The organism is Halomonas sp. AOP5-B2-8, from assembly GCF_052376475.1.
In the GTDB taxonomy this organism is placed as follows: Bacteria; Pseudomonadota; Gammaproteobacteria; order Pseudomonadales; family Halomonadaceae; genus Vreelandella; species Vreelandella casei.
The window spans coordinates 227,025-338,896 of record NZ_JBQSVS010000006.1; the positions used below are offsets into that span (position 1 = coordinate 227,025).

Genomic DNA, 111,872 nt, shown 5'->3' on the forward strand with positions numbered 1-111,872 from the left:
TGTATGAGCTATCAACGTTTTGACGATCCACGTTTTCAAGATCGGGTAATGATCGTCACCGGGGCTGCTCAAGGGATTGGGCATCGGGTTGCCGAGCGTGCAGCCGCTGAAGGTGCGCGGCTGGTTCTGGTGGACCGCGCTGATGAAATTCACGAGGTTGTGGCTGAGATCAGCAAACAGGGTGGTGAAGTGATCGCAGTGCAAGCCGATTTGGAAACGTGGGATGGCGCGGAGCAAGTGATGCAGGCGACGCTCGCTAAATTCGGACATATCGATATTCTGGTTAACAACGTAGGTGGTGCGATTAACTTCAAGCCATTTACTGAGTTTAGCGAATTGCAAATTGTGGCAGAAATTAACCGCTCCTTGATGCCCACGCTTTGGTGCTGTCGCGCGGCGCTACCAAGCATGGTAGCGCAGGGCAGTGGCGTTATCGTCAATGTCTCTTCAGCGGCGACGCGGGGTATTCACCGTATCCCTTACTCGGCAGCGAAAGGTGGAGTCAATGCGATGACCGCATCGCTAGCGTTCGAGTATGCCGAGCATGGTATCCGGGTAGTCGCAACGGCACCAGGGGGCACCGAAGCACCGCCGCGGCGTATTTCACGAGGAACGCCGGAGCCTAGTAACGAGAACGAAAAGGACTGGTTTCAGGCACATATCGATCAGACCAAGCAGAGCTGCTTAATGAGCCGCTATGGCACGCTAGATGAAATGGTTGCGCCTATTTTGTTTCTTGCTTCCGATGAGGCCAGTTACATTACCGGTAGCGTACTACCTGTTGCCGGCGGAGACCTTGGTTAGCAGTTGGCTGCTTAGCATTGACCTAGATACAGATAATTCTAACTAAAGCATTAATTTATAACTCTAAGCACAATAATCTCCTGGAGCAAACCGTGAAACATATTGAGCAAGGCGTCAGCCTAAGGCATGCGCCCCGCGATTTTCTGCGCGACCTCAATGCTGACAACGCCAGTACAGGCTTAGTCGCGGGAATCTTAGGGCTCAGCGTTGGGGTCGTACACATTAGTGCCGGCACATCTGCCGGCCTAGACTCCTCCTTTATCATGATTTGGGTGATCAGTTATCTGATGATCAATGGCCTGTTTGGCTTGGTCATGCCGGCTTATTATCGATTGCCGCTGCCGATGGCTAACTCTATCCCCGGTGCACTAATGTTCGCTGCAGTCATTCCTGTGGTGGGATTGGAAGCCGCCTTAGGGGCAAGTCTCATTGCCGGGGCTATCGCATTGGTGGCCGGTTTGACAGGTGTGATGGGCATCGTGATGCGCTTAATACCGATGCCGATCGTCATGGGTATGGTGGGTGGCATGCTACTTAGTTTCGGGCTCAACATGGTTAAGCCGCTGGAGAGCGCTATTGTGCCAGCCTCCATTATGATTCTGGCTTTTTTCATCTCCGCGCGGCTCTTTCGTAAGATTCCACCACTGATTGTGGCGATGTTGGCGGGAATTCTGTACCTAATAGCGACCGGCGTTGACCTGTCCGGTATCGAAGCGACCATTCGGTTTCCCGAGTTCATTGTCCCAGAGTTCACTTTAGGCGCTTTGCTAACTTATGGTCTGCCGCTTGCCATCATCCTGATGGGAATGGAGACACCCGCTGGCGTCGGCTTAGTGAAGGGGATGGGTTACAAGGAAGTGCCAGCCAATGGGATAACGGCTGTGGGTGGCCTAGGCACTATCGTGTCAGCCTTTTTCAATTTGCACAGTACCTGTATTGCCGCACCGATGACTGGCATCTGTGCATCACCGGAGGCGGGTACTCACGATAAGCGTTGGGTAGCAGCGGTGATTGCCGGGGCTATCTTTGTGATTGCCGCACCCTTTTATGGCTATGTGATCAGCCTACTTGAGGCCACTCCGCGCTATTTTATTGCCATTATCGCTGGGCTGGCACTTATGCGTGTAATTACCTCGTCGATGGCCATCGCTTTTTCTGGCAAGAAACATGAAATCGGCGCGTTGTTCGCTTTTCTAATTGCCGCTTCCGGCATCCAGATTCTCGGTATTGGCGCTACCTTTTGGGCGTTGGTATTGGGTGTTGTCGTCTCGGCAATATTCGAAACCAAGGACTTTGATCTTATCTTCACCGGTAAGATTGCCAATAAAAGCAGCTGAACTTTCACCAACTCTGCAAATCGATAATAGTTATTCTCCTTGGCTCGTACCTATTTTTGCATTACGGCATTATTGCGAATCGCATCTGATAAAAGTGCCGGAGGGCCTGCTCCAGAAAACATTATACGTTGATTAATTATTTTTACACCTGAGGTGAGATAATGACTTTATGCAGAGCTGGTGGCTATTTAATCACTATCTTGATGTAGGGGGTTTAATAGATAATATATTTTTATATTAAGAGTTTTTTACTTACCAAAAATATGCTTCTATATGTTTAACAGTACGCGGTGAATGGTCTGGGTAAGCCACTGTTGTGCAACTGTATCGTCAAGCTGATTTGTCCAATATACTCCAACTTCAAAAGTTGGTAATTCTATAGGTATGTTCATAACCCTTGTGTCCCCGTTTTTAGCAAACATCCCAGCAACCCTGCTCGGAAGACAAGCAATAACCTCACTGTTAGGTATAATGCTAGGCAACACAGAAAAGTGGGGAATGGTAAGTGATATATGGCGAAAAATTTTCATTTTTTTTAATATATCTTCAACAATTGAGTGTCCTGTAGTGCGTGATACGCATACATGACTTTCATCGAGAAACTGTTCTAATGTAAGTAGTTCACCTATCCGTGGATGGTTTGCACAGACAAGGCAAGTGTAAAGTTCTTCGAAAATAGATAGTGAATTTACTCTTCCCTTGAGAAAGGTTAAATTTCCAATCGCTGCATCGATACGTCCTTTTAATAACCAATCTTCAACCTGATCTACTTCCATAGGAATCACTTCAATAGAAATGCTAGGCGCTATATCCCGGAAGTTTTGCATTAAAATAGGAAGGAGAAATACCTCTCCTAAATCTGATAATGCAATTCTGAATGTTCGTTGAGAAAGTAGGGGGTTAAACTCTCTGGTTGATGCAATTGCTAGTTCGATATTCATTAAAGATGTACGAAAAGTGTCGTAAAGTTTATCTGCCGAAAAGGTGGGTTGCATTCCATCTCGTGTTCGATGAAACAAAGGATCGTTCAGAAGAGCGCGAAGTCGGGATAGTGAATAGCTGATTGATGGCTGTGTTAGATGCACTCTTTTTGCGGCTCCACTTACACTGCCAGTCTCATATATAGCTAAAAATATTTTAATGAGATTTAAGTCGACTTTGGGGTTCATTACGACCTGCCTTCTGTATAGATAGTATCTATATAAAGTAGCAAAAAGTATTGATTTGTTCAAATAAATAACCAGTGATATGTTTGAGTTAAACAAAATAAATGAGATTTATCCTAGTGGAAAAAACATCATATCCAACTGTAAAAGATGCTGTTTATCAAATTCTTAGAGAACACGGAGTTAGCAAGGTATTTGGTAATCCTGGTTCCAATGAGCTTAGTTTTCTCAAAGATTTCCCAGCCGATTTTGAGTACATTTTGTGCCTGCATGAAGGCGTCGCAATAGGTATGGCTGAAGGCTACGCTCAGGCCACAGGATTGCCAGGATTCGTTAACTTGCATGCCGCGGCGGGTACTGGGAATGCTATGGGTGCTTTAAGCAACTCAGTGAATTCACATGCCCCACTCGTGGTTACCGCTGGTCAACAGGCTCGAACGATGGTTTATTCCGACCCGTTGCTGAAGAATTCGAGTGCGATCATGTTGCCAATGCCACTAGTGAAGGGCAGCTATGAACCCCTTAGTGCCCAAGAAGTGCCCCATGCCATTAGTCGTGCACTGCACTGCGCTATGTCCCCGGCTAAGGGCCCTGTTTATGTCTCTATTCCCTATGACGATTGGGACCAACACATCGCGCATGATGCCCTTCACCTAGCTAAACGTAAGGTTGTCCATTTTGGCGCCCCTCGTATAGACGAGATTCAGCCGTTATTGCAAGCGCTGGATCAAGCCTCCAATCCCGTGCTAGTACTCGGGCCTGAAGTAGACGCACAGCGTTGTAATAACAAAGCTGCTCTGCTCGCTGACAAACTACACGCCCCAGTTTGGGTGGCGCCATCTGCGCCTCGCTGCCCGTTCCCAACTAATCATCACTGTTTCGCAGGAATACTCCCTGCCGGTGAAGCGAGCCTTGCAAATAAGCTACATGGACACGACCTGATTGTAGTCCTTGGGGGCCCAGTTTTTCGTTATCATCAGAATGACCCTGGCGACCTGCTTCCAGAAGGTGCGAGCTTGTTCTTGGTGACTGGCGATGCGCAAGAAGCAGCCAGGTCACCGGTTGGCGATGCCATTGTGGCTAATGTTGATGCCGTACTGTCTTGCCTTTTAGAAAGTACGAGAGAGCGATCAAGTAACTGCCCTGATTTTCGCAGGACTATTAAGCGTCTTGAGGTTAATCACAGCCAGCTTGACGCTTGCGCTATCTTCGACATAGTGGATGCTATGGCACCTAGCAATACTGTCTACTTAAATGAAGCCACATCTACTATTGCCACATTATGGGAAAGAGTCAGCATGACGGAACCTGGTAGCTACTACTTTGCGGCTGCTGGAGGTCTAGGTTTTGCTATGCCTGCTGCCCTCGGCGTAAAACTGGCAAACCCGAGACGACCAGTCGTTGCCTTCATCGGGGATGGCTCCGCCCACTACAGCATAACGTCGCTGTGGACAGCGGCAAGATATCAGATTCCCGTTATCTTCGTCATCATCAATAACAGTGGATACGGCGCGCTGAAGTGGTTCAGCCAACAATTTAAGACTCAAAATGTACCTGGCATCGAAATAGATGGTGTCGACTTCGTGCGACTGGCAGAGGGGTACGGCATTGAGGCTCATAAGGTCTCAACCCGCATAGAATTCTCCCAAGTTTTCGACAACGCTATTACAGGTAATGTGCCTGTACTCATCGAAGCTACGATTGAGAGAGTTTAAGAATGTCTCGCCTAAATAAAATTCACAACATAAAAGGCATGCGTCGGGCGGCCCAGGCTCGTCTTCCTAAGATTGTCTTTGATTATCTTGAGGGTGGGGCAGAAGATGAATGCGATCTAACTGAAAATAACATCAGTTATGACCGGTGGAAGTTCAAGCCCCGCCGCTTAGTCGATCTTTCCACGGTTGACCCAACGACGACAATTCTAGGTAGTCCGGCGTCGTTTCCTGGTGTAGTCGCCCCGACAGGCCTGAATTCATTATTTTGGCCAAATGGTGATATCGCTCTGGCTCGTGCTGCCGCTCGTGTGGGTATTCCCTTTGTGTTATCCACAGCGTCAAATGACTCGCTTGAAACTGTCGCAGCGCAAGCCGATGGAGAGCACTGGTTTCAGCTCTATGTAATTGAGAAGACACTAGCAACGAGCTTGGTTAAACGAGCCAAAAATTTGGATTACAGTAAGCTGATTATTACGACAGATGTCGTATTTAACGGTAAGCGTGAAAGGGACCTAAAGAATGGCTTTGGTTTACCTATGCGCTACAATCTAAAAACGATTTTCGATGGTATCACCCACCCGGCTTGGGCGATGGATTACTTAAAACATGGTACTCCTAAGCTTGGCAACTTATCCAATGAAGAGCTTTCTCCTGAGGCACGGGCTGCTTTACTTCGTCGATCTATGGATGCCGCTTTTACCTGGAATGATCTAGCGACGATCCGCGATTTGTGGCCCGGCCAAATCATTTTAAAGGGTATATTACACCAGGAAGATATTGAAAAATGCCAGCAATATGGCATTGATGGAGTCGTTCTTTCAAATCATGGTGGACGGCAGCTAGATACAACGATAAGCCCTGTGGATGCACTTGCAAAAATAAGCTCGCAAACCCTTGATAGGCATATTTTAGTGGATGGCGGGATCCGTCGAGGAAGAGATATTGCCAAAGCTAAAGCGCTTGGGGCGTCCTCGGTATTAATTGGACGTGCTGTTCTTTACGGACTCGCTGCGGCAGGCGAGGAGGGCGCGTTTAAAGCGCTGACTATTCTCAAGGAGGAGTTTGAAGGATGTATGAAGCAATTGGGTTGCTCCACCGTGAATCAGTTAAACAGCGATTTAGTTGAACATGCCTCTCAACAATAAAGCAGTAGGAGTATTTAATTTATGAAAATTGTAGATGTCAAAGCGACGGCGGTTAATGTGCCGGCAGAGTTTTCTTCCTGTGGCAAAACTAAAACAGCCACACTAGGCATTTGCGTGGTGGAGGTGACTACGGATGATGGCCTAGTCGGCGTGGGTATGACGGCTATTACGGAAGAAGAAGTCATCGCATTTACCATCAACAATATTATTGCACCTGCAATAATCGGTGAAGATCCACTTTGTACAGATAGAGTCTGGAATAAGTTATATTGGCTGCTAACACCGCGTGGCCAATCAGGTTATGCCTGCCATGCGATAGCAGCTGTGGACATTGCATTATGGGATATCAAGGGCCAAGCGCTAAGCCAGCCAATCTGGAAGCTATTAGGAGGCGCCCGGGACAAAGTTATCACCTACGCGACCATCGGTTTTGACTTCTTTGATAATGATCAGTTGGGAGAGGTCGCAAAAACGTGGCAGTCAAAAGGATTTAACAAGTTTAAAATGGTCGTGGGCCATAATGCACTTAAACGCCGCGACGAGCCCAGGCCGGTATTAGAAGCCGTTCGTAACGATGTCCGTCGAGTCGAAATCCTCAGGGAAACAATAGGCGAAGAGGCTGAGATTTTCATTGATGCCAACTGTAACCTTGACCCTTATCACGCCGCTTGGTTGGCTGAACGGGTTGAAGAGTACAATATATCTTTCTTTGAAGAGCCGTTAATCGGTAATGATCCCCAGCAGCTAAACCAACTGCGTTCTCGAACTCGCATTCCATTAGCCGGCGGTCAGAATGAAGGACAGTCGTCAAAATTTAAGCAGCTGCTGCTAAACGACTCTCTAGATATTCTGCAGCCCAATGTAGCCATTAGTGGTGGCTATACACAGTGTGCCAAGATTGCGGGTATGGCGGAAGCGTTTAACACCGGTATAGACAATGGGGGCGCATGGCCTTTCCATAATCTTCATCTACATGCTGGTGTAAGAAACGGTGGAATGGTCGAATACCATATTTTCGCCGTCAAATGTTTGGAACAAATTTTCACTGGTTTACCAAAACCGGAGAACGGTTTCCTGCACGCTCCCAGTGGGCCAGGTCTTGGCTTTACATTAAAGCAAGATGCATTAAAAGAACTTGCCCAGATGCCGACTTCACGAGGAATGGGAAAGTAATTACTAAGCGTTAGCCCGCACTGGATAATCATTCAATAATAATAGGAAAATAATTATGAAGCCTCTTATGACTGCTCTCTTAACAACGGTAGCGATGACAACCGCCTCTACAGGACTCGCAGCGGAAAGTTATCCAGCCCAACCTATCCGGCTGATTGTTCCTTTTGGCGCGGGTGGTGGAACTGATGGTTTGGCTCGTGCTATTCAGCTATTTGCTAATAACAATAATCTGCTCCCAGAGCCCATTGTGGTGGTCAATGCCCCAGGGGCGGGTGGCGCCGTGGGTACGCGACAGTTGTTAGCATCGGACCCTAACGGCTACACCATTTTGCAAATACACCAAGAAATGTTCGCTGCGTCCGCCATTGAGCGTGTCAATTACACGCCAGAAGATTTTGAACCCATCATACAAGTTAGCGAAGCTTGTATGTTTGTTGCGGTTAATGAGGACTCTCCCTATACCAATCTAGATGAGATGTTCAGTGATATTAACGAGAATCCTGGCGATTTCCGTCAGGCGGACGATATTGGCGGAGCTACTCACTTTCCTTCCGCACAGCTGATGAATGCAGCAGGCGTTCAGTGGCCGATTGTTCCAGCCGGCGCAACGTCAGCCCGTTTTACCTCATTGCAAGGTGGCTTTACACAAATGGCGTTGCTCTCCCCTCTATGGTTAGAGCGGGCGGCGGGGAAAATACGGCCCCTTGCGGTATTAGGGGATGAGCGTTATGACTTTGCGCCAGATTTGCCAACGGCCAAAGAGCAAGGATATGACGTAACCGCTTGCTTAAACAGACGTTACTGGGCACCTTCGGGCACCCCACAAGCACATGTTGACATATTGGCGGATACCATTGAAGCAGCAGCCAACAGCGAAGAAGTGCAGGCATATCTAGCAGAGTCTGGTGAAGTATTAAAAATTGTTAGGGGTGAAGAACTCAGAGATCTTATCGATAACGAGTATGCGTCATTTGTGGAAGTAGCAGATGCTGTAAAAGGTAGCTTGTCCAATTAACTAGTAATAAGTAATAAGTGGAAAGTGGAAGTAGGTATACACCTATTTCCGCTTTATGGCACAACCCTTTGGAGAGCCCAATGATCACTATATTCAGGCTCCGATATGAAATAAGTTTTTTAGTCCTATCGTTAACGATAGGCGTATTAATTTTAATTGGCGCAAGAGGGCTTCCGGAGCCCACGTACGAGCCTATGGGAGCTGCTGCTTTTCCAAGTGGTATAGCCTTTATTACTATCTTTCTAGTTGTTTTTAAAGTGTTACGGATCTTTGCTGAAAAGGAAAAAAAATTAATTGTTGAGGATGATGAAGAAAGTCAGTTTAGCTTGCTAAAATCTTTTGGTATGCTGCTTATTTTTATCATTTTTGTGGTCTTAGTTTGTTTTTTTAACATTAGATTTTGGATAAGTGCATTTCTGTTTATGTTGTTGGCAATAGCCTTTCTTAAAAAGCCTAGCAGCTTAAGAAACTTTGCTATTCAGAGCGTGGTTATAATGGCTTTCTCGCTCATGTTGGATTACGTCGTGACCGAGATTTTGTATTTCAGCTTTTGATGTTATTTTAATAGGCGGTAATTATGATTGGCGCATATCTTGAAGTCTTTTCTCTATCGGGAATAATGTGGGTGCTTATTGGCACTGTAGTGGGAATATTAATCGGCTCAATACCAGGCTTGTCGGGTGCGATGGTGATCGCTTTAGCACTGCCAATGACTTATTACATGCAAGCAACAGATGCCCTTATACTGCTGGTTGCCATGTACATTGGTTCAACAACAGGGGGGTTGATCAGTGCCACCTTGATGCGAATGCCAGGCACTGAATCGGCCATAATGACGACGCTAGATGGTTTCCCCATGGCGCAACGAGGCGAGCCGGCACGTGCTTTGGGACTTGGCGTTATCGCTTCTTTTATAGGTGGTATGTTCGCATGGCTGGTGTTAACGACGTTATCGCCACTGCTTTCGACCTTAGCAGTTCGGTTCGGCCCTTATGAAATTTTTTCCATGACCGTGGTGGCTCTTACACTCATTGCTGCTATTTCTAAAGGAAGTTTCATGAATGGGCTTCTTGCCGCCGCGCTGGGTGCTTTGTTTGCGCTACCTGGTATTGATCCTATCTCAGGGTCGTTAAGGCTGACGTTTGGCGTCGCAGAATTAGACAATGGCTTTAATTTATTACCCGTTATGTTGGGTCTTTTAGTTCTGGGCCAAGTGTTGATCGATAGCGGTAATAAAAGTAACAGTATTACCCAAAAGAAAAGTAGCTCTAAGAAGGTAACCTTTAGCGCCAAAGACTTTAAAGAAAATCGATGGAATTTTTTAAGATCTTCCATTATTGGCACCTGGATCGGTATTCTTCCGGGAATTGGGGGTACGACTGCCTCAATTGCTTCCTATTCTGTAGCTAAAGGATTTTCAAAGAATCCCTCAAAGTTTGGCAGTGGTTGCAGTGAAGGTATTGTCGCCGCTGAGTCGGCTAATAATGCCGGAACTGTAGGGTCTTTGGTGCCGCTTATTACACTAGGGATACCTGGTTCAGTGGTGACCGCTATTCTTTTAGGTGCGATGGTAATGCACAATTTGAATCCTGGACCTCTCCTGTTTGTCCAAAATCCGGGGGTCGCCTATACCATTATTGCAGGAGTGCTGTCAGCCAATATCATCATGTTAGTGGTTATGTGGTTTGCTACTCCATTGATTTCTCGGATGATGTATGTTGATAAAGCTTGGCTTTTACCTCCAATTATTATCTTCTGCTTTATCGGTGCCTACTCAGTATCAGGCCGATTTTTTGATGTTTTAGCGATGAGCGGGTTTGCCTGTTTAGGTTATATTCTGGTTCGCGCAAAAGTTCCACTTGGCCCATTAATCATTGCTTTCATTTTGACACCAATGGCTGAAGAGAGTCTACGCAGCGGGTTAGTGGTATATGGCAATAGCTATTTACCTCTGCTGACGCGACCAATACCACTGTTTTTTATCGCTATCTCGATTATCACTGCGGTATGGGCAGTTTGGTCTGAAATTGGTCAAACTCGAAGAGAAAAACAAACACTTTAATCTATTACTAATAAAAATTAGAAGGAGAAAATATAATGAGTAAGTTCTTTTGCACAGAAATGTTCAGTAATAAGGTCTACTTAAATGAGTGGTGTGAATCCACAGGAGGCGCCAGTGACGTTGTTGAGCCAGCAACAGGCCATGTTTTAGCTAAGATTGCGCTAGGGAGTGGTGATGACATTCGCTCAGCTGTTACGGAAGCAAAGAAGCAGCAACCCCATTGGGCTAAACTACCATTTGATCAGCGAGGCAAGATTTTACGCCGAGCAGCAGAACTGATTCTCCAGCACAAAGATACGTTTATCGAGTGGAATATTCGAGAGTGTGGCTCTATTGCTCCCAAGGCCGAAGCTGAGCTGTATGCTGCCCACGAGCAACTGAACATGGCGGCTGCAATGACGATGCAGCCCGACGGTATCACATTGCCCTCTACTGTCGCCGGTCGACGCAATACTTGTCGACGTGTCCCGTTGGGAGTAGTGGGAGTTATCACACCCTGGAATTTCCCGTTGCTGTTGGCTATGCGTTCTGTGGCCCCAGCTCTAGCCGTGGGTAATAGCGTTGTCCTAAAACCGGACCCTCAGAGCGCAGTAACTGGCGGCCTACTTATTGCCAGGCTTTTCGAGGAGGCTGGTCTTCCCGCTGGTATTTTACACGTACTTCCAGGCGGTGCTGAGGCTGGAGAAGCTTTGGTGGAGCATCCGATGACCGCTATGATTTCTTTCACCGGTTCAACCAACGTGGGTAAAAAGATAGGTAGAACTTGTGGAGAGTTACTCAAAAAGTCCGCTTTGGAATTGGGGGGAAACAACGCATTTATTGTGCTTGATGATGCAGATATAGAAGCAGCGGCATCACATGGGGCGTGGGGAGCCTATCTCCATCAGGGCCAAATTTGCATGCAGTCTGGCAGACACTTCGTTCATCACAGTGTTGCCGAAGAATATATCAGCAGATTAGCCGAACGTGCCGAGCGACTTAGGGTCGCAGATCCCTATCTTGGTGCCTCGGATATTGGCCCTTTAATTAACGCAAGTCAGCTTGCAAAAATTAATAAGATTATTGCTGAAACTCTAGATGCTGGCGCTAAGTTAGTCACCGGTGGCCACAGCCATGATCAGTTTTATCGGCCCACTGTGTTGAGTAATGTGCGTATCGATATGCCTGCTTGCCAGCAGGAGTTATTCGGCCCGGTGGCGCCAGTGATTACTTTCTCTAGCGAAGATGAACTGGTAGAGATGATAGCTGCTTCACCCTACGGGCTGGCAGCCGGTATTCACTCACGCTCCATCGGTCGCGCTATGAAGCTTGCCGAGAGAATCCCCGCTGGCATGATCCATGTTAACGACCAAACCGTTAACAATGAGTTTCACGTTCCCTTTGGGGGCTTCGGGGACTCTGGGAATTCAGGTCGTTTCGGCGGCCCTGCTAATTTAGAAGAGTTCACGAAATCCCAATGGGTAAGCGTAATAGACACCCCGGTTTGCTACCCTTTCTAAGCACAACAGTAAAAACGAAGAGGCCACAACGCTTTCTTTAAGAGGTTGTGGTCTTTTTTAATAAGCTGCTGTCCCCGTCTGTCAAGCATACGCCTCGCTGAGACTCCCAAGTGGTTTGCTGCGGGAAGCCGTTGCCTCCTTGCACCGTTCCTGCTTTTCTTTGTATGGGTTTTTTGTGCATGCCTGCTTTCCACAGTCCCTTTATCCTTTTGTCGCAAGTTGAAATCAATTGATACTCCTTTGAAGCAGAACAGATGAACGTTATGCCTCTCGAGAGCCGTTATATCGGTTTAAAGGATAAGTGAATGATGAGGCTGTCTGGAGAACGCTAGCAGGCTCATCATTGTTTTTGTATTTTTTTCTTTTTAAAACATTTAATTATAATTTTTATGGCAGTATCTCTTTGGGATCGGAAAGGAAAGACATAAGCTCATTTGAGATACCTATGAAGTATGGACAGGAACTCAAACGATATTGGTCGAGTAGCTGTGACCTGATTGATATTAATAGCGAGCACAACAACAACCGTCGTCCTTTGGCCCTAGATAGACGTAATCCAATCTTCCTCTGAATGCACTAACGCTATCGCCGGGCATCAAGACAACGATAAAAAACCAACGATAGGGTTTCACCATGACCGTGAAGATATTCGACACTCCCGACGTCCAAGATTTCCTAAAAGCTGTTGCCGGCTTTGATCAGACCGATGGCAATGAGCGCGCCAAGCAGATTGTGCATCGCCTAGTCGGCGACCTGTTCAAGCTGATCGATGATTTTGATGTCACTGAGGAAGAGTACTGGGCAGCCGTCAACCTGCTCAATGCCGTGGGTAGCCAGACCCAGTTCGGCCTACTCTCCCCCGGCCTTGGTTTTGACCACTACCTCGATATGCGCCAAGACGCCATTGATGCCGAAGCCAAGCGGATTGGTGGCACGCCGCGTACCATCGAAGGACCGTTGTATGTGGCGGGTGCCCCCGAAGCGGACGGCTTTAGCCGGATGGACGATGGCCAAGACCCGGATGGCGAGACCATGTGGCTGACCGGCCAAGTGCGCGATGTGGACGGTGCGACGATTGTGGGTGCCAAAGTCGAGATCTGGCACACCAATTCGAAAGGCGGCTACTCCTTCTTTGACCCCTCACAGTCCGACTACAACCTGCGCCGCACGATCTACACCGACAGCGATGGCCGTTACACGGCGCGCAGCATTATCCCCTCCGGCTATGGGGTGCCTGAAGGCGCGCCCACGGATGTGATACTGAAGTCGCTAGGTCGCCACGGCGAACGCCCGGCGCATATTCACTACTTCGTCTCCGCTCCAGGCCACCAGCACCTGACCACCCAGATCAACCTGGCCGGTGATCCCTATACCTATGACGACTTTGCCTTCGCTACCCGTGAAGAGCTGGTCGTGGAAAGCAAGCGCATTGAAGACCCCGCAGAGATCGCCAAGCGCGACCTGGACGGCCCCTACTCCGACGTGGTTTTCGACGTCGAACTGGCCAAAACCGAAGCCCTCGAGCTCCAAGTGCGTCACGTCCGCCCACGGGCTAAAGAAGACGAACAGGATCTTGCCAGCCCGCCCGCCGGTACCACCAAGATATAACCCTTACGCCTTGATAAAGGTGGGCCTTCCCCTTGGCCCACTGTAGCGAAAACTTACAGCACGACATAATAAATACGAGGAGAGAGATCATGACCACACGGCTTGATCAGCTCGAAGCCCGCGTCCGCGGCGCCGTCCAAGACGACCCTGACCAGGGCATCTTCCGCTGCCACCGCAGCATGTTTACCGACCCCGCCTTCTTCGAACTTGAGTTAAAGCACATCTTCGAAGGCAACTGGGTGTTTTTAGCGCACGAAAGCCAGGTTGCCGAACCGGGTGATTACTTCACCACCACCGTTGGCCGCCAGCCAATTGTGATTACCCGGGATAAGCAGGGGGAACTGCATGGCCTGATTAACGCCTGTGCTCACCGGGGCGCTACTCTATGTCGGCGAAAGCGTGGCAATAAGGGCACCTTCACCTGTCCGTTCCACGGCTGGACGTTTAAAAACGACGGCCAATTACTCAAAGCCAAAAACGAAAAGGTCGGCGCCTACCCCGACAACTTTAAGCAAGAGGGCTCTCACAACCTCAAGCGGCTGCCGCGCTTTGAAAACTACAAAGGCTTCCTGTTCGGCAGTCTGAGCGACGATGTACAACCGCTGGAACAACACCTGGGTGAAACCACCAAGATGATCGACAACATTGTCGACCAAGCCCCCGACGGTCTGGAAATCCTGCGCGGAACCTCATCCTATACCTATAACGGTAATTGGAAGCTGCAGGCCGAAAACGGCGCTGACGGCTATCACGTCAGCTCCGTTCACTGGAACTACGCCTCCACCATGGAGCGCCGCAACTACGACGCGGGCGGTACTAAATCCGTGGACGCCGATGGCTGGTCCAAGAGCAAAGGCGGTTTCTACTCCTACGAAAACGGCCACGTGATGTTGTGGACGCGGCTGCTCAACCCTGAAGTGCGCCCTGTTTACCAGCACAAAGACTGGATTGAGGAGCATCTGGGTGACGCGCGAGCTGACTCCATCGTTAATCAGACGCGCAACCTTTGTCTCTATCCCAACGTCTACCTGATGGACCAGTTCTCCACGCAAATCCGCGTGCTGCGCCCCATCGCCGTGGATAAAACCGAAGTCACCATTTACTGCTTCGCTCCTAAAGGGGAGTCCGCTGAAGACCGGCGTGTACGCATCCGCCAGTACGAAGACTTCTTCAACGTCTCTGGCATGGGTACCCCCGACGATCTGGAAGAGTTCCGCGCCTGTCAAGAAGGCTACAACGGCGCGCTAGCCGAATGGAACGATCTCTCCCGTGGGGCCAAACAATGGATCGAAGGCGCTGATGAAAATGCCCAAGCGATCGACATGAAACCCCTGCTCAGTGGCGCCTCTCCGGAAGATGAAGGCCTTTACGTGATGCATCACAAACACTGGGTCGAGGAAATGCTGCGTGCCATCGACAACGAGCGTCGCCAGTTCATTGCGACTGCGTCTGCCTAAGACCGAAGGGGAGAACTGACATGAGCATCACCTACCATGAACTCCAAACCTTTTTGTACCGCGAAGGTCGCCTGCTAGATGACCGCGAGTGGGATGAGTGGCTCACGCTGTACCGCAAAGACGCCGAGTTCTGGATGCCTGCCTGGGACGACGATGACCAGCTAACTCAAGACCCGCACAGTGAGATCTCGCTGATCTACTATCCCAACCGCGAAGGGCTAGAAGATCGGGTTTACCGGATCAAGACCGAGCGCAGCGGGGCGAGCACGCCTGAGCCGCGCACCACACATCAGGTGAACAACCTCGAGATCCTGTCGCAAGACGGCGACACGGTGGAGTTACGTTTTAACTGGCACACGCTCAACCACCGTTACAAGAAGACCGACAGCTTCTTTGGTACATGCTTTTACACCCTGGACGTATCGGGCGAAGTCCCGCTGATCACAAGAAAAGTCGTGCAGTTGAATAACGACTATATCCATCAGGTTATCGACGTGTATCACGTGTAATAGATAGAGGTGAGACAGGGACGTCGCTTACTGCGGTACTAATATAGCCAACAACAACTCAACCCTGGCGAAACTATAATGAAAACATTTAACAAGGCCTCTCTAGCGATGTTTCTTAGTACCACTGCCATGCTGTCAGCAGGAGGTGTCGTCGCCAATGAAGATCCAGTGAAACTTGGCTTGATGCTTCCTTATTCAGGTACTTACACCGCGCTTGGAGAGGCCATCACTAACGGCCTGAAACTGGCCATCGAACAAGAGGACGGTCAACTGGGTGGCCGTAATGTGGAATACATTGAACTAGATTCGGAAGCTGATCCATCTAAAGCGCCTCAGAACATGAGCCGTTTAGTCAATGGCGACAATGTTGATTTTGTGATTGGCCCCGTACACTCCGGCGTTGCCATGGGCATGCTGCGAGTGGCTAAACAGACCGGTGCGATCACTATCATTCCGAACGCGGGCCTGGGAGCCGCTACTAATCAACTCTGCATGCCTAATGTATTTCGAACATCGTTCAGTATGTGGCAAGACAGCTACCCGATGGGCAAAGTGGCCTACGATCAAGGGCATCGAAAGATTGTAACCATCACCTGGGATTACGCTGGCGGAAAGGAAGATCTCGCTGGTTTTGAGGAGGCCTTTACCGCTGAGGGTGGTGAGATCGTTGAACAAATTCTAGTGCCATTCCCCAGTACTGAATTTCAGAGTTACTTGACGCAAATTGCCAGCCTTGAGCCGGACGCTGTTTATACTTTCTTCGCGGGCGGTGGTGGTGTCAGTTTTGTTCGGGATTATGCTTCAGCAGGCCTGAAAGAAAGCATACCACTGCTAGGCTCAGGCTTCCTTACCGAAGGTAATTTATCCGCTTTAGGTGATTCAGGCGAAGGGGTTATGACTACGCTGCACTACGCCGAAACCCTTGAAAATGAACAGAATCAAACATTCGTTTCAGCCTACGTAAATGCTTACGGTGAAATGCCTGATACCTATGCAGTACAGGGCTACGACACCGGGATGATGTTGGTTCAGGCACTCTCCGTTCTCGAGGGGGATACCTCAGATCAAGAGCGCTTGATTGATGCATTAGCCAATGTTGAATTAGCGAGCCCGCGTGGGCCCTTGAGCTTCTCCGACTCTCACCACCCTATTCAAAATGTGTATCTACGCGAGATTCGCGATGGTAAGCACGAAGTTGTCAGCATCGCTTCCGAGAATCTAGAAGTACCTGACGAAGCCTGCCAGATGTAGCCACATCTGTATGTACTCTGGGGCGGGCGTGACCCGCGCCTAACTCTGATTCTCGGAGGGATCTTATGGATCTCGCATTTTTCAGCGTACAGCTACTTAACGGTCTGCAGTACGGCCTGCTGCTTTTTTTGATTGCCAGCGGTTTGACGTTGATTTTCGGCATCATGGGAATCATCAATTTGGCTCATGGCGCCATGTATATGATTGGTGCCTATTTGGTTTACGACCTTACCCTACGGCTGGGCAATTTTTGGCTGGCCATTATGGCAGCTATCCCCATCGCTATTGCATTGGGTCTTATCATTGAGCGCCTGTTTCTGGATACGCTTTATAAGCGCGATCACCTCTATCAAGTGCTACTGACCTTCGGGCTAATTTTAGTGCTCAACGAAGCGCAGCGGATTATCTGGGGTGGGAATGTGCATCGTGTTGCGGTGCCTGCGCCGTTTGATACCAGTATTCAATTGACCGACAACCTGCAGTACTCGGTATATCGTCTCTTTGTGATGGGCGTCTGCTTAGCGTTAGCTGGGGTGGTTTATTGGGTTATGCGCCATACACGGCTGGGTATCATCATTCGCGCCGGCGCGGTTAATCGCGACATGGTTGAAGGGTTAGGAATCAACGTCCGCACTCTCTTCACGATTATCTTTAGCGTGGGAGTGGCGCTTACCGCTTTCGCGGGAATGATCGCCGCGCCGCTCACATCGATTGCACCGGGCATGGGCGATAGCATTCTCATCACTTGTTTTGTGGTCGTCGTTATCGGCGGTATTGGTTCTATTAAAGGGGCCTTTTGGGGAGCCATTATTATTGGCATGGCTACCACCTTCGGTGCGGTGCTGATCCCAAGCCTTGCCAGTATGGTGATCTATCTGATTATGGCAGCGGTATTGCTGGTCAAGCCGCGTGGCTTTTTCGCGTGAGGAGAATAAGAAATGTTACATAGATATCCCAAGCGCGTTGCGTTCATTATGCTGACTTTAACGGCGTTGGTAGCTGCTTTTCCTCTATGGGGAGAAACCGTATTCGGTAACCAAGCCAACTTCATGTTAGAGAAACTAACCCTCATGTTAATCCTGGCGCTGTTTGCCATGAGCCTGGATCTGTTGGTTGGCATCGTGGGCTTGGTCAGCCTGGGACATGCGCTTTTCTTCGGTTTGGGAGCTTATACCCTTGCGTTAGCCAGCCCCGATTTTAGTCCGACGTCAATGTGGTGGATGCTGCCGCTGGTCATAGGTGTTTCTGCTTGTATCGGCTTAATAGTCGGCGTGCTGGTAATCCGTACCAAAGGCATCTTCTTTATTATGACTACCCTGGCATTTGGCCAGATGCTCTATTACTTCATCAGTACGTCTCAGTTTGCTGGAGGCACTGATGGCGTCTTTATTATGTTCCGGCCCAGCGTCGCGATAGGCGAGCACACGTTGGTAGATCTTGATAACCCTTATAGTTTTTTCTACTTCTGTTTGGGCATGTTGTTGGTCGGATACTTCTTTTTACGCTGGCTGACACGCTCCTACTTTGGTCAAGTGCTCGACGGTATTCATGACAATGAGCATCGTATGCAGGCCTTAGGCTATGCCACCAGCGGGTACAAACTGGTTGCCTTTGTTATCGCTGGGGTGATGGCGGCAATTGCTGGCATGTTAGCCGCCATGCAGTACGGCTTCGCTAATCCAGCACAGCTTGGCTGGCATACCTCTGGCGAAGTGCTAATGATGCTTATTCTAGGCGGCATGGGTACCGTCTTTGGCCCCATTCTAGGTGCCTTCGCTTACGAAATTCTGCTTTATCTCTATGAGCATATAACTACCCACTGGCCGATCCTGATGGGGCTGACCATTATCATCGCCGTACTGGTGCTTCCACGGGGTATTGCGGGCTTGATTATCGCACCGCCCTGGCAGCGCAAGCGCCAAACAGTCTCTGAAATAGGGTCTAAACAAGAGAAAATACCACTAGCTGTCGCCTCTCTACCTGCTACAAAGTGTAAGGAGAGCTAAGCCGTGCGCGATGAAATTGTCTTGGCAACCCATGGTTTGACCCGGCGCTTTGGTGGTTTAGTAGCGGTTAACGAGGTTGATTTTGATGTTAAGGCCCATGAGATTCACGCCATCCTGGGGCCGAACGGGGCGGGTAAAAGCACCCTTATTAACTTGCTATCTGGCGAGATACCTCCCTCGGAAGGAAAGGTGCTTTATCACAATCAGCCGATTCAGGGAAAAAGCGCACGCCAGATCGCCCGCATGGGTATTGGCCGCAGCCACCAAAAGACCAACATCTTCCCTCGCCTCAGTTGCCTGCAGAACTGCGAACTGGCTGCGCGTATCCATATGGGGGGCGTTTTTGGTAGCTGGCGTTCGCGTCAAACCGCACAGCAGGTGAGCGAGCGAGCTCAGGAGGTGCTGGATACTTGTCAACTGAACCACCGCGCTTACACGACGGCGTCATCCATGAGTTATGGCGAACAGCGCCAACTGCAGATTGCGATGGTGCTGGCGACGGCGCCGTCGCTGATGCTACTCGATGAGCCGATGGCGGGGATGGGGCTTGAGGAGACGGCTCAAGTCACTGAACTGCTTGCGAGTCTAACGAATCGCTACACGCTGGTATTGATTGAGCATGATATGGATTCGGTCTTCCGCTTGGCTGATCGTATTACTGTGATGGTCGATGGCTGTGTGTTGGAGAGTGGGCCGACAGAACAGATACGCACCAGTGAGAAGGTACGCGATGTCTACCTGGGGCGTCATGATGAGGGAGCAACCGCATGAGCGCAGAGCAAATAAGTACGCCATTGATTGACGCCAAAGGACTGCATACTTATTACGGTGAGAGCCATATTTTGCATGGAGTAGATTTGACCTTGATGCCCGGCGAGACGCTGAGTCTTTTGGGACGCAACGGTATGGGTAAGACGACGACCCTGAAGTCAATATTGGGTTTTGCTCCGCCGCGTCGTGGCGACGTCTTTATTAAGGGTATCTCCGCTGCGAAGCGACGTCCTTGGCAACTGATTCGTCAAGGGATCGGCTACGTGCCGGAGGGGCGCGGCATTTTTCCTGGTATCAGTGTACGTGAGCATCTGATTATGGCGGCACGCCCGAATGATCGGGGAGAGTCTCCGTGGACGCTGGAGCGCGTTTTGGATACGTTTCCACGCTTGGGTCAACGTATCAACCACGATGGTTCTTTTCTCTCGGGCGGCGAGCAGCAGATGCTCTCTATTGGCCGCGCGCTAACCACAAACCCTGACCTAATGATTCTTGACGAGGCGACAGAAGGACTCGCGCCGCTGATTCGAGATGAAATTTGGAAGATCATCCGCGACATTAAAGCAACCGGAATTTCTACCATTATCGTCGATAAAAATATCGATAACCTCATGAATATAGCAGAAAAACACCTGCTTCTGGTCAAGGGAGAAGTAGTTTACAGCGGTGATTCCCAGGGGCTAAGGGATAATCCTTCAATTCTTGAGATCCATCTCGGCGTTGCCTGACATAGCCCCGGTAAGCAAATGCTTGCCGGGGCTAATGTGGTGGCTACTCGTTAAACTCACTGATACGGGGAAATCTGCTGTATGCAACTGCTAAAGCAATTTCACAAAGACTGGTCAATTCCGGCGATCACTGCTGGCTTTGTGGCAGTGCTGGTGTCTTACTCAGGCCCCCTAGCCATTTTTTTCCAGGCGGCTCAGAGCGCTGAAATATCCAGCTCTATGATGACATCCTGGGTCTGGGCCATTTCCATCGGCTCAGCTATCTCGGGTATTTTGCTTAGCCTGTGGTTGAAGGTACCAGTGGTGACTGCTTGGTCAGCGCCTGGCACTGCACTATTAGTTACCTTGTTTCCAGAATTATCACTAAACGAAGCGGTAGGTGCCTATCTGACGGCAGCGGTTATTCTTTTCCTAATCGGTGTGACAGGCTCTTTTGATCGCATTATCCGGATGATACCCCCAGGTATCGCCAGCGCGATGATGGCAGGCATTCTCTTCCAGTTTGGAGTGGGAATCTTTGTCTCATTGGAGAGCGTACCAGCGCTGGCCATTGGTATGATTATCGCTTACCTGATTTTTAAACGACTTACGCCGCGCTATAGCCTGGTGCTGCTTTTAATCGCAGGTATTACCTTGGCGGCCTTATTAGAAGGCGCAAGCCTAGAGGGTGTGACGCTTCAGCTTGCAAAGCCCCAGTTTATTCGTCCCGAGTGGTCTTGGAACGCGACGTTGAGCCTGGCCATTCCGCTGGTTCTGGTGAGTTTGACAGGCCAATTCTTGCCTGGCATGGCGATTTTGCGCACTTCTGGATACTCCACTCCGGCCAAGCCAATCGTTATCGTAGCCAGTTTAACGTCATTTTTTACCGCTTTTTTCGGCGGTATTACCACAGTGATCGCAGCGATTACGGCAGCAATCTGTACCAGTAAAGAAGCCCACGAAGACCCTGAAAAGCGTTATGTCGCAGGCGTAGCAAATGGGGTTTTCTACCTATTCGGCGGCATCTTTGCGGGCACCATTGTGGCGTTATTTACTTCGTTGCCGGGAGAGTTTGTAGCAGTACTCGCAGGGTTGGCTCTGATTGGTGCCATTACTAGCAATATAAGCTCATTTGCCGCTGAAAAGAGCCATTTGGAAGCCTCTGTCATTACTTTCATTGCCACAGCGTCTGGCGTCAGTTTTTTGGGACTAGGCTCTGCCTTTTGGGGCGTCGTCGTTGGAGCGCTCGCCTATAACCTGCTGCATCGCCGTTTTAGCTCGCTTAACTATAAAGCCCAATAATAGAAGAAACTACTTAAGCGGTAGTGGGAGTGTAATAATGGAACAGATCGTTGTAGCGATTGATGATAGTAAAGACTCATTACATGCCCTGAAATTTGGCCAGCAGTTTGCAGCCCAACTGGGCGTGAGTGTCAGCGCTATTTCGGTGGTGCCGGTGCTGGACGAGATTGCTTCCCTGTGCTCAAAACTGCAGGAGCGTCTCGCGGCGCATCATACTGAAATAACCTCTATCGATGTTGTTGCTCATGATAGCGCCAAGGCGTATCTCGGTGAGCTTGCCAGCCGCGAGGATATCGGTCTATGCATGATGGCTCATTGCCGCCGCCCAGTGCTGGAAATGCTCATAGGCAGCGTAACGGCAGGTGTTGTGCGCCGAGCCCACCGGCCGGTGTATTTATGCGGGCCTCGCTATGATAGCCGTATCCACCAGCGAGTTGATGTATTAGCCGTTTGCGTCGATGGCTCTAAACTATCCGAGCAAATTTTGCCTTATGCATCAGCTCTAGTGAAGCGTTTGGGGGCTCGTTTGCAACTGCTCCAAGTGCTGGGTATCTCTGCCGCCAGAAAACCAACGACGTTAGGGCACACCGATGTAATGGAGTCGGTTTATTTGACTGCAATTGCACGACGTATTAATAGTGAGCAGGCACTCGACGTCGACTGGGAGGTACTGCATGGCGACCCGGCTGATTCTATCATTAGCTACTTGGCAGGTAGCCATAATATCATGCTGGCAATGACTACCCATGGGCATAGTGGCCTTTCACAGGTGGTGGCTGGCATCGTAAGCCATGAAGTGCTTCACGAAGCTTCTTGCCCTGTAGCAGTGCTACGGCCATAAAGGGCCCCATGAAAGACAGTTGCTATGGATAGCGACCAGTACGGCGATTTTCGACAAGCACATCTAGAATAGCATTGGCTTTTTGCATAAGTGAAGAGGGTTTTTCTCCCCGTCGACGGCTACAGATAACGGGAGAAGAGATAGTTTTGTCGGCCAATGCTACGTAGGAAATACCTTCGCGTTGAACACGCTTGACTTGCTCTGGAACCAGCGTAATGCCGATGCCTGAAGCCACAAGGCTAAGCGCTGTCTGAACCTCGAGTGCTTCCTGGACTACCTCAACTTTTAATCCTTGGCGACGAAAAATTCCCAGCACCATATCTGCCAAACTAGGGCGCGGTTTTGCAGGAAAAAGGATTAGCGGGTAGCGTGCCAGTTCTTCACAGCTAGGCATAGTGCCCTCTAATGGGTGCCCGCGAGGCAGCGCTGCAATTAACGGCTCATCAAAGAGGATTTCTTGATCAACGTCAGGATCATCGATGCGTAAACGCCCAAACCCCATATCGATGCGGCCCGCCTTGAGTGCTTGAATTTGCTGTACCGTTGTAAGTTCTGCCAATGAGAGTTCAATATTCTCCATTTGGCGTAAGTCACGAACTAGCGTTGGTAACTGTCCGTAAAAGACGGAAGGTACAAAGCCAATGCCGAATAGAGCTCGCTTGCTACGAGCCATATGTCGTGTGGCGTCGATGGTGACTTCCACTTTTTCTAATATCTGCAAAGCATGCTGCTGAAAAAACACACCTGAAGGTGTGAGGCGTAACCCTCTGGAGCTTCGCTCAAACAATTCGGCGCCCACTTCTTGTTCTAATTGCTTGATTTGGCGAGAAAGAGGCGGCTGTGACATATGTAGTCGTTCAGCAGCACAGGTGAAATTAAGCTCTTCAGCGACAACGCAAAAATACCTCAGATGGCGTAGCTCCATGATACCTCCAAGGTATGGGCGGTAATTTAATAAAAATATGTGTTTTAAAAGGCAGCCGCTACCAAGCTAGCGTAGGTTTTGAGCATCCCGGAAAATAATTTAAGCTGGTTTAGTAGGGCACTATAAGCTACCAGTATTTAAGGACGATAAGCGAAAAAAACGACTACGACTTTAGTAAAAAGTGACAGCATGAAGGGGCTAGACAGACATACCACGCTTGGAAGGGCCAAAACGTCGTAGTACACACTGCGCATATTAAAAACGCAACGTTAGATAAGATTCTTGATAGTTACGGGCTGAGCTTAGTGCCCAAGCATGGCTTGGGCTATTAATGAACAAAGCGCTAGATAGTATTTTAGCTCAGAAATGTATAGCTAAAGCGCACGCTCTAACACTCAATGGCATTAACGGCCAATCCGCCCTTGGACGTTTCCTTGTACTTATCCAGCATGTCTTTTCCGGTGTCGCGCATCGTGCGGATGACTTTATCTAGGGAGATAAAGTGGGTGCCGTCGCCGCGCAGGGCCATCTGGGCGGCGTTGATCGCCTTGACGGTGGCAATGGCATTGCGCTCGATGCAGGGCACCTGAACCAGGCCGCCCACCGGGTCACAGGTCAGCCCCAGATTGTGCTCCAGGCCGATTTCGGCGGCGTTTTCGACCTGCTCAGGCGTGGCGCCCATGACTTCAGCCAAGCCCGCGGCGGCCATGGCGCATGCCGAGCCCACTTCGCCCTGGCAGCCTACTTCGGCGCCGGATATGGAGGCGTTCTTCTTGCATAGAATGCCGATTGCGCCGGCCGTAAGCAGGAAGTCCACCACGTTGCGCTCGCTGGCACCCGCCTGAAACTTCATGTAGTAGTGCAGCACGGCGGGAATGATCCCCGCTGCGCCGTTGGTTGGGGCGGTGACCATACGCCCACCGGCGGCATTCTCCTCGTTCACGGCGAGTGCGAAGATATTGACCCATTCCATAGCGGAAAAGGTAGAGGCAATCAGGCAGTCGTTCTGCTCGGCCGCCTGCAGGCGTTGGTGAAGCTGCCTTGCCCGGCGCTTGACGTTAAGCCCGCCGGGTAAGATTCCTTCATGGATTAGCCCGTTATCAATGCACTCGCACATGACCTGCCAAATGCGCCAAAGTTCGTCTCTGACCTCCTGCTCGCCGCGCCAGGTTTTCTCGTTTTCCAGCATCAGGCGGCTAATGCTCATGTTTTCGCGTTTGCACATGGCCAGAAGCTCTTCCGCGGAGTTGAAATCGAAGGGGATCTCGGCCGTATCCATGTCTTCAAGCTTGGCATCTACCTGATTCTGATCGACCACAAAGCCGCCGCCTACCGAGTAATAGGTATTGGCGGTCAGCAGGCTGTCGTCCTCAGCAAAGGCACAAAGCTTCATGGCATTAGGGTGGTGGGGCAGGCTCTCTTCATGAAAGATAATGTCCCGATCCCAAACAAAAACAACATCTTTCTGGCGGCCCAGCGACAGGCCGCGAGTGTCTTTTAACGCCTCTACGGTCGGCAAGATAATCGAGGGGTCGATGGTGTCAGGCCGCTCTCCCAACAAGCCCATGACAATGGCGTGGTCGGTTCCATGGCCAATGCCTGTGGCGGAAAGCGAGCCATACAGGTGCACTTCCAGGCGGCCCACCTGGTCCAGTATCTGGCTATCGCGCAGAACCGTCGCAAACTTGAAGGCTGCCATCATGGGGCCGACTGTATGCGAGCTGGATGGGCCGACGCCAATCTTGAAAAGATCGAAAACACTGATAGGCATGGAAGACCTCTAATTGGGAATAAAAAAGCCGGCTCATCAGGTTTAAGACAGGATAAACATGCATTAATGCCGCATTATTTACCGATCGTCAAAACCGATGAACAGACTTAACTATTGTGTTGCTGGCTTTAGTGAAAAACGTCGCGTTATGCATGATACGCGATCAGTTGCCGAACACGACCGTGCGCCCGTTATGCAGGAAAACCCGTCGCTCAAGATGGTAACCAATAGCCCTGGCCAGCGTCAGGCACTCTATATCGCGCCCTTTGGCAACCAGGTCCTCAGGGTAGTGCGCATGATCAACCGGCTCTACCCCTTGGGCGATAATCGGCCCCTCATCAAGATCGTTATTGATGTAGTGCGCCGTGGCGCCGACCAGCTTAACGCCCTTGTCATAGGCCTGGTGGTAAGGTTTCGCGCCTTTGAAGCCCGGCAGCAGCGAGTGGTGAATATTGATGGCTCGCCCGCTCAGAAGCTCGCACATGCGCGGCGATAGCACCTGCATGTAGCGCGCCAAAATCACCAGCTCCGCCCCGGTGCCTTCAATAATATCGAGTACCTGGGTCTCTTGCTCAGCCTTGGTGTCGGGCGTGATGGGCAAATGATAATAAGGCAGGTCGTGCCAGCTCGCGAGCGGCTCAAGATCCGGATGATTGGAGATGATCGCCTTGATATCTAGCGACAGCTGCCCGGTACGGTAGCGGTAGAGCAGATCGTTTAAACAGTGATCCGCTTTGGACACAAGAATAACGACACCCGTTCGCTTGGCCGGCGGGGTCAATTCAAACGTCATGCCGAACTCAGCCGCGCGGTGTTCAAAATTTTCCTGAAACGTCTGCTCGTTGAAGGCATCAAGCTCGGGGCGAAACTCCGCCCGAATAAAGAAACGCTCGCCTAGCCGATCATCGAAGGAGTTAAGTTCGGTGATATAGCAGTACTGCTCCTTTAAAAAGCGGGTCACGACATCGACCGTGCCCAAAATACTGGGGCATTGGGCGGCAAGTATCCAGGTATCCGTCATTCGGCTCATGGCGCTTCTCTTTCATCAGCTTAATCAGTAAGTCAGGGCAGGCCAGCGATGCCGGCCTGTGGCTTATTATTGTGTGTCGATGCCATATTCCGCCGAGGCGTCAAGCAGCCAGCGGTAGCAGTAGTCGGCAAAGCTGCGGCGCACCACCAGCTCCCAGTGCGTCTCGGAAGGGCGGCGCAGGACAACGGTGGCCTTGGCAAAGACCGTGGTAACGCCCTTTCCCACCAGGAAAGCATTGGGATGCACATCGTAGGGCGTCGATTTCATCAGCACGTCGCGGGCGTTCTCGCCGCTAAGTGTCAGTACCGTCTGGCCGCCACTCGCGTTGACGATGCCGTAGTGGGCATCGCCAAGCGCATGGCGCAGCGCATTTTCCAACGCAAACTCCTCGCCGCCTGGCACGATCACCAGCCACTCATCGGGCGACAGCCACTGAATCGAGCGCTCGCCGCTGTCATCAAACGCAAGCGCGTTGGGCTTGGCCGGTAGGCTGATGCCGAGCGTTGCGCGAACCGCCTCATCCAGCACGATAGCGCCACCACGCAGCACCAGGTGGCCTAGCAAGGCTTTTTCACGCAGCACAATGCCTGTGTGTAGGCCGTTGGCGCGGGGCGCCGGGTGCTGCTGATAGCTCCACGCCAGGGGAGACTCAACTGACGGGTGACCGTCAGGCACGGTGTTGAACTCTCGCACGTTAGATACGCTCACGTTAGACATGCTGGCGTTCTCCTTTCGGGTCGATAAACACAGGGCTGACGATTTCGGCTTCATGCACCGTGCCGTCCGCCATGGGAATATACACGGCTTGGCCCATTCGCTCGTGACCACCCATCACCACGGCCAGGGCAAAGCCATGTTTGAGCGACGCACTGTAGTAACTGGAGGTTACGTGGCCTTTCATATCCATAGGAATCGACTGTTTTCCGTCAAACACGATCTGCGCGCCTTCTTCCAGCACCACCGTGGGATCCTTGGGCTTCAGGCCGACAAACTGTTTGCGATCCTGGCGGCGAGTATCCGGGCGTGACAGGGCCCGCTTGCCGATCCATGGGAAGGGCTTGTCGTAACCGATGGCCCACTGCATGCCGAGATCTTCCGGGGTCACCGAGCCGTCGGTATCCTGCCCCACGATGATCAGGCCTTTCTCGGCGCGCAGTACGTGCATGGTCTCGGTGCCGTAGGGCGTCAGGTCATACTTCTTGCCGTGCTCAAAGAGTTTTTTCCAGACGTGCATGGCGTAGTTGGCCTGCACGTTGATTTCAAACGCCAGCTCCCCGGTAAACGAGATACGGAAGATACGCGCGGGCACTTCGGCGACCGTCGCATCGCGCCAATCCATGAACTTGAAGTTCTCTTTATCAAGATCCATATCCGTTAGCTCGGAAAGCAGCTTACGCGCATCCGGGCCGGTTACGGTCATGGTCGCCCAGTGGTCGGTTACCGAATTGAAGTAGACCTGAAGCTCGGGCCATTCGGTTTGGTGCCACAGCTCCAGCCATTCCAGCACGCCTGCTGCGCCACCGGTGGTGGTGGTCATCAGGAAGTGGTTATCGCCCAGACAGCTGGTGGTGCCGTCGTCCATCAGCATACCGTCGTCTTTACACATCAGGCCGTAGCGCACGCGCCCGGGGGCTAGCTGGGCCCACTTGTTGGTATAGATGCGGCCCAGGAACTCGCGGGCATTCGGGCCTTGAATATCGATCTTGCCCAGGGTGGAGGCATCGAGAATGCCCACGCCTTCGCGCACCGCCAGGCACTCGCGAGCCACCGCTTCGTGCATGGTTTCTTTTTTACCGTTGACCGAGCGAGGAAAGTACCAGGGGCGTTTCCACTGCCCCACGTCCTCGAATTCGGCACCGTTTTCCACGTGCCACTCGTGCAGCGCGGTGTAGCGTTTGGGATCAAACAGTTCGCCGCAGTGGCGACCAACGATAGCGCCAAAGGTAACCGGCGTGTAGTTGGGCCGGAAAACGGTGGTGCCTACTTCAGGAATCGATCGACCCAGGCAGCGTGCAGCAATCGCCATACCGTTGATGTTACCCAGCTTGCCCTGGTCGGTACCAAAGCCCAGTGCGGTGTAGCGCTTGACGTGTTCGATGGATTCAAAGCCTTCGCGGGTGGCCACTTCAATGCCCGCGGCGGTGACATCGTTTTGCAGGTCAACAAACTGCTTGGGGGCACGTAGGGCGCTCTTTTCATGGGGCACCTGATAAAGTGCGCAGGCCGGGGCGTCGCGTCGCGCCTGAGTAGCCGGCAGCACGATATCCTGAGCGTTGTTCAAGCCACTTTCCAGCGCGGCCAGGCGGCCAGCGCGAGCGCCATCAGCCAGTGTCTCGCTCAACGCATAGTAACCGGCCACGCCGCCTACCGATTGCATGCCCCTGACCTTGCCGGGTATAAAGCCCAGCAGCTCATCATTCCAGACGGGCCGCGTACCGGTGTGTGAAGACAGGTGAACCACCGGGCTATAGCCGCCAGAGCTTGCGATGGTATCGCACACAAGTTCTTCGACCTTCCCGGTCACCGCATGGCGCTTGAGATCAATGGCGGAAACCCGTGCCCCGGTGACGCGCTGGTTGCCACGCGACTCAATCACGGCACTGCCGGTGATAACGCGAATACCGCTGTCGCGGGCCTGACGAACCAGGTCGCCGTCGGGGGTAGCCCGCGCATCGACAATCGCGACGACCTTGCGCCCAGCCTCTTTCCAGTCAAGCGCGGCACGATAGGCGTGGTCGTTGCTGGTGGTGAGCACCAGGCTGTTGCCGGGCACCACCGCATAGCGGCGGATGTAGTTGGAGACCGCTCCGGCGAGCATATTGCCTGGCAGGTCATTGTTGGCATACACCAGCGGGCGCTCGTGGGTGCCGCTGGCCAGCACCACCTGGGCGGCGCGCACGCGGTGCAGCCGTGCCCGCGAATCATCGGGGAAGCCCGCTTCACGAGCAGTATCGGCCAGGTGCTCGGTACGCCGCTCGTGCAGCGTGACAAAGTTGTGATCGTGATAACCGTTAGCGGTGGTGCGCGGCAACAGCATCACGGTTTCCATACCAGCAAGCTCGTTGAGTGTCTGCTTAATCCAGCGCGACGCGGCGATACCATCAAGGGTCTCGCGGCTGTCCAGCAGCGAGCCGCCCATTTCTTCTTGCTCGTCGCACAGGATAACGCGGGCGCCGGCACGGGCGGCGGTAAGCGCCGTGGCAAGACCCGCCGGGCCCGCACCAATCACCATCACATCGCAGTGATGATGCATGTGATCGTAGATATCTGGGTCGGATTCAGTGGGCGCGCGGCCCAGGCCCGCGCCCATGCGGATGTACTTCTCATAAGTCATCCACATTGAGGCAGGAGCCATGAAGGTTTTGTAGTAGAACCCCGGCGGCATGAAGTTACCACCCAGGCGGCCTACCCAGCTCATTACGTCACGCTGGACGTTAGGCCAACCGTTGGTACTACGCGCCACCAGACCGTGATACAGGCCTTGCTGAGTGGCACGGACGTTGGGCACCTGAGTGTTATCCCGGGCGCCTAGCTGGACGACCGCATTGGGCTCTTCAGCACCTGCGGCGACAATCCCGCGAGCGCGTGAGTACTTGAAGCTGCGGTTGACGATATCCACGCCGTTGGCGAGCAGTGCCGAGGCCAGCGTGTCGCCCTTAAAACCTTGGTAGCTCTGGCCGTTAAAGGTGAACTCAAGCACCTGGGAGCGATCGACGCGACCGCCGGCATCAATACGATTTTTCTGGGTCATGACGAGGCCTCCTCGTTCAGTGCCTTGCTTTCAGGGCGTGCGCCCACGGTCTGCCAGCCACCATCGGCCGTTTGAACGCCTTGTTCGTGACGAACGTTGGGCGTTGCCGACGTCATGGTCGGCTGCTCACCCATGGGGTAAGTTTCAAGAATCTCGTAGGTCACCGTGTTGCGGGTGATATTGAAAAACTTGCGACAGCCCACTGAGTGCACCCACATTTCGTGGTGAATGCCGCGCGGGTTGTTGCGGAAGAACAGGTAGTCGCCCCACTCTTCGTCGTTGGTATTGTCCGGGTCGGAGGGGCGCATCAGGTGGGCCTGGCCGCGAGCGTGGAACTCCTCTTCCTCGCGGTGCTCCTTGCAGTAAGGGCAGAAGATATAAAACATGATGGGCTCTCCTTAGTGCGCCACGCCAGCAGCGCCGTGTTCATCGATCAGCGCACCGGTATGGAAACGATCGATGGAAAAAGGCGCAGCGATGGGATGCATTTCACCTTTGGCCAGACTCGCGGCGAAAATATGTCCGGAGCCGGGGGTCGCCTTGAAGCCACCGGTGCCCCAGCCACAGTTGAAATACAGACCCTTGACCTTTGTCTTGGACAGAATCGGGCAGGCATCAGGGCAGGTATCTACAATGCCGCCCCACTGGCGGTTCATGCGTACCCGGGAGAACATCGGGAACATCTCAACGATGGCCTGAAGGGTGTGCTCAATGGTCGGGTAGCTGCCGCGCTGGCCGTAGCCTATGTAGCCGTCGATACCGGCACCGATGACCAGATCGCCTTTGTCGGACTGACTGATATAGCCGTGAACGTGGTTGGACATGGTGACGGTGTTGAGAATTGGCTTGAGCGGCTCGGAGACCAGCGCCTGCAGCGGATGCGACTCTAGCGGCAGTTTGATGCCCGCCATGTTGGCCAGCACGCCGGAATTACCCGCCGCAACACAGCCCACGGTGTTGGCTTCGATATCGCCGCGATTGGTATGGACGCCGAGCACCTTGCCGTCACGAATCTTGAAGCCGGTGACTTCGGTATTCTGCAAAAGGTCGACACCCAGCGCGTCGGCGGCGCGAGCATATCCCCAGGCGACCGCGTCGTGGCGTGCAACGCCCGCGCTCTTCTGCCAGGAGGCCCCCATGATCGGGTAGCGGGCGCGGGTGGAGATATCCAGCTCAGGCTCGATCTCCTTGATCTGCTGGGGGGTGACCACTTCACTGTCGATGCCGTTCAGGCGGTTGGCGTGAACGCGGCGTTGAATGTCGCGCATGTCCTGCAAGGTGTGGCCCAGATTGAGCACGCCGCGCTGGGAAAACATCACGTTGTAGTTTAGATCCTGGGAAAGACCTTTCCATAGATCCAGCGAGTGGTTATAGAGCCGTCCCGCTTCATCCCACAGGTAGTTGGAACGTACGATGGTCGTATTACGTGCGGTATTACCCCCGCCCAGCCAGCCTTTTTCGACCACGGCGACATTTTTGATGCCAAACTCTTTTGCCAGGTAGTAGGCGGTGGCTAGCCCGTGGCCGCCACCGCCGACGATAATGACGTCGTAGCGCTTTTTAGGTTCGGGGTTGCGCCATTGGCGCTCCCAGTTTTCGTGGTGCCCGAGCGCATGTTTGACCAGTCCGAAGCCGGAATAACGTTGCATAAAGTTTCTCCTTGATCGGCTCCGTGGAGCCCGCTGCGGCTATCGTCAGGCGACTGAGGTTGCACTATCGGCCACTTGCTCACTCGTGGTTTGGGCTTGGCCATACACCGGGTAGTGGGCGCACAGATCGGAGACATTTTCGCGCACCTGGTTTTCTACCGCCGTGGTGTCCTGCTGGTCGGTAAGTACATTCAGAATGTCGCAGATCCAGCCAGCTAACTGTTCGCAGTCCGCCTCTACCATCCCGCGAGTGGTCACCGCCGGCGTGCCGATGCGCAGACCCGACGTAACGAAGGGGCTTTGCGGGTCGTTGGGCACGGTATTCTTGTTGACCGTGATATGTGCACGCCCAAGTGCCGCATCGGCATCTTTACCGGTAATGCCTTGCTTGATCAGCGAGACCAGGAACAGGTGATCGTCGGTACCGCCGGAAACGACGTCAAAGCCGCGCTCAACGAAGACACGGGCCATGGTGCGGGCGTTTTCGATGACCTGGCGCTGATAGTTGACGAAACCCTGATTCATGGCCTCCTTGAACGCGACGGCCTTGGCGGCGATCACATGCATCAGCGGGCCGCCCTGCTGGCCGGGGAATACCGCGCCGTTGAGCTTTTTGTACAGCGTCTCGTCGCCATCGGCCGACAGAATCAAGCCGCCGCGCGGGCCGCGCAGTGTCTTGTGAGTCGTGGTAGTTACGACATGAGCGTGGGGCAGCGGGCTTGGGTAGAGCCCGGCGGCCACCAGCCCGGCTACGTGGGCCATATCAACCATCAGATAGGCACCAACTTCATCGGCGATGGTGCGAAAACGACGCCAGTCAACGACCCGTGAATAGGCCGAAAAGCCAGCAATGATCATTTTCGGCTGATGCTCGCGCGCCAGACGATCGACTTCTTCGTAGTCGATCTCACCGGTGCCTTCAACCAAGCCGTACTGGATAGCGTTGTAGTGCTTGCCCGAGAAGTTCGGCGCCGCGCCATGAGTCAGGTGGCCGCCGTGGGCCAGACTCATGCCTAGGATGGTGTCGCCGGGGCTTACCAGCGCCATGAACACAGCCGCATTGGCTTGAGCGCCGGAGTGGGGCTGTACGTTGGCATAATTGGCGCCAAAGAGACTACATGCCCGCTCGATCGCCAGCGCTTCAACCTTGTCGACGAATTCACAGCCGCCGTAATAGCGCTTGCCCGGATAGCCTTCCGCATATTTGTTGGTCAGCTGAGTGCCCTGGGCTTCCATGACCAGTTTGCTGGTGTAATTCTCAGAAGCAATCAGTTCGATATGGGCTTCTTGACGCACTGTCTCTTCAGCAATTGCCGAAGCAAGTGCTGTGTCGTAGTTAGCCAAGCGGGCGTCGGGAGAAAAATTGTTGTGAGCCATCTGCGTCTCCATGCTAGTCGCTTTTTTCGATACGGAAGTCTTTTAGCGTCGGTAATCACATCACCGATCAACGCTATCCTGCAGCGATAGTATCGTTGGGCCTTTCCCCCAAGATGCTTGCCGACGTCACCGCTCGGCGTATTTGCGACATTGGCCTGAATTTTTTATGGGGCTTTATGAGGCGTCGCCCATTTATTGTTCGACGTCGCTTATGAGTAATTGTGGGGGGGCCGGGTGCGTCATGCTGCGGCAACAGGTTGATGTTTTTAGTTGGCCTGCTTGTTCGGAAGCACTTTTCGCAGGTGCTTCAAATACGCCAGCTCGATTCAAGAATAATGATGCCAGCGCAGTTATTGAGAGCGTTCTTGAGACTGCGCCAGTGCCCAGAAGAGAGGATTCCGCATGTCCAACAATCGTGGTGTTGTTTATATCGGCGACGGTAAGGTCGAAGTTCAGGATATCGCCTACCCGAAAATGGAAACGCCCAATGGCAAGCCCATTGATCACGGCGTCATTTTGAAAGTGGTTTCAACGAATATTTGTGGCTCCGACCAGCACATGGTGCGCGGGCGGACCACGGCGCCTGCGGGTATGGTGCTGGGCCATGAGATCACCGGTGAGGTGATCGAGAAGGGCAAGGGCGTTGAATTCCTCAGCATTGGCGATATTGTGTCAGTGCCTTTCAACGTGGCCTGTGGCCGCTGCCGTACCTGCAAGGAAGGTCATACCGGCCTTTGCCTGCATGTTAACGATGATCGTGCGGGCGGTGCCTACGGTTATGTCGACATGGGCGGCTGGGTAGGCGGGCAGGCGCACTACGTGATGGTGCCTTACGCCGACTTCAATCTGCTCAAGTTCCCGGATCGCGACCAGGCCATGACTCAGATCCGCGATTTGACCATGCTGAGCGATATTCTCCCGACCGGTTTCCACGGCGCTTTGAAAGCCGGCGTGGGTGCGGGTTCTACGGTTTACGTTGCCGGCGCAGGCCCGGTGGGGCTAGCCGCAGCAGCCTCGGCGCGCCTGTTAGGGGCGGCCGTGGTAATGATTGGTGACTTCAATCAGCAGCGCCTGGAGCACGCTCGCAAGATGGGTTTTGTGCCGATTGATCTGAGCAAGCATGACCGTCTGGGCGAAATGATTGCCGCGGTGGTCGGCGAGCCCAGCGTTGACAGCGCCATTGATGCAGTCGGTTTTGAGGCGATCGGACACGGCGGTAAGGAGCAGCCGGCGGTGGTGCTTAACCAGATGATGGAAGTTACCCGTGAGGGTGGCTCCATCGGCATTCCGGGGCTTTACGTGACCGAAGATCCGGGCGCAACCGAGAAAGCCGCGCAAACTGGTAATCTGAGCCTGCGCTTTGGCCAGGGCTGGGCCAAGGGGCTCTCTTTCCATACAGGCCAGACGCCGGTGGTACAGTACAACCGCCAACTGATGCAAGCCATCCTGCACGGGCGCTTGAACATTGCCGAGATCGTTAATGCGCAGGTTATTTCGCTTGAAGATGCACCGACCGGCTACGAGCAGTTCGATGCGGGCGTGGCGAGCAAGTTTGTACTCGACCCCCATGGAATGCTGGGCGTTGCCTAATTAAGCGTCGAAAGAACGGTTAATCAACGCTTTAAATGCTCATGGCCAAAGGCCATGAGCATTTTTTTGTGTCTGCTTATGGTGAGTTAGCGGCATAAAAAACGGATACCGAAGCACGTCGGTATCCGCTTTTGGCAGACCTGCTTGAAGAGCATCGGCTTGCCGCGTTAGAAATCGACCACCAGATCGCCTTTCGGTTTGCTGCAGCAGGACAGGATGTAGCCCTCTTCAATATCCTCGTCGGTAATGCCGCCGTTGTGTTCCATTTCCACTTCACCGGATTTCAGTTCCACCCGGCAAGTGCCGCAGATGCCCATACCGCAGGCCTTGGGAATATGCAGGCCCAGCTTGGCCGCCGCCGCGTGCACCGTCTCGCCTGGCTGAATACGCACGCTTTTGTTCGATTGGGCGAATTCGATATTGATCAGGTCCTCGGGCTCGGCCTGCTCGGCTGCCACTTCGGCCTGTTCGGCAAGCTCCAGGACATCTTCCTGAACGTCCATCGGCGTGGCGCCAAACGACTCTTCATGGTAGTGATCCATGTCGTAGTTGTTAGCGCGTAAAATCGCCTTGATGGCGTTCATATAGGGCGTCGGGCCACAGCAGAATATTTCTCTTTCCAGAAAATCCGGTGCCATCAGCTCAAGCATGGGCTGGGTCAGAAAGCCCCGGTAGCCGGCCCACGCCTCGCCAATATCGTCTTTCTTTTCGCACACGATATGCAGCTTGAACTCGGGAATACGCGAGAACATATGCACTAGCTCGCGGTGATAGATGACGTCACGTGGCGCCCGTGCACTGTGAATAAACTCGACGTCTACGTTGGCATTGGTATCGAAGAACCAGCGGGTCATCGACATCAGTGGGGTAATGCCCACTCCGCCGGAGAGGAACAGCACCTTTTCGGCAGGAAAGTCGATTGAGTTAAAGTTACCCACCGGGCCATGGACTACCAGCTCGTCGCCTACCTTGAGGTTGGCGTGCAGCCAGTTGGAGACATGGCCGCCTGGCACCTGCTTGACCGTGATTGAAAAACTATAAGGCACAGAGGGAGAGCTTGAGATCGTATAGGAGCGCATGATCGGCTGAGTGTCTATTTCAAGCTCCAGCGTCACAAACTGGCCCGGCTTGAAGAAGAACATTACCGGCTGTTCAGCCATAAAGCAGAACGTGCGAACGTCAAAGGTTTCCTGAATGATCTTGACGCACCGCACATGGTGGCGACCGTTGGTCCAGGTCTGGGTCGTGACGGGATTGAAGAAGTTCATTGTCATCGTCGTCTCAATATGGCTGTGCTATCGGGTTGCCTTCACCGGCCCGTCCTGTTTGCACGGCCCAGCACCATTACCCTGCATTCTGGGTACGCGCTTTGCGGCCAGCTTGCCTGTTAGCGACACACGCTTACCTTGCAACACCTTCTGCTGATCAAAAATCTCCGCTTACGTCGTCGCCACGCCACATAGTGTCGTGGGCAGATAATTGACGGCAAAAGCCCTGCACCACAATCCATCAATAAGTAACAAGCGCTGCGCGCTTCACACAATCGCCAGGTTACGCAACTTAACAACAAGACAATCACGTTTGGTTAACGACCCTGTCGCCGTCCTGAGTAAGGGAGGCGGTGTTAAAAAGGATATCTGGTATGAACAAGACAATGGATTACACACACAACGACCCACTGGCATTCATGCGTGAAGCGACGGTTGATATGCTGCAGTCCCGGGCGAGCGCCTTTTCTCTACCCCAACCGTTCTACAACGATGCCCGCCTGTTTGCGCTCGATATGCAGGAAGTATTTGAAAAGGAATGGCTATTTGCGGGCATGACCTGTGAGATCCCGGCCAAGGGCAATTTCATGACGTTAGAGATCGGTGACAACCCGATTGTTATCGTGCGCGGCGGCGAAGGTCAGATTCATGCGTTTCATAACGTATGTCGCCACCGCGGTTCACGGCTGTGCACCAAGGACAAGGGTAAAGTCGCCAAGCTGGTGTGCCCCTACCACCAGTGGACCTATGAGCTCGATGGCCGGTTGCTGTTTGCCGGAAGCGATATGGGCACTGACTTCGATCTTAATCAGTTTGGTTTGAAGCCCGTCAGCGTGTGTACCGCCGGCGGCTTTGTGTTTATCAACCTGAGTGATAACCCGCCGGCCATCGATGATTTTCTGGTCACCCTTGAGCATTACCTTGAGCCGTACCAGATGGATAACGTCAAGGTCGCCGCTGAGTCGAGCATTATCGAGCAGGCTAACTGGAAGCTGGTCATCGAAAACAACCGTGAGTGCTACCACTGTAACGGCGCGCACCCAGAGCTGCTTAACTCGCTGATCGAGTTTGACGATACCGAAGACCCGCGTGCGACAGATAAGTACAAGGATCTGGTAACCCGCAAGCAGGCCGACTGGAACGGCGAGCAGATACCCTGGCAGCTAAAACGCTTTGGCAAGCGCAATCGCGTGACGAGAACGCCGCTACTCGATGGCGTGGTCTCCATGACCATGGACGGCAAGCCGGGCTGCCAGAAGCTCATGGGCCGGCTGACCAGCCCGGATATGGGATCGCTGCGCATTCTGCACCTGCCCAACTCCTGGAACCATTTCATGGGTGATCATGCCGTGGTGTTTCGGGTGTTGCCGCTCGGCCCACAGCAAACCATGGTCACCACCAAATGGCTGGTGCATAAGGATGCGGTGGAAGGCGTGGATTACGATCCTGAAAACATGCGCCACGTATGGGATGCCACCAACGATCAGGATCGCCAACTGGTGGAAGAGAACCAGCGCGGCATCAATTCAAAGGCCTACCAGCCGGGGCCTTATTCACAAACCTATGAGTTTGGGGTTATCGACTTTATCGACTGGTACGCCGAGTGCATGCTCACCAACTTGGGCAGCGATAGCGTAGCGCTACAGTTGGCCCAGGGCTAGAACGCTTTTATAACAAACGGGCCCGTGCTGGCGGGCCCGCTGTCAGGCGCTATTTATCCATTACTGATTAGCCATCACTCAAAGGGCAGGAAACGCTCAATTGCTTGGCGTACCGACGGTAGCATGATGGCTTGCTGTGCCATGAGTTCGTGGACCAGTGCAGGGAGTCCTGGAACCGCTTTTTGCTGATGCGCCTGTGCCGCGATACGCGCACATGTATCGGGGTCGGCACCATCAGGAATATCGATACCCAGCGCGGTTAGGCGCGCTCGAAAATCGTCACCATCAATCAGTTCCACAATCATCATGACGGCACCCTCTCACGTGTTGGTCGTTTGGCCTGTCAGTGTACCCGTAACTGGCCGCTAATACCCCGTTGGGCGTTGCCAAAAGCTGGTCGATCGAGCATTTCGACTGGTTGTTCATGATTGCGGGCAATATGTTTGTGGTGTTCTGTCTCGTGTTGATCTGTTTGCCACTTGGGCGGATACGCCTGGGCGGCAGCAAAGCGAAACTGGAGTACTCGCGCATCTCCTGGTCTCCCCTAAGCCAGTGATCCACTGTTACGCTTAACCGCTCGCCCCTTCGGTGGGCGGTTATCTTTTTTGCCGATCAGGAGTCAGACCCATGCAGCTAAGTGCTTATCAACGCGGCTTGCTTATGGTGGTACTGGGGGTGATATTCCTCAGCTTTGATGGCCTGCTGATTCGCCTTGCTGATACTGATGGCTGGACCATCGTGTTCTGGCGCGGTTTTTTGATGTTCAGCGTGCTGGGGTTGTTGTCCCTTGTAGGCAATCGGCTGGTCAGGCTGCGCGTCAATCCGTTCGCCTCACTGGTCTCGGCAATACTGCTTGGGCTGATTTCGGCGCTTTTCGTGCTGGCGGTGATGAACGCCAACGTAGCTAACGTGGTGGTGATTCTTAGTACCGCGCCTCTGTTCGCCGCGCTGTTTTCGCGGGTTTTTCTCAACGAGCGTGTTGCCTTGCGAACGCTGGTGGCGATTGTCATCAGCATGCTAGGCATGAGCCTGGTCTTTATGGGCGAGGGCGCCACGGGGATGCTGGTGGGCAACTTGTATGCCCTGGCGGCGGCGCTGGCAATCGGGGGCAATCTGACGGTGCTGCGTTGTTATCCAAATATTGACCGTATCGTGGTGATTGCCGGCGGGGGCTTGCTTTCGGCGGCTATTGCATTGCCCTTGGCTGCGCCGTTTTCGCTGGATGTCCCGCGCTACGGCGTGCTCGCGGTGATGGGGCTTATTCAGATGCCGCTGGCCACGGTGCTAATCAACAGCGCTACCCGCTATCTGCCATCGACGGAAGTGGCACTTTTCTATTTGGTGGAAACAGCGCTGGGCACGTTGTGGGTGTGGTGGTGGCTGGGCGAGGAGCCTACGGCCTCGACGCTGGCGGGCGGGGCGGTGGTTATCACCGTTTTGGTGGTGCACGCGGGGATCGGCCTGCATCGTGAAAGGCAGCGTTTGCGGCTGTATCCGGGGTTTGTGGGTAAATAACCAAAAACCGAAGGAGGAGGGCTTGAACCCGAGAGGGAATGCCGAAGATGCAGGGGCATTTTTCGGCCATGGCTAAAGACCCCCGCTACGGGTTACTCCTGACCACGCCGAGCATCGTGCAGAATCTGGCCAGTTCCAAACTGTTCAGCCCGCCTTGTTAGGCGGGTTGAACGGTTGTGAAAGGTGACGTAGAAGAGAATGCCTAACGCAGCACCCCTTCTTCCTTGAGCAGCTTGAAGATCGCCTCGGCTCCCTGTTCCGGGGTGACGTCGTTGAGCGTTTGCCCGCCGCCACCACCGGCTTTGGCAGCTGCTGCCTTGAAGCGGTCACGCGCCGATGACGACTTGACGATCTTGAGCCGTTTAGGGCGCTTGCGCGCTGGCTGAATGTGCCACGTGGCCAGGTCTTCGTCGATCTCGCTGGGCGCTTGCTGATGCGCTAGCTCGCCGCGTTTGGCTGGGCCAAACGCGCTCTGGCGTGCCGGAGGCGCGCTGCTGTCGACGGTGGCAATCGCCGGTAAGCGAATACGCAGGCGCCGCCGCTTGCCGCGGGGTAGGGCCTGAAGCACTACCGCCGTTCCCTGCTCGATTTTCTCGACCGCGGCCAGGCCGGTAATGATCGGCCAGCCAAGCGCCTCGGCCAACAGGTACGGCGTCACGCCCGAGGCCTCACCGGTTTCGGCGCGGGTGCCGGTCAGCACCAACTGCGGGGTGCTTTCGCGCAGTGCTTTCGCCAGGGCAGGTACCACATTGGCCTGGGGACTCTGTTCGATCAGGCCGACCGAGTCGATGCCCATGCCGAGATAGCCGCGGATGGACTCTTCATGGTCGCTGTCCTGTTGGCCTGCATGTAGCAGGCTGACCGAGGCGCCTGTCAGCATCAGGGCCATTTCCACCGCTCGGGCGTCCTGGTCAGCGCGCCGCGTTCGTGCAGTCAGCGGGTGGCGGCCTACCGAGACCAGTACGGTCACGTTCAGGCTGCTGGCATTCGAGTGGCTAACACTGGTGTTACTGGCATCATGCGGCATCGCGATTCTCCTGCTGTTCGGCGCGGTACTGCTCCATGCGCGCGACAAGGGCCGCGAGGACCTGACTGGCATCGCCGATTACGCTCAGATCAGCACGTTTGACCATATCGCACCCTTCATCCAGGTTGATGGCCACGACCTTATCGCAGCTCTGAATGCCTTGAAGGTGCTGGATGGCGCCGGAAATCCCCACCGCCATATAGACTCGGGCGGAAACCCAGGTGCCGGTTGCGCCCACTTGGCGATCCCGTGGCATAAAGCCATCATCCACCGCCACGCGTGAGGCGCCCTTAGTGGCACCGAGCACTTCGGCGGCGTGGTGATAGCTGTCCCAATCTTTGACGCCGTTACCAGCGGAAAGAATAAACTCGGCTTCAGCAAGCGACACGCTGGCCGGGTCAACCGCCACTTCGCCCATGTCCTCAATCCGCCTGAGCATGTCGGGAAGCCCGTGCGAAAGAGCGATCGGCTCAGCCGCATGGCGGGTTTCGCTGACCGGGTCGGCGCACTCGGCCAAGGCCATCACAATACGTGGCAGGGCGCGGGTAATATCGTTTCTGCCCGCTGCGCCGCGTGCGGTACAGCGCCAGCCTGTCGCGCTTTTTGTCTCGGCCTCAACCTGCCAGACCTGAGCGGCTGGGCGCTCGCCAAGCCTCGCGGCCAGCCGCCGCCCCAGCTCTCCGCCAATGGATGAGTCAGGCAGCAGCCAGTAGCGGGGCGCCGTTTCACGGTCCACCCCCTGCAAGGTGGCGACGCTAAGCTCCGGCACGTAGCCCGAGAAGCGTTCGCCCTCCAGGTGCAGCAACCGATCAATGCCTGCCTCGCCAAAGGCGATTTCTTTATGTTCGCCAAAGACGATAGCCAGCACGGCGCCGGGCTGGGTCACATCGGCATCGGCCAACTGCCGGGCCAGGCCCAGCAAGTCGCGATCGTGAGACGAAAGACGCCCACCGGTCATATCGGGCACTACCGCCACCATAAATGCTGGAGTATCGATAGCCACCGGGCGGCGTGCATCCTTGGACTCAACACTGCGTCCCGGCGACTGGGCCGCCTGTTGAACGCCGCTGCGGTCGACCCGTCGGATGCCGTTGGGCCCGATAAAGCCGACTGCGTGCGGGTTGCGGCGTATGACGCCGTTAGGCCCCATCCATTCACTGGCTACGGCGCCTCCGCCGAGTTCAGCCAGCACCTCAAGGTGCTGTGGGTGCAGACGGTTACGGGCGATCCACTCCTTACGAGGGTCGCGACGAACAAGCTCGCTCATGGCGTTACCTCCTCGACAGTGCGCGGTGCTGCTGATGCGGGCTTGCTTTGGGCCGCCTTTTCGTCAGGCGTTTTGATGATCAGCGCATCGGCGACCAGTTCAGCGATATCCTTGATGTCGGCGCGGGGCTCAACCACGCCTTCCAGCATGGCAGTACACTGCGGGCAACCTACTGCGACCAGATCGGCACCCGTTTCGCGAACGTCGTCCATGCGCATATCAGGAATACGCTGCTTGCCGGGGATGTCGGTAATCGGCGCGCCGCCACCGCCACCGCAACAGCGGGAGCGATAGCCGGAGCGGGCCATTTCCTTAATCTCGATACCCAACGCCTTGAGCACGGAGCGCGGTGCTTCGTATTCACCGTTATAGCGGCCTAGATAGCAGGGGTCGTGATAAGTGACGCTGCCACCTTTCCAGGCCTTGAGCATGAGCTTGTCGTCTTCCAACAGCTGGTTGAGATAAGTACTGTGGTGGAAGACGTCGTACCGGGCCGGCATGTCAGCGGTGCCGAGATCGGCGTACTCGTTTTTAAGCACATGGAAACTGTGCGGGTCGCAGGTCACGATGCGCGCGAAGCGGTATTGGCTTAGAGTGTTGATATTGCGCCGCGCCAGGGTCTGGAACGTAGCCTCATCGCCCAGGCGGCGGGCCACATCGCCGCTGTCGCGCTCTTCATTACCCAGCACGGCAAAGTCGACTCCCGCAGCACGCAGTACGCTGATAAACGCGCGCAGCGTACGCTGGTTGCGCATATCAAACACGCCGTCGCCCAGCCACAGCAGCACATCGGCTTCGCGCTTGTCGGCCATCAGCGGCAGATTCAAATCCGCGGCCCAGTGCAAGCGAGAGTCGGGGTCGAACCCGCCAGGGTTGTCGGTGGCTATCAGGTTATCCAGTACTTCGGCGCCCTTGTTAGGCGTATTGCCGTGCTCCAGGGTCAGAAAGCGGCGCATGTCCACGATGGCGTCCACGTGCTCGATCATCATCGGGCACTCTTCAACGCAGGCCCGGCAGGTAGTGCATGACCATAGCGTTTCGGCATCCACCAGCGCGCCACCGTCACGGCCGACGATGGGGCCATGAGGGCTGCCGTCGTGCTCGCCCACCGGCTTGCCGGGGTAGGGGGAGCCTGCGTAGTTCGCATCGCTGCCGCCGGCCATGCCGACGACCATGTCTTGAATCAGCTTCTTGGGATTGAGCGGCTGCCCGGCGGCAAAGGCGGGACAGACCGCTTCACAGCGCCCGCACTGTACACAGGCATCAAAGCCCAGCAGTTGGTTCCAGGTGAAGTCAGCCGGTATCTCAACGCCCAGTTTTGCATGGTCGTCATTCAGTGCTAGCGGCTTGAGTCCGGTGGAGCGATGCTCACCGCCGTTGCGCTTTGAAAAGCGCTCGGGACGACGGTGGAAGGCCAAGTGAAGAGCGCCGGCAAAGGCATGCTTCATCGGCCCGCCCCAGGTCATGCCGAAGAACATTTCACCCAGCCCCCACATGATGACCGCGGCCAGTGCGAGCGCGGTGAACCAACCCACACCGCTTTGGAAAACGCCTTCCGGCAGAATGCCGGCGGTGGGCAGGGTGACCACGAACATACCCACCGAGAACGCCATCAGGCTTTTCGGCAGGCGCATCCAGGGCCCTTTAGAAAGCCGCGATGGCGGCGGACTGCGTCGCTTGGCGACCAGAATGCTACCCACAAGCATGCTGGTCGTCGCGGCCAGGAGCACCCAGGCAAGGATGGCGCTGTCTAGGCCAAAGCCGTGGACGATAATCGCCAACAGCGCAGCCAGCACGAAGCCACCGGCGGTGGCCACGTGGGTGTGGGAAATGTACTTGTCCCGCTCAACGACGTGGTGTAGGTCGACCAGGTAGCGTCTGGGCACCTGCATCAGCCCCTTGAAAACGGGCACGCGAGAGGGCCGCCCCTGGCGCCATAGTCGAACGCGGCGAACCGCACCGATGGCAGCCAGCAGTAGCGCAGAAAAAAGCAGAATCGGCAAAAGGGCATCAAGCATGGCGTCTCTCCTCTCAGAGACACCGTAAGGTCTGAATCATGGGCCTTACGACCCATGAGTTCAGCTTACAGCGTTATTGTTTCAGAAGTCTTTGCACAGTCGCAGCGCATCGTAGATGGCCGCATGCGTGTTGCGTGGCGCGGTGCAGTCACCCAGACGGAACAACAAGAAGCCATCGCCGCTTTCAGACAGGCAGGGCTGGGGCTTGATCGCGTAGAGCGCTTCGAGATCCATCTGGCCCTTGTTACGCGACTGCTCCTTGAGGCTGTAGTAGAGCGTTTCATCGGGGCGCACGCCGTTTTCCACCACGACCTGATCGACCACACGCTCTTCCTGGGCGCCGGTGTACTCGTTCTCAAGCACCGCCACCAGCGAGTCACCTTCGCGGTACACCTTATGCAGCGCGAGGTCCGAGGTCATGATCACCTCTTTCTCGTAGAGGCTGCGGTAATAGGTTGGGAAGGTGGTGCCGCCTACCGCGGCTCCCGGCTTGATATCGTCGGTGACGATCTCGACCTTTGATCCTTTGTCGGCCAGGAAATCCGCCACCGATACGCCGGAAAACTCGCAGATGGTGTCGTAGACCAGCACATTCTTGCCGGGCGCCACGTTGCCGTTGAGAATGTCCCAGGTGCTGACTACCAGGCTTTTATCGCTGTCGCTGTCGTAGCCCCACTCCGGCACTTGCGAAAGAAACGGCTGACCGCCGGTTGCCAGGATCACTACGTCCGGACGCAGATCTGCAAGAGTGTCCTCGTCGGCGCGAGTACCCAGGCGTAGGTCAATCTCCAGGCGCGTCAGTTCCAGCTGGTACCAGCGCGTGATACCGGCAATCTGATCGCGCTGCGGCGCTTTTGACGCCAGCGTAATCTGGCCGCCGATCTGCTCCTGTGCTTCGAACATTGTGACGTCGTGGCCGCGCTCGGCGCAGATACGTGCCGCTTCCATGCCGGCAGGGCCGCCGCCCACGATGACCACCTTGCGTTTGGGGCCGTCGCTTTTCTCAATAATATGCGGCAGTCCCATGTATTCACGCGAGGTCGCGGCGTTCTGAATACACAGCACGTCGAGCCCTTGGTACTGGCGGTCAATGCAGTAGTTGGCGCCCACGCACTGCTTGATCTGGTCGATCTGACCCATCTTGATCTTGGCGATAAGGTGCGGGTCGGCAATGTGGGCACGCGTCATGCCCACCAGGTCCACATAACCACCTTCAAGAATGCGCTGGGCCTGATTGGGGTCCTTGATATTCTGGGCATGAATGACCGGAACGTTGACCACTTCCTTTATGCCCGACGCCAGGTGCAAAAACGGCTCCGGTGGGTAGGACATGTTGGGAATAACGTTGGCTAAGGTGTTGTGGGTATCGCAGCCCGAGCCGATCACGCCGAAAAAGTCGACTTTGCCGGTGGCATCATAATAGGCAGCGATCCGCTTCATTTCTTCGTGATCAAGGCCATCCGGGTGGAATTCGTCACCGGTGATACGCATGCCCACCACGAACTCGTCACCTACCTCGGCGCGCACCGCCTTTAGCACTTCCATACCGAAGCGCATACGGTTCTCGAAGCTGCCACCCCATTCGTCGGTACGCTTGTTAACACGCGGGCTCCAGAACTGGTCGATCAAGTGTTGGTGCACCGCAGAGAGTTCGACCCCATCCAGGCCGCCTTCCTTCGCCCGGCGCGCGGCCTGGGCAAAGTCACCGATGATGCGCCAGATATCTTCCTCTTCGATGGTTTTGCAGGTCGAACGGTGAACCGGTTCACGGATACCTGATGGTGACACCAGCGTCGACCAGTCGTGTCCATCCCAGCGCGAGCGGCGCCCCATATGGGTAATCTGAATCATGATTTTGCCGCCATGCTTGTGCACAGCGTCGGCTAGATTCTGGAAGTGAGGGATGATGCGGTCGGTCGAGAGGTTGACCGAACTCCACCAGCCCTGGGGGCTGTCGATGGAAACAATCGACGAGCCGCCACAGATGCACAGCCCACAGCCGCCCTTGGCCTTCTCTTCGTAGTATTTTACGTAACGGTCCGTGGTCATGCCGCCATCGGTGGCGTAGACCTCTGCGTGGGCCGTACTGACCACACGGTTACGAATGGTCTGACTGCCGATCTGGATCGGCTTGAACAGTGCCTCGAATGCCATGGCATGATCCTCAGTTCACGGGCGTGACAACAAACAGACCGTTATCGTGGCCTTCTTCGGCACCACTCTGGGTCTGTTCGGCAACAGTGCGCAGCGTACTGTCGCGAGCACTCAGAATCTGATCCATGGCACCGGCAAACCAGCCGGTAAACATGTATTCGATTTTACGATTCACCTTGCCCATCTGGTAGACGAATGCGCTGTGCTCAAGGCGTACGCGCGCGGTACCTGCATCAAGGTCGATCTCTTCGGTAATGAAGATGCCCCAGCCGCGCTGGGAGAGGCGTTTCATGTAGTGCTCGAACACGTCCACGTCTTCTAGCCCGTGAAGTTCGGCCTCTTTCTCACACCAGTGCCAGGCACTTTTGTAGCCCGCCTGGTAAAGAATCTCGGCATATTTTTCGGCACCCAGCGCCTCTTCAACGGCCACATGGTTGTTGATGAAGAAGTGACGCGGGACATACAGCATCGGCAAGGCATCGCTCGTCCAGATACCGGTTTCACTGTCGACTTCAATGGGGAGTTCGGGAGCAGTCTTGGTCACGGTCGTCTTCCTTAAACTTATATTTGTAAGAGCGTTTGGCTGTTCAAGGACTTCTAGGCCCTTATTCGCCCCAGACGTCTTTTAGGGTTCTGACCCAGTTCTCGCCCATGATTTTTCTGACCTGGGACTCGCTCATCCCTCGCTTTAGAAGCGCTTCTGTCAGATTGGGAAATTCACCGATGGTGCGGATGCCTTCGGGGTTGATGATCGTGCCGAAACTGGTCAGGCGACGGGCGTAGCCCTTGTCATGGGTCAGCCACTCGAAGAAGTTCTGGTCATGGCCCTGAGTGAAGTCGGTGCCGATGCCGATGGCGTCTTCACCCACGATATTCATGATGTACTCGATCGCTTCACAGTAGTCGTCGATGGTTGAATCAACGCCTTTCTTGAGAAACGGGGTGAACATGGTCACGCCGACAAAGCCGCCGTGGTCGGCGATGAACTTAAGCTCTGCATCGGACTTGTTGCGGGGGTGTTCCTTTAGGCCTGATGGCAGGCAGTGCGAGTAGCACACCGGCTTTTTGGATTCGAGGATGACTTCTTCAGAGGTCTTGGCGCCCACGTGGGAAAGATCGCACAGCATGCCGACGCGGTTCATTTCCGCGACGATCTCGCGTCCAAAGCCAGACAGGCCGCCGTCACGCTCGTAGCAGCCGGTGCCGACCAGATTCTGGGTGTTGTAGCACATCTGCACGATGCCCACGCCGAGCTCCTTGAAGATCTCGACGTAGCCGATTTGATCTTCAAAGGCGTGGGCATTCTGAAAGCCGAAGATGATACCGGTCTTGCCTTCTTTCTTGGCGCGCATAATGTCGGCGGTGGTGCGAACCGGGCGTACCAGGTCGCTGCACTCTGCCATTAGCTTTTTGGACGCCACGATATTGTCGACCGTTGCCTTGAAGCCTTCCCAGACCGAGACAGTGCAGTTGGCTGCAGTCAGGCCGCCACGACGCATGTCTTCAAGTAATTCGCGGTTCCATTTGGCGATAATCAGGCCGTCAATGACGATGGCATCTTGGTGCAACTCAGCAGGGTTCATAGCGTAGCTCCAGAATTGTTTATATAGGAAGCATAGCGTTGCCCTGCTGCTGATCAGCTCTTGGAAACGACGACGGAAATTCCAAAAGCGTCATTAGGCGAAATGCACGCGTGGCAAATATGGCAAGTAGGCGGGTTAAGCGATACAAAAGAGGCAAGGGCGCGAAAGGGGGCGCAATATGACCGAGGGTCTAACGAAAAAGAGCTGCCTTTTGGGCAGCTCTGATAGCAATGATGACAGACCCCGTCAGGTGACGAGCGGTACGCTGGCAAAGGTCGGCTCACCTTGAGCATAGGCAAGCGCCAGAAGAGCACTTGATGCCGGTTCGCTGCTCGCCGGTTCTACGCCCCAACGCTTGAGCAGTGGTGGCGATTTTTCCTGATGTTTTGGGCAGGAATGAATGCCCAGGCGTTCGTCGCGCGGCGGAACGCCGAAGCACTCGCGATAGCACTTGGAAAAATGCGGGGTTGAAACAAAGCCGCACACAGAGGCAATCTCGATGATTGAGAGAGGCGTCTGTTTGAGTAACTGACGTGCCCGCACCAGTCGCAGCTTGAGATAATACCGGGAGGGCGAGCAGTGCAGATAGCGCTGGAAAAGCCGCTCCGACTGGCGCCGCGAGACGCCAACGTAGCTGGCCAGTTCGTCGAGCTCAAGCGGCTCTTCCAGGTTGGACTCCATCAGCGCAACGATGTCCAGCAGCTTGGGCTGTGTCGTGCCCAGCACATGCTTTAACGGCACGCGCTGCTGATCCTGCTCGTTACGCATGCGCTCGTAGATGAACATCTCGGAGATGCCTGCAGAAATCTCTTTGCCATGATCGTGAGCGATCAGGTTGAGCATCATATCCAGCGGCGCCGTGCCTCCAGAGGCGGTAAAACGGTCGCGATCAATAGAGAACAGCCGTGTCGTCAGCACAATCTTTGGAAATGCCTCCTGAATAGAGGCCAGGCACTCCCAGTGAATGCTGGTTTCGTAATGATCAAGCAGACCTGCCTGGCCTAACGCCCAGCTACCCGTACAGATAGCGCCTAAGCGACGTAGCTGGCGCGACTGTGCCTGCAGCCAATGTAGATGATCACGGCTGACACTATGCTGAGGGGCAACGCCGCCACAAACCACCACCCAATCCAGCGACAGCGGTGCGTGCATTGAGGCATCTGGCGTTACATGCAGGCCGTCACTTGCGCGAACCGGAGAGCCATCCTGAGTCAGTGTGTACCAGCGGTAAAGCTCGCGTCCAGCCAACTGGTTTGCCATGCGCAAGGGCTCAATCGCTGACGCCAGAGAGATAAGCGTGAAGTTGTCCAACAGCAGAAAACCGAGGGTTTGCGGAACGTTCGAGTGACCTACAGTCGTTGGGTTTTTTACTTGATTAATAGTCATGGTCTATACCTCTATCACCTAAACGTCATTGATTTTATTTTTATTATCGTTTTATATCGCCGGCGTTTTTTTCTGGGTCCCTGCGCTAGATACTTACTGCCTACAATGCATATTGGCACGGATGACACTTATACTGACAAAGCAATCTTAAAAGCAATTCAATCGATGTCGCAAATAGAATGCTGGAAGTCGCCTCTGAGGCGATTAATGTGGATGTAAGGCGGGCATCAGTGATGAATGAAACGTTCGTTTCAACGTTAAGCGTCGTTTCGATAAGGCATTGAGCCAAAAGGTTTTACATCTAAAAACGCTATAATCTAATAAGCTAAGCAATGAAAGGAGATATCAATGGCCAAGCTTTTCAAGGAGTTCCGCGAGTTTGCGGTTAAAGGTAACGTTGTGGATATGGCGGTGGGGATCATTATCGGCGGCGCTTTTACGCTGATCGTACAAAGCCTCGTCAAGGATGTAATGAATCCTATTATCGGCCTACTGGTGGGGGGAGTCGATTTCTCCAACCTCTTTGTCGTGCTCAGTCAGGGCGCCGTTGCAGGCCCTTATCCCACCTTGGCGGCCGCTCAGGTGGCCGGAGCAGTCACCCTAAACGTTGGGCTATTTATCAATGCGGTGGTCAGCTTCACGATTGTGGCTTTCGTTGTTTTTATGCTGGTAAGAACGATTAACCGCTTAAAGCGTGAAGAGGTGGAATCACCCAAAAGCCCGGTTGAGAAGCCCTGCCCGCACTGCCTCATGACCGTGCCTATCAAAGCCACTCGCTGCGGCCACTGCACCTCCGAGTTGCCTGTACCCACAGAGGCAGAACAGCAGTCTCTTAATACAGCGTCGACGCCATTACAATCTTAATGGTTCGTTATAAAAACGGGTGCCCAAAAGGGCACCCGTTTTTATGCAGCTTACTTTAAGCGCGTTTTTTAGCTACTTTCGTGTCAGGGGTTTGGCTATCACTGGCATCGCTTGGCTGGGGCAGCGAGGGCAGCGATTTAGCCAGCATTTCAACGCTGTGACGATAGTACAGCTGGCTCTTGTTGTGTTCACCCATACTGGCGTAAAGACGGGCAAGCTCGGCGCATACCTCACCGTTGGGGCGCTGGCGCTGGCTGGCTTCGAAGTATTCCAGCGCTTTTTCCCATTTGCCGGTGCGCAGAGACAGCCGGCCACAGGTCAATAGTAGCTCCGGATCATTAGGTCGCTCTTGCAGCCATTTCTCTGCTTTTGCCAACTGTCGTGCTGGGTCAACCTTCAGCAGGCCGTAGCGTTTTACTAAGCGTGCATCCCAGTGATGGTCCAGCGAATGATTAAGCAGGCGCTCGGCAATAAACTCTTCATTGGCTTGAATCAGTGCTTCGCAATAAATAGCGATAAGCTCCGTATTGCCGCGCATATAGTCAGGCATATCCGCCCACAGCCCACGCACACGCTCAACGTTGGTTGGGTTTTTGGCTTCAAAGATAATCAGCTCACGGTAAGCTTTAAACTCTAGCTGCTCGCGCTCTGATTGAGAAATCAGCTTTTGCGCCGCCAGCCGTGGAATCAAACGCCGCAGGCCTTCCCAGTCGTTGACGCTCACATGCACCTGTTTCAGCAGCTTGAGCACCTGCGGGTGGTTAGAAAGCTTTTTGTCCAGTCGATTCAAAATCGCCAGGGCTTCTTCGGGCTGCTGGCGCTCAATCATCATTTGCGCCTGCATTAGGCCAACGGCCGTATCCGCGCCTTGCGTTGAAAGCTGTGCCTGGTTGAGGTGCTCTTGAGACTTAGCGTGGTTGCCTTGGTAGTGGGCGGCCAGCGCCGCTGATAGGTAATTAACCAGCGGCGTACTGGAATCATCGGCAGCGTTAGCCAAGGTTTTCTCGGCTTTTTTCCAACGACCTTCGGTTAGCGCGACGAGGCCACGCACAGTGCGCTGCATAGCGCGGCGATTGCGTGCACGACTGTTCCAACTGCGAAAACGGCCCATCGGGCGAATGATGCCGCTTAGCAAGCGCAGGACGAAATGAAGGACAATAAACGCGGCAAACAGCAATACCAGGCCAAACCAAAACGAGGTTTGTATGGAGGAATCGCCAACGCGGATAAGCCAGTAGCCGGGCACCGCCATCATCATCTGCCCAAATAGGGCACCGACGGCAAGGCCAGCGACAATCAGCAGAACAAGCTTTCTCATGCATCACCTCCGCTTTGGCCACGCGTTTCATGGCGGTTCTCAATAAAACGCGTGAGTTCCTGCTGAGAAGCGCTGATATCCGGCAGCTCCGGCTTTATCTCGGTCTGCTGAAGCTCTTGAAGGCGCGCGATAACATTTTGCGTTTCTTCGCGGTCGGTATCGTAATAGTCGTTCAGAAGCCCCAGTGCTTTATCAAGGCTGGCCTGATACAGGTCCTGCTCTTCTTTTAGCAGCGCTAGCTGGGATTGCTCCAAGATTAAGCGCAGGCTCTGGCGCAGGTACGACTCTTGCTCGGGCGTCACAAGTGCTTCCAGCGCTTCATCGTGATGGCGAATCACCACCAAGTCTTTCAGCTCTTGACCGAAGCGTGCTAACTGGCGCTGGAACGTACCGGTCGGTGGCTGTTCGATGCCGGAAGTGACTGCGCGTTCTTCAATCTCTTGCGAAAGCCGCAGGTTGGCAACCTGCTCCTGCTGAGCATTCAGCGCTAAGTAGAGGCCGGTGCGGTCAACCTGGGGTACGCCATCAAGGGCGGCTAGCTCATTGGCAATCTCGCGGCGTACCGGCGTCAACGCGGGATTTTCCGCATCGACAAGGCGCGCGTCAGCGGTGCGCAGCAGCGCCGCAGCGCCGTTAACATCGCCCTCTAACTGCAGACGTTGATTCGCTAGGCGCAGCAGATACGCGGCTTCGGCATGCAGCCAATCGCGCTCGTCGGTGTCCTGCTCCTGGGAAAGTTGATCCAGCACCTGGCCCAAGGTCTCATCGACTTCGCTACGGTAGCTGCCAAATTCGTCGCGCAGCTCGCTGAGCGTACCTTGCAGGGCCTCATCGCGCTCTGCTTCGCCGCCGTCTAGGCGCGACGCCAGATCGCTCACCGACTGTTGCGATGCATTACTTTCGGTCTGCTGGGTCAGTTCATCAATACGCTGCTGCTGGTTCTCAAGGCGCTGCCAGCCCTGCCAGGCGACGAGGGCCAATACGATAGCCACGATAATGACCAGCACAATAGCGAAGAGGCCGCCCTTACCGCCACCGCTGCCTTTACCCGTATTGCTGGGCGGTGGCGTACCACCGGACGAAGATTTTGATGGCGTTGGTTTTGGGGGTGTCGGCGTTGCTGATGCCGTGCTGGGTGATGATGCGGTACTTTGTGCGGGCGAAGGTGAACTTGTGGCCTGGGAAGATGAACTTGGCGCGGCAGTGCCTGTCGACGAGGGTGTGGCCGCCGTGCTGGCTGCCGACGAAGCTGCGCTGTTGGCGCCGCCTTTTCCACGCCGCCGCGAACGATGGTTGTTAGCACCACTTTGGTTATTAGCACCGCTTTGAGGGGGCGGCGGTGAACTCGGCGGTGTAGTCGGCGTGCTGGGCTCAGACGTGCGGCTAGTCGCAGCGGCCGTGTCGGTCGTTTTAGGGATGCCTTGAGAGGCATCGGCGGATGTCGGTTGAACATCGCCCTGATCATTTACTTGTTTGCTCATCTGTCGCTAGCCCTTAGTAAGTTCCTTGATCGACATCGGCACCCTGTGGGTCGCAAGTCTCCAACGCCGCTATCAACGCAGCCGACGTTGCTCCAGACGCCACCTTGAGGTTACAAAAACCTAGTATGCCAGCCAGTGTAGCCAAACGGCGACTGGAAACGATTAGCGGTTGGTTGAAAGCCGCCTGATTGCACCATTTTGCCAGATGTTCCAGCAGTTCGCTGCTGGTGACGATCAACGCCCGATAATTACCTGAAAATAAATACGCCTGTAGGGCGGGTGCAAGGGGCTGAAGCGTACGTCGGTAAACGGCGATGCGGCTTACCTTTGCTCCCCGCGCGGTGAGCGTTTCTGCCAGCAGAGTTCTGCCGCCTTCACCTGCCACTAATAGAATACGCTGATGCGCCAGCTGCTGCAGCGACGCCAGTGCCAGCAGCGCTTCGCTGGTGTCTTCCCTCGCATCGGCTCGGGGCACGTGTACGCGCACACCCAGCTGATCATAAAGCGTGCTCGCGGTAGCGCTACCGACGCTGTAGTAGTCAATCCCCACGGGAAGCTGCGGCCAGTAGCGGTCTAATGCCTCGGCCAAGCAAACGGCGGCGAAGGGGCTAATAACGATTATCTTATGGTACTGATCAATATCTAGCCATGTGCTTCGCATGGCAGCATTTTCTGGCAACGTTTCCAGCTGCATCACATTGAGTGATTCAACGCTTCCGCCCTGGCCGCGTAGCGCCGCGGCGAGCGCTTCTCCGCGCTCACCAGGGCGGCAGATCAGTACTGGCTGGCTCATATTTCTCGACCGTAAACCTCTTCCAAAATATCACCTGCGCCTTGGTCGAGCAGGTCTTCTGCAACGCGAATGCCCAGCGCCTCAGGCTCATGCATTGAGCCGCTGCCTTCGGCGCGAAGCACTTCTGTACCCTCTGGGTTTCCCACTAAGCCGCGTAGCCACAGCGTTTCGTTGGCAAGGTCTAGCACTGCGTGTCCGGCGATAGGCACCTGACAGCCACCGTCGAGTCGTGTATTCATCGCTCTTTCTGCGCGTACCCGAGTGGCAGTGTCAGGATCATCCAGTGGTGCGAGCAGGTTGATAAGCTCAGGATCATGCAGGCGGCACTCAATGCCTAGCGCGCCTTGACCACAGGCAGGCAGGCATACTTCCGGCGGCAACGCCTGGGCAATTCGCGCGTTCAGGCCCAACCGTTGTAGACCGGAAGTGGCGAGAATAATGGCATCAAAATCGCCGGCGTCTAATTTGGCGAGTCGTGTTTGCACGTTGCCGCGCAGATTAAGAATTTGTAGGTCAGGACGGACTTCGCGCATTTGCAGACCACGGCGCAGGCTAGCAGTGCCAATGCTCGCCCCTTCAGGCAGCTCATCGAGGCTTGCGTAGTGGTTAGACACAAACGCATCGGTAGGGTCGGCCCCTTCCAAAATGATCGAGAGGCCTAATCCTTCAGGAAAGTTCATCGGTACGTCCTTCATGGAGTGGACGGCAATATCGGCACGGCCATCAAGCATCGCATCTTCAAGTTCTTTAACGAACAGTCCTTTCCCACCAATCTTAGAAAGAGGCGTATCGATTATTTTATCGCCCTTAGTAGAAAGGGGAACAAGTTCGACCTCAAGGCCGCTGTGCTCTGCCATTAAGCGGTCACGAACGTACTCAGCCTGCCACATGGCCAGTTGGCTTTTACGCGTGGCAATGCGCAATTTGGTAATTGATAGCACGTTATTCTCCCCTATACCGCAGACACGGCGACTCACACTATGATACCCCTATCATAAAGCACCGGGCGCCACAGTAAAAACGGCATGCCGCTGAGCGGGACGACTCTGGTACACTTTCCGTCAACGACTCCATTGTTTTGTCAGCAGGATATATCTCCGATGAGCCAAGTTACGAATCAGTCTTGGGGCGGTCGCTTTAGCGAGCCCACCGATGCCTTTGTTGCCCGTTTTACCGCGTCTGTCACCTTTGATCAGCGCCTAGCCCGCCAGGATATTCAGGGCTCCATCGCCCATGCCACCATGCTGGCCCGCGTAGACGTACTGACCGATGACGAGCGCGACGCCATTATCAACGGCCTGAACGAAATTCAGGGCGAGATCGAGCGCGGCGAATTCAACTGGTCGGTGCCGCTTGAAGACGTGCACATGAACATCGAGGCGCGGCTGACCGACAAGATTGGTATTACCGGCAAGAAGCTGCACACCGGGCGTTCGCGCAACGACCAGGTAGCCACCGATATTCGCCTGTTCATGCGCGATGAAATCGACGTCATTGAAGTAGAGCTTAAGCGCCTGCGCGAAGGCATGATTGAGCTGGCTGATCGTGAAGCCGATACGATTATGCCGGGCTTTACTCACCTGCAAACGGCTCAGCCGGTAACGTTCGGCCACCATATTTTAGCGTGGCAAGAAATGCTGTCGCGGGATCATGAGCGTCTGTTGGATTGTCGCAAGCGCGTCAACGTGATGCCGCTGGGCGCCGCTGCCCTAGCGGGAACGACCTATCCGATTGATCGCCACGTCACCGCAGAGCTTCTAGGCTTTGATCGCCCGGCGGAAAATTCGCTAGACGCCGTGTCAGATCGTGACTTCGCGATCGAATTCACAAGCTTTGCCAGCATTTTGTTGATGCATCTATCGCGCATGAGCGAAGAGCTGGTGCTGTGGACCAGCGCTCAGTTCAACTTTATCGACCTGCCCGACCGCTTCTGCACCGGCTCATCCATTATGCCGCAGAAGAAAAACCCGGACGTGCCCGAGCTGGTGCGCGGCAAAACCGGCCGTGTGTACGGCCATTTAATGGCGCTGCTGACGCTGATGAAATCCCAGCCGTTGGCTTACAATAAAGACAACCAAGAAGATAAAGAGCCGCTGTTTGACGCTGTGGATACCGTGCGCGACTGCTTGAAAGCCTTCGCCGATATGGTGCCTGCCATTGAGCCGAAAAAAACCAGCATGTATGAAGCGGCGCGGCGTGGGTTTTCGACCGCGACGGATCTTGCCGATTACCTGGTTCGCAAAGGTGTTGCTTTCCGCGATGCCCATGAAATTGTCGGTCACTCGGTGGCCTACGGTCTTAAAACGGAAAAAGACCTCTCTGAAATGAGTCTTGATGAGCTCAAGCAGTTCTCCGACATCATTGAGCAGGATGTTTTCGAGGTGTTGACCCTTGAAGGTTCAGTGGCCGCGCGTAATCACATTGGCGGCACCGCACCGAATCAAGTGCGTGCTGCTGCCCAGCGCGCGCGCGATGCGCTGAGCGCACTCAAGGCGGGTGCTGCATGAAAACGTTAGCACTGATGGTACTGCTGGTGGCAAGCCTGGCCGGTTTAGCCGGCTGTGGGCAAAAAGGGCCGCTTTATCTGCCGGACGATGCGCCCGCCATCGAACAGTCTGACGAGCAGCCTAGCCGCGCGGCTGAATAGAGCGCCGTTGGCCTAGGAAAAGGGGAGAGTCACATGGATTATTTTAACTACCGCGATGGCGTGCTGTACGCCGAAGATGTGCCGCTGTCACGGATTGCTAACGAACACGGCACGCCTTGCTACGTCTATTCAAAAGCGACCTTTGAACGTCATTTTCGGGCCTATACTGAAGCGCTGGGCAGTCATCCGCATCTGATTTGTTACGCAGTAAAAGCCAACTCTAACTTGGCGGTGCTGGGACTGCTCGCCAAGCTTGGCGCAGGGTTTGATATTGTCTCGATCGGCGAACTTGAACGCGTGCTTAAAGCCGGCGGTGATCCGGCTAAGGTGGTGTTTTCCGGCGTAGCCAAGCAGCCCCACGAAATGGTCCGCGCGCTAGATGTGGGCATTAAGTGTTTTAACGTCGAGTCGCGCCCAGAGCTTGAGCGTTTAAATCGCGTTGCGGGCGAGCAGGGCAAGGTGGCGCCGGTGTCTCTGCGGGTCAACCCAGACGTTGACGCGGGTACGCACCCGTATATCTCGACGGGTTTGAAAGATAATAAGTTTGGCATCTCGATAGACGAAGCGTTGGCGGCCTATGAGCTAGCCGCCAGTTTGCCTAATCTTCAGGTCAAAGGGTTGGACTGCCATATCGGTTCGCAGCTAACTGAAACGGCTCCGTTCTTGGATGCACTGGAGCGGCTGCTGGTACTGATGGAGCGCCTGCGTGAGCGAGGCATCGAAATTGATCACCTCGACTTAGGCGGCGGTTTGGGCGTCACCTATCGCGATGAAAAGCCACCCCAGCCGTTTGATTACGCTAGCCAGTTGTTGGCACGGCTATCGCGCTGGGAAGGTGGTGAAGCACTGACGCTACTGTTTGAGCCAGGACGCTCGATTGCTGCCAATGCTGGCGTAATGCTGACGCGCGTTGAGTTTCTCAAGCCCGGTGAGACCAAAAACTTCGCCATTGTGGATGCGGCGATGAACGATTTGATTCGCCCTGCGCTGTATCAAGCATGGCAAGCAATTGTGCCGGTCGACACCCGCGAGGCGCGCGAGACTGCGCTTTACGACGTGGTTGGCCCGGTATGCGAGACTGGCGACTTCCTGGGTAAAGAGCGCGAGCTTTCGATCGCGGAAGGCGACCTGCTGGCGGTGCGCTCGGCGGGCGCCTACGGCTTTGTGATGGCTTCAAACTACAATAGCCGTCCTCGCGCCGCGGAGCTTATGGTCGATGGCGACAGCTGCCATGTCGTCCGGGCGCGTGAAACCGTGGCGAGCCTGTGGGCCGGCGAAGCGTTGCTACCCGAAGGGGAACGCTGATGCTTCTGCACTTCACCAAAATGCATGGCTTGGGTAACGACTTTGTCATGGTGGATCTCGTGACGCAGCGCGCCCGGCTGGACGAGGCGCAAATTCGTGCGCTGGCAGACCGTCGTTTCGGCATCGGCTTTGACCAGCTGTTAGTGGTCGAGCCGCCCCGCGACCCGGACATGGATTTTCGCTACCGTATTTACAATGCGGATGGCAGTGAAGTGGAAAACTGCGGCAACGGAGCGCGCTGCTTTGCTCGCTTTGTACGCGATCAGCGGCTGACGCATAAACATGAAATTCATGTGGAAACCGCGGGCGGACCGCTGGTATTAACCGTGCAGCTTGATGGAATGGTGCGTGTTGCTATGGGGCGTCCGCGGTTTAGCCCCCTGGCTTTGCCCTTTGATGCGCCGGGCGACCAGCCGCTGCACCGGCTAGATGTGGGCGATGACACGCTGCAGATTGGCGTCGTCTCAATGGGCAATCCCCATGCGGTGCTGCAGGTCGAAAGCGTTGATAGCGCGCCGGTCGAGCGGCTTGGGCCGTTGGTTGAGGCGCATCCTCGTTTTGCTAAGCGTGTTAACGTAGGCTTTATGCAGGTACTCTCACCTAGCGAAATACGCCTGCGCGTCTATGAGCGCGGCAGCGGCGAAACGCTAGCCTGCGGTACGGGTGCCTGCGCGGCAGTGGCCAGCGGCATTCGTCAGGGGCTGCTGAAAAGCCCTGTGAAAGTGCATTTACCCGGTGGCGAACTCAGCATTGAATGGCCCGACCCTGAAGGGTCGCTGACAATGGTGGGACCGGCTACGCGCGTCTTTGATGGCCGTGTAGCACTCAATTAACTCGAGGAGAACGGCGATGTCACAAGCCCCCGAACCCCGCAAAACGCTCGATCCTGATCAAGTGGCGTTCTGGCTGGCGCGGCATCCCGATTTTTTCGTGGGTCGTGAAGGGTTATTGCAGCAGCTGCAAGTGCCGCATCCCAATATTGAGGGAGCTGTGTCGCTGCTGGAGCGGCTGGTATTTGATCTGCGTAAGCGTGCTGAAACCGCCGAGGATCGTTTAGAGCACTTGTTAGAAACCGCTCGCCATAACGAGTCTCAGTATCGTCGGCTACGCGAAACGCTGATTGCATTGGTTGAGGCTCAAGACCGCGATGCATTGGCACAGGCGCTGGCGACTCAGCTGAGTGAGCGCTTTGAAACCCCTGCCATGGCGCTGTGGTGCCCAGCCACGTTAAGCGATGCCGAGCCGCAGCCGCCCCAGCCGCCGCGCCACGTGTTAGACCAGCATGCTAGTGCGCGTCTAGCCGCTATGTTGGATGGCCGCACTAGCCGCTGCGTTAAGCTCAGCGTTAGCGATTGGAAGTGTTTGCTGCCCCATGTTAAAGCACCGCGCAAAGCCGGCTCGTGCGCTATCTCGCGCCTCTCTGCTGGCGACCCACTTGGCTACTTGGTGCTGGCAAGTCCCAGCCCCGATGCCTATCGAGCCAGCATGGACACGCTGTTCACCGAGTATCTAGGCGATATCGTTGCGCGCCTGCTGATACGTCTAGGCGATCATGGCTAAGCCATCATCTATTGCAGATCGCATTGAGACATTTTTAGCGGCGCTGGCGGCCCATGCCAGCCCGGCGACCGTGGCGGCCTATCAGCATGACCTAGCGGCGCTATGTACCTTCACGAATCGCCGTGATGTCACAGATCCAGCTGCGCTAGACACCGCCCTGCTACGCGCCTTTTTGGGCGCAGAACGCAGCCGGGGCTTGGCGCCCCGAAGCCTGGCGCGGCGCCGGGCAGCGCTGTCACGCTTTGCGGATTATCTGGTCAAACAGGGCGTGCTGGTGGATAACCCGGTGGGGCTGTTACGCACTCCGAAGCAGCCAAGCCATCTGCCGCGCCCGGTTGATGTCGATGCGCTGGCACGTTTTCTAGATACCCCTCACGACGGCTCACCGCTGGGCACTCGCGATCAAGCCATTCTTGAGCTGTTTTATTCCAGCGGCCTGCGTTTAGCCGAGCTTGCTGCGCTGGACTTGGGTGATTTGCAAAGCAGCCGAGTGAGGGTCATCGGTAAAGGAGGCAAGCCGCGCCAAGTACCGGTTGGGCGCCGAGCCCAGCAGGCACTGATCGACTGGCTTGGCTGTCGTTCTGCGCTGGCGCCTGCGGGAGAGCTGGCTTTATTTGTTGGCCAGCGCGGTGCGCGGCTAGGGCATCGCGCTATTCAAAAGCGCTTAGCGCAGCTGTCACTTGCTCGCGGCTTGCCCGAGCATTTACATCCTCATCGGCTGCGACACTCTTTTGCCAGCCATCTGCTGGAATCAAGCCAAGACCTGCGCGCGGTACAAGAGTTATTAGGCCACGCTAATCTTTCGACGACCCAAATCTATACGCGGCTCGACTGGCAGCACCTGGCAACGAGCTACGATGCCGCTCATCCGCGCGCCAAACGCAGCCCTGGGAGTAAGCCATGACGGTGCTGAAGGCCATTACCTTCGATCTAGACGATACGTTGTGGGACAACCATGGCGTGATGTTACGCACTGAGGAAGGGCATTACCGCTGGCTGTTGGACGCGCTCAGGGCATGGCGTACTGCGCGTCAAGAGCCAGCCCTTGCGCTCGACCCGGTCAACGGCGGACAAGATTATCTGCAGCGTCGCTTACAGCTGGCTAAAGATGTGCCCGAACGGCGTGGCGACTTCACATGGCTGCGCTTACGCGCCCTGGAAGCTCAGTTAGAAGCTCAGGGTTTGACGCGCAGTGGCGCGTTGCTGTGGGCAGCTGCGGCGATGAACGAGTTTCATCGCCTGCGCATTCAGGTAACGCCTCATCCTGAAGCGACGGGGCTATTGACCGCATTGGCGGAGCGCTATCAGCTTGCCGCCATTACCAATGGCAATATCCATTTGGCGCGTCAGCCGCTGGCCGCTCACTTTCCTGTGGCCATTGCCGCGGGCGAGTTGCTGGCGCCCAAACCTGACCCCACGCCGTTTCTTACCGCGCTTGCACGCCTCAACGTCGCGCCAGAATGCGCGATGCACGTAGGTGACTCTTGGGAGGAAGACATTCTGCCTGCTCAGCAGCTGGGGATGCACGCCGTATGGATTGCCGCAGCGGGTGACGAGGTGCTGCCGCCGCGAGTGCATCGCATCGCCCATATTAAAGAGCTGCCCAGCGTGCTTAAGCTGCTAGAAAACGAAGTATAAGCGCCGAACTATTCAGGCGGCGTATGCAGCCACTGATCTAACTTCTTTGAAAGCGTGTCCACGCCGTCGCGTTTGAGCGATGAGAATAGCTGTACCGACACCAGGTCTTCCCACTCTTTGAGGCTCGAGCGTACTTTTTGCAATGCCGCGTTGGCAGGGCCTTTCTTTAGCTTGTCCGATTTGGTCAGCAGAATATGCACCGGCATTTCTCGCTGGTCGGCATAGCTGAGCATCATTTGATCGAACTCGGTCAGCGGATGACGTACATCCATCAACAGCACTAGCCCGCGCAGGCTAAAGCGGTTACGCAGATACTCTGCTAGGTGCTTTTGCCACTCCAGTTTGACTGACTCAGGTACCTTTGCGTAGCCGTAGCCCGGTAGATCGACCAGCCTTCTAGCGTCGTCGTTCATGACGCGGAAAAAGTTGATTAACTGGGTACGACCCGGCGTGCGAGAGGTTCTCGCCAGGGCATTCTGTTGCGTTAATGCATTGATAGCACTTGATTTTCCGGCATTCGAACGCCCGGCAAAAGCAACTTCTGCACCGGTATCGTCAGGGCATAGCGCTAGGGTAGGCGCGCTGATAACAAAACTTGCCGTGGGGTAGTTCAGCCGAGCGACAAGGCTATCATGAGGGGTAGACATGGATGTGATCCTGAAAAACGAACATAAAAGCGGCCTGCTCGGCGCACATGATACGAAAGACAGAGCATAGAGCAGTGCCGCGACGAGTGACCCCTAAAGCAGCCCAGGGTTTTGATTCCCGCCGCCAGGGGTGATTCGTTATAATGCCAGCGGTATATCTCTGCGAGCTGAGGCGCTAGTGTACCATCGCGCTCTAGTCGGCAGCGACCAGCACATTCGTCAAATATAAACCGCTATGTGGAAGGGTAATGAGACAGTTACTGGCAAGCTTGGCCATTGCTATGGCCGTTGGCGTCGCGCACGCCCAAGCGGACTTCCAGGCCGATGCGGATGCATCCGCTGGCCGCGAGCGGGCGCAGACGTGCGCTGCTTGCCATGGTCAAACCGGTATTAGCCCGGCGAGCGCCTTCCCTCACTTGGCAGGTCAACAAATGTCTTATCTGGCCAAGCAGATCATCGATATTCGTGATGGCGATCGCTTGGTGCCGCAAATGGCCGGTCAAGTGGACAGTTATTCAGACCAGGATGCGTGGGATGTTGCGGCGTTTCTCGCCGGATTAGACACCCATATTGGGCAAGCGAGCGATGAGGATGCCAACTTGCTGGCCCGTGGCGAAGAACTTTACCGCGCGGGTGATCTGTCTAAGGGCATACCCGCTTGTTCAGCCTGCCATTCGCCCACTGGCGTTGGTATCGGCAGTGCCGTTTACCCCGGGCTTTCTGGCCAGTATGCGCAGTACACGGTCGCGACGCTGCAGGCGTTCGCTGCCGGTGAGCGTGACAATGACCCTAATAATATGATGCAAGATATTGCCGCCAAGATGAGCGATAACGATATGCAAGCCGTCGCTAACTATTTGTTAGGCCTGAACTAGCCTTTGGGAGCCTAAACGATTTTTTGTCAGGATTGCGAAACCTTGTCGGGCGCTAGTAATGTGTCGTAGAGGAGGGAACTCGCTACTATAGTGACTGTCACATCCTTCGCTTACCCATGGAGAATACACGCAATGTTTAAAACGCTAATGGTCGCAATGGCTGGCCTCGGACTTTCTGCGGCGGTGAGTGCCCAGGAACTAGTAGCAGGCCAGCAGTATGAGCTTCTTGAGACGCCGGTAGAAACGAACGTTGAAGACGGCCAAATTGAAGTGACCGAAGTATTCTGGTTTGGTTGCCCGCACTGCTACCGTCTGCAAACGCCGGTTAATGAGTGGTACGAAACACTCGACGATGACGTCAGCGTAGTGCATATGCCTGCCACCATGGGCGGCGATTGGAATACCCATGCGACCGCTTTCTATGCGGCTGAATCGCTGGGTATCGAAGATGAGCTGCACGCAGATTTCTTTAATGCCATTCATCAGGAAAAGCAGTCACTAACCGACCCTGATGATATCGCTGAGTTCTTTGCCAACTATGGCGTGAGTGAAGAAGAAGCGAAACAAGCGCTAACGGCGTTTAGTGTACGTAGTGAAGTGAACAAGGCCAACAGCCGTATGCGCGAAATGCGCCTAATGGGCGTGCCGGCCCTGGTGGTTGACGGCCGCTATGTCGTGACGCCTAGTTCTGCTGGCAGCCTTGAAAACATGCCGCAGGTTGCGGATGAGTTGATTAAGCAAGTGCGTGCTGAGCGCGCAGAATAACGGTGTCAAATGAAGTGAAGGCTGATAAGACAGCGAGCGTCACGAGCACCCATAAGCCGCTGTTAGAAGATGGTCATTTGCGCCTGCTGACGTTCAATCTGCAGGTGGGCATTCAGACGTCTGCTTATCATCACTATCTCACTCGTAGCTGGCAGCACTTTCTGCCTAATCGGAAACGGGTGAAACGCCTGGATGTGATGAGCGACGTGCTGGGCCAGTTTGATGTCGTCGGTCTGCAGGAAGCCGACGGCGGCAGCTTTCGCTCCAGCCGCATCAACCAGGTGGAATACCTGGCGGCTAAGGCCGGATTTCCTCATCACTTCAAGCAATTGAACCGAAATCTTGGGCACCTTGCCCAGCACAGCAACGGGCTGCTTTCGCGTCTCGTGCCCACCAAAATTGAAGAGCACCGCCTGCCCGGGACCTTGCCTGGGCGTGGTGCCATTCACGTGCGTTTTGGTAACGGGCCGGATGCGTTACATATTTTTGTCGCACATTTGGCGCTTAGCCATCGTGGCCGGGTGCGCCAGCTTAACTACTTAAGCGAGATCATCCAGCCACTGCGGCATGTGGTGGTGATGGGCGATCTGAATTGCACTCCGGCTCAGCTGCACGCCCATGAGCGATTCAGCACCTCGTTGCCGCTGCATCCCGTTACACCTTTATTGAGCTACCCATCGTGGCAGCCCAGGCAAGCGTTGGATCACATTTTGCTATCGCAAACCCTGGAGGCCGCTGAGGTGCGGGTAATGGATCACCTGTTTTCGGATCACTTGCCGATTGCGGTTGATTTACCCTTACCAGCCGCCTGCCTACTGGCTATTAAAAAGGCGACACCCGCACCCAGCGCAACTCAATAAGCTGCTAAGAGCAATTTAGGCCGCTTTATGGCCCACCCAGACCTTTTTAGGGATGACGTTCGGCCCAGAATCAGCGATGATTCTGGGCCGTTTCTTTTCCAGGACATTTAACATGCTCGCCAATGCCCATGAGCCGCGCTTGCTGCGCTGGCTCGACTGCGTGACTGAGGGAGTGGGCCGGGCCATTGCCTGGCTGGTTGTGATAATGATGCTGGTGCAGTTCGCCATCGTCGTGCTGCGCTATATTTTCGGTATCAATAGCATCGTGATGCAAGAGTCGGTGATGTACATGCACGCCGCCGTGTTCATGCTCGGCGCCGGATGGACGCTACGTCACGATGGCCATGTGCGGGTCGATATCTTTTACCGCAAGATGTCTGAGCGTGGCCGCGCGTGGGTCGACCTGCTCGGCACGCTATTTCTGCTGATTCCCGTCATGTCATTTATCGCCATTTCAAGCTTCCACTATGTGATTACCAGCTGGGCCATTATGGAGCGGTCGGGGGACGGCGGCATTCCGGCCGTGTTCCTGCTTAAAACGCTGATTCTGGGAATGGTGGCACTGCTACTTTTACAGGCGGTAGCGCAACTGATACGTCAGGTGCTGATTATCCGCGGCAAGCTATCCAGTTCTGCCCCTGTGCATGAGGAGATGGTCTAGTGCTGGCGATTTTATTGGAAGGCATGCCGCTTTTACTGTTTGCCGCGGTATGCGGCGTCTTGATGCTGGGTTATCCGGTGGCTCTGTCGCTTGCGGGAACGGCGCTGGCCTTTGCCGGATTAGGCTGGTTGCTGCAATCGCTGGGCGTTCCGGTGCATTTCGAGGCACGCTGGATGGGCTCAATGCCTAGCCGGATCTACGGCATCATGACGAACAATACCCTGCTGGCGGTGCCTTTATTCGTGCTGATGGGTGTCCTGCTTGAGAAGTCACGGGTGGCGGAAACGCTGCTGGATGCGATGACCATGGCATTTGGCGCCCTGCGCGGCGGGCTGGGCATTGCGGTGGTATTGGTGGGCATGCTGCTGGCCGCGTCTACCGGTATTGTGGGAGCAACGGTGGTTACCATGGGCCTGCTCTCGCTACCCACCATGCTCAAACGCGGCTATTCACCGGCACTGGCGACCGGGACCATTTGTGCCACGGGCACTCTGGGTCAAATCATTCCGCCTTCCATCGCCTTGGTGCTGCTAGGTGATGTTCTCAACAATGCCTATCAGCAGGCACAGCTATCGATGGGCGCTTGGAGCCCCAAGACGCTTTCGGTGGGCGATCTGTTTGTCGGCGCGTTGGTACCGGGCCTGCTGCTGGTGCTAGCCTATATTATCTATCTGCTTACAGTGGCGTGGCTAAAGCCCAGTACGGCCCCGGCGGCGGATCGTGAAGGATTGATGCAGGAGTTGGGGCACACCGGCAGTATCTGGCCGCTGCTACTGAAAGGACTTTTACCGCCCGTGCTGCTAATCGTGGCCGTGCTGGGCTCGATCTTGGGCGGCTTTGCCACGCCCACGGAAGCCTCAGCAGTGGGTGCCTTCGGTGCGCTACTGCTGGCAGCGGCCAATCGGCGGTTAAGCTTTTCGATGCTGGGTGAGGTAGTGCGCTCCACCGCTCAGGTAACCAGCATGGTGTTTTTGATCCTGATTGGCGCGACACTGTTTTCGCTGGTATTTCGAGCGTTTGGTGGCGAAGAGCTGGTCAACCATATGTTTGATTCGATGCCCGGTGGGGTGGTGGGCGCTACCATTGTGGTCATGTTGGTCATCTTCCTGCTCGGGTTCATACTCGACTTTATCGAGATCACCTTTGTGGTGGTGCCCATTGTTGGTCCGGTGCTATTAGCGATGGGGGTTGACCCCATCTGGCTGGGCATCATGATTGCCGTCAACCTCCAGACCTCTTTTTTGACGCCGCCCTTTGGATTCGCATTGTTCTATTTACGCGGTGTGACACCGCAAAGTGTGCCGACATCGGCGATTTATCGCGGCGTCGTGCCGTTTATCATCATGCAGCTCGGCATGCTGTTAGCGCTGGCGCTATTCCCTGGACTGGCCACATGGCTGCCTTCGTTGATGTAAGGGGAAAGCATGCATCCTATTGCCAATGTACTGACGATTGCAGGCTCTGACCCTTCCGGGGGCGCAGGCCTGCAGGGAGACCTGAAAACCTTTTCAGCATTAGGGGTCTATGGCACCAACGTGATCACGGCGGTGATTGCCCAGAATACCTGCGGTGTGGCGTCAGTTTATCCGGTGTCGCCGCAGGTGATTCGTGAACAGCTAGAGCATTTGCTTCAAGACGTCACGCTAGACGCGGTCAAAATTGGCATGGTGGCTAGCCGCGAAGTCGCCGAAGTGATCGCTGACGTACTGCGCCAGAAACGTCCGCGCTGGATCGTACTGGACCCCGTCATGGTGGCCAAAAGTGGTGATATATTGGTGGATGACGCCGGTATTCGAGCCGTGCGGGATATTTTGGTGCCGCTAGCCGACGTCATCACTCCCAACCTGCCAGAAGCAGCCGTACTGCTCGATTCACCCTCGCCGACTAGCTTAGAGGAAATGGAGGCAATGTTGCCGGGGCTGATGCAGCTAGGCGCGCCGTATGTGGTGCTCAAAGGCGGCCACCTGCGCGGGGCGACGTGCCCTGACTTGCTGGCAACACCCAGCGGCCATGAGTGGCTGCCCGCGTCGCGTATTGATACTGATAACTTACACGGTACCGGCTGCGCGCTCTCTTCGGCGATCGCCGCCTGTTTAGCCAAGCAGTCGGCTTTAGCACCCGCTAATGCAGCCGTGATGGCGATTAGCGAGGCCAAGCAGTGGCTGCATGCCGCATTAGAAGCAAGTGCCCGTCTAAACGTGGGTAAAGGGCGTGGTCCAGTGCATCACTTTCATGCGTGGTGGTAACGCTAGCGCCGTTTGGCAAGATTTATTAGGCATTAGGTATTGCGCTGAGAGTTTGCGAGAAAACGCTGTTAACAGGAGGGTATCACCATGCGATTAAGGCTGAACCATCATCCCGCGCTGGGCGCATTACTGGCGATATGTATGATGTTGATAACGTCTGCTGTCTTTGCCAGCAGCGTTTCTGAGCGGGGTGAGCGTTTTGAACGCGTCGTTGACGAGAACGGGCAGCGCTATACGCTGATTGGCAGCGGCGTTTTTCGCTATATGGTCTGGAACGCCTACGCTGGAGCGTACTATCAGCTTGAAGGTGATACGCAACCTCAGCCGCTGGGTAACCAGCCGAGGCGGCTAGAGCTGGCTTATTTCCATGCCATTAAAGCGTCAGATTTTGCCGAAGCCACGGAAGAAACACTGCGGGACACGCTGACGCTTTATGAGTTCACTCAGATTGAAGCGCCCCTAGAGCAGCTTAATCAGCGCTATAGTGACGTAGTGCCCGGCGACCGCTATCTACTTAGCTGGGACGGCACGCAGCTACGTTTGGCGCTCAATGGCGAGGTTCTGTTTGCAGAGGATAACGCTGAGTTAGCCAGCGCCATGTTTAGTATCTGGCTAGGCGAGCGCCCTTTGGGTGAAGATTTTCGCGATGCGCTGTTAGGAAGAGGCTAGCGAGCAGTGGCGGCAGTCGCTGTCGTTAGCAGCCAAGGAGAAGCATGATGAAAGCGCTGATTCAGCGGGTGACGCGCGCCAGCGTAGCGGTGCAAGGTCAAACTGTGGGGGCAATCGAGCATGGGTTGCTAGCGCTGGTGGGCGTAGAAAAGGGCGACGACCAGGCGTCCGCTAGCAAGCTGTTGCATAAGCTGCTGCATTACCGCGTGTTCAGCGATGCTGACGGTAAAATGAATCAAAACCTTCAGCAGGTGAACGGCGGGCTGCTGCTTGTTTCTCAGTTCACCTTGGCAGCGGATACTCGTAAAGGGCTGCGCCCCAGCTTTTCCAGCGCCGCGCCGCCGGACGAAGGCGCGCGGTTATTTGACTTCCTTGTCGCCCAGGCCAACGCTGCTTGGCCTAACGTGGCCACCGGTGAGTTTGGTGCCGATATGCAGGTAGCGCTGGTCAACGATGGCCCGGTCACGTTTTTACTGGAAAGCTAGTGAGATCTGGCGAGGCCTAGCTAACCGCTTCTTCGCTGGCCAGCAGCTCGGCTTCCATTGTCTCTAGCGCTTCTTCGGCGCTGAGCCACTGCCGCTCTGCCTCATCCAGCCGTGCTTTAATCTCAGCCTGTTGGCTAAGCGTCTTGGTCAACTCCGCTTTACGTGCGCTGTCTGTGTAGAGTTCAGGGTCAGCCAACACGTGTTCTACCTCTTCCAGTTCTTGCTGGGCCTTTTCCATGGCCTTTTCGGCTTGGTCGCGCTGCTTTTTCAACGGGCGTAATTTTTCGCGCAGTTCGGCGGCCGCTTTACGGGATGCTTTGCGCGCTTCACGGCTGTCGCCGCTAGGCTGCTGGCTTTGACGTTCGGCCTTTTCACCGCGTGAATCGCGGCGGCTGTCTTCCAGGCGTGCTTTAAGCCAAACCCGATAGTCCTCTAGATCGCCGTCAAACGGTTCGACGCGATTATCGGCTACTCGCCAGAACTCATCCACGGTCGCCCGCAGCAGGTGACGGTCGTGAGACACCAGAATAACCGTGCCTTCAAAGCTTGCTAGCGCCTGGGTTAATGCTTCGCGCATCTCCAAATCCAGGTGGTTGGTCGGCTCATCGAGCAAGAGCAGGTTAGGCTTCTGCCAAGCGACTAAAGAAAGCGCAAGGCGTGCCTTCTCGCCGCCGGAAAAGTTACCAACGACGCCAAACGCATCGTCGCCCTTAAAGCCAAATCCGCCCAGGAAATTGCGAATATCCTGATCACTGGCGGTGGGCGAGAGGCGCTGCACATGCACAAAGGGCGTCGATGAAACGTCCAGGCTTTCAAGCTGATGCTGAGCAAAGTAGCCAATCGCTAAATGCTCGCCGGGCACGCGCTTGCCATTAAGTAGCTCAAGCTCGCCAGTCAGTGATTTAATCAGCGTCGATTTGCCAGCGCCGTTAGGACCTAGCAGGCCAATGCGACTGCCGGGCAGCAGGGTAACGTTGACCTTGTCCAGCTGGATGTTATCGTCACTTCCGTCGTCCGTTTTACCGCGATAGCCTAGCTGAGCCTGATCCAGCACCAGCAGCGGACGTGACGTTTTATCGGCAGCGGGCAGCGTGAAGTGGAACGGGGAGTCCACGTGGGCAACGGCGATATCTTCCATGCGCTCAAGCATTTTGACCCGGCTTTGTGCCTGCTTCGCCTTGGTCGCTTGTGCTTTAAAGCGGGCGATAAAGCGCTCGATCTCTTCCCGACGCGCCTGCTGTTTGACGGCTTCGGCTTGCTGAAGGGCAAGCTTTTCGGCGCGGGTGCGCTCAAACTGGGAGTAGTTGCCGCGGTAAAGCTCCAGCGTTTGGTGGTGCATATGCACGATGTGGTCGCACACCGCATCTAAAAAGTCGCGGTCGTGAGAAATCAGCAGCAGCGTGCCGGGATAGCGGGTCAGCCACTGCTCCAGCCACAGTAAAGCATCCAGGTCTAAATGGTTGGTGGGCTCGTCCAGCAGTAGCAAGTCAGAAGGCATGAAAAGGGTGCGGGCGAGATTGACGCGCATTCGCCACCCGCCGGAAAACGCCGACAGCGGGCGGGTCAGGTCAGCTTGTAAGAACCCAAGCCCGACCAGCAGCTGTGCCGCGCGGGACGCAGCACGGTAGCCGTCCAGCGTTTCAATTAAGCCATGCAGTTCGGCTTCGCGATGGGCGTCGTCGGCTTCACGAGCGGCAAGTAAGTCGGCCTCGGCCTGTCGTAATGCCAGGTCGCCGTCGAGCACATACTCGATAATAGGCCGGTCAAGCGCGTCAACTTCCTGGGCCATATGCGCAATACGCTGGCCTCCGCTCATCTCGACATCACCCTGGTCGGGCGCAAGCTCGCCCAGCAAGAGTTTGAACAGGCTCGATTTACCGGCGCCGTTTGCCCCGATAATGCCGGCCTTTACCCCGTTATTAAGAGTAACGTCCGCGTTGTCGAGTAGCGTTTGCGTGCCGCGTTGCAGGGCGACTTGGCGCAGTGCGATCATGCCTTCTCCCGAAAAAAATGTGGGTCATACGATGCCAGATTCTATTGCGCTTGATTCTACCCGATTGCAGCGCTTGCAGCAGATACCGTTATGGGATTTTGCGCTCGCGTTTTACGCCAAGCCAGGCGTTGAAGCGGCGTGCTTAACGTTACAGGACGAGGCGGGATTAGATGTTTGCGAAGTGTTGTTTCATTGCTGGCTATATTCATGCGGCTTAGAAGCCGTGTCGACAGCCGTGTCTGCCGTGCGCAAGGAGCGTCTTCACTGGCAGGCTCGAGTAACGGATGTTTTGCGCGCACTGCGCCGCGACTTAACGTCGTCGGCTGCCTCGAACGAAGCTGTGGCAGCGCTGCGCAAGACCATTAAACAGGCGGAACTGATGGCCGAACGTGAGAACCTTCAACGTTGGCAAATATGGGCTTTGGAAGTAAAAATCGATGAAAAATGCGTCACTAACATCGTTGAAAAGCCTTCTAACGTAGCTGAATGGCTTGAAAAAAAGCTGAATCATGGTGAAAAAGCCTTCCAGTTTACTGGTTCTTCAAACACGCCTTCGGCGTCGCTTCAGGCGCTGCAAACGCTCGTTCGTCAACTTGACCCTCATCAAGGAGCGCGCTAGCCTGAATTTAAGCTAGTTTTGAATCACCTAGCGTTATTTGCCCGCTAGCACGCAGTTAACGACGCATTTTTGCCTATTAGCGAACAATAATGCCGCGTTGAGAAACGCGACGATGGGTTGGTTTTAAACGTTAGATGCTAAGCAGTTCGCTTTAAAAATAATGTTGCGCATTTGTATCGCGCGCTTACCACTGCAAGGGGAACATCGCATGAAGGCAAGCAAAACCGTTTCTACTCGTTCTGTCACCACGAAGTTAATCACTACTGCCAGCGTTGGCGCACTGCTGTTAGGCATGGCGTCGGTGGCACAAGCAGACAACTGGCGTTACGCTCACGAAGAGTACGAAGGCGACGTTCAAGATGTCTTTGCCTATGCCTTTAAAGAATATATTGAAGAAAATTCTGACAACACGGTGCAGGTGTATCGTTTTGGTGAGCTGGGCGAGTCTGATGACATTATGGAACAGACGCAGAACGGCATCCTGCAGTTTGTGAACCAGTCGCCTGGTTTCACGGGGGCGCTGATCCCTGAAGCGCAAATTTTCTTTATTCCTTACCTGCTGCCGACCGACGAAGAAACTGTGCTGACGTTCTTTGACGAAAGCAAAGCCATCAACGAAATGTTTCCGGAGCTTTATGCCGAGCAAGGCCTAGAGCTGCTGAAAATGTATCCAGAAGGCGAAATGGTCATTACTACCAATGAGCCGATTAGCTCACCGGAGGATATGGATAATAAGAAAATCCGTACCATGACCAACCCGCTGCTGTCGGAAACTTACGATGCCTTCGGCGCAACGCCTACGCCGCTGCCGTGGGGTGAAGTGTACGGTGGTCTGCAGACCGGTATTCTTGATGGTCAAGAAAACCCGATTTTTTGGATCGAATCAGGCGGTCTGTATGAAGTATCGCCACACCTGACGTTCACTGGTCACGGCTGGTTTACCACCGCGATGATGGCCAACCAGGATTTCTATGCAGGCCTGTCTGAAGAAGACCAAGCGCTGGTGCAAGAAGCTTCACAAGCCGCATATGATCAGACGATTGAGCACATCAAAGGCTTAGCCGATGAAGCGCTAGAAAAAATTCAGGCGGCGTCTGATGAAGTAACGGTGACGCGTCTGAACGAAGAGCAGATTCAGGCCTTCCGTGAGCGTGCTCCGCAGGTTGAAGAAGCCTTCCTTGAAATGACCGGTGAAGGTGGTCAAGCGCTGCTTGATCAGTTTAAAGCAGACCTTGAGACCGTTACCAACGAGTAATCATCCCTTATAAGCCATACGGGCAAAATGGGTGATGTACCCAAGGGGCAGCGAAGGCTGCCCCTTTTTTGTTGCGCCGACGTGGAGTTGGATATTCACTTTAGGGCTTGTAAGCGCTACGGGTGGGTTACGTACATCTAGCGTTGAAACATCTGCATCAGCATGCCGTTACGCTAGCGATAATCTCTTGCTCAATAGCGCGAGACGGGTCTGGAAAACGCTGTATTGATTGTACTGAGGGCATTGAGCTGCCGTTAGAGCCATTAGAGAGGAGTCAGGCCATGACCGATGAAGAGATGGAAAATAGCTACCACTCCGGTTTGCCGGGGATATTGGGAGTGATCGACACTGCAATTAGCAAAATTGAAGCCGTTATTCTTGCGGTAGGCGTTTTGCTAATGGCACTGAATACGGTCACCAATGTCATTGCGCGCTTTGTCTTTAGTAACAGTATTATGTTCTCCGGTGAGCTAAACCGGATTTTGATCATCATGATTACCTTTGCAGGCATCGGCTATGCCGCCCGCCATGGTCGTCATATCCGCATGTCGGCTATCTACGATGCGTTGCCGGTCGGTGGGCGCAAAGTATTGATGATCTTTATCGCCCTGTTTACATCCCTAGTGATGTTCTTTTTGCTTTACTATTCAATCGTTTATATTCTTGATCTATACAGCAAAGGTCGCGTTCTGCCATCGCTGGGGCTGCCTGTATGGATTATTTACCTGTGGGTGCCAATGGGGTTTTTGATTACCGGTATTCAGTATTTGCTGACGGCGGTTAAAAACGTCACCTCTGACGATGTGTATCTCTCGACGGGCGTCGTGGATGGTTACAAAGATACCGAAACTGAAGTCTGATGCAGGGCATTGCACTCTAGGGGAACAGATATGACGACGATAATGGTCACCGCTATGATTGCCCTGCTGCTGCTGGGCTTTCCTATGATGATTCCGCTAATTACCGCCGCGGTAATTGGTTTTTATATGATGTTTAACGGCTTTGGACAGATGGATACGCTGATCCAACAGATGATGGCAGGCATACGCCCCGCCTCATTAATTGCCGTGCCGATGTTTATCCTAGCCGCGGACATTATGACCCGCGGGCAGTCGGCTAACCGTTTGATCGAAATGGTCATGTCGTTTATCGGCCATATCAAAGGTGGCCTAGCCGTCAGTACCGCTGCCTCATGTACGCTGTTTGGCGCTGTTTCTGGCTCAACGCAGGCAACGGTGGTGGCCGTTGGCTCACCGCTGCGGCCCAAGATGCTTAAGGCAGGCTATTCCGATTCATTTACGTTAGCGCTAATCATTAACGCCAGTGACATCGCCTTTTTGATTCCCCCCAGCATTGGCATGATCATCTATGGGGTAATCTCAGGTACATCCATTGGTGAACTGTTCATTGCGGGGATTGGGCCAGGGTTAATGATTCTGGTGATGTTTTCCGCCTATAGCATTGTGTATGCCATCGTTAAAGACGTGCCTACCGAGCCAAAGGCGAGCTGGAAAGAGCGCGCATTGGCGGTAAAACAAGCGCTTTGGCCGCTAGGCTTTCCGGTCATTATCGTAGGCGGTATTTACGGGGGTGTGTTTAGTCCAACCGAAGCCGCTGCTGCCTGCGTGTTGTACGCCATCTTGCTAGAGTTTGTGGTGTTTCGTTCGCTGAAGATGCACGACATTTATGCTATCGCCAAATCGACGGGCCTGATTACGGCCGTGGTGTTTATCTTGGTCGCTGTCGGTAATGGCTTTTCGTGGATTATCTCTTTCGCGCAAATTCCGCAGATGATCTTGGAAACGGTGGGTGTCAATGACGCTGGGCCAACGGGCGTTTTGATTGCCATTTGTATCTCGTTCTTTGTGGCGTGTATGTTTGTCGACCCGATTGTGGTCATTTTGGTGTTAACGCCGATTTTTGCGCCGGCCATTGCTGCAACGGGCTTAGATCCGGTGTTGGTGGGTATATTAATTACCCTGCAGGTGGCGATAGGGTCGGCAACACCGCCCTTTGGGTGCGATATATTTACCGCCATTGCGATTTTTAAACGCCCTTATTGGGATGTCATTAAAGGCACGCCGCCGTTCATCTTCATGCTGATCTTGGCCGCCGCGCTGCTGATCATGTTCCCGCAGATTGCGCTGTTTCTGCGTGATGTTGCCTTTCGGTAAGCGGCCACGAGGAGTACACGAATGTTTAATCGCATTTTAGTCCCGGTGGATGGCTCAAAAGGCGCTATCAAGGCGTTGGAAAAAGCGGTGGGGCTGCATTTGCTGACCGGTGCTGAGCTTTATTTACTGTGCGTTTTTAAGCACCACAGCCTGTTGGAAGCCTCACTTTCTATGGTGCGGCCCAGCCAGCTGGATCTTCCCGACGATGCGTTAAAAGAGTACGCCACGGAAATTGCCGTCCATGCGAAATCCCATGCTGTTGAGCTTGGCGCTGATGCTTCCCGCGTGCGGGCTTTTGTAAAGGGCGGTCGCCCTTCGCGGATCATCGTGCGTTTTGCCCATAAGCGTGAATGTGACCTTATTGTCATTGGTGCACAGGGCACCAATGGCGAAAAAAATCCGTTACTTGGCAGCGTCTCCCAGCGTGTAGCGGGCGCGGCGGATTGTCCAACGCTGGTGGTTTAATCGCTAAACCTCTTTAGTATTTTGTGGTCTTATTAAACACCCACCGCTCGGCAGATGCATTTGACGAGCGGTGGGTGTTAGTCTTTGGGTGACACTGATAGGCGTTCGGCGCCGCTTTAAAAGGATCTTTCATGAAACTACTGCTTTCTACAACGGCTCTTACGGGGCTGCTTTTGGTCGCCCCTTTTGCAGCAGCAGCGCCAGAAACCGACGAACAGCGTTTGGCTTATAGCCTGGGTGTTACCCTGGGTGAAAGCATGCAGGCGGATATTGAAGACCTTGATTTGGATGCCTTTAACGACGGCATGCGCGATGTTTTTGAAGATGCTGAGCTCGCGCTGACGGAAGAAGAGATGACCGAAGCGTTAATGGCTTTCCAAGAGCAGTCGATGCAGGCACGTGAAGCTGAAGCCGAAGAAATGGCGCAGATGAATCTTGATGAAGGCGAAGCCTTTCTAGCCGAGAACGCTGAGCGTGAAGAAGTCACGGTGACAGATTCTGGCCTTCAGTATGAAGTGCTTGAATCTGGTGACGGCGCGACCCCAGGTGCTGAAGACACTGTTGAAGTGAACTACGAAGGTATGCTGTTGGATGGCACGGTCTTTGATAGCTCATTTGAACGTGGCGAGGCGGTAAGCTTTCAGACCAATCAAGTGATTGAAGGTTGGCAGGAAGCGCTGCAGCTGATGAGCGTGGGCGATAGCTGGATGCTGTATATCCCGGCTGAGCTTGCCTACGGCGAAAACGGCCAGGGCCCGATTGGACCCAATGAGATGCTTACCTTCCGCGTTGAACTGCTAGGCGTCGAATAAGCGATGCTGCCAGCCTCGGCTTTAGCGGTGCATCCTCTTGCTTTCACGCTGCTTTGCGTAAGCATGTGTGTGCCGCTGATTGCTCAAGCCGAGGCCGCCAGCGAGCACAATGCGCTGCCTGCGTTGGGCGCCGCTTCTGATGACGCAAGCGTAGTGGGCCTATCGTCGGGCGGCTACATGGCTACCCAGCTGGCAGTGGCATGGCCCGAGCGTTTTAGCGGCTTGGGTGTACTGGCGGCAGGCCCTTGGAGCTGTGCCCAAGGCTCGCTCAGACTGGCGTTGAATCAGTGCCTAACGACTCGCAACGGCGCGCCGTCATTGGACGACTTACAAACCCGCCATCAGCGTTACCTAGCACGTGATCTTGTGGGTAAAACAGATGCCCTTAGTCAGCTCCGGGCTTATCTGTGGCACGGTGAAGATGATGAAGTGGTTGAGCCTGAACTCGGTGATTTATTAGCCGAGCAATGGCAGGGCTGGCTTGCTTCGCCCGACCAGCTGCGCGTTGTGCGTAGCGAAAATATTGGGCATGGTTGGCCGGTGCGTTTGCCCAGTAACGCCGCTTCTGATCCGCATGAGTGGGGCGACTGCCATCAAGGCGGCGGTAGCTATGTATTATCCTGCGATGAAGACATTGCTGGCGAAATGCTGGATTGGCTCTATCCCGAGCGCGACGTCTCAGATGACGCTAGCTCCAGTGGAGAAGAGAGCGGGGCGCTAATCGCCTTTGATCAAGCGGAATTTGCGGCAAAAGGGTTGGCTGACACGGGCTACGTGTTTATACCGCAAGACTGCGAGGCGGGCGGCTGCCCGGTAACGCTGGCAATTCACGGCTGCCAAATGAATGAAGCAGCGATTGGTGATACGTTCATCCGCTATTCTGGGTTAAATGACTGGGCTGCAGCGCATCAACAAATCGTGCTTTATCCTCAGGCAGAAAGCAGCATGACCAATCCCCAGGGTTGCTGGGACTGGTGGGGATTTGCTGAAAGCACCTGGCAGGTAAGCCCTCAATACGATACCCGCGAAGGGGTTCAAATTAGCGCATTGATGGCAATGCTCGATCGCCTTCAGACAGCGCCAGAGCCAATCGATTAATCCTCTAGCTCAGTTTCTAATGCGGCAACACCTACTTCAAGCCATAGCGGTTTACTGGCCATTTTCATTAACTCCGAATGACATCAAAATCAAACCAGCTGCCGACATTGCCGTCGGCCGTTTTTAGTATGACTCGCGCTCGCCAAGGCATAACTGCCTGAGTGCAGATGCCTACCTGGCCTTGGCCTTGAAAGTGGCCCGGCGAACGGGCGGTAAGGCCAAAACGATGTAAGCCTACATCCATGTCCCGGCCAATAAAATCAACGTCCATCTGCGTGGCTTTCACACCCTCTACTGCTACTTCCAGTGGTAATATCGCTAATGCATCAATGCGCAGGCGGCCAGCGCTAAGCCGGTGATCAGTATCAGTACCCTTAATACGGGGAAGGCTGCAGGGGATGCAGCTTTGGACATCATCTTCATGGCAGAATAATCGCTACGCAAGGCGTCAGGCGGAAATGATTGCCATGGTAACAGTAATCAAGTCGATATCGTTGTGCTTGAGTGTCGCAGGTATAAGGAACGCAAATGGAGAGTATCACCGGCGCTTTAGGCCCATTGTTTTTATTGATTTTACTGGGTGCAGTACTAGGTAACTGGCGGTGGCCAAGCGATACTTTTTGGCCGCAGATGGAACGGCTGATTTACTTTGTACTGTTCCCAGCGATGCTGGTGGGCACCTTGGCCACCGCCGATGTGACCCAGGTGCCGGTCGGCCGTTTAGCGCTAGTGTTACTGGGCGCGATGGCTTTTTTTGGGCTGCTGCTATGGCGCTTGCGTGGCTGGTTACGGCTCGCACCCGCTGCGTTTACCTCTGTGTTCCAAGGCGCCGTACGGTTTAATACCTATGTTGGCGTTGCCGGTGCCGCCGCGCTACACGGCAGCTTAGGAGCGACCACCGCTGCGGTCGCTGTTGCTCTGATGGTGCCGGTGGTCAACGTCATGTGTGTCGCAAGCTTTGTCGGCGCAGGAACCTTGGGCAGTGCAAGCCTGGGTAAAAGCGTTATGGCGCTGGTTAAAAACCCGTTGATTTTGGCTTGTCTCGTGGGTATTGGTCTGAATGTCTCGGACATCGGTTTACCCGGCTGGAGTCATGCGACAGTTGGCTTGCTAGGCCGCGCGGCTTTGCCGCTTGGGCTGGTAGCCGTAGGCGTTGCACTACGCCCAGCGGCGCTGCTACGTATTGACCGTGGCGTGCTGGCCATTAACAGCGTTAAGCTGTTATTAATGCCGGCATTCGTGCTGATATTAACCTGGATATTACAGCTAGACCCTGTCAGCCGGGACGTGGCGCTACTGTTTGCAGCGCTGCCGACCGCCACGTCCGCGTATATTCTAGCGCGTCAGCTGGGAGGCGATGCCGAGCTGATGGCGGCCATCATCACGGGGCAAACATTATTAGCAATGCTCACACTGCCGCTATGGCTGAAGCTGGTAAGCTAATTAAGAAACTAAATAAAAAATATTCGTATTTGTATTGACGGCTTGAATGAGAATGATTACAGTGTGTTTGTGGCGTTTGATGAGACGCCACGACCAAGACAGATACTTCGCAAAGATCAGCGTCAGTTGACTGTCATGGTTTCTCCCTCTCATTGCTAGTCACGGTCTTTTGCCACTCCTTTGGAGTGGCTTTCTTTTTTCTACCTCTCGCTAATAACCTCTCCTTGCTAATGCTCTGCGCAAATTAGCGTTACTCGTTTTGTGCTCGTCGCCTATGCTGTCGTTATCACCGCTTATTTCTTAATGCATTTGTGAATAGATTTTTTGTGGGAGCACTGGGTCATGCGCATTGCCGTTTTTAGTTCTAAACCCTATGACCGGATATTTCTGACCCGCGCCAATACGGCTGGCAAGCATACATTGAGCTTTTTCGATACGCGCCTCACGGCTGACACGGCGTTTATGGCTAAGGGTTTTGACGGAGTATGCGCCTTCGTCAACGATTGCCTTGATGCCGCGGTATTAGAAATGCTCTATAAAAGCGGTTCAAGGCTGGTAGCGTTGCGCTCAGCTGGTTTTAATCATGTGGATCTAGCGGCAGCGGCTAGATTAGGCATGACGATTGTACGCGTTCCCGCCTATTCGCCGCATGCGGTCGCTGAGCATGCTGTGGCGCTTCTGCTCAGCCTGAATCGAATGACCTATCGCGCCTATAACCGCGTGCGTGAGGGAAATTTTTCTCTGGATGGCCTGCTGGGTTTTGATCTCAATGGCAAAACGGTCGGCGTTGTTGGCACGGGACAAATCGGGCTGATTTTTGCCGATATCATGCATGGCTTTGGCTGCCAGATGTTGGCTTATGACCCTTTTCCCAACTCGGATGCAAAACCATTTATAAAGTACGTGCCGCTACCAACACTGTTCTCTAAAGCCGATATTATTTCCCTGCACTGCCCTCTAACGCCTGACACTCATCATTTGATTAATAGCGATGCCATCGCGCAAATGAAAGCTGGGGTCATGATTCTAAACACGGGTCGCGGTCGCGTGGTTGATACCCAGGCCGTCATCGCCGGCCTGAAAAGCGGCAAAATCGGCCGCCTTGGCTTGGATGTCTATGAAGAGGAGGAGCAGCTATTCTTTGAAGACTTATCCGAACAAGTGATTAGCGATGATCAGTTTATGCGTCTGACAACCTTTCACAATGTGCTGATCACCGGCCATCAGGCCTTCTTCACCACAGAGGCCTTAACGAATATTGCTGAGACCACCCTAGCCAATATCGACGCCTTTGAAAGTGGTGAAGGGGCGATGCATCAGGTGTTGAACGCTAAATGCGCCCCCCAAGATGCTGACGGCGCGCGCACTGCGTTTGAATAGGCAGCACTAAAAATAGCTTAATCTTGACGCTGGTAAATCAAATCCCATACGCCGTGGCCGAGCTTTTCGCCGCGTGCTTCAAACTTGGTCAGCGGGCGAAACGTGGGGCGGGGTACATAGGGGGCCGTTTCCTGGGTGGCCGTGTTGGCATAGCCGGGGGCTATTTCCATCACCTCGGCCATCCACTCGGCGTAGGCTTCCCAGTCAGTTGCTAAGTGAAAGGTGCCGCCGGGCATCAGGCGCGTACGAATTAGCTCGACGAACGCTGGTTGCACGATGCGTCGCTTATGATGTTTTTTCTTCGGCCATGGGTCGGGGAAGAACAGCTGCAGCGTGGTCAGCGAACCTTCGGGAAGGCACTGCTCAAGCACTGCTAGAGCGTCTTCCCGATAAACGCGCAGGTTACTAAGGCCGCGCTTGTCGACTTCATCAAGTAGTTTGCCAACGCCGGGGGCATGGACTTCAATGCCAATAAAGTCAGTCTCTGGGTGAGTCTGGGCCTGTTCGATAAGCGAGTTACCCATGCCAAAGCCGATTTCCACTACGCGTGGCGCCTGGCGTCCAAAGAGTGCGTCTAGGTCTTGACGGCCTTGCGCGATGGTCAAGCCAAAGCGCGGCCATACATCGTCTAATCCGCGGTTCTGTGCCGGGGTCATTCGGCCCGCGCGAATCACATAGCTTTTAATGCCGCGGCGGTGCAACGGAGCATCTTGGCTTTCTGGGCCGGTGTTGTTCTCAAGGGAGCTGTCTTGAGAATCGCTATTTTCAGGGCTGTTTTCAGAGCTAGATTCAGTCATGGGGTCTCGAATCAATTAACCGTTAATACGGCCTGCGAAAGGTGAGGAAGGGTCGGCGGATTGCCGACGTGGCATGCGGCCGGCTAAAAATGCATCGCGTCCGGCCTCAACGGCCAGCTTCATGGCGTTGGCCATGCGTAGCGGCTCGCGGGCGTGAGCAATGGCCGTATTCAGCAACACGCCGTCGCAGCCTAGCTCCATGGCCATGGCCGCGTCTGACGCAGTGCCAATACCTGCATCCACCAGCACCGGCACGCTGCTGCGCTCAACAATGAGGCGTACGTTGTGCGGGTTCTGAATGCCGTGGCCAGAGCCAATCAGCGAGCCCAGCGGCATGATGGCGCAGCAACCCATCGCTTCTAATTCGAGAGCCACAATAGGGTCGTCGCTGGTGTACACCATCACATCAAAACCGTCGGCAAGCAGTGTTTCGGCTGCTTTTAGCGTTTCTACCACGTTGGGATAAAGCGTGGTTTCGTCACCGAGTACTTCCAGCTTGACCAGGTTATGGCCATCAAGCAGCTCGCGGGCTAAGCGGCAGGTGCGCACCGCGTCTTTAGCGGTATAGCAGCCAGCGGTGTTAGGTAGCAGGGTGTAGCGCTGGGGCGAGATAACGTCCAACAGATTGGGCGCACCGGCATCCTGGCCTAAGTTAGTACGGCGGACGGCAAACGTGACGATTTCAGCGCCGCTCTGGGCAATGGCGGCGCCGGTTTCTGTAAAATTTTTGTACTTGCCGGTGCCAACCAGCAGGCGCGAGTGAAAATCGCGCCCGGCAATGGTTAGCGGGGCATCGGCTAGCGGTGCAGAGGTAGGTTGCGTCATAGTATTTCCTTTAGCCGCCGCCAATGGCATGCACGACTTCCACGTGGTCACCATCGGCCAGGCAGGTATTGGCGTGCTGGCTGCGGGGGACAATCTCTTCGTTAATTTCAACGGCGATACGACGACCGCTAAGGCCTAGCTGTTCCACTAGGTCGGCGGCGGTAAGGCCAGCCGCCAGCGTATGTGGCTCACCGTTTAGCTCTATTTGTATGGGCATAGCTTGTGTAGACATGAATAGGAGTGTCTCATTCGTCGTGGCAATGCGTTGCCTATTGTAGCGGTTTCGAGCCGTTCAAGGTACGCCATGAGTGCAATCAGCGCGTAGGGCGCAATCAAACGGGAGGCAATAGAGCAACGTGCAGCGAACAGATAAAGTGTGGTGGTGTGTCGTGGCGCTCTCGGGCGTATTAATGGTGATGCTGGGTGCCTATGCAGCGCATGGCATGCAGGCACGGACGACCCAAGCAATGGTCAGCGCTGTTGAAACCGGCGTACGTTATCAAGCATGGCACACGCTTGCCATGATGATAGTGCTGGTATGGAAGCGGGTACAGCCGCTAAGTGGCCAGCGCTGGATATTAGCCTGCTGGGCGCTGGGTGTTGCTGGCTTTTCGGGGTCACTCTACTTAATGGCGCTGGCGGGGCTTAGCGTCGGCATCGTCACGCCGATAGGTGGCCTGTTGCTGATGTTAGGCTGGGTAATGCTGGCAATTACGGTCGTGAAAGCCTCGTAAACCGCCCGTAGCGCTTTTTTATGGGGCTTGTTCTGTGCGCCTGCTATCGAGATTCGCTATGTCTTCTGGCGCGTCGATATCGATAAGCGTGCCGTCATCCTGCACGTCATATTCTCGATACTGGGATAAATGGCGACGAATAACCGGCTGAGCGCCACTAGTGCCACCTAGCATTTCAAGCGCTGGCCAGAATTCTCGTCCAAAAATCACCGGATGGCCTGGTCGTCCTTCATAGCAGGGCCGCAGGATGGTGTCGCGGGTGGCTAATCGCTGCAGCGTTAGCAGCGTCTTGCGTTCAATGCAGGGCATGTCGCCCAATAAAATCGCGACCGCCTGAACGTGATCCAGACGCGGGTCATGACTCAGCGCGGCTACCGCTTCGGCGAGGCTTGATCCCAGGCCCAAGTGCGCTGTTTGCAGCTGAATTAGCGCCATGGTGTCGGCCAGGCCGAGTAAGCTTGGCGTGTCGTCTTCACGAATCGCCACGCGTAGCAGCGTAAAGGAATACTCAGCATGGGCGACGGACGTTGCCAGCAGCGACTGCCCGCTGGCTAGCATCGCGCTGCGCTTGTCGTGCTGGCCAAAGCGCCGGGAGTAGCCGGCGGCCATCACTAAGGCGACAACGTGGCTAGAGCTCATTAATGGCGCGCCCATGCTGCACTCGCACAATGTCTGCCATGACGGCGAGAGCGATTTCCGCCGGGGTCTTGCTGCCTAACGCTAAGCCAATCGGCATATGCAGTCGGTTGACTTCTTTTTCGCTTAGCCCGCCGGAGCGCAGCAGCCGCCCGGCGCGGGCAGCTGATGTGCGTCTTGAGCCCATTACACCAATATAAAAAGCCGGCGTGCGCACCGCTTCTATCATGGCCAAATCATCAATGCGCGGGTCGTGGGTGAGCGCTACAACTGCGGTGGCGCTATGGCAAGCACCGGCAGCGATATAAACGGAAGGCAGTAACGCTTTAACCGCTACGCCGGGTACTGAAAAGTCCTCGCAGGCTGCCTCATCGGGGTCACAGACAATGACTTCAAACCCCAGGGTGACAGCGAAGGCAGCGCACGGGGCTGAAATCGGTGAAATGCCGGCAATAATGAGCCTTCTGGCGGGGGCGAGGCGCATCTGAACAATGCCTGATTCAGCATCGTGTATTACCCGCGGGCCTAGGCCGGGCTCATCGGTAAAGTAACGCTCCCCGCTGGATAAATGCACGTTACGTAGCACGCGGCGGTGGCCTTGCAGGGCGGCCAGCAAGGTCGTTAGGTGTTCAAGTGTCTCGGGTTCGGCGGGTAGACGTTCGATCAACACGTCTAGAATGCCCCCGCAGGGCAGCGCGAGGTGAGCGCCTTGCGCGTCGTTAGGGTCGCCATAGCGCATGACGGTGATCGGCTGATCAAACTCACCCGCGCCCAGGCGCTGTATAAAGTCCTCTTCTACGCAGCCCCCTGATAGTGAGCCGATAAACTGTCCCGTTTGGCTGACCACCATCCATGACCCGGGGGCGCGTGGCGATGAGCCAAACGTTGCCAGTACGGTGCACAGCCAAAGCGTTTCACTTTTCTGTGCCCACGCGATGGCTTGCTCGATCACCTGTCGATCTAAATGCTGCATTTCAAACGCATCCCCTTGTTAGCAAACGGCTTCCATTGCCCGTGTTGGCGTGGGCCGTCATCTCACGACATGTTTTTTTAAGCAATTTCGGCTCAGGAGACAGGTTGCTTACAACAATTATGGCTATGCTAAAGCGGTTATGTCATTCATTAAACGACCGCAGTGAGCAAGGAAGGCATCATTTATGAACCCACCTAGTAGCGTTCAAAGGCGTGACGACACCTTACGCAGTGGCGCTGAGAGCTCAAGCGTCTCTTTCGTGGTCAATGGAGCAAGACACGACGTTGAGCTGGATAACCGCACGACATTGCTGGACGCATTGCGTGAGCGTTTAAAGCTGACGGGCACAAAAAAGGGCTGCGACCATGGGCAGTGCGGCGCCTGCACGGTGTCGGTTAATGGCGAGCGGATTAACGCCTGCCTGACGCTGGCCGTTATGCACGACGGTGATGATATTTTGACCATCGAGGGGCGAGCAGCAGCCGACCAGCTCGACCCCATGCAGCAAGCGTTTATCGATCATGATGCGTTTCAGTGCGGTTACTGCACCCCAGGACAAATCTGTTCGGCCAGCGCAGTGCTGGAAGAAATGCAGGCAGGCTTTCCCAGCCATGTAACCAATGATTTAACCGCACCGATCGAAATAACCGATGCCGAAATTCGTGAGCGGATGTCGGGCAATCTGTGCCGCTGCGGTGCTTACTCCAATATTTTAAAAGCGATTACTCAGGTCGCTAAGGAGCGCGCATGAGAGCCTTCTCTTATGAACGAGTGAGCGACCCGGCCCAAGCGGCCGCGCGGGCTGCAGAGGTGCCCGGCGCTAAATTCATCGCCGGAGGCACCAATCTACTTGATTTGATGAAGCACGAGATTGAAATCCCGCAGCACTTGATCGATGTGACGGGAACCGGGCTCAATGATATTACGCCCACCAGCGGCGGCGGTTTGCGCGTGGGGGCAATGGTACGCAATAGCGGGCTTGCGGCCGACCCACGCATTCGCCGAGATTATGGCGTATTAAGCCGGGCGCTGGTGTCGGGCGCCTCGGGCCAGCTGCGTAATAAAGCCACTACGGGCGGCAACCTTTTACAGCGCACCCGCTGTCCCTACTTTTATGATACGGCGATGCCTTGCAATAAGCGTGCGCCTGGCGCGGGCTGTGCGGCACTGGGTGATGGCGCGACGTCGCGCCAACTGGGAATTATCGGCACGTCTGATCGGTGTATCGCCACCCACCCTTCGGATATGGCCGTTGCGCTCAGGGTATTGGACGCTGACATAGAGACCGTCATGCCCAGCGGCAAAACTCGGCGCCTCACGCTTGATGAGTTTTACCGCCTGCCTGGCGACACACCCGAGGTGGAAAATGCGCTGGAACCAGGCGAAATGATTACCGCCGTGGTTCTACCAGCGCCTGTCGAAGGGCGTCACGCCTATTATAAAGTGCGCGACCGCGCCTCTTACGCCTTTGCACTGGTATCCGTTGCGCTAATCAAGACCCCTGACGGCAGCGGGCGTGTGGCGCTGGGCGGCGTTGCCCCCAAGCCGTGGCGGCGCGAGGAAGCTGATGCGGCGTTGCCGAAGGGGGCAACTGCGCTAATGGAGCGCTTGCTCAACGGCGCCCGCCCCACGCAAGAGAACGCCTTCAAGCTTACCCTGGCAGAGCGAACGCTTGCCGCGCTGCTGGCTCAGGAGTGACCCCATGGATTTCAATCAACCCACCGAAGACAACCTGTTTGATCGCGCCCGTATTATCGGCAAGCCCCATGCGCGGATTGACGGCATCCTAAAAGTCACGGGCCGTGCACCTTACGCCTACGAGCGTCATGACGTGGTGGCGAATCAAAAGGTCGGCTACCCATTGTGCGCCACCATTGCCAATGGGCGAGTTACCCACATGGATGCGTCGGCTGCGCGTGGCGCGCCGGGCGTCGTCAGCGTGGTGACAACGCTAGAGATTGAGCCATTGGGCCGCGCCAAAAGTAACGACGCACGGCTGTTTGGGGGCGACGTTATCGAGCATTACCATCAGGCGATTGCGGTGGTGGTGGCCGACACCCTTGAGCAGGCGCGCAGCGCTACCGCGCTGATCAAGGTGAGTTACGAGGAAGCGCCGGGGGTCTTTGACCTTGAGGCAGCCTGGGAGCGCCTGCAGGGCACCGGCGAGCCGCTAGCCGATGTGGGCGACGTGGACGCTGCGTTTGCAGCTGCGCCTGTCACGGTGGATGAGGTTTATCGCACCGCTTCCCAAAGCCACGCCATGATGGAGCCGCATGCCTCAATCGTCGACTGGTCAGATGGCCAGCAGATGACGGTATGGACCTCGAATCAAATGATTGCCTGGACGCATAAGGCCCTGGCGACCACGTTTAATATCGAGCCAGACACTATCCGCTTAGAAAGCCCCTACGTTGGCGGTGGCTTTGGCGGCAAGCTTTGGCTGCGTGCCGATGCGGTGCTGGCAGCGCTTGGCTCACGTGCTTGCGGGCATCCGGTCAAGCTGGCCATGCCGCGCCCCATGGTGTTCAACAATACCACCCACCGTTCCGGCACTATTCAGCGCCTGCGCATCGCCGCCAACGCTCAGGGCAAGATAACCGCCTTCGACCATTCGGCGGTATCGCATACGCTGCCCGGCGGCAGCGGCGAGAATCCGGTCAATCAGACTCGTACGTTTTATGCCGCAGAGAATCGTCGCGTGTCCCACCAGCCGATCGACATGAATCTTCCTGAGTCAGCGGATATGCGTGCGCCAGGAGAGGCGTCGGGGCTTGCTGCGCTAGAAATTGCCATGGATGAAATGGCGGAAAAGCTGGGCATGGATCCCGTTGAGTTTAGAATTCTCAACGATACGCAGGTGGACCCCGAGGATGCCTCCAAGCCGTTTAGCGAACGCCACTTTGTTGAATGCTTACGCCAAGGTGCAGAGGCCTTTGGCTGGAAGGCGCGTAACCGCACGCCAGGGGCAACGCGAGAAGGGCAGTGGCTGATTGGCCATGGCATGGCCGGCGCTTATCGCGGGGCGCTTACGCTGAACTCCGGCGCGCGCGTTCGCCTGCAAGGCGGGCGGTTGATCGTTGAGACGGATATGACCGATATCGGTACCGGCTCTTACACCATTATTGCCCAGACGGCCGCCGAAACAATGGGACTTGAGCTAGCCGACGTCGAGGTCAGGTTGGGCAACAGCGATTATCCTGTCTCCTCCGGTTCGGGCGGCCAGTTCGGCGCCGCTAGCGCCACTGCAGGCGTGTATGCCGCTTGCTTGGCGCTTCAAGCGCTGATCGCCAAGCGTTTAAATATCGACACGCCGCGCTTTGAAAACCGCCGCGTGGTGGCCGGCGCAACCGACCTCGCACTTGCCGATATCCTCGACGGTGAAGAGCTGGTCGCCGAAGATACGATGCACTTTGGTGATTTTAAAGACCGCATGCAGATGGGCACCTTTGCAGCGCACTTTGTTGAAGTGGCCGTGCATGCGCATACGGGAGAAACCCGTGTTCGGCGCATGTTGGCGGCATGTGATGCGGGGCGCATTCTGAACCCGATAACGGCGCGTAGCCAGGTGCTAGGCGGTATGACAATGGGTGTCGGTGCCGCCTTGATGGAGGGGCTCACCGCCGATCTTGAGCGCGGCTTCTTCGTCAATCACGATCTCGCCAGTTATGAGGTGGCGGTGCATGCCGACATTCCTCAACAGGAGATTATTTTCCTGGACACGGCGGATGCGGCCTCAACGCCTCTCAAGGCAAAAGGAGTTGGTGAGCTGGGTATTTGTGGCGTGGCGGCCGCCGTTGCCAACGCGATCTATAATGCGACCGGCGTTCGGCTACGTGAGTACCCGATGACGCTTGATCGAATGATCGACCGGCTCCCTGAAGTAAGCTAGCGCAATCAGGTGGTGGGCAGCGCATAGCTGGCGGTGACATGCACGACAGGTCGTATGTCATCGCTGGCTGAGTATATTTGCACTTCCCCAACGCCTAAGCGGCGGCCGAGTTTAATCAATTTGGCATGGGCGATAATGTCGTGATCACCAGAGGCCGCGCGTAGGAAGTGGCAGTTGAAATCGCTGGTCACGGCCATGGGTTCCGGGCCAATCTGCGCCAAAATAGCCACATACAGTGCGACGTCCGCAAAGCCCATCATGGTGGGGCCGGAAACACGCGGGCCGGGGCGCAGGTGCTCGTGGCCAATTTTTAGCCGCATGGTGGCACGCATCTCGCCGACGCTCTCAATCCTACCCATTCGCTGGGGAAAGACGTCATCCAGAAAGCGTTCAATCTGCTCGGCGTTCATCACGGTCATTGTTGTTTTCCTTTTATAAAAAAAGCCCCGAGACATAAGCCTCGAGGCTGATTACACCATAAAACCAATTTACTAGGTCTTATGAACCTGGGCTTTATGCACCTGGCGCCACGCGTGAAGTAGCGGCTCGGTGTAGCCAGAAGGCTGTTCGCGACCTTTGAAGACCAGGTCTGAAGCCGCTTTAAAGGCGGTTGAACCCTCAAAGTCAGCGCTCATGGCGGTATAGGTCGGGTCGCCTGCGTTCTGCTCGTCGACGACTTTCGCCATACGTTTGAGTGTTTCCTCCACCCGCGGCGCATCAACGATGCCATGATGCAGCCAGTTGGCAATGTGCTGGCTGGAAATGCGCAGCGTTGCGCGGTCTTCCATCAGGCCTACGTTGTGAATATCCGGCACTTTCGAGCAGCCCACGCCATGCTCTACCCAGCGCACGACGTAGCCCAGAATGCCCTGGCAGTTATTATCCAGCTCCTGCTGCTTTTCCTCATCGGACCAGTTGGTGTTTTCGGCCACCGGCACCGTGAGCAGGTCGTCTAAGTAGTCAGGTTCGCCCAGGGCTTCCAGCTCGCGCTGAACGTCGGTGACATTGACCTGATGATAATGCAGCGCGTGCAGCGCAGCCGCGGTCGGCGAAGGCACCCAGGCGGTGTTAGCACCGGCTTTCGGGTGGCCGATCTTCTGCTCTAGCATGTTGTGCATCAGGTCAGGCATGGCCCACATGCCTTTACCAATTTGCGCGCGGCCACGCAGGCCACAGGCAAGGCCGACTTGCACGTTGCTCTTCTCATACGCGGTGATCCATTCGGCGCTTTTCATGTCGCCTTTGCGAACCATGGGGCCTGCTTCCATCGCGGTATGCATTTCATCACCGGTACGATCCAGGAAGCCGGTGTTGATAAATGCCACGCGCGAAGCCGCTTCAGCAATGCACGCCTTGAGGTTAACGGTGGTACGGCGCTCTTCGTCCATGATGCCCATTTTCAGGGTGTCGCGGCTCATGCCCAAAATGTCTTCAACGCGACCAAACAGCTCGTTAGCGAAGGCCACTTCTGCCGGGCCGTGCATTTTCGGCTTGACGATATACACAGAGCCGGTGCGTGAGTTACGCGGCTGATCGGCGTCTTTGTTTAGGTCGTGCAACGCCAGCAGCGAGGTCACTACCGCATCCAGAATACCTTCCGGAAGCTCGTTGCCATCTTCGTCCAGAATTGCCGGTGTGTTCATCAAGTGACCGACATTGCGCACGAACATCAGCGAACGGCCAGGCAATGTAACGCTGCCGCCATCGGTGGTTTGCCAAGTGCGGTCAGCGTTGAGCTTGCGCGTAAAGGTCTTGCCGCCTTTATCGATATTCTCTTCGAGATCGCCCTTCATCAGGCCAAGCCAGTTGCTGTAAACACCAACCTTGTCTTCTGAGTCGACCGCGGCGATGGAGTCTTCGCAGTCCATAATGGCGGTCAGAGCCGCTTCAACCACCACATCTTTCACGCCAGCCGGATCGGTTTTGCCGATTGAATCGGTTGGATCAATCTGGATTTCCAGATGCAGGCCGTTATTCGCGAGCAGTATGGATTCAGGCTTTGCGGCATCACCGGTAAAACCGATCAGTTTGCCCGAGTCTTTCAGGCCGGTGTCACGCCCGCCTTCCAGAGTGACAACCAAGTGTTCGTCACGAATGGCGTATTTGATCGCATCACGGTGCGAGCCAGTGGCGAGCGGCGCCGCGCGGTCCAGTACACCACGGGCGTAGGCAATGACCTTGGCACCGCGTTTTGGATTGAAGCTGGCGCCTTTTTCAGCGCCATCTTCTTCTGAAATAGCGTCAGTGCCGTACAGCGCATCGTAAAGGCTACCCCAGCGCGCGTTAGCGGCGTTCAGCGCATAGCGTGCATTGTTAACCGGCACAACCAGCTGCGGGCCGGCTTGAACGGCAACTTCACGGTCAACGTTCGCAGTGGTGGCCGCCACGTTGGCTGGAGTGTCCGCTAAATAGCCAATCTCTTTCAAAAAGCGGCGATACGCAGGCATATCGTTAACGCGGCCAGGGTTTTCCCGATGCCAAGCATCCAGTTTTTCCTGCAGCGTGTCGCGTTCTTCCAGCAATTGACGATTTTTGGGTGTCAAATCGTGAAACAGGGCATCAACACCGGCCCAAAAGGCCTTTTCATCAACGCCTGTTCCCGGTAGCGCCTGTTCATTGATAAAACGATCTAGATCGGTTGCCACCTGTAAACGGTGACGCGTGATACGCTCGCTCATGGGGTTTCTCCTGTAAGAGTGCTTGTGGGTAATGTGTTGGCCGCAAGCAGAGTAAAATGTATTTATGGAAAATAATTCCATATCTGGTTGGGCATGTAAACAGCGTAGACCCTAAAGTGGTAAAATGCTCGACCAAATGATTAGGTGCTAGGCGTTAGGCGCGCAACTCATCAGTTGCGTTAAGGCCAACGGAAAATGGCGCTATGGAGAAACAACCATGCATGATTTCCAACATCTGGAAGGCTTGTTTCGCCATGCTGCGGGCGAGACTGCCCTTAGCCGCCTGTTGCCAGGGGAAATGCTGGCAGATGCGATGCAGGACTACTTCCACCATTATGGCCTGGAGGCGTTGCTACCCGATGCCAGTGAAGTGCATGCAGGCTTTATCGATACGGGCCGCTTTACGCTGTGGTGCCAAGTGTGGAGTCCTCCTCAGCCGATAGGCACCGCGTTTGTGGTTCACGGCTACTTTGACCATATGGGGCTGTATCGCCATTTGCTTAAACGCCTGCTCGCCAAGGGCTGGCGAGTGGTGCTATGGGATCTACCGGGTCACGGGCTTTCCAGCGGCGCGCGCGCGGAAATAGAAGATTTCGAGGATTATCAACACAGCCTGACCTACGTGCAGACGATTTTAAAAACCCAGGGCATGGCGCCTTCACCCTGGCTGGGCGTGGGGCAAAGCACCGGCGCGGCCATTTTGGCGACCGATGCGCTTACCCGCCGTGAGGCAGCCGGCTGGTCAGCCCTGGTGCTGCTGGCGCCGCTGGTGCGGCCTTGGGGCTGGAGCCAGACGAGCTGGGTGCATTTAATCGCCAGCCCATTTTTAAAGGAGCTGCCGCGTAAATACCGACCCAATTCAACGGATGAGCAGTTCACCGCGTTTCTGCGCGATGGCGACCCGCTGCAGCCTGAGCGCTTAAGCGTGGCATGGGTAAGCGCGATGCGTCGCTGGATGCCTCGCTTGTTGGCGTTAGAGCCGCTGGCGCTGCCCACCCTTATTCTTCAGGGCGAGCAAGACTTAACGGTTGATTGGGAATGGAATTTAGCCATTTTGGCGGAGAAGTTTCCTAGCAACGAGATTCATCGCCACCCAGACGCCCGTCACCATCTTGTCAACGAGGCCGATGTCATCCGTGAAGTGTTGTTTGAAGCACTCGATGGTTTTTTAGATCAGCTTAACGATAGCCAGCAGCAAGCCGTGCCTGCGGCTACGCCCCCCTTAACATTCGATCCAACTGCCGGTAGCCAATCGCCTCAATAAGGTGCGGCTGAGTGGGCTTTTCGACGCCTTGAAGGTCAGCAAGCGTTAGCGCGACGCGCAGCACGCGGTGATAGGCGCGAGCGGAAAGCCTGAGTTTTTCGAGCACTTCCGCTAGCCAGGCACGCTCTTCATCATTGAGCGCGCAGGCGGCTTCCAGCGCTTTGCCGCTCAGTTGGCTGTTTAGCGCGCCGCGTTGCATTTGGCGTTCACGCGCCGCCATTACACGTTCGCGTACCGCTGCGGAGGGTTCTCCCTGGGTCTGGGCGGTGAGCTGCTCCGGCGGCAGTGCCGGTACTTCAACTTGAAGGTCAATGCGGTCTAGTAACGGCCCAGAAAGCCGCGCTTGATAGCGCTGAATTTGGCTGGCCGTGCACTGGCAGCGATTTCTAGGATCGCCTAAATGTCCACAGGGGCAGGGGTTCATGGCGGCTACCAGCTGAAAGCGAGCGGGGTAGCGGCGCTCATGGCTAGCGCGGGCTAAATGAATACTTCCCGTTTCTAGCGGCTGGCGCAAAACCTCTAATACATTGCGCGAAAACTCGGGCAGCTCGTCTAAAAACAGCACGCCGTGATGGGCGAGCGAAATTTCACCGGGCTTAGGTTTTGAACCACTGTGAATTCCACTAAAAACAGCTACTAATGCTATACTGGAACAATATCTTACGTTATTTTCGACAAGTAAATACGCTACTAATTGACACCAATATAAGCGACTGGGTGTTAAAATCACAAATATATAGGCGACTGAATATGAATCGGCCTGTTAGAGTTATTGGAACTAACCGAAGGAGCCTTACTGGGCAGGTTTCTTTCTTACGAGGAAGCACTTGCAATTTTGAGTCATCATTAGAGCGCGATTTCCTGATGATCCTCGATTTTGATCCGTTGGTCGCTACGGTTTGTGAGCAGCCGCTAACCCTTAAGTATCAAGATGATGATCGAAAAAGGCGTCAGTACACGCCCGATATGCTCGTGACTTACTCGGATGAAGCGGCGCCGATTCTGTATGAGGTTAAGTATCGCGAAGATTTGAGAGAAAATTGGCACATTATGAAGCCTAAATTTCAGGCAGCTATACGCTATTGCAAGCAGCAAGGTTGGGGCTTTCGCATTGTGACTGAGCGAGAGATTAGAGGCACTGGCCTATTGAACAATGCACGATTTCTAAGGGCCTATAGGGACTTGGCAGAGGACTCGGCTACCGCTACTCACTTGGCTAGAACCCTTGCCGTGCTCGGTGAAACAACACCTGAAATTCTACTTACAGCTGCTTATGCGAATGAGGAAAAGCGTATGTGTGCGCTTAGTTGTTTATGGCAAATGATCGCTATAGGCCGTGTTCATGCTGACCTCATACGCCCATTAAACATGTCCAGCCCCATATGGATTACTAACGGAGAAGGTTTCTTATGGCTACAGAGCCCGCTTTTCTATCGGTAACTACTGGGTCTGTGATAACAGCCAATGGTCGTACCTATAGAGTTTCGCACTTGTTGGATACAGCAACCCTCCTTGCTAAAGATACCGACACTGGAGAGGTGCACCGTCTGTCTGCGCATCAGCTTCGTCCCGTAACGGATATAGAGCTTGGAGAAGGTGGTGTTGCTGAAGGAAAGGATTTATCCGAGATCGAAGACGAAGACTGGCAAGTTGCTCAGCAGCGGTTTGCAGCAATCCGTCCTCTACTTGACGATCCATTTCGTACTCGTGCAAAGGCAGAGCAGTTAGCAGAAGAAGCCGGTGTTCACGTTGCCACTTTATACCAATGGGTTAAGGACTATCACGAGGCTGGCCATATTTCAGCATTGATACCAGCCCCGCGAGGCCGCAAGCCAGGTACGAAAAAGCTCGATAAGAAAGTCGAGGCAATAATCGAAGGGGCGATCAATGACTTATATCTAAGTCGTCAACGATATAAGCCCAGTGACGTAATTATCACTGTCAAAGCTCATTGCAAACAGGCCGGTTTACTTCCTCCTCACTCCAATACAATCCGTAACCGCATAAAACAGATTTCGACACGTGAAACGATGAGACGCCGCGGGCTACGAGATAAGGCGCGTGACACCTTTGCTCCTATCAGGGGAGAGTTTCCAAATGCGGATTTCCCTCTTGCTGTTGTTCAAATAGATCATACGCCTGCTGACGTCATCTTAGTTGATGAAGAGCATCGTCTGGCGCTTGGCCGACCGTGGATAACTCTGGCTATTGATGTCTTTTCACGAATGGTGGTGGGGATTGCGGTTAGCATGGAAAAGCCCAGTGCTATCTCAGTGGGTTTGTGTGTCTCCAATGCCATGTTGCCTAAGCATGAATATCTTGCAAACCTGGGGGTGGGGCAAGAGTGGCCAGTCTGGGGGAAAATGCGTGTTCTGCATGCTGATAACGCGAAAGAATTCCGGGGGAAAATGCTGCGCCGGGCTTGTGAACAATACGGTATCGACCTGCAATTACGTCCGGTAAAGCTTCCCCACTACGGCGGACATATAGAGCGTTATATGGGTACTGCTGCAAATGAGATACACACCTTACCTGGCACAACATTTTCCAACGTTGAGCAACGGAAAGGATATGACTCAGAAAAAGAATCAGCGCTCACCCTTCGTGAGTTTGAGCAGCATTTAGTTGAATTTATTGTTGGGGTGTATCACCGTCGCAAGCATTCTGAATTGAACATGCCACCAATGCGCAAGTGGCAACTCGGTATATTAGGAGACTCAACACAGCCGGGCTTGGGGATGCCGCCTATACCAACTGACCCCACGCGTTTGAAGTTAGACTTCCTTCCTCTTTATTCACGCACTGTGCAGCGCTACGGCGTCCAGCTGGATGAAATTAATTACTACCATGAAGTGTTGAACCCTTGGATTGGTTCAAAAGACCCCGAAAATCAAACGAAGGCTCGTTCATTTACTATCCGTCGTGATCCACGCGATATCAGTAAAGTCTATTTCTACGACCCTGAAAGTGAGATCTATTACATGGTTCCTTATCGGAATCCTACTCGACCAGCGATTAGTGTGTGGGAGTTACGGGAAGCAACTCGCCGCATTCGAGAGGAAGGACTGCGGCATGTTGATGAGGATGTGATTTTTGAGACCATTCTCAAGATGCGTCATCGTGTTGAACAGGCCGTCACGAAAACGAAGCAAGCAAGACGTCAGATGGCTCGTATCAATACGACGAAGAAACTCGCCAAGAAAACGGAATCTGTTGAAACACAAGCGCCTGCTAAGAGTGTTTTTCCTGCTCCACCTCAAACAGAGGTGCAAAGTGAGATTGATATATTCGCACTGCCTATAGAACCATTCGATGACGATGCCTAGGGAATGAATATGGCCCATTTTGATCACCTCAAGCCAGAGATTGCTGAGACACTCACCTGGACGACGGAAGACCGCATTTATTTCGCTCAGCAAAACCATTGGATTTCCTATCCTAGGGCCAAAGAAATCATGACCCGGCTTGAGGATCAATTAGCACATCCCCGTGTACAGCGGATGCCCAACACGTTGCTGGTCGGAGAAAGCGGGAATGGAAAAAGTACATTAATCGACCGTTTCAGAGAAAAGCATCCTGTGAAGATTCTTCCCTCTGGAGAGCCATTAGCACCTGTCATTGTTATGGAAATGCCCTCCGAACCAAATGAGGGGCGTTTTTGGACTGAGTTACTTCTGTCATTAAAGATAGCCCACAGAGATACGGATCCCGTGCAGCGTAAGGAGAACCAAGCTATTTCGGTATTAACTTACGTACAAGCCAGGATGCTCATTATTGATGAAATCCACAATGTGCTACATGGAAGTGCAAGACAACAGAGGCATTTTCTAGGAATGCTTAAAAGATTGAGCAATAAGCTACAGCTTCCGCTTGTAGCCGTCGGTACGCGTGACTCCATTCTCGCGCTGCACACCGATACTCAACTCTCAAGTCGCTTTGAGCCGCTGGCACTACCTCGATGGCAGTTAGATGTTAGCTTCTTGCGCCTCTTGGCCAGCTTTGAACGCTTACTGCCATTAGCTGAGCCCTCTCAGCTGTCTAGTCAGGATATCGCGATAAAGCTACATAGTATGAGTGGGGGCACCATCGGCGGCGTAGCGACCGTGCTTAAAAGAGCGACCGTTAAAGCGATCCGAGATGGTAAAGAGCATATAGACGCTAAGCTTCTTGATAACATCGGCTGGGTTAAACTCTCTGATTATGGCAAGGAGGCGCTTAAACTGTGATCAGAGGAAGCTGGGCGATCATGCTATCACCAGCTAAGAATGAGCTGTTTACTTCGTGGTTGATGCGTAGCGCCTTTGCTCACGGCCTGACCCCCTATCGGTTTGCTAATTACTGGGCTCCATCTATTCCTATCTGGAGCCGTGACATTGATCGTAGTGCCAGTGATGAGCTGCTCTATACCGTGTCGCGCCACTCAGGTTTTGATGTTGCGTCAGTCGAAAGGATGACATTACGTTCAATTGAGCAGAGTTTGGTAAAAATTCATCGTCAGGGAAATGTCCCCTTTCTTCTGTCAGCGGGGATATCTAACAAGGTACGTACCCAGCACGGCCTCCAATATTGTTCCGAATGCTTCAAGGATTATGGGGCCATCTATTATCGTGACTGGCGTTTAGGGTTTATGGTTGTTTGTCCTTACCATGGCGCCATGATGAGCGATGCTTGCCCACGTTGTGATGCGCCATTGATGCCACATCTAAGTACCGTGCAAAGAATGGATCGCTGTACGGTATGTGGGGTGTCGCTTCTTTCTCGCAAGTTACCAACCTTGTGCTGTTCTCCATTAGTGTTAGCTCTTCAATCCCAGCTACTGAAATTAGCGAATGGAACTCCGACTAACTTGCTCCCACAAGCGTCCACCAGTCCGGAAGCTCTGAGTGTCATTCGGGTAATGGCAGGCGTGCTCGCTAATTCGCTACAGCATGATCGACTGAGGCATCATTACGACTTGAAACCCTTCCATCGTCCTTCAAATCAGCGTTGCTTGTATGAGCATCAGCGTGTTGCCTATAGGACTGCAATTTTGGAAACCTTGGCATATTGGCTTCTTGATTGGCCATCGTCATTCCAAGAAGGTTCAAGTGTGCTTGGTCTAACTCAGAGGACATTCATAAAATCTATAATGCCTGCTTTTTTTGCTGAGCAGTTGTCATATCTGCCTGTGGGGGTACGAAGAACGCGCAGCACGAATCAGCAGCCAAAAGGCCCTTGTCTAAATCGGTGCCGACGAACTGAGCTTGTACAGTTCCGCCAGGAAAGAGCTCGACATATATTAAGTTTTTTAGGATACCCATTTTTGTGAGTCATAAGCCCCACTTGCAGTGTGATGACTGTGGTCGATCCATGCTTAAGGCGCAAAGGCGCTACAAAGGGAGCGCTTACTGCTCGACATGTTATGCCCGTGAGTTTAAGAAGAAGACTTGCACTAAATGCGGCGAGTCAGTGCGAGCCCATAAGTATGAAGAGAACCCGGTCTGCGGTGAGTGCCTCAGGCTGCACCGTGTCTGCGCGCGCTGCGATAAGCCGCTGCCGAGAGCCGGTTATCTTATTGGTCACGCTGCGTTTTGCAAAAGCTGCGCTCCGCATGGGCGAGAGGAACATACCTGTTCCCGTTGTGGATGTCTTTCTAGCAGATATTCACGCATCACTAATGGTGAACTTTCAGAGATTATCTGCCAGGCATGCGAAAGGAAGGCCTGCGCATTTGTAACCTGCTCGGTTTGTCGGAAATATCGTCAGCTCCATCAATATGATGTTGAAGGACGAGCTGTTTGTAGAGATTGCAGCGGGCCATATCCAAAAACTCACTCATGTCCTGACTGTGGAGCAGATACTCCCGGTGGTGGCAACGCCCCTTGCCAAGACTGTTCTTTAAAACGCCGTTTAGACCGACGAATAATGCTGAACCTTGAGTTATTTGAAGCTTCTTGGTGTAGAGCGCTATTTCTTGAGTTTTGCTCTTGGGAAAGGCTTCCTAGGCAAGCGGGAAATATGACGACGCGAATAGATAGTTATGCGCGTTTTTTGGTCATACTCGAACGGAATACTTTGTCCGTCAGAGATATTGATCAGCAACACTTATTCAATTTATTTGGAGCTGAAAAGCTTCGCCGTTCTTTTCATGTGGTGAATTTCTTAGTAGAAAAACTAGGCATAGAGTGGGATAACGAAGAGAAAGAGCAAGCGATTGAAAATAAGAGGATTAATGATATTTTGCAATGTTATGAGAAGCAGCCTTGGCATCGTGAGGTCGTCGACTATGCAAAAGAATTGAGTGAGAGAGTTACTTACAAAGAGACACCAATCAAACCTTTGACTGTTAGGAACTATCTGCGAGCAGCTATAGAGCTATTGATGTCAGCCAAGGTATCTTCCATTCAGGAACTTCCCGAAGAAGCTATCGTATCTCATGCTAAGAAAAAGCCAGGGCATTGTGCTTCCTTAGCTGTTTTCAGAACCTTTGCCAAAGATAAATACGCCGTTAATCTCGTGTTACCTGAGAAAAAAAATAAAGGGATAAGCAATAAGCAACACGTTAAAAAAATTAAGGCAGTAATGGAAAAGCTTGTTTCAACACCGAACGAGCGCGAAGCTAAAGCTTTAATGCCTGCAGCAATTTCAATGCTTTATCAGTTGCCATTAAAAAAGGTACTTATGCTTCGCTGTGCACACGTTGTGCAATCCAGCCGAAAGGTGTTCATTACTGTGGATGATGAGCGCTACGAGCTCCTCGGGCCGCTGCCTCATTTAATGAAGGTAGATCAGTTGGGAATCGACCCTGAGGCTTTTATCTTTGCTGGCAGAAGCCGTATGCAGCCTATGAGCACGGGAACTGTGCGGTACCATGTAAAAAAGCTTGAAGCGCAAATAGGAATGTAAGGTGTAGAGCTTGGCCAATGTGAGCCCTATGATAATTCGCATGATAACCATTTGTTATCGCTGACAGGCTGCCACACCTTTGCCATTTTTTTATTCGCATCAAATTGGCTATTCGCTCTAGTGGTCAATACTGATGCCTGTGATTGTTAAATCCGACCTCGCGCTCCACCACCTGAGGAACCGGGACCTTCTACATATTCGAGGTTCAGATCAACTTCAATCCGAACAGGAGGAATACCATAAACCTCATCTTCCAATCTCGACTTTGCATAGTTATTAAGTGCAAATCGCTCGCACAGGTGTCCACCTTCTCGCCATTCTGATTTTGAAAGTCCAAGTACAGTGACTAATCCCAAGCCAGCATGGTAGATTTTGTAAGGCATTGAATTTTGGCTTTCCCTTGTGCCATGAATTATCGGCTCTTGCCAAAAAAGCTCCAAAAAATTTCGCTGCGGTTCAGTAAGATTAGAAATCGTTTGATTCACCATCCCCTTAAAACGATTTTTTTCGAACTCAATAAAAAGTGGACGTACTACAGGGCTCAGCTGGAAAAAAAACTCAGCAGCGGGTGCTTGATGTATTTTTGTGATCCAACCCGATTTGCTCAGCCAGCTAACTTCCTTTTCCCGGATATCCATGCGCTGCTCTGATTCAACCAATTCCCGAAGAACTCTGAGTTCTTTGGGATTGAGGTGTGGCAGGGTCATTCTCACCTTTTTTTTAAAGTTGGCCAGATCTCTCTCTTTTCTTAAACTAGCCTTTCGATCATTCTGCAAACTTAAGATCTTGAGACATCCAATTTCAAGCAACCTGACTACAAGGTATGAAACGGAGAACGCTCCAACTGTCAGGAAAAGAATTATGTAATCATCGGGAAAGCCAATATTAGAGAATAGTTTTGAGGCTGGCCTCCAGAGCAATAGAACAAGCAAAACCGTACCTAGTGCTCTAGCTGCTGATGTTACAGATGAGATCGAATCAAAGAATCTAATAGCCCATTCAGGCACAAAACCCCCTAAATTTAACGGTTTATGAGTGCGCATGCGTGCCTTTCTGGCAACAAGCACCTAACTATCTATCTGTAATGCTTCGTTAACTTAGGTGTCCAACATATCCCATTCGTCACCTAGAACCCAACGCAGCGCTGATAACTTCCCGTTGATTATTCCCCACTCAAAGTCACTCCATGGGCCTGTATCTTCATATTTCTCTTCAATGCGTTCAGCTGATTTAATAGCACCTTGGAGGATATGATCATGAATTACATCTGAGCCATAGCGCTCAGTTCCTTCAGGAACGATTTCAATTTCACCGTTTTCGATGAGCCATATACGGTTTTGATGACGGTTGTACCAGACCTTATCGACAAGCTCATCCATGGAGTCTAATATTTCTCTCAACCCTCTGGTTTCTTCTGAAAAATCATGTTCAAACTCGACTTCGGCAAGCAAATCAGGATCAATGTGGTCAATAGCTGGAGTTAGATTATTGAAATATAAAGAATTAGAAAATGAAAATATCTCGTCAAAATCCGAGTGCGGTTTTCGATGATCTTTCGAGGAAAAGTCGTTATGGTTATGGGTAACAAAAATACAAGTATCACAGCTACGATTTAGGCTACTCATAAACTCAAAAAACTGCTCAATGATAACAGCATCTGCGACAGAGTTTTTGTTTATATGAAAAGGCGCTCTTTTTTCTAGTCCACGTTGAATGGCAGCGATTTTTGAACGCTCACTAACTGGAGTTACCACTGCCGATTCAATTAGTCTTTCAACTCTATGGATAGTTGCGTAATTTGCCTCGGTTAAAAGGGGCAGTCTTGCATTGATATCATTCAGAACGTCTATGGTCGCTCCTTGCTTTTCACCAGCAAACTCATTTACCACAGCCTTGACCTGCTTAAATTCTTGAGACAGTCGTTGCGCAGTTTTCTTCGCCACACTCTCCTTATTTCGCTCATACTCATCAATAACCAGGTCAGCCAAGACTAATTTTACGCTGTTCGAACTCACCAGCTCCTCTAGTGCAGACACAAGAGGGAGATCACTTCTTTTCGTAGAAACATCTAGCAAAACACATGTATCGAGAAAGATGTAATTCATATGATCCTTATTCTCCCTTGTCATTGGTTCTGGCTCAAGTTAACGCCCGCATAAAGCGCGCGGGGTACGAGCGTCGGCTTCGATGCATTTTTTAGCCAATTTGATTCTCGGAATTCCAAAACCCATTCCATCCCCGGCTGGGACAAACCAAAGGAGTTAGCACCATGTTCTATGTCATGAGCGTAACCGAGACGGTCGTAACCCACGCCCGCACCCCGAAGACCTACCAATCCGCCGAGGTGGTGTCCGGCCACAAGGCTGATCATGCCGCTACCGACGCAGCGCACCGCTTGAATCGTCAGGCCGAGACGCTGGAGGCGTTCGTGGTGGTCGAGAACGAGAACAAGCTAGATAAGGGCGAGCGTTACCCGCAAGTTCTGGCGGCTGCCCTGGAGCAACGCCAGGAGTCGGAAGCTGTGGCGCTGCTGGTAGCGATCTGGGAGCCGGGACTGTACAACCCCGAGCGCGCAGCTCATGCCGAGGCTCAGGGCGACCGGGTAGAGCGTCACGCTGGGCGCCTAGCGGCGCTGGGCTTGTCCTTCGATGAGCTGGTGGAGCGCTATGGTGCCCAGGCCCGATCCGAGATCGAGCGTGTCGAGGCCGAGCGCCAAGAGCGCGCCGAAGCGGCGGCTCGCCGGGAGGCAGCGGCCAGCGAAATCACCGAGGCCGCCCAGGAACACACCTACTCGTTCCCGGCCGTGCGCGGCATCCAGGCGGGCAAGGAATACTACATAGCCCAAATTCCCTATGGGGTTCTGGTCAAGCTGTTCGTCTTCGATGAAGAGGACGTGCCGCCCGAGCTGCGCGCCCAGCGCAGCCTCAACGAGAAGCGTGCCCGCGACATTGGCCAGTACCTTTTTTGGCGTTTTCCTGGTGATGATTTTAGGTATCTATTTTGGTGCCTTTACGCCGACGGAAGGCGCTAGCGTTGGGGCATTCGCTACGCTGCTCTACGCCTTAGCGAAAGGCATGCGCGGCGCGCAGCTATGGCATAGCGTACAAGAGACATTGGCGCTCTCCGCGGTAGTGTTCTTTATGCTGGTAGGGGCCGAAACGCTGGGTTACTTCATTTCGGTGTCGCGCATTTCGTTCTCCATCACTGACCTACTCTACGGTATGGATCTAACGCCCATCGTCGTCGTGCTGTGCATCCTGGCGCTCTACTTCGTGCTGGGCATGTTCATGGACTCCATCGCGATGCTGGTGATCACCGTGCCGGTGGTTTACCCGATTATTCAGGCGATGGGCATCGACCCGGTGTGGTTCGGTATTTTGACCGTACTGACCGTTGAGCTGGGACTAATGACCCCGCCGGTGGGGATGAACGTGTTTGTGATTAAAGCGATGGCGCCACATGTCGGGCTAGGGGAGATATTTAAAGGGGTGGCGCCTTTTGTGGTTTCTGACTTAATACGACTAGCGCTATTAATCGCCTTCCCCATTTTGAGCACGCTGTTTCTGCTCTAGTTGGTGAGTACGCTTGCCTGTACCCAAGCCAGCGCTATGTCTCTGTGGTGTGCGGTAATACCTTCATCATGAAGGTTTCCGGGCAGTACCCGGCTGTGCACCATCTAATTGCCCACCCCGACATGCGGCGGATCAATTTCACCAGCTCCACCGGCGTTGCGCTTGATTTTTGAGGCTATCGAGATTTAAACCCCGAAGGTCGAACTGGGAGTTCAACTTTCGGGGTGCTGTGTAGACCTGTATTAATGGGCTCTGTGAAACTTAGAAATCGTATCGAACCCCTAAAGCCCACCAATCCTTATCAATCGCATTGATCTCCCTATCTGTACTGCTAGCATATTCTAAATATACAAACATTGGATCACTAAGCCGGTAGCTGCCACCCGCAACGTATTGGACGTCACTCAAATTCATGTCACTATTTTCCATATAGCTGACGTTCCCGTATATTTTGCCTTCTGAGTAACTAAAAACGGGTGCTATACCATAATGACGAATATCTCCCTGCTCTTCAAATAACGCACCGACACTTAGCTGTGGAGATATTTTGTAGGTTACGCTTGCCCCGAGTAGAGCATCATCATCACCTTCTGCTTCATCATAGCCAGCGGCAAAACGTACCGGGCCTGTTTCATAGGCTACATATCCCATTAGGTTAAGTGTTTCTTCTTCACCTGCATCTTCATCTTCTGGATCGAGCTTTCCAGCGACACCCAGGCTGAAGCCATCGAAACTTTGGGATTCAAAAGAGATAGAGTTTCCACGGGCGCGGGCACCACCTTTTGCCAAGGCTCGCCAATCCACAGTATTTCTTACATTGATAACCTTGGATATGTTCTGATAATAGATGGAGTCAAAGTTACCAACCTTTACGGCTCCGACGTCTTCAAATCGTAGCCCTACATATGTGTTCCTTATATCATCAATGACGTTAGGCCGTGCCTCGTCACGATCATTAGCGGTGAATCTAAACTCGGCTCTTATAAAACCCTCTAGCTTAGGATTTATCCTATGTCCAGCTTTAAAGCCAAGGCGTGAACCTTCTTCACTAATATAGTCGTTACCGTCATCGTTGTTTAACGTCAAGTGTATACGGCCATATAGGTCAAAGTAAGTTTCTCCGTCTTCATACACATTGAATGCCTGTGTGGTTCCTGAAAACCCTAAACCTGCTACTAGTGCCAATGTAGAAATGCCATGGCATTTTTTGTTGTTCAACAACATGTTTACTCCCTGATTTATCTTTTTGAGTTTTTTTTTACACTGCCGTGAGATTTTTTTTCTTTTTGGCCCTCCTCTTTTTTATTAAATGTTGTATGGCGTAGGCATTAATAAGCCGCTCACTCAGCCAAAGCGGGAGACTTTTTCATTGAATTTCCTTTGCGAGAAATTCTACTTTAAAGCACTACGGTTTGGTGGGGGGATTACCAGTGTGACTGAGGTATCGGCATGAACGAAGTTTAGGCAACCTACACTCAACGCAGATCCCAATAAAATTTTTTTCATTATGAGTACTTTTCCAGGTTAAATTAAATGTAGACGGTTTAACCGTCTAAAGAGATTGACTGATCCACCCAACTGGCACTCGTATGACTGGTGTAAATAACCAGTTTCTGAGCGGCTTTAGCCTGTAATAAAAGCGTGCTCACCTGATGACTACGCTCTGGATCCAATCCTGTACAGGGCTCATCTAAAAGTAAGATTGGAGGAGAAGAAAAATAAGCGTGAAGCAACATAAAACGCTGTAGTTCACCACCAGAGACATCACAGGCATAGCGAGAGAGTAAGCTAGGAGAGAGGTCCAGCAGTCTTAGTCCGTCGAGTACTGTCTTTGTGGGGACTAGAGCAAACCAATCCACAAGTTTTTCGCGAGGTAGTACGGTAGGATGTTGCCCTACGTACGACATTAATCGTGAGCGTAGAAATGCAAAGTGGGCGGGTGTCATTGTGCTTGGTGTGAACTGCTGATCGTGGGTTCGTATGCACAAGTGTGCCGTTCCTAAGCTTCGACTTCCCCAAATTCGTGAGAGCAAAGTCGATTTTCCTGAGCCTGACGCTCCCCAGATCTGTACGATCTGCCCTGTTTGTGCCGTTATGCGAAGTGGCCCATGATGTATGCCATTGCCTTCATACTGCAAAATCACAGTTGGTTTATTCATTAAATCATTGCCTTAACAAGAGCTTGGGCGATGAGATGCTCAGGCTCAGTAAGCAAACGATCCATAATGGATTCGCTGACGATGCGGCCTTGATCCATCACGATGGCCCGATCAGCAATGAGTCGAGCTAGACGTAAGTCATGAGTCACAAACACCATGGCAGTCTGTGTTTGGTTTCTCAAATTAGAGAGCACATCTAAAAAATCTGCTTGAGCGACTGAGTCGAGACCAGCAGTGGGTTCATCTAAAAATAAAATGCTCGGCTGATGGATCATGGCCGCAGCGATTTGTACGCGTTGGCGCATCCCTCCCGAAAAGTTCTTCACTGGCTCATGTAATCGTTCTGGACATAAACCAAGTCGCTGGCCCCATTTTTGTGCTTGTTTGAGTGCATCAACCGCACGGTTGTCACCTAAATCAAAAAGACGACGTACGATATTAGTGGCGGCACTTTGTCTCAGGTTTAGGGTTGTGCTGGCATCCTGAGCCACATAGCCACACGCCCGCCGACGTAAAAGGTTAGTTTGATAAAGACTGGTACGTAGTAAATCCTGGCCTAAAAGGGAAAGAGCCTGACAGTTGTTAGATAGCTGTCGTCCAGCAAGTATATTCAGAAGACTTGATTTTCCAGCACCTGAGGGGCCGACTAAAGCGAGAACCTCGGAAGGATAAAGCTTGAGGTGACAATCCGACAAAATACGGTGCCCAGCTATTTCAAGTGAGATAGCCTGTGCTGTCAGCACGGGATCTGGCAAGCTAAACATGAGCGCGCTCCTTGCATGCTTCGGAGTCGGAACATACCCAATGGGGGGTGTTTGACGTACCAATATTATCCAAATAATGAATAGATGAGCCGCAGATACAACATGCTGTATCGACTTTTTTCAGGCTAGCAGGCAGGTCAACAAAAGCTAAGTTTGCTAAGGGTGTATAGGCAGGCAATGCATAAATTCGTCGCTCGCGTGCGGCGCCAAAAATCTGAATAGCAGGCATCATCGCCATGCGGGGGTTATCCATAGCAGGAATAGGCGACGGTGACATTAAGACCCCATCATTAACAATCACAGGGTGGTCGTATCCTAAGCACGCCTCATCTTGTTGCAACCATGTTTCAAATAGAGCGCTTAACACGACACCGTAATCATGATGTGCGTGCCGTGTCAGTGCTTCGGCCGCATCATTAATAAATCCACGTAGAGGGTCAGGTCGAGGAACTTGGTACACCACAATTTGCTCTTCCCGCAACGGGCTTTCAGGGACTCGCTGACGCGTTTGAATGAGAGTAGCCTTTGAGCTTGTTGTCGTAATTGATATGTTTGCCGTTTTAGTAAAAAAATCCGCGATATTCAGGGCATTAACGGTATCATCCGAACCATGATCGACTACCTTTAACGTGTCATTCGGTTCTAATAAGGCAGCGGTAATAGCCATGCCTCCTACCCCCCAACCATAGGCAATGGGTAGCTCAGGAGCTGAGAAAGGTATTTGACGTCCAGGTAGACAGAGTGCTTTTAGGGTTTTACGACGTATTTCTTGTTTGGACGGTAGATCAAGGTAGGCATAATTCATATTTCCTCCTTAGCCTGAACTCGGCGTAAACGCGCTAAATCAGCATCAAAGTCAGAGTAATGAGGTAATTTCAAATGGCTGACATAGCCGGATGCAGCGACTCCGTCGGTATGCATGAGTGCATCACTGGTAGCACCCTCAATTTTAAAGTGCTGATCTACGATTGCCATGGCGACGGCTTTACGCTCGTTAGCTCCAAAAGCAATACCAAAACCCGCTTCTAAATGTGGAGATGAGCTAAAATTTGGAGCCACAGTAGTGCAGGCAGTTAACTCAACCTCACCAATGGATACGGTTAAATTGAGGTCTTCCAGCTCTACGAATATTTCAACGCTCCCTCTCATTAATTGCGCTACATAGGGATGACTCGTTGAGGCTTTACGCAAACTCTCGTAAGCTAATCCAGTTAAGTAGCCTTCTTCGCCACGAGCGAGATGAGCGAGACGCTCGCAAGGATCAGGTAAAGAAGGCAAAACAGTTCGCGTAATGTCTATCGGAGCTTTAGATATTTCGGTGCGGATAAGATCTGCGTACAGTGGCTCAGAGCTAGAGGGCGATGAGGGAGCTGTTATCACTGATTTAGGTAACTCGCACTGAGGGCGAGAGTGTTCTAAATCCATATTCAGTAAGCGGTGGGTGTAGTCGTAAGTGGCGCCTAAAATTTGCCCTCCAGCCAACTCTTTTTGCGTGGCGGAAATGTGGCGACTGTAATGCATTGTTTTTAGATCTATGTTTTGGCTTGAGCCAAAATTGGCTAATTGCGCGCGATGAGCACGTACGAGAAATACCGCTTCGGCAATGTCTCCCTGAGCTTGCTTAAAGGCAATAGCAGCAAAACGTCGATCGTATAAGCCCCCCTCACTCATGATCCGATCAAGAGCTAACGACATTTGTGCCATGATTTGATTAATTTCAATCTCGGGGATTGTGTCGTCGCCTCGGCGACTCCGTTCTACGGCTATACGGGAAGCAGCAATTGCTTGTTCACCACCCTTTACTGGTACGTACATTAAATGATCTCCAAAGTTAAGTGACGTGGTAATACAACCAGCTGCGTGTCAGCGCATAGTAGTAGGTCCACTCCACGCGGGTAATCGGCACGAAAAGCAATATGATCAATGACTACATTTTGATGTAACCCTGAAAAATATAAAGTGTGTGGTTTGTTGAGTCCTGCACCGGTGGCTCGTATAGCAAGCCCCCCGTTTGTAGGTGATATGGCGGCTATTTCCATGACAAGGGTTGCCCCACTTTCAGGCGCCTCACGGCTTCCTGCTGGAATATGTTGTAAGTGATGCCGTTGAGAACCTGCAAAAACCCATTCGGGAGTTTGGCTCAAGGTTGCGCCTGTATTCAAAATACGGCTTGTTAATTCCTTATTTTCCACCTCAATAGCTACCGTCGTTTGGCTGTCTAGAAGGCAGTCAACGATGCAATGAATAGCACGCTCTTCTAGTTGCTGTATGCGCATTGGGTAACCAAAGGCATGCAGTAGTCGCCGATAAGTACGCGTCTGCCGATGTAACTCATCGTCATGTCTGTGCTCAGATCGTAAAGGTATTTTCATGATTCTAAGTTTTTTGTGTGGTGTAGAAACGTACAGAAGTAGCAGCCGTCAGCTGCTCCCTCTCAGCCTTTTTTAGCTCTAACTGTTGGCGTATAGGGTGCAGCACCAGCTCACGTTGGTGGGAGGGGGCCGTTTGTAGAAAGGCGTCTAGATAGGCCGCTAACTCCGCTTTGCGTAGATCGGAGCCCAAATGTACTGCGTAACCTTGAATTTTCCCAATAGCGATTACGCAGCGAGTACAAGAAGCCTCACCAAACTGAAATGACACTGAGGCCTTACAAGCTTGTGTATTGAGCTGCACCAACCCCGTTTCAGGGCCAGCGAGTTTTTGTATAGGCACACCCGGATTGTAAGTAGCCCAGATATTTTCCAGATAATCTCGGTTAGCTCGGGCAAGTAGCCCGAGCCAAGTTTGACGTTCTTGACTCATGGCTATGACTTATTACGATAATACGGTAGCGTTGTAAATATCTTCTGCGGGCTGGACTAACAAGCGTTCTCCCATTTCGAGCTTCATTTCAGCCAAAATGATCTCTTCTTCTGGTGAGCGGTCTTTCTTGCGTGCTAACTGAATGAACTCGGGGCGTACGTGTCCGGGACGGATGGTGATTTCAACAGCGGTGCCACGGTACTCGAAACGGAAGTAATAACGACCACCGGGGGACTCTTCTTCTTCGAGCCCTACTGAGTTATCAACAATGTAGCGACCCTCAGTAAGACCGCGGGTAACAAACTCAATCGCATCTCTACCCCCTGGGCCTCCAAAGGCTGTGACACAGCGAATTTCACGTCGTTCAGGCAAACGACCATTATCTAGCAAGGGCCAGGCTCGCTGCATAACTTTTAGCCCGTGGGCTACACCACCCGGATAACCGGCACCGTGGTATTTTAATAACTCATCAAAGTGGACTGTAAATTCATGTCCATTTTCCAGATAGGAGATTGTATCGTTACTCATTGTATTTACCTTTGTTTAGAGGATAAGAAATGGGCATATCTTGATCCGGTTCACGTATTCCAAAAACCGGGCAGATTGTGCTTTGAAAATGTTCTCCCGTTTGCACCATTAGACGGCGTAGTCTGACGTTGTATAAACGGGATAACTCAGACTCGGTTAACAGCTCATCAGCTGGACCAAATTTAATCTGATCGTTGGTGTGCATCAGCAGTACTTTGTCTGCGAGATGCAGAGCGTGTTGCGGATGGTGAGTGGTAAAAACGACCGAATGGCTACGTACTCGGCGTAACTCGAATAAGACGTTAAGCAATAAGTCCTGATTAGCTAAATCTAAAGCTGAAGCCGGCTCATCAAGTATGAGTACCTCAGCACCAGTAGCTAAAGCACGAGCAAGCAACACTAATTGGCGCTCGCCGCCGGATAGAGAGCCATATAAACGATAAGCAAAATGCCCTCCGCCTACTTTTTCCAATGCTTCAAGAGCTAGCTTACGATCCCGCTGTGAAGGAAGGCTGAACATGGGAAGCAAGGCGGCTCGTGCCATGAGTACCACATCGAGGCAACAATGGTTTTCACTACCGTATTGGTATTGAGGTACATAGCCGATGAGGTGGGGTACCTGCCGTTGTCCTTGATCTAAACGTTGTGAGCCTAATAGAGCTTTTAGCAACGTAGTCTTACCGCGTCCGTTTGGGCCCAAAATGGCCAACGTTTCGCCCTTTTGTACGTTAAAACTTAAATCCTGAAAAATCACACGTTCACTAAAACGTACGCACGCTCCAGTTAAACTGAGATGAGAGGTAAAGACGGTTTGCATGATTAAGCCCTTTCACGTCGACGAGTGCATAGTAAGTACACAAAGACGGGGGCGCCAACTAGAGCTGTGAGTACGCCTAAAGGAATCTCTGCAGCAGTTAAACTACGAGCCAACGTATCAGTCAAAATCATGAAAGTGGCACCCAGCATAAGACTCGTGAAATAGAGCCGGCGGTGATCTTCGCCTACTAACATACGAGCAAAGTGTGGGATTACGAGTCCTACCCACCCCACTACGCCCGATGCGGTTACGCAGGCGCCGATAATGATAGAAATCAACGCGAAGACGATCATCCGGGAGCGTGCAACATGGATGCCAAACGACTTAGCTTCGTCGTCACCCATAGCGAGTACAGCAATGCGATAGCGCATTCTATTCAGTAGGTAAATGCTGGCAATGAGTATAGGAGCAGTTTGTGCAAATTTTTCCCAACTCGCCGTTGCAAAGCTTCCCATCAGCCAAAAGACGATGGCAGGTAAACTCGTTTCTGGATCCGCGGCATATTGAACTAACGAAATACCTGCTGCAAATAAAGCATCAATAACAATTCCAGCAAGCACAATAGTCATCAAAGTACGACCCGCCATATTTGAAATCAGCACTACTAAAAACAGAGCAGCAAATGCTGATACAAACGTAGCCCCCATCAGTAGCGGCCCCCCTACTCCAGCCAAAATTGCCAGTGATCCTCCTAATGCTGAACCTGAGGATAAACCTAGCACTTTAGGTGAAACGAGAGGGTTACGAAATAAGGTTTGTAAGGCTACCCCGCAGATGGCAAGCCCAGCCCCACATACTCCTGCCAATAATATGCGCGGCAAGCGTACATTCAAGATCACCAACGCATCCATATGCTGTGAGTTATCACCTCGTAAGGCTGCATATAGGATGGCTACAATCTCATCTAGCGCTACGCTGTATCGACCTACTGATAGCCCGATTAGCACAGTCGCTATAAGCAGTAGGGACAAAAGAGGCCAATGACTAGCACGCCAAGTGCTCAGGGTAACTGGCTCAACCATTTCTGAGGACGAGTGAATCGATCGCGTATATGTGTTCATTGTTTACGAAACACTTGATAACCGTGACTGTCGCCGTTCATAGCAATACGCAGAATTCGATCTATCTGCTCATCCGATAGGTCAAAGTTATAAAGTAATTTGAAGCCTTCTTTTAATTCGTGACGTAGGTCAAAAGAGAAAATATCGGGATGAGTAAGATTGGCCAGCCACATCCATGTGTAGGGGCTTTCATGGGAAGCACTATCCCAGATATATCCACCTTGAGGTGTCTTATAAACGCGTTTTTGTACGGCGGCATTTAAGCGAGAAAGTAATGGGTCGTCGTATATCGCTTCTAATCCAGCATCCGTCTCTGCTGCGGAAAGTAAGATAATATCTGGGTTCCATTCAAGAATCTGTTCCACGCTAACAGTGCTTTGTACGCCAGCTCCTTGAGCTACATTTTTAGCGCCAACCAGCTCGATGAAGGTTTGTTGATAACTTTTCTCACCAGTAGCAGTCAACTTGGATTTGGCAGAGCGCAAATGCAAAATGCTTGGTGTTGCATGAAAGCCTACTTGTTTTAAACCAGTAGTAATTTCACTTTGTACACGGTCACGCCAATCAATAAGCTTTGACAGTTTTTCAGTATTACCCGTGATATCAGCCACCATTTTCATATTGGCTCGGGCCAGCTCTTCTGTACCCGCATTGCCACCGCCTACCATTAGAGCAACGGGCAAACCTGCATTGCGAAGTGGAGCTACGATATCATCGCCGCGCTCACCCCACTGGATGACTAAATCCGGTTTAAGTTCTGCGATGGCCTCTACGTTGGGCATCCAACCACCGTTTTCCGACAAAATGTCACTGGAGATATCAACAGCTTCAGGAAACATAACGCTCATCATACCGCTCTCAAAGGCTCGTTTAGAGCCCTCATTCATACCCACTAACAGCTCGGTAGAACCATCTATTGCGATGAAGGTAGCTGCAGCTGGATTGGGCAGAGTAATGATACGTCTAGGAGGGGCTTCTAACTTAATTTCCTGTCCGGTTACATCAGTAAAGTTAAATTCTTGCGCTGACAAGTTACCTGATAACAAAGTTGTCGCTACTAGCACGGCAAAGCAACGGGGTATTGAGGTCATAACCTCTCCAATTAAGAATGAGATTGACTATCATTTTGATTAAAAATATTATAGCCAGTGTTTCATCAATTGGAATCGAAATGTTTATGACGGTGCGTGAAGTAATTTCGAACAAGCTAGCAGCAGTGTCTGTGCGTGACTTGCTTTTAGTTGAGGCCGTCGCAATGAAACGTAGTTTTCGTTATGCGGCCATAGACATGGGTATTTCGACCTCGGGCTTGTCTTATCAAGTAAAAAAAGTAGAGGAAATTCTCGGACAGCCCATTTTTGAAAGGGGGAGTAAAATAACACCCACTGCCTTTGGAAAGGAAGTTTTAGACTTAATCGCCGTAATTTTAGAAGGCGTGACTCGGCTTGAGGGGTTACGTGATGATGGCTTAGCTCTTCCCTTTGGGCAAACCTTACGTATTGGAGTGATTTCCTCACTGGCACCGGATAACTTGTTACGGATTATCCAGATTTGTGCTCACCGTTCAGGTAAAACTAAAGTCGAGTTGGTTAGTGGCAAGCATCAAGGTCTGTTACGGCGTTTACAGAACCGTGAAATTGATTTGCTAATTAGTGCAGCACAGTCGGTTCCTGAGGGGATGGCATATACAAGCTTATTCAAGGAACACTTTGTCTTACTAGTGCGAGCCGATAAACTTCAGCCTGAACTCCATCCTCTTATGCTCTGTGAGCCTGGATTACTACCACTTAGCGAGGATGATTTTGTTCCATCGCTAATTACTGAAGGCTTAAGTAAATTATTAAGCTCCGGCTTGACTCGTACATATGGCCTTGGTGTTGAGCATCGAATGGCTTTAGTTGCCGCAGGTTATGGTCATGCATTATTGCCGTATGGCTGGGTAAGAGATGTACATTTACCGGATCATTTAGCAGTGATGGAGCTTCCTCCCGCTTTATCGGCAGAGCGTGAATTAGGTTGCTTTTGGCGTCACTCATACATGATGGGGAGTCAAATTTCTCAGGCTTTTAGTGAAGCATGGATTACCTCTGCTATCAGGTAGTCGCGCCCATTATTCCTATGCTTTTGAGGCGAAATGGCTGATGCTGACATGAGTAGCCTCGCAAATAATGGTTATTAAACCCACGTGAGCATATTCAGACTAACATCAACGCCGGTAAAGGCATGGCCCTATGGGGGTATAGCGGGCGACCCATTGCACATGACATAGCCCCTTTCCACGGATAGCTCTTCATAATAACTTAAGTCACCTTTAGGGGGAGCTCTGATTATCTTTTTTGCTCGTTTGAAGCGTGTCGATTGTTATTGCCACTACCCCATATTGGTCTACTCACTATCCATGTGTGACTCCTCGCACCTCATCTAGAGCGGCATCAATAACGAGATCAGGGTCTGTAGCTATCAGATCCTGGGGCCTTAGCCCGCCAAGATAGCTGTTTATCGACTGAAACCAAAAGGCCATTCCCCATCCGTCTTTATCCTCTTTGAAGATGTCGATGATTTTCGACATGACGCGATACGGTCGGTAGCCAGCATCCTTCTCAAGCCCAAACGCTGGGTAGTAATCGGTGCCGTGGTCATTGATAGTAAAAATATCACCTTGTTGTTTCCACTGAGCAGGATGAACACTATCACCACGTGAGCGGACGCCTGGCAACTGCAATATCTCATCGACAGTTAACCAATCGCCGCTTTCCATCACGGCTCGACGCGCTCTTGCTTCCATCTCAGCTTCGCGCAAACTAGTTGGCGTGGTCATAATCTTAGGCACCCTTATTTTGGGTATGTACTCTGGTCCATTATCCTGGGGGCTATACTAATAAGTTAGCCGTCGCGGAAGTGATCGTCGTGGTACTTGAGGCTAGCCATGCATAAGCGGCCGATGATGGATAACGTCTAACCACCTTACGGTGTTCAACCTACCAGTGAGATAGCTTTGTTGGCTCCTCACTTTGAATTTGTTCTTCCTTCCTATGGCTACAACCTAGCGGATAGATAAAAGCGCTGGAAAACTATCAATCTCAAGATCAGAAACG

107 protein-coding genes and 3 pseudogenes (1 of these 110 only partly in view) are annotated in these 111,872 nt (G+C 53.5%); 63 read left to right on the top strand and 47 right to left on the bottom strand.

Features of this window, described 5'->3' with window-relative positions; genetic code table 11:
• From benC to ACT3RP_RS15365, 3 genes are all read left to right on the top strand, one after another.
• Window positions 1-7, top strand: the final stretch of a protein-coding gene (gene benC / locus ACT3RP_RS15355) for a benzoate 1,2-dioxygenase electron transfer component BenC (RefSeq protein ID WP_483394109.1). The gene continues 1,019 nt to the left of window position 1, outside the view; 7 of the gene's 1,026 nt are visible here — the last part of the coding sequence; its start codon lies off the left edge, out of view; its stop codon occupies window positions 5-7.
• Window positions 4-804 (top strand): benzoate diol dehydrogenase BenD, encoded by an 801-nt coding sequence (gene benD / locus ACT3RP_RS15360; RefSeq protein WP_483394110.1) that lies wholly within the window; start codon window positions 4-6, stop codon window positions 802-804. Before benC ends, benD begins: the two co-directional genes overlap by 4 nt.
• Window positions 805-896: 92 nt before the next feature.
• On the top strand, window positions 897-2,141 hold the full coding sequence (locus ACT3RP_RS15365; RefSeq protein ID WP_483394111.1) for a benzoate/H(+) symporter BenE family transporter: 1,245 nt from the start codon (window positions 897-899) through the stop codon (window positions 2,139-2,141).
• 269 nt (window positions 2,142-2,410) lie between these two features.
• On the opposite strand, the gene ACT3RP_RS15370 is transcribed toward ACT3RP_RS15365, so the two are convergent.
• A complete protein-coding gene (locus ACT3RP_RS15370) occupies window positions 2,411-3,310 on the bottom strand; it encodes a LysR family transcriptional regulator (RefSeq protein WP_483394112.1) in 900 nt (299 codons plus the stop codon).
• Between the two features lie 116 nt (window positions 3,311-3,426).
• On the opposite strand from ACT3RP_RS15370, the gene mdlC reads away from it, so the two are divergent.
• The 17 genes from mdlC to ACT3RP_RS15455 all read left to right on the top strand — a co-directional run bounded on the left by mdlC (window position 3,427) and on the right by ACT3RP_RS15455 (window position 22,368).
• On the top strand, window positions 3,427-5,022 hold the full coding sequence (gene mdlC, locus ACT3RP_RS15375; RefSeq protein WP_483394113.1) for a benzoylformate decarboxylase: 1,596 nt from the start codon (window positions 3,427-3,429) through the stop codon (window positions 5,020-5,022).
• Between the two features lie 2 nt (window positions 5,023-5,024).
• Entirely contained in the window at window positions 5,025-6,167 is a 1,143-nt protein-coding gene (locus tag ACT3RP_RS15380) for an alpha-hydroxy-acid oxidizing protein (protein ID WP_483394114.1), read from the top strand.
• Window positions 6,168-6,188: 21 nt separating this feature from the next.
• A complete protein-coding gene (locus tag ACT3RP_RS15385; protein ID WP_483394115.1) occupies window positions 6,189-7,340 on the top strand; it encodes a mandelate racemase/muconate lactonizing enzyme family protein in 1,152 nt (383 codons plus the stop codon).
• Window positions 7,341-7,395: 55 nt separating this feature from the next.
• Window positions 7,396-8,355 (top strand): tripartite tricarboxylate transporter substrate binding protein, encoded by a 960-nt coding sequence (locus tag ACT3RP_RS15390; protein ID WP_483394116.1) that lies wholly within the window; start codon window positions 7,396-7,398, stop codon window positions 8,353-8,355.
• Window positions 8,356-8,435: 80 nt separating this feature from the next.
• On the top strand, window positions 8,436-8,909 hold the full coding sequence (locus ACT3RP_RS15395) for a tripartite tricarboxylate transporter TctB family protein (protein ID WP_483394117.1): 474 nt from the start codon (window positions 8,436-8,438) through the stop codon (window positions 8,907-8,909).
• A gap of 23 nt (window positions 8,910-8,932) precedes the next feature.
• Window positions 8,933-10,417 carry a tripartite tricarboxylate transporter permease gene (locus ACT3RP_RS15400; protein WP_483394118.1) on the top strand — a complete coding sequence of 495 codons (1,485 nt, stop codon included), beginning with the start codon at window positions 8,933-8,935 and terminating at the stop codon, window positions 10,415-10,417.
• Window positions 10,418-10,452: 35 nt separating this feature from the next.
• A complete protein-coding gene (locus tag ACT3RP_RS15405) occupies window positions 10,453-11,916 on the top strand; it encodes a benzaldehyde dehydrogenase (protein ID WP_483394119.1) in 1,464 nt (487 codons plus the stop codon).
• Between the two features lie 633 nt (window positions 11,917-12,549).
• Window positions 12,550-13,524, top strand: coding sequence for a catechol 1,2-dioxygenase (gene catA / locus ACT3RP_RS15410; protein ID WP_483394120.1), 975 nt, complete (start codon window positions 12,550-12,552; stop codon window positions 13,522-13,524).
• An 89-nt stretch (window positions 13,525-13,613) separates the two neighbouring features.
• On the top strand, window positions 13,614-14,981 hold the full coding sequence (locus tag ACT3RP_RS15415; protein WP_483394107.1) for a Rieske 2Fe-2S domain-containing protein: 1,368 nt from the start codon (window positions 13,614-13,616) through the stop codon (window positions 14,979-14,981).
• Window positions 14,982-15,001: 20 nt separating this feature from the next.
• Window positions 15,002-15,490 carry a benzoate 1,2-dioxygenase small subunit gene (gene benB / locus ACT3RP_RS15420; protein ID WP_483394108.1) on the top strand — a complete coding sequence of 163 codons (489 nt, stop codon included), beginning with the start codon at window positions 15,002-15,004 and terminating at the stop codon, window positions 15,488-15,490.
• A gap of 78 nt (window positions 15,491-15,568) precedes the next feature.
• Window positions 15,569-16,741, top strand: a complete 1,173-nt coding sequence (locus tag ACT3RP_RS15425; protein WP_483394121.1) for an ABC transporter substrate-binding protein — start codon at window positions 15,569-15,571, stop codon at window positions 16,739-16,741.
• Between the two features lie 65 nt (window positions 16,742-16,806).
• The gene (locus ACT3RP_RS15430; protein WP_483394122.1) at window positions 16,807-17,667 is read left to right on the top strand and encodes a branched-chain amino acid ABC transporter permease; all 861 of its coding nucleotides are present in this window, start codon (window positions 16,807-16,809) and stop codon (window positions 17,665-17,667) included.
• Window positions 17,668-17,679: 12 nt separating this feature from the next.
• Window positions 17,680-18,747: a branched-chain amino acid ABC transporter permease gene (locus ACT3RP_RS15435; RefSeq protein ID WP_483394123.1), complete on the top strand. Its 1,068-nt coding sequence runs from the start codon at window positions 17,680-17,682 to the stop codon at window positions 18,745-18,747.
• A gap of 3 nt (window positions 18,748-18,750) precedes the next feature.
• The gene (locus ACT3RP_RS15440) at window positions 18,751-19,518 is read left to right on the top strand and encodes an ABC transporter ATP-binding protein (protein WP_483394124.1); all 768 of its coding nucleotides are present in this window, start codon (window positions 18,751-18,753) and stop codon (window positions 19,516-19,518) included.
• On the top strand, window positions 19,515-20,246 hold the full coding sequence (locus ACT3RP_RS15445) for an ABC transporter ATP-binding protein (protein WP_483394125.1): 732 nt from the start codon (window positions 19,515-19,517) through the stop codon (window positions 20,244-20,246). Before ACT3RP_RS15440 ends, ACT3RP_RS15445 begins: the two co-directional genes overlap by 4 nt.
• Before the next feature lie 81 nt (window positions 20,247-20,327).
• Window positions 20,328-21,527: a benzoate/H(+) symporter BenE family transporter gene (locus ACT3RP_RS15450; protein WP_483394126.1), complete on the top strand. Its 1,200-nt coding sequence runs from the start codon at window positions 20,328-20,330 to the stop codon at window positions 21,525-21,527.
• Window positions 21,528-21,564: 37 nt separating this feature from the next.
• Window positions 21,565-22,368 carry a universal stress protein gene (locus ACT3RP_RS15455; protein ID WP_483394127.1) on the top strand — a complete coding sequence of 268 codons (804 nt, stop codon included), beginning with the start codon at window positions 21,565-21,567 and terminating at the stop codon, window positions 22,366-22,368.
• Between the two features lie 22 nt (window positions 22,369-22,390).
• On the opposite strand, the gene ACT3RP_RS15460 is transcribed toward ACT3RP_RS15455, so the two are convergent.
• From ACT3RP_RS15460 to glyA, 8 genes are all read right to left on the bottom strand, one after another.
• Window positions 22,391-23,293 carry a LysR family transcriptional regulator gene (locus ACT3RP_RS15460; protein ID WP_483394128.1) on the bottom strand — a complete coding sequence of 301 codons (903 nt, stop codon included), beginning with the start codon at window positions 23,291-23,293 and terminating at the stop codon, window positions 22,391-22,393.
• 388 nt (window positions 23,294-23,681) lie between these two features.
• Window positions 23,682-25,064, bottom strand: a complete 1,383-nt coding sequence (locus tag ACT3RP_RS15465; RefSeq protein WP_193063142.1) for an L-serine ammonia-lyase — start codon at window positions 25,062-25,064, stop codon at window positions 23,682-23,684.
• Between the two features lie 163 nt (window positions 25,065-25,227).
• Window positions 25,228-26,094: a formyltetrahydrofolate deformylase gene (purU, locus tag ACT3RP_RS15470; RefSeq protein WP_483394129.1), complete on the bottom strand. Its 867-nt coding sequence runs from the start codon at window positions 26,092-26,094 to the stop codon at window positions 25,228-25,230.
• A 66-nt stretch (window positions 26,095-26,160) separates the two neighbouring features.
• On the bottom strand, window positions 26,161-26,811 hold the full coding sequence (locus tag ACT3RP_RS15475; RefSeq protein ID WP_483394130.1) for a sarcosine oxidase subunit gamma: 651 nt from the start codon (window positions 26,809-26,811) through the stop codon (window positions 26,161-26,163).
• Window positions 26,804-29,845, bottom strand: a complete 3,042-nt coding sequence (locus ACT3RP_RS15480; RefSeq protein ID WP_483394131.1) for a sarcosine oxidase subunit alpha family protein — start codon at window positions 29,843-29,845, stop codon at window positions 26,804-26,806. Before ACT3RP_RS15480 ends, ACT3RP_RS15475 begins: the two co-directional genes overlap by 8 nt.
• Entirely contained in the window at window positions 29,842-30,231 is a 390-nt protein-coding gene (locus tag ACT3RP_RS15485) for a sarcosine oxidase subunit delta (RefSeq protein WP_483394132.1), read from the bottom strand. Before ACT3RP_RS15485 ends, ACT3RP_RS15480 begins: the two co-directional genes overlap by 4 nt.
• Before the next feature lie 12 nt (window positions 30,232-30,243).
• Window positions 30,244-31,494 carry a sarcosine oxidase subunit beta family protein gene (locus ACT3RP_RS15490; protein WP_096276966.1) on the bottom strand — a complete coding sequence of 417 codons (1,251 nt, stop codon included), beginning with the start codon at window positions 31,492-31,494 and terminating at the stop codon, window positions 30,244-30,246.
• Between the two features lie 45 nt (window positions 31,495-31,539).
• On the bottom strand, window positions 31,540-32,871 hold the full coding sequence (glyA, locus tag ACT3RP_RS15495) for a serine hydroxymethyltransferase (protein WP_096276969.1): 1,332 nt from the start codon (window positions 32,869-32,871) through the stop codon (window positions 31,540-31,542).
• Window positions 32,872-33,273: 402 nt separating this feature from the next.
• On the opposite strand from glyA, the gene fdhA reads away from it, so the two are divergent.
• Window positions 33,274-34,461, top strand: a complete 1,188-nt coding sequence (fdhA, locus tag ACT3RP_RS15500) for a formaldehyde dehydrogenase, glutathione-independent (protein ID WP_096276971.1) — start codon at window positions 33,274-33,276, stop codon at window positions 34,459-34,461.
• Window positions 34,462-34,628: 167 nt separating this feature from the next.
• On the opposite strand, the gene ACT3RP_RS15505 is transcribed toward fdhA, so the two are convergent.
• Window positions 34,629-35,735, bottom strand: coding sequence for a glycine betaine monooxygenase reductase subunit (locus ACT3RP_RS15505; protein ID WP_096276974.1), 1,107 nt, complete (start codon window positions 35,733-35,735; stop codon window positions 34,629-34,631).
• Window positions 35,736-36,103: 368 nt separating this feature from the next.
• Here ACT3RP_RS15505 and ACT3RP_RS15510 point away from each other — a divergent pair, with 368 nt between their 5' ends.
• Window positions 36,104-37,390 carry a glycine betaine monooxygenase oxygenase subunit gene (locus ACT3RP_RS15510; protein WP_441684463.1) on the top strand — a complete coding sequence of 429 codons (1,287 nt, stop codon included), beginning with the start codon at window positions 36,104-36,106 and terminating at the stop codon, window positions 37,388-37,390.
• Window positions 37,391-37,464: 74 nt separating this feature from the next.
• Here ACT3RP_RS15510 and ACT3RP_RS15515 read toward each other — a convergent pair whose 3' ends face one another.
• Window positions 37,465-37,698 carry a hypothetical protein gene (locus tag ACT3RP_RS15515; protein ID WP_096276978.1) on the bottom strand — a complete coding sequence of 78 codons (234 nt, stop codon included), beginning with the start codon at window positions 37,696-37,698 and terminating at the stop codon, window positions 37,465-37,467.
• A gap of 53 nt (window positions 37,699-37,751) precedes the next feature.
• On the opposite strand from ACT3RP_RS15515, the pseudogene ACT3RP_RS15520 reads away from it, so the two are divergent.
• A pseudogene (locus ACT3RP_RS15520) lies at window positions 37,752-37,928 on the top strand (BCCT family transporter); the annotation flags it as partial.
• Between the two features lie 89 nt (window positions 37,929-38,017).
• Complete coding sequence (locus ACT3RP_RS15525) at window positions 38,018-38,905, top strand: DMT family transporter (protein ID WP_096276980.1); 888 nt, start codon at window positions 38,018-38,020, stop codon at window positions 38,903-38,905.
• 202 nt (window positions 38,906-39,107) lie between these two features.
• Here the strand turns inward: ACT3RP_RS15525 and etfB are convergent, their stop codons facing one another.
• From etfB to ACT3RP_RS15560, 7 genes are all read right to left on the bottom strand, one after another.
• Complete coding sequence (etfB, locus tag ACT3RP_RS15530) at window positions 39,108-39,932, bottom strand: electron transfer flavoprotein subunit beta (RefSeq protein WP_483394133.1); 825 nt, start codon at window positions 39,930-39,932, stop codon at window positions 39,108-39,110.
• Window positions 39,922-41,199: an electron transfer flavoprotein subunit alpha gene (gene etfA, locus ACT3RP_RS15535; protein WP_483394134.1), complete on the bottom strand. Its 1,278-nt coding sequence runs from the start codon at window positions 41,197-41,199 to the stop codon at window positions 39,922-39,924. Before etfA ends, etfB begins: the two co-directional genes overlap by 11 nt.
• Window positions 41,196-43,217 (bottom strand): (Fe-S)-binding protein, encoded by a 2,022-nt coding sequence (locus ACT3RP_RS15540; RefSeq protein ID WP_483394135.1) that lies wholly within the window; start codon window positions 43,215-43,217, stop codon window positions 41,196-41,198. Before ACT3RP_RS15540 ends, etfA begins: the two co-directional genes overlap by 4 nt.
• 81 nt (window positions 43,218-43,298) lie before the next feature.
• Window positions 43,299-45,371 (bottom strand): dimethylglycine demethylation protein DgcA, encoded by a 2,073-nt coding sequence (gene dgcA / locus ACT3RP_RS15545; protein ID WP_441684457.1) that lies wholly within the window; start codon window positions 45,369-45,371, stop codon window positions 43,299-43,301.
• Between the two features lie 10 nt (window positions 45,372-45,381).
• A complete protein-coding gene (locus tag ACT3RP_RS15550; RefSeq protein WP_096276990.1) occupies window positions 45,382-45,915 on the bottom strand; it encodes a 4-vinyl reductase in 534 nt (177 codons plus the stop codon).
• 61 nt (window positions 45,916-45,976) lie between these two features.
• A complete protein-coding gene (locus ACT3RP_RS15555) occupies window positions 45,977-46,954 on the bottom strand; it encodes a dipeptidase (RefSeq protein WP_096276992.1) in 978 nt (325 codons plus the stop codon).
• Window positions 46,955-47,200: 246 nt separating this feature from the next.
• Window positions 47,201-48,340: a choline metabolism transcriptional regulator GbdR gene (locus ACT3RP_RS15560; protein ID WP_096276994.1), complete on the bottom strand. Its 1,140-nt coding sequence runs from the start codon at window positions 48,338-48,340 to the stop codon at window positions 47,201-47,203.
• A 348-nt stretch (window positions 48,341-48,688) separates the two neighbouring features.
• Between ACT3RP_RS15560 and mscL the strand changes: the two genes are divergently transcribed.
• Window positions 48,689-49,204 (top strand): large-conductance mechanosensitive channel protein MscL, encoded by a 516-nt coding sequence (mscL, locus tag ACT3RP_RS15565; protein ID WP_096276996.1) that lies wholly within the window; start codon window positions 48,689-48,691, stop codon window positions 49,202-49,204.
• A 55-nt stretch (window positions 49,205-49,259) separates the two neighbouring features.
• Here mscL and ACT3RP_RS15570 read toward each other — a convergent pair whose 3' ends face one another.
• Together ACT3RP_RS15570 and ACT3RP_RS15575 are read right to left on the bottom strand one after the other, a co-directional pair.
• Complete coding sequence (locus ACT3RP_RS15570) at window positions 49,260-50,522, bottom strand: heme biosynthesis HemY N-terminal domain-containing protein (protein WP_096276999.1); 1,263 nt, start codon at window positions 50,520-50,522, stop codon at window positions 49,260-49,262.
• The gene (locus tag ACT3RP_RS15575; RefSeq protein WP_255249082.1) at window positions 50,519-51,514 is read right to left on the bottom strand and encodes a uroporphyrinogen-III C-methyltransferase; all 996 of its coding nucleotides are present in this window, start codon (window positions 51,512-51,514) and stop codon (window positions 50,519-50,521) included. Before ACT3RP_RS15575 ends, ACT3RP_RS15570 begins: the two co-directional genes overlap by 4 nt.
• Window positions 51,515-51,518: 4 nt before the next feature.
• On the opposite strand from ACT3RP_RS15575, the gene ACT3RP_RS15580 reads away from it, so the two are divergent.
• Window positions 51,519-51,851: a hypothetical protein gene (locus tag ACT3RP_RS15580; protein WP_483394136.1), complete on the top strand. Its 333-nt coding sequence runs from the start codon at window positions 51,519-51,521 to the stop codon at window positions 51,849-51,851.
• 165 nt (window positions 51,852-52,016) lie between these two features.
• Here ACT3RP_RS15580 and ACT3RP_RS15585 read toward each other — a convergent pair whose 3' ends face one another.
• Complete coding sequence (locus tag ACT3RP_RS15585) at window positions 52,017-52,796, bottom strand: uroporphyrinogen-III synthase (RefSeq protein WP_483394137.1); 780 nt, start codon at window positions 52,794-52,796, stop codon at window positions 52,017-52,019.
• Window positions 52,793-53,737 (bottom strand): hydroxymethylbilane synthase, encoded by a 945-nt coding sequence (gene hemC / locus ACT3RP_RS15590; RefSeq protein ID WP_192536015.1) that lies wholly within the window; start codon window positions 53,735-53,737, stop codon window positions 52,793-52,795. The genes ACT3RP_RS15585 and hemC overlap by 4 nt, the downstream gene beginning before the upstream one ends.
• Before the next feature lie 159 nt (window positions 53,738-53,896).
• On the opposite strand from hemC, the gene argH reads away from it, so the two are divergent.
• The 7 genes from argH to ACT3RP_RS15625 are packed head-to-tail and all read left to right on the top strand — an operon-like array spanning window position 53,897 to window position 59,946.
• Window positions 53,897-55,303, top strand: a complete 1,407-nt coding sequence (gene argH / locus ACT3RP_RS15595) for an argininosuccinate lyase (protein WP_483394138.1) — start codon at window positions 53,897-53,899, stop codon at window positions 55,301-55,303.
• On the top strand, window positions 55,300-55,443 hold the full coding sequence (gene lptM, locus ACT3RP_RS15600; RefSeq protein ID WP_096277011.1) for an LPS translocon maturation chaperone LptM: 144 nt from the start codon (window positions 55,300-55,302) through the stop codon (window positions 55,441-55,443). Before argH ends, lptM begins: the two co-directional genes overlap by 4 nt.
• A 33-nt stretch (window positions 55,444-55,476) precedes the next feature.
• The gene (gene lysA, locus ACT3RP_RS15605; RefSeq protein ID WP_096277013.1) at window positions 55,477-56,748 is read left to right on the top strand and encodes a diaminopimelate decarboxylase; all 1,272 of its coding nucleotides are present in this window, start codon (window positions 55,477-55,479) and stop codon (window positions 56,746-56,748) included.
• On the top strand, window positions 56,748-57,581 hold the full coding sequence (gene dapF, locus ACT3RP_RS15610) for a diaminopimelate epimerase (RefSeq protein WP_483394139.1): 834 nt from the start codon (window positions 56,748-56,750) through the stop codon (window positions 57,579-57,581). The genes lysA and dapF overlap by 1 nt, the downstream gene beginning before the upstream one ends.
• Window positions 57,582-57,597: 16 nt before the next feature.
• Window positions 57,598-58,308 (top strand): DUF484 family protein, encoded by a 711-nt coding sequence (locus ACT3RP_RS15615; protein ID WP_441684453.1) that lies wholly within the window; start codon window positions 57,598-57,600, stop codon window positions 58,306-58,308.
• Entirely contained in the window at window positions 58,301-59,212 is a 912-nt protein-coding gene (locus ACT3RP_RS15620; protein WP_096277019.1) for a tyrosine recombinase XerC, read from the top strand. The genes ACT3RP_RS15615 and ACT3RP_RS15620 overlap by 8 nt, the downstream gene beginning before the upstream one ends.
• Window positions 59,209-59,946: an HAD family hydrolase gene (locus ACT3RP_RS15625; protein WP_096277021.1), complete on the top strand. Its 738-nt coding sequence runs from the start codon at window positions 59,209-59,211 to the stop codon at window positions 59,944-59,946. Before ACT3RP_RS15620 ends, ACT3RP_RS15625 begins: the two co-directional genes overlap by 4 nt.
• 8 nt (window positions 59,947-59,954) lie before the next feature.
• Here the strand turns inward: ACT3RP_RS15625 and yihA are convergent, their stop codons facing one another.
• Window positions 59,955-60,593 carry a ribosome biogenesis GTP-binding protein YihA/YsxC gene (gene yihA, locus ACT3RP_RS15630; RefSeq protein WP_096277023.1) on the bottom strand — a complete coding sequence of 213 codons (639 nt, stop codon included), beginning with the start codon at window positions 60,591-60,593 and terminating at the stop codon, window positions 59,955-59,957.
• 248 nt (window positions 60,594-60,841) lie between these two features.
• Here yihA and ACT3RP_RS15635 point away from each other — a divergent pair, with 248 nt between their 5' ends.
• The 8 genes from ACT3RP_RS15635 to dtd all read left to right on the top strand — a co-directional run bounded on the left by ACT3RP_RS15635 (window position 60,842) and on the right by dtd (window position 67,154).
• Window positions 60,842-61,468, top strand: a complete 627-nt coding sequence (locus ACT3RP_RS15635; protein ID WP_441684451.1) for a c-type cytochrome — start codon at window positions 60,842-60,844, stop codon at window positions 61,466-61,468.
• Window positions 61,469-61,600: 132 nt separating this feature from the next.
• Window positions 61,601-62,233: a thiol:disulfide interchange protein DsbA/DsbL gene (locus ACT3RP_RS15640; RefSeq protein ID WP_096277028.1), complete on the top strand. Its 633-nt coding sequence runs from the start codon at window positions 61,601-61,603 to the stop codon at window positions 62,231-62,233.
• Between the two features lie 14 nt (window positions 62,234-62,247).
• Window positions 62,248-63,093 carry an endonuclease/exonuclease/phosphatase family protein gene (locus ACT3RP_RS15645; protein ID WP_255249083.1) on the top strand — a complete coding sequence of 282 codons (846 nt, stop codon included), beginning with the start codon at window positions 62,248-62,250 and terminating at the stop codon, window positions 63,091-63,093.
• A 112-nt stretch (window positions 63,094-63,205) separates the two neighbouring features.
• Window positions 63,206-63,754: a TRAP transporter small permease subunit gene (locus tag ACT3RP_RS15650; RefSeq protein ID WP_096277031.1), complete on the top strand. Its 549-nt coding sequence runs from the start codon at window positions 63,206-63,208 to the stop codon at window positions 63,752-63,754.
• On the top strand, window positions 63,754-65,169 hold the full coding sequence (locus tag ACT3RP_RS15655) for a TRAP transporter large permease (protein ID WP_096277033.1): 1,416 nt from the start codon (window positions 63,754-63,756) through the stop codon (window positions 65,167-65,169). The genes ACT3RP_RS15650 and ACT3RP_RS15655 overlap by 1 nt, the downstream gene beginning before the upstream one ends.
• A 9-nt stretch (window positions 65,170-65,178) precedes the next feature.
• On the top strand, window positions 65,179-66,000 hold the full coding sequence (gene thiD / locus ACT3RP_RS15660) for a bifunctional hydroxymethylpyrimidine kinase/phosphomethylpyrimidine kinase (RefSeq protein WP_444672333.1): 822 nt from the start codon (window positions 65,179-65,181) through the stop codon (window positions 65,998-66,000).
• Between the two features lie 87 nt (window positions 66,001-66,087).
• Entirely contained in the window at window positions 66,088-66,669 is a 582-nt protein-coding gene (locus ACT3RP_RS15665) for a chalcone isomerase family protein (protein WP_444672334.1), read from the top strand.
• A 47-nt stretch (window positions 66,670-66,716) separates the two neighbouring features.
• On the top strand, window positions 66,717-67,154 hold the full coding sequence (gene dtd, locus ACT3RP_RS15670; RefSeq protein ID WP_444672344.1) for a D-aminoacyl-tRNA deacylase: 438 nt from the start codon (window positions 66,717-66,719) through the stop codon (window positions 67,152-67,154).
• 16 nt (window positions 67,155-67,170) lie between these two features.
• Here the strand turns inward: dtd and ACT3RP_RS15675 are convergent, their stop codons facing one another.
• Window positions 67,171-69,147: an ATP-binding cassette domain-containing protein gene (locus tag ACT3RP_RS15675; protein ID WP_444672335.1), complete on the bottom strand. Its 1,977-nt coding sequence runs from the start codon at window positions 69,145-69,147 to the stop codon at window positions 67,171-67,173.
• Window positions 69,148-69,178: 31 nt separating this feature from the next.
• Between ACT3RP_RS15675 and ACT3RP_RS15680 the strand changes: the two genes are divergently transcribed.
• The 7 genes from ACT3RP_RS15680 (at window position 69,179) to ACT3RP_RS15710 (ending at window position 75,570) form a co-directional block, all read left to right on the top strand.
• Window positions 69,179-69,766, top strand: coding sequence for a TIGR02444 family protein (locus ACT3RP_RS15680; protein WP_192536011.1), 588 nt, complete (start codon window positions 69,179-69,181; stop codon window positions 69,764-69,766).
• A gap of 208 nt (window positions 69,767-69,974) precedes the next feature.
• A complete protein-coding gene (locus ACT3RP_RS15685) occupies window positions 69,975-71,021 on the top strand; it encodes a TRAP transporter substrate-binding protein (protein ID WP_192536010.1) in 1,047 nt (348 codons plus the stop codon).
• A 281-nt stretch (window positions 71,022-71,302) separates the two neighbouring features.
• Window positions 71,303-71,881: a TRAP transporter small permease gene (locus tag ACT3RP_RS15690; protein ID WP_192536009.1), complete on the top strand. Its 579-nt coding sequence runs from the start codon at window positions 71,303-71,305 to the stop codon at window positions 71,879-71,881.
• Between the two features lie 30 nt (window positions 71,882-71,911).
• Window positions 71,912-73,195 (top strand): TRAP transporter large permease, encoded by a 1,284-nt coding sequence (locus ACT3RP_RS15695; RefSeq protein ID WP_192536008.1) that lies wholly within the window; start codon window positions 71,912-71,914, stop codon window positions 73,193-73,195.
• Window positions 73,196-73,216: 21 nt separating this feature from the next.
• Window positions 73,217-73,660 carry a universal stress protein gene (locus ACT3RP_RS15700; RefSeq protein WP_192536007.1) on the top strand — a complete coding sequence of 148 codons (444 nt, stop codon included), beginning with the start codon at window positions 73,217-73,219 and terminating at the stop codon, window positions 73,658-73,660.
• A 131-nt stretch (window positions 73,661-73,791) separates the two neighbouring features.
• Complete coding sequence (locus ACT3RP_RS15705) at window positions 73,792-74,472, top strand: BamJ family beta-barrel-assembly machinery protein (RefSeq protein WP_192536006.1); 681 nt, start codon at window positions 73,792-73,794, stop codon at window positions 74,470-74,472.
• A gap of 3 nt (window positions 74,473-74,475) precedes the next feature.
• The gene (locus ACT3RP_RS15710) at window positions 74,476-75,570 is read left to right on the top strand and encodes a poly(3-hydroxybutyrate) depolymerase (RefSeq protein WP_192536005.1); all 1,095 of its coding nucleotides are present in this window, start codon (window positions 74,476-74,478) and stop codon (window positions 75,568-75,570) included.
• A gap of 67 nt (window positions 75,571-75,637) precedes the next feature.
• Here the strand turns inward: ACT3RP_RS15710 and ACT3RP_RS15715 are convergent, their stop codons facing one another.
• Window positions 75,638-75,856, bottom strand: a complete 219-nt coding sequence (locus ACT3RP_RS15715; RefSeq protein ID WP_225734384.1) for a hypothetical protein — start codon at window positions 75,854-75,856, stop codon at window positions 75,638-75,640.
• Between the two features lie 242 nt (window positions 75,857-76,098).
• Here ACT3RP_RS15715 and ACT3RP_RS15720 point away from each other — a divergent pair, with 242 nt between their 5' ends.
• On the top strand, window positions 76,099-77,013 hold the full coding sequence (locus ACT3RP_RS15720) for an AEC family transporter (RefSeq protein WP_444672336.1): 915 nt from the start codon (window positions 76,099-76,101) through the stop codon (window positions 77,011-77,013).
• 342 nt (window positions 77,014-77,355) lie between these two features.
• On the top strand, window positions 77,356-78,393 hold the full coding sequence (locus ACT3RP_RS15725; protein ID WP_192536003.1) for a 2-hydroxyacid dehydrogenase: 1,038 nt from the start codon (window positions 77,356-77,358) through the stop codon (window positions 78,391-78,393).
• A 17-nt stretch (window positions 78,394-78,410) separates the two neighbouring features.
• On the opposite strand, the gene trmB is transcribed toward ACT3RP_RS15725, so the two are convergent.
• From trmB to thiS, 3 genes are read right to left on the bottom strand one after another with little or no spacing between them, the layout of a single operon-like run.
• Window positions 78,411-79,190, bottom strand: coding sequence for a tRNA (guanosine(46)-N7)-methyltransferase TrmB (gene trmB / locus ACT3RP_RS15730; protein WP_192536002.1), 780 nt, complete (start codon window positions 79,188-79,190; stop codon window positions 78,411-78,413).
• A gap of 15 nt (window positions 79,191-79,205) precedes the next feature.
• Window positions 79,206-80,015: a thiazole synthase gene (locus ACT3RP_RS15735; RefSeq protein ID WP_193063151.1), complete on the bottom strand. Its 810-nt coding sequence runs from the start codon at window positions 80,013-80,015 to the stop codon at window positions 79,206-79,208.
• 10 nt (window positions 80,016-80,025) lie between these two features.
• Window positions 80,026-80,232: a sulfur carrier protein ThiS gene (gene thiS / locus ACT3RP_RS15740; RefSeq protein ID WP_096282237.1), complete on the bottom strand. Its 207-nt coding sequence runs from the start codon at window positions 80,230-80,232 to the stop codon at window positions 80,026-80,028.
• Between the two features lie 139 nt (window positions 80,233-80,371).
• Between thiS and ACT3RP_RS15745 the strand changes: the two genes are divergently transcribed.
• Window positions 80,372-80,749, top strand: a complete 378-nt coding sequence (locus tag ACT3RP_RS15745) for a DUF423 domain-containing protein (RefSeq protein WP_444672337.1) — start codon at window positions 80,372-80,374, stop codon at window positions 80,747-80,749.
• A gap of 18 nt (window positions 80,750-80,767) precedes the next feature.
• Here the strand turns inward: ACT3RP_RS15745 and ACT3RP_RS15750 are convergent, their stop codons facing one another.
• Window positions 80,768-81,388, bottom strand: a complete 621-nt coding sequence (locus ACT3RP_RS15750) for a nucleotidyltransferase family protein (RefSeq protein ID WP_444672338.1) — start codon at window positions 81,386-81,388, stop codon at window positions 80,768-80,770.
• A complete protein-coding gene (locus ACT3RP_RS15755) occupies window positions 81,378-82,358 on the bottom strand; it encodes an XdhC family protein (protein WP_096277074.1) in 981 nt (326 codons plus the stop codon). Before ACT3RP_RS15755 ends, ACT3RP_RS15750 begins: the two co-directional genes overlap by 11 nt.
• 184 nt (window positions 82,359-82,542) lie before the next feature.
• On the opposite strand from ACT3RP_RS15755, the gene ACT3RP_RS15760 reads away from it, so the two are divergent.
• From ACT3RP_RS15760 to paoC, 3 genes are read left to right on the top strand one after another with little or no spacing between them, the layout of a single operon-like run.
• Complete coding sequence (locus ACT3RP_RS15760; RefSeq protein WP_096277076.1) at window positions 82,543-83,109, top strand: 2Fe-2S iron-sulfur cluster-binding protein; 567 nt, start codon at window positions 82,543-82,545, stop codon at window positions 83,107-83,109.
• Complete coding sequence (locus tag ACT3RP_RS15765) at window positions 83,106-84,056, top strand: FAD binding domain-containing protein (RefSeq protein ID WP_096277078.1); 951 nt, start codon at window positions 83,106-83,108, stop codon at window positions 84,054-84,056. The genes ACT3RP_RS15760 and ACT3RP_RS15765 overlap by 4 nt, the downstream gene beginning before the upstream one ends.
• 4 nt (window positions 84,057-84,060) lie before the next feature.
• Entirely contained in the window at window positions 84,061-86,247 is a 2,187-nt protein-coding gene (paoC, locus tag ACT3RP_RS15770; protein WP_444672339.1) for an aldehyde oxidoreductase molybdenum-binding subunit PaoC, read from the top strand.
• Between the two features lie 5 nt (window positions 86,248-86,252).
• Here the strand turns inward: paoC and ACT3RP_RS15775 are convergent, their stop codons facing one another.
• Entirely contained in the window at window positions 86,253-86,666 is a 414-nt protein-coding gene (locus ACT3RP_RS15775; RefSeq protein WP_441686711.1) for a PaaI family thioesterase, read from the bottom strand.
• A gap of 72 nt (window positions 86,667-86,738) precedes the next feature.
• Window positions 86,739-88,925: a malate synthase G gene (locus tag ACT3RP_RS15780; protein WP_444672340.1), complete on the bottom strand. Its 2,187-nt coding sequence runs from the start codon at window positions 88,923-88,925 to the stop codon at window positions 86,739-86,741.
• A 217-nt stretch (window positions 88,926-89,142) separates the two neighbouring features.
• Here ACT3RP_RS15780 and ACT3RP_RS15785 point away from each other — a divergent pair, with 217 nt between their 5' ends.
• Entirely contained in the window at window positions 89,143-90,189 is a 1,047-nt protein-coding gene (locus ACT3RP_RS15785; protein ID WP_441686709.1) for an alpha/beta hydrolase, read from the top strand.
• On the opposite strand, the pseudogene ACT3RP_RS15790 reads toward ACT3RP_RS15785, so the two are convergent.
• A pseudogene (locus ACT3RP_RS15790) lies at window positions 90,137-90,808 on the bottom strand (ATP-binding protein); the annotation flags it as partial. The gene ACT3RP_RS15785 and the pseudogene ACT3RP_RS15790 sit on opposite strands and share 53 nt — an antisense overlap.
• Before the next feature lie 131 nt (window positions 90,809-90,939).
• Here ACT3RP_RS15790 and ACT3RP_RS15795 point away from each other — a divergent pair.
• The 5 genes from ACT3RP_RS15795 (at window position 90,940) to ACT3RP_RS15815 (ending at window position 97,074) form a co-directional block, all read left to right on the top strand.
• Window positions 90,940-91,629, top strand: coding sequence for a TnsA endonuclease N-terminal domain-containing protein (locus ACT3RP_RS15795; RefSeq protein WP_217990263.1), 690 nt, complete (start codon window positions 90,940-90,942; stop codon window positions 91,627-91,629).
• A 50-nt stretch (window positions 91,630-91,679) separates the two neighbouring features.
• A complete protein-coding gene (locus ACT3RP_RS15800; protein WP_192526910.1) occupies window positions 91,680-93,515 on the top strand; it encodes a TnsB C-terminal domain-containing protein in 1,836 nt (611 codons plus the stop codon).
• A gap of 9 nt (window positions 93,516-93,524) precedes the next feature.
• Complete coding sequence (locus ACT3RP_RS15805; RefSeq protein ID WP_176483352.1) at window positions 93,525-94,415, top strand: TniB family NTP-binding protein; 891 nt, start codon at window positions 93,525-93,527, stop codon at window positions 94,413-94,415.
• Window positions 94,416-94,435: 20 nt separating this feature from the next.
• Window positions 94,436-95,497 carry a TniQ family protein gene (locus tag ACT3RP_RS15810; RefSeq protein WP_192524527.1) on the top strand — a complete coding sequence of 354 codons (1,062 nt, stop codon included), beginning with the start codon at window positions 94,436-94,438 and terminating at the stop codon, window positions 95,495-95,497.
• Between the two features lie 689 nt (window positions 95,498-96,186).
• Window positions 96,187-97,074 carry a hypothetical protein gene (locus ACT3RP_RS15815; RefSeq protein WP_096277095.1) on the top strand — a complete coding sequence of 296 codons (888 nt, stop codon included), beginning with the start codon at window positions 96,187-96,189 and terminating at the stop codon, window positions 97,072-97,074.
• Between the two features lie 146 nt (window positions 97,075-97,220).
• Here ACT3RP_RS15815 and ACT3RP_RS15820 read toward each other — a convergent pair whose 3' ends face one another.
• Window positions 97,221-98,117, bottom strand: coding sequence for a hypothetical protein (locus ACT3RP_RS15820; RefSeq protein WP_192524526.1), 897 nt, complete (start codon window positions 98,115-98,117; stop codon window positions 97,221-97,223).
• Window positions 98,118-98,171: 54 nt separating this feature from the next.
• A complete protein-coding gene (locus tag ACT3RP_RS15825) occupies window positions 98,172-99,179 on the bottom strand; it encodes a PIN domain-containing protein (RefSeq protein ID WP_193092730.1) in 1,008 nt (335 codons plus the stop codon).
• Between the two features lie 176 nt (window positions 99,180-99,355).
• Here ACT3RP_RS15825 and ACT3RP_RS15830 point away from each other — a divergent pair, with 176 nt between their 5' ends.
• Together ACT3RP_RS15830 and ACT3RP_RS15835 are read left to right on the top strand one after the other, a co-directional pair.
• A complete protein-coding gene (locus ACT3RP_RS15830; protein WP_193057264.1) occupies window positions 99,356-100,105 on the top strand; it encodes a DNA sulfur modification protein DndB in 750 nt (249 codons plus the stop codon).
• Window positions 100,035-100,646 (top strand): annotated as a pseudogene (locus tag ACT3RP_RS15835) (TRAP transporter large permease subunit); the annotation flags it as partial. The gene ACT3RP_RS15830 and the pseudogene ACT3RP_RS15835, both read left to right, overlap by 71 nt.
• A 261-nt stretch (window positions 100,647-100,907) precedes the next feature.
• On the opposite strand, the gene ACT3RP_RS15840 reads toward ACT3RP_RS15835, so the two are convergent.
• The 11 genes from ACT3RP_RS15840 to ACT3RP_RS15890 form a co-directional block, all read right to left on the bottom strand.
• Window positions 100,908-101,870 (bottom strand): porin, encoded by a 963-nt coding sequence (locus tag ACT3RP_RS15840; RefSeq protein WP_086961201.1) that lies wholly within the window; start codon window positions 101,868-101,870, stop codon window positions 100,908-100,910.
• Between the two features lie 320 nt (window positions 101,871-102,190).
• Window positions 102,191-102,805: an ATP-binding cassette domain-containing protein gene (locus tag ACT3RP_RS15845; protein ID WP_016239123.1), complete on the bottom strand. Its 615-nt coding sequence runs from the start codon at window positions 102,803-102,805 to the stop codon at window positions 102,191-102,193.
• Window positions 102,805-103,569: an ATP-binding cassette domain-containing protein gene (locus ACT3RP_RS15850; protein ID WP_016239122.1), complete on the bottom strand. Its 765-nt coding sequence runs from the start codon at window positions 103,567-103,569 to the stop codon at window positions 102,805-102,807. The genes ACT3RP_RS15845 and ACT3RP_RS15850 overlap by 1 nt, the downstream gene beginning before the upstream one ends.
• Complete coding sequence (locus ACT3RP_RS15855) at window positions 103,562-104,374, bottom strand: alpha-D-ribose 1-methylphosphonate 5-phosphate C-P-lyase PhnJ (protein WP_048766754.1); 813 nt, start codon at window positions 104,372-104,374, stop codon at window positions 103,562-103,564. The genes ACT3RP_RS15850 and ACT3RP_RS15855 overlap by 8 nt, the downstream gene beginning before the upstream one ends.
• A complete protein-coding gene (locus ACT3RP_RS15860) occupies window positions 104,371-105,384 on the bottom strand; it encodes a carbon-phosphorus lyase complex subunit PhnI (protein ID WP_016239120.1) in 1,014 nt (337 codons plus the stop codon). The genes ACT3RP_RS15855 and ACT3RP_RS15860 overlap by 4 nt, the downstream gene beginning before the upstream one ends.
• The gene (phnH, locus tag ACT3RP_RS15865) at window positions 105,384-105,941 is read right to left on the bottom strand and encodes a phosphonate C-P lyase system protein PhnH (protein WP_048766753.1); all 558 of its coding nucleotides are present in this window, start codon (window positions 105,939-105,941) and stop codon (window positions 105,384-105,386) included. The genes ACT3RP_RS15860 and phnH overlap by 1 nt, the downstream gene beginning before the upstream one ends.
• 4 nt (window positions 105,942-105,945) lie before the next feature.
• On the bottom strand, window positions 105,946-106,371 hold the full coding sequence (phnG, locus tag ACT3RP_RS15870; protein ID WP_081194694.1) for a phosphonate C-P lyase system protein PhnG: 426 nt from the start codon (window positions 106,369-106,371) through the stop codon (window positions 105,946-105,948).
• Between the two features lie 12 nt (window positions 106,372-106,383).
• Window positions 106,384-106,899 (bottom strand): hypothetical protein, encoded by a 516-nt coding sequence (locus ACT3RP_RS15875; RefSeq protein ID WP_019282989.1) that lies wholly within the window; start codon window positions 106,897-106,899, stop codon window positions 106,384-106,386.
• Window positions 106,892-107,716, bottom strand: coding sequence for an ABC transporter ATP-binding protein (locus ACT3RP_RS15880; protein ID WP_016239116.1), 825 nt, complete (start codon window positions 107,714-107,716; stop codon window positions 106,892-106,894). Before ACT3RP_RS15880 ends, ACT3RP_RS15875 begins: the two co-directional genes overlap by 8 nt.
• 2 nt (window positions 107,717-107,718) lie before the next feature.
• Window positions 107,719-108,777, bottom strand: a complete 1,059-nt coding sequence (locus tag ACT3RP_RS15885; RefSeq protein ID WP_096277100.1) for a FecCD family ABC transporter permease — start codon at window positions 108,775-108,777, stop codon at window positions 107,719-107,721.
• Window positions 108,774-109,868, bottom strand: coding sequence for an ABC transporter substrate-binding protein (locus ACT3RP_RS15890; protein WP_096277102.1), 1,095 nt, complete (start codon window positions 109,866-109,868; stop codon window positions 108,774-108,776). The genes ACT3RP_RS15885 and ACT3RP_RS15890 overlap by 4 nt, the downstream gene beginning before the upstream one ends.
• 23 nt (window positions 109,869-109,891) lie before the next feature.
• Between ACT3RP_RS15890 and ACT3RP_RS15895 the strand changes: the two genes are divergently transcribed.
• Window positions 109,892-110,878 (top strand): LysR family transcriptional regulator, encoded by a 987-nt coding sequence (locus ACT3RP_RS15895; protein ID WP_225734538.1) that lies wholly within the window; start codon window positions 109,892-109,894, stop codon window positions 110,876-110,878.
• Between the two features lie 291 nt (window positions 110,879-111,169).
• Here the strand turns inward: ACT3RP_RS15895 and ACT3RP_RS15900 are convergent, their stop codons facing one another.
• The gene (locus ACT3RP_RS15900; RefSeq protein ID WP_225734539.1) at window positions 111,170-111,595 is read right to left on the bottom strand and encodes a hypothetical protein; all 426 of its coding nucleotides are present in this window, start codon (window positions 111,593-111,595) and stop codon (window positions 111,170-111,172) included.
• Window positions 111,596-111,872 lie beyond the last annotated feature (277 nt).

Excerpts from the sequence above, each read along its gene's own strand:
- benD (WP_483394110.1), top strand. The coding sequence starts at position 4 with ATGAGCTATCAACGTTTTGACGATCCACGTTTTCAAGATCGGGTAATG.
- ACT3RP_RS15370 (WP_483394112.1), bottom strand. The coding sequence starts at position 3,310 with ATGAACCCCAAAGTCGACTTAAATCTCATTAAAATATTTTTAGCTATA.
- ACT3RP_RS15380 (WP_483394114.1), top strand. The coding sequence starts at position 5,025 with ATGTCTCGCCTAAATAAAATTCACAACATAAAAGGCATGCGTCGGGCG.
- ACT3RP_RS15385 (WP_483394115.1), top strand. The coding sequence starts at position 6,189 with ATGAAAATTGTAGATGTCAAAGCGACGGCGGTTAATGTGCCGGCAGAG.
- ACT3RP_RS15390 (WP_483394116.1), top strand. The coding sequence starts at position 7,396 with ATGAAGCCTCTTATGACTGCTCTCTTAACAACGGTAGCGATGACAACC.
- ACT3RP_RS15395 (WP_483394117.1), top strand. The coding sequence starts at position 8,436 with ATGATCACTATATTCAGGCTCCGATATGAAATAAGTTTTTTAGTCCTA.
- ACT3RP_RS15400 (WP_483394118.1), top strand. The coding sequence starts at position 8,933 with ATGATTGGCGCATATCTTGAAGTCTTTTCTCTATCGGGAATAATGTGG.
- ACT3RP_RS15405 (WP_483394119.1), top strand. The coding sequence starts at position 10,453 with ATGAGTAAGTTCTTTTGCACAGAAATGTTCAGTAATAAGGTCTACTTA.
- catA (WP_483394120.1), top strand. The coding sequence starts at position 12,550 with ATGACCGTGAAGATATTCGACACTCCCGACGTCCAAGATTTCCTAAAA.
- ACT3RP_RS15415 (WP_483394107.1), top strand. The coding sequence starts at position 13,614 with ATGACCACACGGCTTGATCAGCTCGAAGCCCGCGTCCGCGGCGCCGTC.
- benB (WP_483394108.1), top strand. The coding sequence starts at position 15,002 with ATGAGCATCACCTACCATGAACTCCAAACCTTTTTGTACCGCGAAGGT.
- ACT3RP_RS15425 (WP_483394121.1), top strand. The coding sequence starts at position 15,569 with ATGAAAACATTTAACAAGGCCTCTCTAGCGATGTTTCTTAGTACCACT.
- ACT3RP_RS15430 (WP_483394122.1), top strand. The coding sequence starts at position 16,807 with ATGGATCTCGCATTTTTCAGCGTACAGCTACTTAACGGTCTGCAGTAC.
- ACT3RP_RS15435 (WP_483394123.1), top strand. The coding sequence starts at position 17,680 with ATGTTACATAGATATCCCAAGCGCGTTGCGTTCATTATGCTGACTTTA.
- ACT3RP_RS15445 (WP_483394125.1), top strand. The coding sequence starts at position 19,515 with ATGAGCGCAGAGCAAATAAGTACGCCATTGATTGACGCCAAAGGACTG.
- ACT3RP_RS15450 (WP_483394126.1), top strand. The coding sequence starts at position 20,328 with ATGCAACTGCTAAAGCAATTTCACAAAGACTGGTCAATTCCGGCGATC.
- ACT3RP_RS15455 (WP_483394127.1), top strand. The coding sequence starts at position 21,565 with ATGGAACAGATCGTTGTAGCGATTGATGATAGTAAAGACTCATTACAT.
- ACT3RP_RS15460 (WP_483394128.1), bottom strand. The coding sequence starts at position 23,293 with ATGGAGCTACGCCATCTGAGGTATTTTTGCGTTGTCGCTGAAGAGCTT.
- ACT3RP_RS15465 (WP_193063142.1), bottom strand. The coding sequence starts at position 25,064 with ATGCCTATCAGTGTTTTCGATCTTTTCAAGATTGGCGTCGGCCCATCC.
- purU (WP_483394129.1), bottom strand. The coding sequence starts at position 26,094 with ATGAGCCGAATGACGGATACCTGGATACTTGCCGCCCAATGCCCCAGT.
- ACT3RP_RS15475 (WP_483394130.1), bottom strand. The coding sequence starts at position 26,811 with ATGTCTAACGTGAGCGTATCTAACGTGCGAGAGTTCAACACCGTGCCT.
- ACT3RP_RS15480 (WP_483394131.1), bottom strand. The coding sequence starts at position 29,845 with ATGACCCAGAAAAATCGTATTGATGCCGGCGGTCGCGTCGATCGCTCC.
- ACT3RP_RS15485 (WP_483394132.1), bottom strand. The coding sequence starts at position 30,231 with ATGTTTTATATCTTCTGCCCTTACTGCAAGGAGCACCGCGAGGAAGAG.
- ACT3RP_RS15490 (WP_096276966.1), bottom strand. The coding sequence starts at position 31,494 with ATGCAACGTTATTCCGGCTTCGGACTGGTCAAACATGCGCTCGGGCAC.
- glyA (WP_096276969.1), bottom strand. The coding sequence starts at position 32,871 with ATGGCTCACAACAATTTTTCTCCCGACGCCCGCTTGGCTAACTACGAC.
- fdhA (WP_096276971.1), top strand. The coding sequence starts at position 33,274 with ATGTCCAACAATCGTGGTGTTGTTTATATCGGCGACGGTAAGGTCGAA.
- ACT3RP_RS15505 (WP_096276974.1), bottom strand. The coding sequence starts at position 35,735 with ATGACAATGAACTTCTTCAATCCCGTCACGACCCAGACCTGGACCAAC.
- ACT3RP_RS15510 (WP_441684463.1), top strand. The coding sequence starts at position 36,104 with ATGAACAAGACAATGGATTACACACACAACGACCCACTGGCATTCATG.
- ACT3RP_RS15515 (WP_096276978.1), bottom strand. The coding sequence starts at position 37,698 with ATGATGATTGTGGAACTGATTGATGGTGACGATTTTCGAGCGCGCCTA.
- ACT3RP_RS15525 (WP_096276980.1), top strand. The coding sequence starts at position 38,018 with ATGCAGCTAAGTGCTTATCAACGCGGCTTGCTTATGGTGGTACTGGGG.
- etfB (WP_483394133.1), bottom strand. The coding sequence starts at position 39,932 with ATGCCGCATGATGCCAGTAACACCAGTGTTAGCCACTCGAATGCCAGC.
- etfA (WP_483394134.1), bottom strand. The coding sequence starts at position 41,199 with ATGAGCGAGCTTGTTCGTCGCGACCCTCGTAAGGAGTGGATCGCCCGT.
- ACT3RP_RS15540 (WP_483394135.1), bottom strand. The coding sequence starts at position 43,217 with ATGCTTGATGCCCTTTTGCCGATTCTGCTTTTTTCTGCGCTACTGCTG.
- dgcA (WP_441684457.1), bottom strand. The coding sequence starts at position 45,371 with ATGGCATTCGAGGCACTGTTCAAGCCGATCCAGATCGGCAGTCAGACC.
- ACT3RP_RS15555 (WP_096276992.1), bottom strand. The coding sequence starts at position 46,954 with ATGAACCCTGCTGAGTTGCACCAAGATGCCATCGTCATTGACGGCCTG.
- ACT3RP_RS15560 (WP_096276994.1), bottom strand. The coding sequence starts at position 48,340 with ATGACTATTAATCAAGTAAAAAACCCAACGACTGTAGGTCACTCGAAC.
- mscL (WP_096276996.1), top strand. The coding sequence starts at position 48,689 with ATGGCCAAGCTTTTCAAGGAGTTCCGCGAGTTTGCGGTTAAAGGTAAC.
- ACT3RP_RS15570 (WP_096276999.1), bottom strand. The coding sequence starts at position 50,522 with ATGAGAAAGCTTGTTCTGCTGATTGTCGCTGGCCTTGCCGTCGGTGCC.
- ACT3RP_RS15580 (WP_483394136.1), top strand. The coding sequence starts at position 51,519 with ATGACCAGCACAATAGCGAAGAGGCCGCCCTTACCGCCACCGCTGCCT.
- ACT3RP_RS15585 (WP_483394137.1), bottom strand. The coding sequence starts at position 52,796 with ATGAGCCAGCCAGTACTGATCTGCCGCCCTGGTGAGCGCGGAGAAGCG.
- argH (WP_483394138.1), top strand. The coding sequence starts at position 53,897 with ATGAGCCAAGTTACGAATCAGTCTTGGGGCGGTCGCTTTAGCGAGCCC.
- lptM (WP_096277011.1), top strand. The coding sequence starts at position 55,300 with ATGAAAACGTTAGCACTGATGGTACTGCTGGTGGCAAGCCTGGCCGGT.
- lysA (WP_096277013.1), top strand. The coding sequence starts at position 55,477 with ATGGATTATTTTAACTACCGCGATGGCGTGCTGTACGCCGAAGATGTG.
- dapF (WP_483394139.1), top strand. The coding sequence starts at position 56,748 with ATGCTTCTGCACTTCACCAAAATGCATGGCTTGGGTAACGACTTTGTC.
- ACT3RP_RS15615 (WP_441684453.1), top strand. The coding sequence starts at position 57,598 with ATGTCACAAGCCCCCGAACCCCGCAAAACGCTCGATCCTGATCAAGTG.
- ACT3RP_RS15620 (WP_096277019.1), top strand. The coding sequence starts at position 58,301 with ATGGCTAAGCCATCATCTATTGCAGATCGCATTGAGACATTTTTAGCG.
- ACT3RP_RS15625 (WP_096277021.1), top strand. The coding sequence starts at position 59,209 with ATGACGGTGCTGAAGGCCATTACCTTCGATCTAGACGATACGTTGTGG.
- yihA (WP_096277023.1), bottom strand. The coding sequence starts at position 60,593 with ATGTCTACCCCTCATGATAGCCTTGTCGCTCGGCTGAACTACCCCACG.
- ACT3RP_RS15635 (WP_441684451.1), top strand. The coding sequence starts at position 60,842 with ATGAGACAGTTACTGGCAAGCTTGGCCATTGCTATGGCCGTTGGCGTC.
- ACT3RP_RS15640 (WP_096277028.1), top strand. The coding sequence starts at position 61,601 with ATGTTTAAAACGCTAATGGTCGCAATGGCTGGCCTCGGACTTTCTGCG.
- ACT3RP_RS15650 (WP_096277031.1), top strand. The coding sequence starts at position 63,206 with ATGCTCGCCAATGCCCATGAGCCGCGCTTGCTGCGCTGGCTCGACTGC.
- thiD (WP_444672333.1), top strand. The coding sequence starts at position 65,179 with ATGCATCCTATTGCCAATGTACTGACGATTGCAGGCTCTGACCCTTCC.
- ACT3RP_RS15665 (WP_444672334.1), top strand. The coding sequence starts at position 66,088 with ATGCGATTAAGGCTGAACCATCATCCCGCGCTGGGCGCATTACTGGCG.
- dtd (WP_444672344.1), top strand. The coding sequence starts at position 66,717 with ATGAAAGCGCTGATTCAGCGGGTGACGCGCGCCAGCGTAGCGGTGCAA.
- ACT3RP_RS15675 (WP_444672335.1), bottom strand. The coding sequence starts at position 69,147 with ATGATCGCACTGCGCCAAGTCGCCCTGCAACGCGGCACGCAAACGCTA.
- ACT3RP_RS15680 (WP_192536011.1), top strand. The coding sequence starts at position 69,179 with ATGCCAGATTCTATTGCGCTTGATTCTACCCGATTGCAGCGCTTGCAG.
- ACT3RP_RS15685 (WP_192536010.1), top strand. The coding sequence starts at position 69,975 with ATGAAGGCAAGCAAAACCGTTTCTACTCGTTCTGTCACCACGAAGTTA.
- ACT3RP_RS15690 (WP_192536009.1), top strand. The coding sequence starts at position 71,303 with ATGACCGATGAAGAGATGGAAAATAGCTACCACTCCGGTTTGCCGGGG.
- ACT3RP_RS15695 (WP_192536008.1), top strand. The coding sequence starts at position 71,912 with ATGACGACGATAATGGTCACCGCTATGATTGCCCTGCTGCTGCTGGGC.
- ACT3RP_RS15700 (WP_192536007.1), top strand. The coding sequence starts at position 73,217 with ATGTTTAATCGCATTTTAGTCCCGGTGGATGGCTCAAAAGGCGCTATC.
- ACT3RP_RS15705 (WP_192536006.1), top strand. The coding sequence starts at position 73,792 with ATGAAACTACTGCTTTCTACAACGGCTCTTACGGGGCTGCTTTTGGTC.
- ACT3RP_RS15710 (WP_192536005.1), top strand. The coding sequence starts at position 74,476 with ATGCTGCCAGCCTCGGCTTTAGCGGTGCATCCTCTTGCTTTCACGCTG.
- ACT3RP_RS15720 (WP_444672336.1), top strand. The coding sequence starts at position 76,099 with ATGGAGAGTATCACCGGCGCTTTAGGCCCATTGTTTTTATTGATTTTA.
- ACT3RP_RS15725 (WP_192536003.1), top strand. The coding sequence starts at position 77,356 with ATGCGCATTGCCGTTTTTAGTTCTAAACCCTATGACCGGATATTTCTG.
- trmB (WP_192536002.1), bottom strand. The coding sequence starts at position 79,190 with ATGACTGAATCTAGCTCTGAAAACAGCCCTGAAAATAGCGATTCTCAA.
- ACT3RP_RS15735 (WP_193063151.1), bottom strand. The coding sequence starts at position 80,015 with ATGACGCAACCTACCTCTGCACCGCTAGCCGATGCCCCGCTAACCATT.
- thiS (WP_096282237.1), bottom strand. The coding sequence starts at position 80,232 with ATGCCCATACAAATAGAGCTAAACGGTGAGCCACATACGCTGGCGGCT.
- ACT3RP_RS15750 (WP_444672338.1), bottom strand. The coding sequence starts at position 81,388 with ATGAGCTCTAGCCACGTTGTCGCCTTAGTGATGGCCGCCGGCTACTCC.
- ACT3RP_RS15755 (WP_096277074.1), bottom strand. The coding sequence starts at position 82,358 with ATGCAGCATTTAGATCGACAGGTGATCGAGCAAGCCATCGCGTGGGCA.
- ACT3RP_RS15760 (WP_096277076.1), top strand. The coding sequence starts at position 82,543 with ATGAACCCACCTAGTAGCGTTCAAAGGCGTGACGACACCTTACGCAGT.
- ACT3RP_RS15765 (WP_096277078.1), top strand. The coding sequence starts at position 83,106 with ATGAGAGCCTTCTCTTATGAACGAGTGAGCGACCCGGCCCAAGCGGCC.
- paoC (WP_444672339.1), top strand. The coding sequence starts at position 84,061 with ATGGATTTCAATCAACCCACCGAAGACAACCTGTTTGATCGCGCCCGT.
- ACT3RP_RS15775 (WP_441686711.1), bottom strand. The coding sequence starts at position 86,666 with ATGACCGTGATGAACGCCGAGCAGATTGAACGCTTTCTGGATGACGTC.
- ACT3RP_RS15780 (WP_444672340.1), bottom strand. The coding sequence starts at position 88,925 with ATGAGCGAGCGTATCACGCGTCACCGTTTACAGGTGGCAACCGATCTA.
- ACT3RP_RS15785 (WP_441686709.1), top strand. The coding sequence starts at position 89,143 with ATGCATGATTTCCAACATCTGGAAGGCTTGTTTCGCCATGCTGCGGGC.
- ACT3RP_RS15795 (WP_217990263.1), top strand. The coding sequence starts at position 90,940 with ATGAATCGGCCTGTTAGAGTTATTGGAACTAACCGAAGGAGCCTTACT.
- ACT3RP_RS15805 (WP_176483352.1), top strand. The coding sequence starts at position 93,525 with ATGGCCCATTTTGATCACCTCAAGCCAGAGATTGCTGAGACACTCACC.
- ACT3RP_RS15810 (WP_192524527.1), top strand. The coding sequence starts at position 94,436 with ATGCTATCACCAGCTAAGAATGAGCTGTTTACTTCGTGGTTGATGCGT.
- ACT3RP_RS15815 (WP_096277095.1), top strand. The coding sequence starts at position 96,187 with ATGACGACGCGAATAGATAGTTATGCGCGTTTTTTGGTCATACTCGAA.
- ACT3RP_RS15820 (WP_192524526.1), bottom strand. The coding sequence starts at position 98,117 with ATGCGCACTCATAAACCGTTAAATTTAGGGGGTTTTGTGCCTGAATGG.
- ACT3RP_RS15825 (WP_193092730.1), bottom strand. The coding sequence starts at position 99,179 with ATGAATTACATCTTTCTCGATACATGTGTTTTGCTAGATGTTTCTACG.
- ACT3RP_RS15830 (WP_193057264.1), top strand. The coding sequence starts at position 99,356 with ATGAGCGTAACCGAGACGGTCGTAACCCACGCCCGCACCCCGAAGACC.
- ACT3RP_RS15840 (WP_086961201.1), bottom strand. The coding sequence starts at position 101,870 with ATGTTGTTGAACAACAAAAAATGCCATGGCATTTCTACATTGGCACTA.
- ACT3RP_RS15845 (WP_016239123.1), bottom strand. The coding sequence starts at position 102,805 with ATGAATAAACCAACTGTGATTTTGCAGTATGAAGGCAATGGCATACAT.
- ACT3RP_RS15850 (WP_016239122.1), bottom strand. The coding sequence starts at position 103,569 with ATGTTTAGCTTGCCAGATCCCGTGCTGACAGCACAGGCTATCTCACTT.
- ACT3RP_RS15855 (WP_048766754.1), bottom strand. The coding sequence starts at position 104,374 with ATGAATTATGCCTACCTTGATCTACCGTCCAAACAAGAAATACGTCGT.
- ACT3RP_RS15860 (WP_016239120.1), bottom strand. The coding sequence starts at position 105,384 with ATGTACGTACCAGTAAAGGGTGGTGAACAAGCAATTGCTGCTTCCCGT.
- phnH (WP_048766753.1), bottom strand. The coding sequence starts at position 105,941 with ATGAAAATACCTTTACGATCTGAGCACAGACATGACGATGAGTTACAT.
- phnG (WP_081194694.1), bottom strand. The coding sequence starts at position 106,371 with ATGAGTCAAGAACGTCAAACTTGGCTCGGGCTACTTGCCCGAGCTAAC.
- ACT3RP_RS15875 (WP_019282989.1), bottom strand. The coding sequence starts at position 106,899 with ATGAGTAACGATACAATCTCCTATCTGGAAAATGGACATGAATTTACA.
- ACT3RP_RS15880 (WP_016239116.1), bottom strand. The coding sequence starts at position 107,716 with ATGCAAACCGTCTTTACCTCTCATCTCAGTTTAACTGGAGCGTGCGTA.
- ACT3RP_RS15885 (WP_096277100.1), bottom strand. The coding sequence starts at position 108,777 with ATGAACACATATACGCGATCGATTCACTCGTCCTCAGAAATGGTTGAG.
- ACT3RP_RS15890 (WP_096277102.1), bottom strand. The coding sequence starts at position 109,868 with ATGACCTCAATACCCCGTTGCTTTGCCGTGCTAGTAGCGACAACTTTG.
- ACT3RP_RS15900 (WP_225734539.1), bottom strand. The coding sequence starts at position 111,595 with ATGACCACGCCAACTAGTTTGCGCGAAGCTGAGATGGAAGCAAGAGCG.